The sequence below is a fragment of the Pseudomonas sp. CFBP 5748 genome, from assembly GCF_053850495.1.
On record NZ_JBSPTN010000012.1, the window covers coordinates 1 to 115,343 of the forward strand.

A 115,343-nucleotide genomic window follows, 5' to 3' on the forward strand; every position below is an offset into this window, starting at 1 on the left:
GAAACTCAAGGAGTTTTCCGTTTCGACTGCGCCGGAAGTGGGGCGAATTATAGACGTCCAGAATTTGCCGTCAACACCTATTTTCAGCTTTATTCGGATTTCAGCGTAATCCGCGCGAAAGCCTTCTTGCCGGCCTGACATACATGAGTGGAACCCAGCTCATACATATAGGTGCGATCCACAACCTCACCATCTATACGCACACCGCCCGACCCAAGGAGATCTCGCGCCACTGCCGAATTCTTGACCAGACCTGCTTTATTAAGGACTGCCGCGATCGGCATATCCTCGACAGCAGTCAGCTCGATCTCCGGCAGATCATCCGGCAGCTCGCCATCCTTCATACGATTGCCCGCCGCACGGTGAGCGTTGGCCGCAGCCTCCTCACCATGGAAACGAGCAACGATTTCTTCGGCCAGCTTGATCTTGATGTCCCGCGGATTAGCCCCCGCCTCGACATCAGCGCGGAACGCATTGATCTCGTCCATGGAGCGGAAGCTCAACAACTCGAAGTAACGCCACATCAGCACATCCGGAATGGAGACCAGCTTGCTGTACATGACGCCTGGCGCTTCCTGGATGCCGACGTAGTTGCCCAACGACTTGGACATCTTCTTCACGCCATCCAGACCTTCCAGCAATGGCATGGTCAGGATGCACTGAGCCTCCTGACCATATCCGCGCTGCAACTCACGCCCCATTAACAGGTTGAACTTCTGGTCCGTACCACCGAGCTCAACGTCCGCTCGCAACGCGACGGAGTCGTAACCCTGTACAAGCGGATAGAGGAATTCATGAATGGCGATTGGCTGATTGGTTTTATAGCGCTTATCGAAGTCGTCGCGCTCGAGCATACGAGCTACGGTGTACTGGGAAGTCAGGCGAATGAAATCCGCCGGCCCCATCTGATCCATCCAAGTGGAGTTGAAAGCCACCTCGGTCTTGGCCGGATCAAGAATCTTGAAGACTTGAGTCTTGTAGGTCTCGGCGTTATCGAGAACCTGCTCGCGAGTCAGCGGAGGGCGCGTAGCACTCTTTCCACTCGGATCACCGATCATCCCGGTGAAGTCACCTATAAGGAAGATGACCTGGTGCCCCAGGTCCTGGAACTGACGCAGCTTATTAATAAGCACGGTATGACCCAGGTGCAGATCAGGCGCCGTCGGATCGAAACCAGCCTTGATACGCAGCGGCTGCCCGCGCTTGAGCTTCTCGATCAGCTCGGACTCGACCAATAGTTCTTCCGCACCACGTTTGATCAGCGCTAGCTGCTCTTCAACCGACTTCATAACAGACCCGCAAGGCTCAGATTCAAAGGGCCCCAACCATACAAGATCGCGTACCAAATACAAGGTTTGCCCGGCACACGGACGCCAATCCACAGACAGAGCGTCTGCGGGCTTGCTTCGCAGGGGATTTGGTTATATTTTATACAGTTATTTCATCTTCATCATGTCATTCATCTTTTCCAATTCATCTTTTCAAAAGTCAAATTACTTATGACCACAGAACCGTCTAAAGCGCCGCCGCTTTACCCAAAGACCCACCTGCTTGCCGCAAGTGGCATCGCAGCTCTCCTTAGCCTGGCGCTCCTGGTGTTTCCTTCCAGCGATGTTGAAGCCAAAAAGACGACTCTGAGTCTTGAACTGGAAAGCCCTGCTGAACAACTGACACAAGATCAAGACGCTGCCGAAGCCGTCCAGGCCACAAACGAGCCGGCCGTGCCCCCCTTCGCGCAGATTGAAAACACCCCCGAAGACACCACCGAGGCCGCTCAGGCAGAGCCACCAGTTGTTGTAGAAGAAAAGAAAGGCCCGGACCACCGCGAAGTCATTGTCGCCAAGGGCGATACGCTCTCCACCCTCTTCGAAAAGGTTGGCCTGCCTTCGACTTCAGTTCACGAAATCCTGGCCAGCGACAAGCAAGCCAAACAGTTCACCCAACTGCAGCGCGGCCAGAAACTCGAATTCGAACTCACTCCAGACGGACAGCTGACCAATCTGCACACCAAGCTGAGCGACCTGGAAAGCATCACCCTGACCAAAAATGACAAGGGTTATGTATTCAACCGCGTTACCGCCAAGCCCACTGTGCGCTCGGCTTACGTCCATGGCGTCATCAACAGCTCACTGTCGCAGTCGGCCGCTCGCGCAGGCCTTTCCCATAGCCTGACGATGGACATGGCCAGCGTGTTTGGCTACGACATCGACTTCGCCCAGGATATTCGTCAGGGCGACGAATTCGATGTCATCTATGAGCAGAAAGTGGTCAATGGGAAGAGCGTCGGCAACGGTCCGATCCTTTCCGCGCGCTTCACCAACCGCGGCAAAACCTACACCGCAGTGCGCTACACCAACAAACAAGGCAACAGCAGCTATTACACCGCCGATGGCAACAGCATGCGCAAGGCATTCATCCGTACGCCGGTTGATTTTGCCCGCATCAGCTCAAGATTCTCCGCAGGCCGCAAACACCCGATCCTGAACAAGATCCGGGCGCACAAAGGCGTCGACTATGCAGCCCCCCGCGGCACGCCAATCAAGGCTGCCGGCGACGGCAAAGTATTGCTGGCCGGACGCCGTGGTGGCTATGGCAATACCGTGATCATCCAGCACGGCAACACCTACCGCACGCTGTACGGCCACATGCAGGGCTTCGCCAAAGGCGTGAAGACCGGTGGCAGCGTCAAGCAAGGCCAGGTTATCGGGTATATCGGCACTACCGGCCTGTCCACAGGACCGCACCTGCACTATGAGTTCCAGGTCAACGGCGTTCACGTCGATCCGCTTGGCCAGAAACTGCCGATGGCCGATCCGATTGCCAAAGCCGAGCGCGCTCGATTCCTGGCCCAAAGCCAACCATTGATGGCTCGCATGGATCAAGAGAAGGCCACGATGCTGGCTTCGAGCAAGCGCTAAGCCATGACGTTCTATATCGGTGTGATGTCCGGGACCAGCCTGGATGGCTTGGATATCGCACTGATCGAACTGACCCCGGCGATCAAACTGATCGCCACGCACTACATCCCCATGCCCGCCTCCCTGCGCACCGAATTGCTCGGCTTGTGCAGCAGTGGGCCCGATGAAATTGCCCGCTCCGCCATTGCCCAACAGAATTGGGTAACGCTGGCCGCCCAGGGCATCCACACCCTCCTCAATGAACAGAAGCTCAAGCCTGAAAACGTAGCGGCGATTGGCAGCCATGGCCAGACCATTCGTCACGAACCGGCCCGGGGCTTTACCGTGCAGATCGGCAATCCCGCACTGCTGAGCGAATTGACCGGCATCACCATCGTCAGCGACTTCCGCAGTCGTGACATAGCGGCGGGCGGGCAAGGTGCTCCTCTGGTTCCGGCGTTCCATGAGGCACTGTTCGAAGAACGAGCCGGCAATCGCGCCGTGCTGAATGTCGGCGGTTTCAGCAATCTGAGCCTGATAGAACCCGGAAAACCCGTGGCGGGTTTCGATTGTGGTCCCGGCAACGTACTGCTCGATGCCTGGATACACCAACAACAGGGCGAGCACTTCGATCGCGACGGCCAATGGGCTGCCAGCGGGCAAGTCGAACCGGCTTTGCTCAAGGAACTGCTCAGCGACCCCTTCTTTGTCACCAAGGGTCCGAAAAGTACCGGGCGCGAAGTATTCAACCTGCCTTGGCTGACCCAGCACTTGTCCCACCTGCCAGCTTTTGCCCCCGAAAACGTACAGGCAACGCTGCTCGAACTGACAGCGCTGACCATCGTCGAGTCGCTGCAGCATGCCCAGCCCGATACTCAGGAGTTGTTGGTTTGCGGTGGCGGCGCGCACAACCAGACACTGATGAGGCGTCTAGCCGAGTTGCTGCCAAACGCCAAAGTCAGCAGCACTGCGGTGTACGGCGTAGACCCGGACTGGGTTGAAGCCATGGCTTTCGCCTGGCTGGCCCACTGCTGCCTCGCCGGTATTCCAGCGAATCGCCCAAGTGTCACTGGCGCCCGGGGCTTGCGTGTACTCGGCGCCATCTATCCCGCCTGAATCAATAATCCCGGACAGCAAAACGCCGCAGAGCCGTAAGGCACTGCGGCGTTTTTTATTGAGGCTGTCAGATCGAGAAAGAAGAACCGCAGCCGCAGGTTGTGGTGGCATTCGGGTTCTTGATCACGAAACGCGACCCTTCCAAACCTTCCTGATAATCCACCTCGGCACCCGCCAGGTACTGGAAACTCATCGGATCGACTACCAGGCTGACCCCTTCGCGCTCGACGATGGTGTCATCTTCGGCCACTTCCTCATCGAAAGTGAAGCCGTATTGAAAACCCGAACAACCACCGCCCGTCACGAATACGCGCAGCTTCAAACGATCATTGCCCTCTTCATCGACCAGGCTCTTCACCTTGTGCGCGGCACCGTGGGTGAATTGCAAAGCCATGGGGGTGAAGGTTTCGACGCTCATGCTGAATATCTCCCGGCGCTAACGCCGCCATAATGCGTAATGGCGGGCATTATCCGCTTCTCCTACAAAATCGGTCAACTATTTAGAAGACCAGCGCCAAGCTCCACGCTTGAAGCTCCGGACTTGAAGCCGGTGGCTGCTGTTAAGGCAACATCCCCGCATGGGACAGGCCCAGACGCTCATCCAGCCCGAACAGGATGTTCAGGTTCTGCACCGCCTGGCCCGACGCGCCCTTGACCAGATTATCGATGACCGACAGCACCACTACCAGGTCACCATCCTGCGGACGATGCACCGCAATCCGGCAAACGTTTGCTCCGCGCACGCTACGGGTTTCCGGATGGCTGCCGGCCGGCATCACGTCGACGAACGGTTCGTTGGCATAACGCTTTTCAAACAACGCCTGCAGGTCCACCGAGCGATCGACAACCGTTGCGTAAAGAGTGGAGTGGATGCCACGAATCATCGGCGTCAGGTGCGGCACGAACGTCAGGCCGACGTCCTTGCCCGCTGCCCGACGCAACCCCTGGCGAATTTCCGGCAGGTGACGGTGCCCCTTGACCGCGTAGGCCTTCATGCTTTCCGAGGTCTCGGAGTACAGCGAACCGACACTGGCGCCACGTCCAGCACCACTGACACCGGATTTGCAGTCAGCGATCAGGCGCGAAGTATCGGCGAGGCCGGCCTCGAGCAGCGGCAGGAAACCCAACTGCGTTGCAGTCGGATAGCAACCAGGTACGGCGATCAGTCGGGCCTGCTTGATTTTCTCGCGGTTGACTTCCGGCAAGCCATAGACCGCCTCATCCAGCAGCTCCGGCGCGCCGTGGGGCTGGCCGTACCATTTGGCCCATTCGTCTGCGTCCTGCAGGCGGAAGTCTGCCGACAGGTCGATGACCTTGGTCCCGGCGGCCAGCAGTTCGCCCGCCAGGGCATGGGCGACACCGTGAGGCGTGGCGAAGAACACCACATCGCAAGCGCCGAGGGTCTTGACGTCCGGAACGCTGAACGCCAGGCCATCGTAATGACCGCGCAGGTTCGGATACATGTCGGCGACGGCCAGGCCGGCCTCGGATCGGGAGGTAATGACCACCACCTCAGCTTGCGGATGCTGTGCCAACAGACGCAGCAGTTCGACACCGGTGTAACCCGTGCCGCCGACGATACCGACCTTGACCATAAACCTGCCCTCAACGAACCCACTGGAAAGCCGTCGATAATAGGGGGCCCACGGCGCGGCGACAACCGCCAAGGTGACGTGCGGCCGCTCTAACCTCTACTATCGGGCTACCGTGAATCTGGGAATAACTAAAAATGCTCTATCTGTGGCTCAAAGCACTTCACATTGTCAGCATGGTCTGCTGGTTCGCCGGGCTGTTCTACCTGCCCCGCCTGTTTGTCTATCACGCCCAAAGCGAAGACAGCGTCAGCAAGGAGCGCTTCAGCATCATGGAGCGCAAGTTGTATCGCGGCATCATGGGCCCGGCGATGATCGCCACCCTGGTGTTCGGCATCTGGCTGCTCAGCCTCAACGCCGGCGCATACTTCACCCAAGGCGGCTGGATGCACGCCAAGCTGACCCTGGTGGTGCTACTGATCGGCTATCACCATATGTGCGGCGCCCAGGTGAAGCGCTTCGCCCGTGGCGAAAACACCCGCAGCCATGTCTTTTATCGCTGGTTCAATGAAGTTCCGGTTCTGATATTGCTGGCTATCGTAATTCTGGTTGTGGTTCGGCCGTTCTAACTTCCAATCGGCACTATTTATCCGGGGGACTTCCCATGTCGCTGCCCGCTCTGCTTGAACAACGTTTGCGCCTGCCCGTCGTGGCAGCGCCGATGTTCCTGATTTCCAACCCGCAACTGGTCCTGGCCTGCTGCCGCAACGGCATCGTCGGCAGCTTCCCGGCGTTGAACCAACGCGAAAGCAGTGGTTTCAAGGCTTGGCTTGAGGAAATCGAAGCAGGTCTGGCGGCACTGGAAAATCCGGCACCCTACGCCGTAAACCTGATTGTTCATCACAGCAATCCGCGGCTTCAGGCTGACCTGGCGATCTGCATCGAACATAAGGTGCCGATTGTCATCACCAGCCTGGGTGCGGTGAAAGAGCTGGTAGACGCTGTTCACAGCTATGGCGGCCTGGTGTTCCACGACGTAACCACGCGGCGTCATGCCGAGAAGGCCGCCGAGGCCGGTGTCGATGGTCTGATCGCCGTTGCCGCCGGCGCAGGGGGGCACGCCGGGACCTGGAGCCCGTTCTCGCTGGTTGCCGAGATCCGGCAGTTCTTCGACAAAACCGTGCTGCTTGCAGGATGCCTGAACCACGGCCATCAGATTCTTGCCGCACAGTTACTCGGCGCGGATTTGGCCTACTTCGGGACCCGCTTTATCGGTACGAGCGAAAGCCATGCGCCTGACGCTTATAAAGAGATGTTGCTCACATCCCAAGCCGCAGACATCGTGCATACTCCAGCTGTCTCCGGGGTACCGGCCAGTTTCATGCGCCAGAGCCTGGAAAACGCCGGTTTCGATCTGGCCGCCTTGCAGAACAAAGGCGAGGTGGATTTTGGCTCGAAACTCAAACCGCTTAACGATGAAGCCAAGGCCTGGAAAACCGTGTGGTCCGCAGGCCAGGGCGTGGGTGAAATCCACGATTTACCCAGCGTCGATCAATTGGTCGCACGCCTGGATGAAGAATACCGCCAGGCACAGGCGCGGGCGGTAGAGCTTGGCGGCCAATGGCCTCGCTGAACTAACCCAATAAATTTAACTTTCAGAGACAAGGATGCCGGGCATGAGTGAAACCCGTTTCAATATCGTATTCGACGGAGCCCTGATGCCGGGCGTCGATACCACCACCGCCAAACTCAACCTCGCCGAGCTGTTCAAAAGCGATATCAGCGCCATTGAACGACTGTTCAGTGGCCGCAAGGTGGCGCTTAAAAGCAACCTGTCCCAGAGTGAAGCGCAGAAGTACCTGGAAGCACTCAACAAGAGCGGGATTGATGCACGCATCGAAGCCGAACCCTCCTTGCAGCTGAACCTCGGTGAGGTCCAGGAATCCCCACTGCACCACTCGAACTCGATCGTCGACCCCGTATCACCCTATGCGCCTCCCCGGGCACAGGTCGGTGAAGCGCTTGCCGAGTACAGCACCCTCAAGCCTTTCAGCTTTGAGGGGCGAATCGGGCGCCTGCGATACCTGGCCTGGACCATGGTTTTGACACTGGCCATGATGCCTGTCATCGGCATAGCCTTCTGGTTCAGCCTGACATGGATCCTCGCCTCGAACTCACTGGCGGCAATGATCATCGGCGGACTGCTGGGGGTAGCCATCGCATTGGGCTTTGCCTTTGTGAGCATCCAGTTCAGCGTCCAGCGCCTGCATGACGTCGGCTGGTCCGGGTGGCTGTGGTTGCTCAACCTGGTGCCGTTCGTGGGCAGCATCTTTCCGCTCGTGCTCATATGCACGCCCGGCAATACCGGTGCGAATCGCTATGGTCCTCCACCGCCGCCCAACAGCACTGCGGTCAAGGTTCTTTCGTGGCTGTGGGTCGTCTTGATCGCACTGGTTCTGGTCGGTGCAGTGGCCGGTGCTTTCAGCGGCATCGGAGAAGAGTTGGGCAGCAGCTCCCTGAGTAGCTATGAAAGCAGCGAGTCCACCGAAGATACTGCCGAAGAACCCGCCGTAGAGGCAGCCGAGCCCGCTCCGCCTTCTGTAGACTATGAAGAAGAAGAGGAACAATAAGCGCGCTTCATGCCGGTGACAGCCCAGTCCACTGGCGGCGGGCTGTTGCGATGGAGAACTGCATGACCCGTTACGCTCTGATCACTGGCGCCTCCAGCGGCATTGGCCTGGCCATGGCTGAGGCGCTGGCCCGGCGCGGCCGCAACCTGCTACTGGTGGCTCGACAGCGTGATCGGCTGGAAAGTATTGCAATCGAATTGACTCAGCGGTTTGGCGTGGAGGTGTTGTTCCGGGCTTGCGACCTGGGAGAACCGCTGAGACTTTCGGGCTTTCTTCTGGAACTGGAGGAAGGTGAGCGGCAGATCGATCTACTGGTCAATTGCGCCGGTATCGGTACCAGCGGCCCGTTCCTGGGCCAGGACTGGATGACCGAACAGGACCTGATCGAAGTCAACATCCTCGCCCTGACACGTCTTTGTCACGCGGTAGGCAATAGCATGGCACTGCATGGCGGTGGCCAGATCCTCAACGTTGCGTCGATCGCCGCATTCCAGCCTGGGCCCTGGATGAGCACCTATTACGCCAGCAAGGCTTATGTGCTGCACTTCTCCGAAGCCTTGCGGGTCGAACTGAAGAAGTGCGCGATCAAGGTATCGGTACTTTGCCCAGGCCCGACCCGGACAGGCTTTTTCGCCAAGGCACGATTGGATGAGCAAAAAATCAACGACAACAAGTCGACGATGAGTCCGGAGGAAGTTGCCCTATATGCTGTGCGCGCGCTGGACCGCAACCGCGCCATCATCATTCCCGGACGCCGCAATCGCTGGCTGGCCGCGCTACCGCGACTGGGATCGCGAGGACTGGTCCGGACCATCGCCGGCATGGTGAACAAGGCCCACTGCCCTCGCTGATACGCTGGTAGCTGAAAAACCAGGCTCGCCAATCGAACCTTCAGTACACTCGACCTCGACTAACCCAATGGAGAAACAGCTGTGGATACTCTGTTTACCAAGATCATCAACCGGGAGATTCCGGCGAAGATCATTTACGAGGATGACCAGGTCCTGGCCTTCCACGACATTGCCCCGCAAGCCCCCGTGCATTTTCTGGTCATTCCAAAGAAACCGATCCGCACCCTCAATGACCTGACCGAAGAAGACAAAGGTCTGACCGGACACATCCTGTTCACCGCCCAGCGCCTGGCACTCGAGCTGGGGTGCGAGGAAGGGTTTCGCGTGGTGATGAACTGCAATGAACTCGGCGGGCAGACCGTCTATCACATTCATATGCATGTGCTGGGGCAGCGCCAGATGAACTGGCCGCCGGGTTGATAGCCCTGACCCAACGCAAATCTTCAGCGGCCGACTGGGTTAAACTGGCCGCCGTGATTTTTCCCGGAGGTAAGCATGACTACTCAACGTCACTACTCGCCAATTGACCGCCTGCTGCTGCAAGCCGATACCGCGATGCGCACGCTGTTGCCTTTCAGTGGCCAGCCGTTTCGCCCATCACCGGCTATCGTGCAGCCGGACGTGCAACTCAGTGACGAGCAGAGCCGCCACGTCGCAGGCCTGATGCGCATCAACCACACCGGCGAAGTCTGTGCCCAGGCGCTGTATCAGGGCCAGGCGCTGACCGCCAAGCTGCCGAAGGTGCGTGAGGCGATGGAGCATGCCGCCGAGGAAGAAATCGACCATCTGGTCTGGTGCGAGCAGCGCATTCGCCAGCTGGGCAGTCATACCAGCGTCCTGAACCCGTTGTTCTATGGGATGTCATTCGGAATCGGCGCAGTGGCCGGATTGATCAGCGACAAAGTCAGCCTCGGCTTCGTTGCAGCGACCGAGCATCAGGTGTGCAAGCACTTGAATGAACATCTGGAACAACTGCCAGCCGAGGATGAGAAATCCCGGGCGATTCTGGAGCAGATGCGCGAGGACGAGGAACACCATGCCGAGAGTGCCCTTGAGGCCGGTGGTTTTCGTTTTCCGGCACCGGTGAAGTTCGGTATGAGCCTGTTGGCCAAGGTCATGACCAAGAGCACTTATCGGATCTGATCACGAAAGTGGAGTTAAACACCACGGGATCAAAGGCAATTTGGCATCCAAAAAAAAGGCGACTACCCACTGGTAGTCGCCTTTTTTATGCTCGAAACTTCAGCGCGGCATGTTACGTGCGTAGAAGATTTCCAGCATTTCGTGTTTCACACGCTCTTCCACCTGGTCGCGCTGTTCAGTGGACAGGTTGCTGGTGGCATCGCCGAACAGATAGTTATCCAGTTCGAAGTCTTTGAGCAGCATTTTGGTGTGGAACAGGTTTTCCTGATACACGTTCACGTCGGTCATCTGGTACGCATCGCGCGTATCTTCAGACAGGTAGTTCTGGATCGAATTGATCTCGTGATCAATAAAATGCTTGTGGCCTTCAACGTCGCGGGTAAACCCACGCACGCGGTAATCCACAGTCACGATGTCCGACTCGAATTGGTGAATCAGGAAGTTGAGCGCCTTGAGCGGTGAAATAACACCACAGGTCGACACATCGATGTCCACACGGAACGTCGCAATGCCATCTACCGGGTGTATTTCCGGGTAGGTATGTACCGTGATGTGGCTCTTGTCGAGGTGGGCCAGGATGATTTCGGGCAACGGGCCCGGGGACTCTTCGATCTGGCTGTCGGTCGGCGTCACCGGCTCTTCCGAGATCAGAATGGTCACGCTGGCACCTTGGGGTTCATAGTCCTGACTGGCGATGTTCAGGATGTTGGCACCAATGATATCGACAACTTCCGTGAGGATCTGCGTGAGGCGCTTGGCGTTGTACTCTTTATTGATGTACTCGACGTAGGCCTGCTGGTCTTGCGGAGTCTCCGCATAGCAGATGTCATAGATGTTGAAGCTCAAGGTCTTTGTCAGGTTATTGAACCCATGGAGCTTGAGTTTGCTTTTCACCGTTTGAAAACTCTCTATGTATTGCGGCCTGGCCGCGTGATCAAGCATGCCCGTCAGATGCGAACGACGCACCTGCGTAGGACGGTTAACACCTCTTCGCGATGGCGATTTTGGTTGTCTGTCCAGACAAGGACCGGTCAAACGACCGATCTCCGCCCTGAAAAAAGTGGCGCATTATGCAGACGTCGGCTTCTGATCGCCAGAGCTTGCACTGCTTTTATGATGGTTGGATGTCGATTCAACCCAATTCGATGATTTCATAATCGTGGGTGATTTCAACGCCGGCAGCGCCGAGCATGATGGACGCCGAGCAATATTTTTCGGCGGACAGCTCAATGGCGCGCTTGACCTGGGCTTCCTTCAGCGCTCGTCCCTTCACCACGAAGTGCATGTGAATCTTGGTGAACACTTTCGGGTCTTCGGTGGCGCGCTCCGCCTCCAGAAAGGCTTCGCAGCTTTCGACGGCCTGGCGGGACTTCTTGAGAATGCTGACCACGTCGAAGTTACTGCAACCGCCCACGCCCAGCAGAAGCATTTCCATTGGCCGAACACCCAGGTTGCGACCACCGGCTTCCGGCGGACCGTCCATGACCACCACATGACCGCTGCCTGATTCACCGAGGAACATGGCTTCGCCAGCCCATTGGATGCGTGCCTTCATCGCCAAGACTCCACTGTTAAAAAGGGGGCGCCAGCTTAGCACAGCCCTCGTCGTGTCAGCCTCTGCAGTAGGGCCTCTGCAGTAGGACAGCCAGACGCATGCATGTAGGTAAATTCTCAAATCAATTGGGGATGCCTCTGTTAAGCTGGCCCAGCTCGCTGGCGTATGGCCAGCTATTGCGATTGCCATCGCGCCCATAAGAAAACCAAACCACCACACCGCGCAGTCTTTCGGGATACAACCATGGTTGCCATTACTCCCACGCTCAAGATCAAGAATCTCGACAAGCTCCTGATGCATTGTCAGCGTCGTCGCTATCCCGCCAAGCACAATATCATTTGCGCAGGCGATCGCTCAGACGCGCTGTTCTTCATCATCAAGGGATCGGTCACTATCCTGATCGAGGATGACGATGGGCGGGAAATGATCATCGCCTATCTCAATTCGGGGGATTTTTTTGGCGAACTGGGGTTGTTCGAGCAGGCCGGCAAAGAGCAAGTACGCAGTGCCTGGGTACGCGCCAAGATCGAATGTGAGGTAGCGGAAATCAGCTACAGCAAATTCCGGGAACTGTCTGTGCAAGACCCGGACATTCTTTACGTCCTCAGCGGACAAATCGCACAGCGCCTGCGCAACACCACACGCAAGGTGGGCGACCTGGCCTTCTTCGACGTGACCGGTCGCGTCGCCCGCTGCCTGCTGGAACTGTGCAAGCAACCCGATGCCATGACCCACCCGGACGGCATGCAAATCAAAGTGACCCGCCAGGAAATCGGCCGGATTGTCGGTTGCTCTCGGGAAATGGTCGGTCGGGTGCTCAAGGACCTGGAGGAGCGCAACCTGGTCAGCGTCAAAGGCAAGACCATGGTGGTGTTCGGAACGCGTTAGGCCCCAGGTAACGTGGTCAGCAATTGCCGGTACAACGTCTCGAGCCGCACCAGCGCGTGCGGGGCCGGGAATTTTTCATGCAAGGCGATGTGGCTCTCGGCCCGCACGCGCTGCTCCAGACCACAGGCCTCATTGAAACGATTGACCGCAGCCACCATGGATTCGCGCTCGTTCTCCAGTAACAGCGCGCCATGTACCAGGCCCACCGGGCGTTGACCGCCCTTGCTCTGGCGCCAGCGCTGGGCGGTGCCGACCATTTTCCGGCCGTCGAGATTGACGTTGAACCGCCCGTCGCAAAACGCGCCCTCCACCTCCCCCAACGAAGCGACTCCGCCCAACTCATCCAGCAACTGACAGATGGGATCACACAACCGGCGATACGCGGTTTCAATCCGTCCATGATCGCCTTCGCTGCGCGGTGGTGCGTAGACCAGGGCGATATTGACCGTGGCGGCGGACTGCGGCACCGGTTCGCCGCCTGTTTCGCGCAGCAGCACCGGCCAGCCATTGGCGGCCGAGACCTCACAGGCGTATTCGAACCCCGGCAAGCGACTTAAGCGGCGTGGCATGACCAGCGCACGGTCATTGGGCTGCCAGAACAACAAGCCGAATTCAGCCTCACCCGCACAGATGCTAGCCAGCAGATCCTGTTCGGCTTGCAGGCCGGCTTCGACGGTCAGGGCAATCACGGGCGGCATTTAATCAGTCCAGTGTCGAACCGCTTACCGGGAGGCCACGTTCAGGAAAGAACAATCGTTGCAGTTCCGTGCCCGGGCTTTCGGCTCGCATGAACGCTTCGCCCACCAGGAATGAGTACACGTCGCTGACTTCCATCAGCTCGACATCGGCCCGGTTGAGGATGCCACTTTCGGTGATGACCAGGCGATCACGCGGGATCCGCGGCAGCAGGTCCAGGGTGGTTTCCAGGTTGACTTCGAAGGTGTGCAGATTGCGGTTGTTCACACCGACCAGTGGGGTATCCAGGGTTTTCAAGGCCCGCTCCAACTCGTCGCCGTCATGGACTTCCACCAATACGTCCAGGCCCACGCCTTTGGCGACTGCCGCCAGCTCGGCCATTTTCACGTCGTCGAGGGCGGAAACGATCAACAACACGCAATCGGCACCGAGGGCGCGGGCCTCAATGATCTGATACGGGTCGATCATGAAATCCTTGCGGATCACCGGCAGCTTGCACGCCGCCCGCGCCTGCTTGAGGTAGTCGTCGGCGCCTTGGAAAAAGTCGATGTCGGTCAGCACCGAGAGGCAGGTCGCCCCACCCTTCTCGTAGCTTTTGGCGATGTCGGCCGGCACGAAGTGCTCACGAATCACACCTTTGCTGGGGGAGGCCTTTTTGATTTCGGCAATCACCGCCGGCTGTTTTTTCTTCGCCTGATCGATCAGCGCCTTGGCAAAGCCGCGGGGCGCATCCGCTGAACGCGCGAGGTTCTCCAGCTCCGTCAGACTGACTCGAGCGCTGCGCTCGGCCACTTCCTCAGCCTTGCGAGCCAGAATTTTTTCCAGGACCGTTGGCACGCTCATCCTTCGTTCTCCACTTTGAATACGGCGGTAAATGCACCCAACTCTTCGAGTTTTTCCCTGGCCAAGCCAGTGTGCAACGCATCATGGGCCAGTTCCACGCCTTGCTTGAGGCTGCTGGCGTGGTCGGCGGCGTACAACGCAGCGCCGGCATTGAGCACGATCATCTCAGCGGCTTTCTGGCCATTCTCGGTCTTGCGGCGACCCAAGGCATCGCGAATCAGTTCCAGCGACTGGGCCGGACTGTCAACCGCCAGGCCGTGCAGGCTCTGGCTTTTCATGCCCAGGTCTTCTGGTTCGACCCAATACTCGCTGATCTGATCATTTTTTAATTCAGCCACGAATGTGGGTGCCGCCAGACTGAACTCATCCAAGCCGTCCTTCGAGTGGACCACCAGCACGTGCTTGCTGCCCAGACGTTGCAGGACTTCTGCCAACGGCCGGCACAGCGCCTGGCTGAACACGCCCACCACCTGATGTTTCACGCCAGCCGGATTCGTAAGCGGGCCGAGCATGTTGAACATCGTACGCAGGCCCAACTCACGACGCGGTGCCGCAGCGTGCTTCATGGCACTGTGATGGGTCTGGGCAAACATGAACCCGATGCCGACATTATCAATGCAGCGTGCTACCTGGACCGGGGTCAGGTTCAAGTAGATGCCGGCCGCCTCCAGCAAGTCGGCACTGCCGCTCTTGCCGGAAACTGCGCGATTGCCGTGTTTGGCAACGGTGCAGCCGGCCGCCGCGACCACGAACGCCGACGCGGTGGAAACGTTGAAAATATTGGCGCCATCACCGCCGGTCCCGACCACATCCACCACGCCGTCCAGGGTCTTGAGCTCGACCTTGTCCGCCAGCTCGCGCATCGCCGAAACCGCACCGACGATTTCATCGATGCTTTCGCTCTTCATGCGCATGGCCATCATGAAAGCGCCAATCTGCGCATCCGTGCATTGTCCGGTCATGATTTCGCGCATCACGTCGCGCATCTCGTCAGTGCTCAGGTCGAGATGGCCGACGATACGGCTCAGGGCTGTCTTGATATCCATAAAAAGTCCTTAGCGCGTGCCGCCGGTTTGTTTGAGGAAGTTGGCGAACAGTTCGTGGCCCTGCTCGGTGAGAATAGACTCGGGATGAAATTGCACACCCTCGATATTCAGCGTCTTGTGGCGCAACCCCATGATCTCATCCACCGAACCGTCTTCAAGCTGAGTCCAGGCGGTTATCTCCAGGCAGTCGGGCAGGGTTTCGCGCTTGACGATCAAGGAGTGGTAGCGGGTAACGGTCAGCGGAAGATTCAGCCCTTCGAACACGCCCTTGTCCTCGTGGAACACCGGGCTGGTTTTACCGTGCATGACTTGACGGGCACGTACCACATCGCCACCAAACGCTTGGCCAATCGACTGATGCCCCAGGCAAACGCCCAGAATTGGCAGTTTACCGGCGAAATATTTGATGGCTTCGATGGAGATGCCCGCTTCGGTCGGCGTGCAAGGCCCCGGCGAGACGACGATGCGCTCAGGCTTGAGGGCTTCAATTTCAGCGATGGTCAGTTCGTCGTTGCGCACGACTTTGACCTCGGAGCCCAACTCCCCGAGGTATTGCACAACGTTGTAGGTAAAAGAGTCGTAATTATCGATCATCAGCAACATGGCGTAGCAACCTTTGGATTCACTGACTTTAAATACGGCCTTCGAAGCAAAACAGCCCCTGGCCACAGGTTGTTGTGGAGGACTTCAGTCGCCTGAAGTCTGCTCCGCCAACGCCACGGCGCGGAACATCGCCCGACGCTTGTTCAGGGTTTCTTCCCATTCCAACGCTGGCACCGAGTCGGCGACGATGCCGCCGCCGGCCTGGACGTGCAGTTCACCGTTCTTGATCACCGCGGTACGGATGGCAATGGCGGTGTCCATGTTGCCGTTCCAGGCGAAGTAACCCACGGCCCCGCCGTACACCCCACGCTTGACCGGTTCCAGTTCGTCGATGATCTCCATCGCGCGGATTTTCGGCGCGCCGGACAAGGTGCCCGCCGGCAGGATCGCCCGCAAGGCGTCCATCGCCGTCAGCCCGGCTTTCAACTGGCCGGTGACATTGGAGACGATGTGCATCACGTTGGAATAGCGCTCGATGACCATCTTCTCGGTGAGCTTCACCGAACCAACTTCCGAGACGCGCCCGGTGTCGTTGCGCCCCAGGTCGATCAGCATCAGGTGCTCGGCGATTTCCTTGTCGTCAGACAGCAGGTCCTCTTCCAGCGCCCGGTCAGCCTCCTCCGTGGCGCCACGGGGACGAGTACCAGCAATCGGGCGCACGGTGATCAGGTTGTCTTCGACCCGTACCAGTACTTCCGGCGAGCTGCCCACGACGTGGAAGTCGCCAAAGTTGAAGAAGTACATATAAGGCGTCGGGTTGAAGCAGCGCAGTGCCCGGTACAGGTCAATGGGCGCCGCCTTGAAGTCGATGGACATCCGTTGCGACGGCACTACCTGCATGCAGTCGCCAGCCAGGATGTATTCCTTGATGGTATCGACGGCTCTTTCGTAATCGTCCTGGGTGAAACTGGAGCGGAACACCGGGTCGGCTGCCGACTGTTTGCTGAAATCCAGGCCGGGGCGTGGCGTGATCGGCTGACGGAGTTTTTCCAACAGTGCCTGCAGGCTTTGTTGGCCTTGCTCGTAGGCGTCCTCCTGGGACGGGTCAGCCAGGACAATGGCGTGCATCTTTCCCGCGAGGTTGTCGAAGACGACAACGGCGTCGGACACCATCAGCAAAATGTCCGGAACGCCCAGTGGATCGGGGTTCGGACAGGTGCCCAGGCGTTTTTCCACGTAGCGCACGCAGTCGTAGCCGAAATACCCCACCAGGCCACCGTTGAAACGTGGCAGGCCAGGGATGGTCGGCACGTTGTAACGGGCCTTGAAGGTTTCGACGAACGCCAGCGGGTCTTCAACGTCCAGGCTTTCGATCTCGACGCCGTCGTGGGTCACGCTGATGCGATGGTCATGAACCCGTAGCACGGTACGGCACGGCAGGCCGATGATGGAGTAACGGCCCCATTTCTCGCCGCCCTGTACCGATTCGAGCAGGTAGGAGTTGGGCTGGTCGGCCAGTTTCAAGTAGATCGACAGTGGCGTGTCGAAGTCGGCCAGGGTTTCGCAGGCAAGCGGGATGCGGTTGTAGCCGGCAGCGGCTAGACGCAGGAATTCTTCACGGATCATGGGGTGCCTCGTGGCAAGAGAAGCTGACAGTCAGGTATGCAAACGCGCCGGATAACCGGCCAGGATCACGTCAGGCGCGCCAACGCCAGCGGGCCAGGGCCTTGATGACTTTCATCCAGAGTTTGCGAGTGACCACCACGATGGCGTTTCCAGAAGAGGATTGAACAGCGTCGGGCAACGTTATCTCAGCGGCCGGGTCCAGGCAACCGGGAATTAACAGACGCAAATCGTCGATCACCAGCGTGGGAAACTCTTCGGCGATCGGCCGACCATGGTTATAGCCGTAACTCAGCGCCACACATTTGACCCCAGCCGCTTTCGCCGCCAGCACATCACTGCGCGAGTCGCCGACGAACAACGATTGGGAGGCCGGGATGTTGGCCATTTTCATCACGAAGAACAGTGCGGCCGGGTCAGGCTTTTTCTGCGGCAAGGTGTCGCCGCCGATGATCCAGCGGAAATAACGGCCGATTTTCATCTGATCCAGCAACGGCGCGACGAAGCGCTCCGGCTTGTTGGTGATCAGCGCCATTTCCACGCCCTGCTTTTTCAGCCATTTGAGGGTCGAGCGCACGCCGGGGTAGACCACCGTCAGTTCGTGATTGCCCTCGTAAGCTTCGTTGAACAGCTCCAGCGCCCGCTCGGCCTCGGCCTCATCGACACCCTGGGCATCGATGTGGTTGGCCAGGGCCCGGCGCACCAGCATGGGCGCGCCATTGCCGACCCATTGACGCACAGCGTCGAGGCCGGCGGGCGGGCGGTCGAGCTTGAGCAGCATGTGGTCCACGGCGACAGCGAGGTCTGGAACCGAATCGACCAGAGTGCCATCGAGGTCGAACATCACCAGACGCGGCAGGCTGCCGGGGAACAACTGCTCGAAACCGCTCATGGACGGGCCAGAGCCAATTCGGCGCGCATCTTTTCAATGACCTCTTTGTAGTCCGGTGCATTGAAGATCGCCGAGCCGGCAACGAAAGTGTCGGCACCCGCGGCGGCGATTTCGCGGATGTTGTTCACATTCACGCCACCGTCGATTTCCAGGCGGATGTCACGGCCCGACGCATCGATCAGCGCGCGGGCCTTGCGCAGCTTATCGAGGGTGCCAGGAATGAATTTCTGCCCACCGAAACCCGGGTTGACACTCATCAGCAGGATCATGTCGACCTTGTCCATCACGTACTCGAGCACGTCCAACGGTGTCGCCGGGTTGAACACCAGGCCGGACTTGCAACCGCCTTCGCGGATCAACTGCAAGGAGCGGTCGACGTGCAGCGAGGCTTCAGGGTGGAAGGTGATATAGGTGGCACCGGCCTCGATGAAGTCACCAACGATGCGGTCCACCGGGCTGACCATCAGGTGCGCGTCGATCGGCGCGGTGACGCCGTACTTGCGCAACGCCGCGCAGACCATCGGGCCGATGGTCAGGTTGGGTACATAATGGTTGTCCATGACATCGAAGTGCACGAAGTCGGCGCCGGCGGCCAGAACGTTGTCCACTTCCTCGCCCAGGCGGGCGAAATCGGCGGAGAGAATCGACGGAGCAATAACGAAGGGCTGCATGACGCACCTGTTTTGAGCGAAATCACGATGGCGCGCATTGTATACCTCAAGATTTGGCGCGCCCACCGTGACAGTCGATCAATACGCCGCGCGGTAGATCTCCTCGATATCACCGGCGCTCAGTTGGCGCGGATTATTGCGCATCAGCCGCTCTATTCCCGCGGCTTCTACCGCCATCGAGGGAATCACGTCCTCGGTCACGCCCAGACCGCTCAGGCCCTTGGGTATTTCCACGGCAGCACACAGCGCGGTCATCGCCTCCACGGCTTCGTCGGCAGCCTCCAGGTCACTCAGGTGCGCGGTCTTGATACCCATGGCTTCGGCAATATCGCGCATGCGCTCGACGCAGGCCATCTTGTTCCACGCCATGACATACGGCAGCAACAAGGCGTTGGCGACGCCATGGGAGACGTGAAAACGCCCGCCCAAGGGATAGGCCAGCGCATGCACTGCCCCGACCCCGGCGTTACCAAACGCCATGCCGGCCATCAGGCTGGCGGTGGCCATATCCTCGCGGGCTTGCAGGTGGGCGGGGTTGGCGTAGGCCTTGGGCAAGGCGCGAGTGATCAGCTTGATTGCGCCGATGGCCAGGGCATCGGTAATCGGCGAAGCATTGAGCGACAGGTAGGCCTCGATGGCGTGCACCAACGCATCGACGCCACTGGCCGCCGTTACGCTGCGCGGGCAAGTGAGGGTCATCTGCGGACTGACCAGCGCCACATCCGGCAGCAGAAAATCGCTGACGATGCCTTTCTTCAACTGCGCGGCCTTGTCGGAGAGGATCGCCACATTGGTGACTTCCGAGCCGGTCCCGGCTGTGGTGGGGATGGCGATCATGGGGGCGCCTTTGCGCGGTACCTGGTCGACCCCGAACATATCCTGCAACTCGCCGTGGTAACCGGCGTAGACCCCCACGCATTTGGCGATGTCGATGGCACTGCCGCCACCCAGGCCGATCAGGCCATCATGGCCGCCGTCTCGGTAGGCCTGCATGCAGTCTTCGACGATGGCGATTTCCGGGTCCGGCATGACCCGGTCGAAAATTTCGTAGTCGCGCCCGCCCAGGTGTTGCAAGGCCAGCTCCACGGTACCGGACTTGACCAGCGCGGCGTCAGTCACGATCAGCGGGTTGTCGACGTCCAGCCGCGTCAGCTCGGCCGCCAGTTGCTCGATGGCAGCGGCACCGGTGATCAGTTTGTGGGCGATCTTGAATGAGGAAAGACTCATGTGCGCGGCCTCTTATTCGAGTATGGGCTGGCACAAGGATAGCTCGGTATTGCGGGTTGTCTGCTATTCAGCTCATGAATCCATCGCAAATCCACTGTAGGAGCGGGCTTGCTCGCGAATGCGGCGCAACAATCATTAGATATGTCGACTGATACACCGCTTTCGCGAGCAAGCCCGCTCCCACAATGGTTTTACATTGGGCCTCAGACTTGAGTAGTACGCAGTTTCTCGCTGCGCCCACGCAACCACTCCAGGGTCAGCAGCAGGATCACCGAGAAGGCAATCAACAGCGTCGCCGCGGCGGCGATGGTCGGGCTGAGGTTTTCGCGGATACCGCTGAACATCTGCCGTGGCAGGGTCGCCTGCTCGGGACCTGCCAGAAACAAAGTCACCACCACTTCATCGAACGATGTCGCGAAGGCGAACAACGCGCCGGAGATCACACCGGGGGCGATCAACGGCAGGGTCACCCGACGAAACGCGGTCAATGGCGAAGCCCCAAGACTGGCGGCGGCCCGAACCAGGTTGTGGTTGAACCCCTGCAAGGTCGCCGACACCGTGATGATCACGAACGGCACGCCCAGCACGGCGTGGACCACAATCAGCGAGAGGAAGCTGTTGCCCATCCCCAGCGGCGCGAAGAACAGGTAGCTGGCCACACCGATGATCACCACCGGCACCACCATGGGCGAAATCACCAGGGCCATCACCAGCGCCTTGCCCGGGAAGTCACCCCGGGTCAGGCCGATGGCCGCCAGCGTGCCGAAAATCATCGCCAGCAAGGTCGCTGCCGGGGCCACGATAATGCTGTTTTTCAGCGCCCGCATCCATTCGGCCGAGGCGAAGAAATCGTGGTACCACTGCAGAGAGAAACCTTGCAGCGGGTACACCAGGAAGCTGCCGGAGTTGAACGACAGCGGAATGATCACCAGTACCGGCAGGATCAGGAACAACAGGATCAGCCCGCAGAGTATGCGCAAGCTGTAGAACCACACCCGTTCAACGGGGGACATGTAAGGACTCAGCATTTCGATCTCCCCTTAGCTCAGGCGCAGGCGACTGGCGCCCACCAGCCAGCTGTAAATCAGATAAAGCACGATGGTCGCCAGCAACAGCAGCCCGCCGAGCGCCGTGGCCATGCCCCAGTTGATACTGGTGTTGGTGTAGAACGCGACGAAGTAGCTGACCATCTGATCGTTCGGGCTGCCCAGCAGCGCCGGGGTGATGTAGTAGCCGATGGCAAGGATGAACACCAACAGGCAGCCAGCGCCGACACCGGCATAGGTCTGCGGGAAATACACCCGCCAGAAACTGGCGAACGGATGGCAGCCCAGGGAAATCGCCGCACGCATGTAGGTTGGCGAGATGCCCTTCATCACGCTGTAGATCGGCAGGATCATGAACGGCAGCAGGATATGGACCATGGAGATGTAGACACCGGTGCGGTTGAACACCAGCTCCAGGGGTTTATCGATAATGCCCATGGCCATCAGGCCGCTGTTGATCAGGCCGCCCGACTGCAGCAGCACGATCCATGCGGCAACCCGCACCAGGATCGAAGTCCAGAATGGCAGCAGCACCAGGATCATCAGCAGGTTGCTCTGGCGCGATGGCAGGTTCGCCAGCAGGTAGGCCAACGGATAAGCGAGCACCAGGCAAATCGCGGTGATCACCAGGCCCATCCAGAACGTGCGAGTGAAAATGTCGAGGTAGATCGCCTGGTCGGGAGTGGCTGGGGCCAGTTCGCCGAGGTCGTCGATTCGATGATCGACGGCCGCCAGCAAGTAATACGGGGTGACGTCGCTGGTGTTGCGACGGATCACCTGCCAGTACGCGGGATCGCCCCAGCGCTCGTCGAGGTTTTCCAACGCTTCTTTATAGGAGGCCGGCTCGGTGGCAAACGGCAGCGCTCGAGCGGTCTTGGTCAGCAGGCTACGATAGCCGGCCAGTTCCATGTTCAGGCGCTTGGACAGATCGCCCAGGGTCTGATTCTTGCGGGCTTCGGCCAGGTCTTCACTGGCTGCCTTGTACACCGGCTCACCCGGCAACCCACGCCCGTCCCACGTAGCGACCGCCGCCACGGTGCGCGGCATGGCGCTGACGACTTCCGGGTTGCTGACGCTTTTGAACAGCAGCGCCACGATCGGCACCAGGAACACCAGCAACAGAAACAGTACCAGCGGCGCGATCAAGGCCTGGGCCTTCCAGCGGTTGACCCGCTCGGCGCGCTTGAGCCGCTGCTTCAGGGTGGGGCTGGTGCCCGCGTTCAGTGGAACGGCGATGGCCATGGCGAACTCCGCAAATCTTTTTGATCGTTACAGGGGCGGCGTGCCGCCTCTGTTCTTTTGAAACACCCGAGTTGATGCAGGAACCTGTGGGAGCGAGCTTGCTCGCGATGGCTGCGGCACATTCAATACTGAGGTGCCTGACAGACCGCTATCGCGAGCAAGCTCGCTCCCACATGGATCTCATCCGGTTTCAGACCGTCGGGTTACTTGGCCGCCCAGGAATTGAAGCGCTGCTCCAGTTGCTCACCGTTGTCAGCCCAGAAGCTGACGTCGATCTGCACCTGGTTGGCGATGTTTTCCGGGGTGGTCGGCATGTTGGTCAGGACATCCTTGGCCAGCAACGGGACTGCCTGGGTGTTGGCCGGGCCGTACGCGATGTTTTCCGAGTAGGTCTTCTGCTGCTGCGGTGCTACGGAGAAGGCGATGAATTTCTTCGCCGCTTCTGCGCGGGTCTTGTCCAGGCCGCGCGGAATGGCCCAAGCGTCGAAGTCGTAGATGCCGCCGTTCCACACCACTTTCAGGTTGCTTTCTTTCTGGACCGCAGCGATCCGGCCGTTGTAGGCCGAGCTCATGACCACGTCACCGGAGGCCAGGTACTGCGGCGGCTGGGCGCCGGCCTCCCACCACTGGATGTTCGGCTTGAGTTCGTCGAGTTTCTTGAAGGCACGATCCTGACCGTCTTTGCCGGCCAGCACTTTGTAGACGTCTTTCGGCGCCACGCCGTCGGCCATCAAGGCGAATTCCAGGGTGTACTTGGCGCCCTTGCGCAGACCGCGCTTGCCCGGAAATTGCTTGGTGTCCCAGAAGTCCGCCCAACTGGTCGGCGCGGTTTTCAGTTTGTCGGCGTTGTAGGCCAGCACGGTCGACCACACGAAGAAACCGACACCGCACGGCTGGATGGCGCCCTTGACGTAGTCTTCGGCCTTGCCGAACAGCGCTGGGTCCAGTTGCTCGAACATGTCTTCATCACAACCACGGGACAATTCCGGGGACTCGACTTCCACCAGGTCCCACGAAACGCTCTTGGTGTCGACCATGGCCTTGACCTTGGCCATTTCGCCGTTGTACTCGCCAGCCACGATCTTGCCGTTGCCGGCCGCTTCCCACGGTGCGTAGAAGGCTTTGACCTGCGCCGCCTTGTTCGCCCCGCCGAAAGACACCACGGTCAGGTCCGGGCCCGCCGCCATTGCGCTTGCCGCACCCATCATGCCCAGAGTCAGGGCGGTGAACTTAAGGGATCTCAACATTTATTGTTCTCTCCACGTGCAGGGTTGGTGTTGGTACAGCTGGGGCGATCAATTCGCCTCTAGAAGGGGATCGAGCGCACGCACATGCTCGACTTGCCAGCCAAGCGGAACCACGTCCCCAACGGCGAGCCCGGGATCGAGCTCGGCAATCGGTTGTTTCACGAAGAAGTCATTCTTGCCGCAGACTTCCAGGCGAACCCGGACGTGGTCGCCCAGATAGATAAATTCCGCCACCCTCCCTGAGAAGCGGTTGACACATTGTTCGCTTGCGCCGTTGAGGCTCACCCGCTCCGGGCGAATCGACAGCGTCACCGGCTCGCCGGGCTTGCCAACATTCACCGCCAGCGCCTCGACCTTCTCGCCGCGCCCCAGCTCCACCAGGCAACGGTCACCGGTGTGGCTGTGCAGACGGCCGTTGAGACGATTGTTCTCGCCGATGAAGTTGGCGACGAAGGTGTTTTTCGGCTCTTCATAGAGCGTGCGCGGCGGGGCGATCTGCTGGATCTCACCCTGGTGGAACACCGCCACGCGGTCGGACATGGTCAAGGCTTCGCCCTGGTCGTGGGTCACGTAGACCACGGTCACGCCCAGGCGCTGGTGCAGGTGTTTGATTTCCATCTGCATGTGTTCACGCAATTGCTTGTCCAGCGCGCCGAGGGGTTCGTCCATCAGCACCAATTGCGGCTCGAACACCAGCGCACGCGCCAAAGCCACGCGCTGTTGTTGGCCGCCGGACAATTGCGCCGGGTAGCGTTGGGCGAAAGTGTCCAACTGGACCATGCTCAAGACGCGCTTGACCCGGTCGCCCACGTCGCTCTTGTTCAGGCCGCGCACGGTCAGCGGGAACGCCAGGTTCTCGGCGACGGTCATGTGCGGGAACAAGGCATAGTTCTGGAACACCATGCCGATGTCGCGCTTGTGAGGTGGCACGTTGTTGATGGCGCGCCCGGCCAGTTGGATCTCACCGGCGGTAGGGGTTTCAAACCCGGCGAGCATCATCAGGCTGGTGGTCTTGCCGGAACCTGACGGCCCGAGCAGGGTCAGGAATTCGCCTTTGCGAATATCCAGGTTGAGGTCTTTGACGATCAGGTTCTCGCCGTCGTAGCTCTTTTGCACACCACGAAAGCTGACCAGCACATCACTGGCCCCCGCGCTTGAATCGACCTGGCTCATACCCGCACCTTTTTGTATTGATGACTGCTTGTGAATCAAGCCTAGTGGACCCTGGGGCCTGCGCAAATCGGGGCGCAGGAGAGAATCGCCTCAGCCGGATGGAAGAGTCGGGGTAGGGATTGCCCTACAGCGATGGCGGGATTGGATAAGGGCAGCGGCGAGTTTGAAGCGGCGAACTGCAAGTGTTGGGTAAAAGCGGTGTTGGGGCGTGTCGCAAATAGGTATGTCGACACTATCCCCTGTGGGAGCGAGCTTGCTCGCGATAGCGGTGTGTCAGCCAACATCGATGCTGAATGGTCCGACGCCATCGCGGGCAAGCTCGCTCCCACAAGGGCTTAGAGCAGCTTGTGCTCCATCGCGTACTTCACCAGTTCCGCCAATGAGGTGATGTTGAGCTTCTGCATCAGCCGCGCCTTGTGGGTGCTGATGGTCTTGCTGCTCAGGGCCAGTTGCTGGGCGATGTCGTTGACGTTGGCGCCTTGGGCCAGGCGCTCGAAGACCGAGAACTCGCGCTCGGACAGCAGCGAGTGCAGCGGACGGGTGTCGGTCAGGCCGACTTCGAAGACCATGCGGTCGGCCAGGTCAGGATCGATGTAACGCCCGCCGGCCGCGACCTTGCGAATCGCCATGAGCAGCAAGGCCGGGTCGCTGTCCTTGGTCGCATAGCCAGCGGCGCCGACCTTCAGGGCACGGGCGGCCATTTGCGCCTCGTCGTGCATCGACAACACCAGAATGGCGGGTGGATTGTTCAATGCACGGATCCGCGGGATCGCCTCCAGGCCATTGACCCCCGGCATGGAAATATCCAGCAGCACCACTTCGCACGGCACATGCCGCAGGGTTTCGAGCAACTGTTCGCCGTTGCTCGCCTCCCCCACCACCAGCAAGTCCTTCGCCAGGCCGATCAACTGCTTGATGCCTTCGCGGACGATGGTGTGGTCTTCGGCTACCAGTACACGGATCACATTCTTCTCCAGATTCAGGATCTCATCGCGAGCAAACTTGCTCCCACAGGGTTTGTGCAGGCCTCAATCAATGTGGGAGCGAACCTGCTCGCGATAGCGCCAGCCCAGGCAACAGCAAGCCATCAAGCCTCATTCAACGGTACCCGCACCGACAGGGTCGTACCCTCCCCTGGCTCGCTTTCCAGGGACAATTGCCCGCCCATGATCAACACCCGCTCACGCATGCCGACCAGGCCAAAGGACGTTGGCCGCCCCGTACTGGCAATAAAGCCTACACCGTCATCGCTGACTGTCAGACACAATTCGTCGCCTTCCTGAACCAGCGTCAGTTCCACAGTATGCGCCTGGGCATGACGCATCACATTGGTCAGTGCTTCCTGGAGGATCCGGAACAGGCCGATGGCCTTGGCGTCACTCAAGGGCGGCAGATTGTCCGGCACCTGCACCAGGCACGGGATCTGTGTACGCGCTTCAAAGCGCCGGGCCTGCCATTCGATGGCCGAGGCGATACCGGCATCGAGGATCGGCGGACGCAGCGCCGTCGCCACGTCCCGCACCAACTGGAACAACTGGGCGATCAGGCGCTTCATGCTGTTGAGGCGTTCATGCAGGCCAGGGTCCAGTTGCGCGTAGGCCAGTTCACACATGGACGTTTCCAGCTTCAACACCGTCAGCATTTGGCCCAGCTCGTCATGGACTTCCCGGGCAATGCGCGCCTTTTCCTCTTCCCGCACGCTTTCCAAGTGCGCCGACAACTCGCGCAGCTGCTCCCGGGAACTGGCCAGTTCCAGTTCAATACGCTTGCTTTCGGTGATATCCCAGACGATGCCGTCCCAGACATAAGCGCCATCTTCAAGACGACGGGTTATCGCCTTGATCTCGGCCCAACGCTCCCGGCCTTCGCGGGTCAGGATGCGGCCTTGCCACGACCAGTCACTGTCGCTGTCCAGCGCCTGGTCCTGGGTGCGGTGGTAACTGGCCTTGTCGTCCGGATGCACCAGGCTGCGCAAGCCAGTGTCGCTGCGCGCCAGCGTCGCCGGGGAATACCCCACCAGGCTTTCGCTGCCTTCGCTGATGTAGGCAAAGTCGATCTGGCCGGTCACCGGCGCCCGCTCCAGGCGAAAGACCAGGCCCGGCACGTTGGCGGCGATGCCTTGCAAGCGCGCTTCGCTCTCGCGCAACGCCGCCAGCGCACGACGGCGCTCGGTCACATCATTGAGGTAAACCACCAGGTATTCGGCGTCGCGAAAACGCAGGAAGCTCAGGGAGACGTCGGCCGGCAGGATGCTTCCATCGGCCCGCACGCATTCGGTTTCGAAACTCTGCGGTCCGTCTTCACTGGCCCTGGCGCGCTTCCACAGGTTCAGCCAACGGTCCATGTGCAGACCCGGCTCGAAATCGATCAAGGGCCGTTCAATGATGGCCCCCGGTTCATACCCCAGCATGGTTTCGGCAGCGCGGTTGGCATAGCGCACGTGGCTGTCCCAGTTAACCCAGAGAATGCCAACGGTGCTCTGATCAATGGAAAACTGCGTCAGGCGCAAAGCCTCTTCACTGGCCGCGCGCTGGGCGATGTCTTCACGCGCGGAACGCAGGCGACGCTCCAGCGCCCGTTGCTGGCGGCGCTGCCAGAACACGATGGACACGCTGCTCAATAGCAAGGCCAACATCAACAGGGTCAGGTTTTGCCAGAAACCCGGGGTCTCGGTCAGGCGCGGATATTTGGGCTTGAGCCAGCGACTGTGCAGTTGCTCCAGCTCCTTGGCCGGAATCGCCTGTAAACCGGCGTCGACGATTTCAGCCAGCTGTGGCCAGTCCCGGCGCGTGGCGACCCGTAGCAGTTGCGGCAGACCAATGTCGCCCACCACCACCAACCCGGAAAACTCGGGCTCGACCATCAACCGTCCCAGCTGCGCCTCGTCGACCACGGCGTAACGAGCCTGCTGGCTCAGCAGCAATTGCAGGGCCTGGCGCTCCAGCGGCACGCCCTGCAGATTCAGCGTCGGGTAATTGCCACGCAGATAATCGGCCGTGGCACTGGGCATGCGCACCGCAACACGGGTCTGGGCATCGAGCTTTTCCAGCTCCACGCCCTCGGCGCCCTTCTGCTCGCCGACGATCAGTTGCGGCACGCGCATGTAAGGGTCGGAAAACTGCCAGAGCCTGAGCCCGCCCGGCGTCTGGTTCAGGCCCGGCGCGATATCCACCTCACCGTCGCGCAGTGCGGTTTCCAGTTGCCCCAAGTCCTGGAAGTTGCGCCAGGTCAGCTCGACATTCAACGCCTTGCCCAGCCACTGCATCAGCTCGACGTTGGTGCCCGACAAACGCTGCAAGCGCCGGTCGTATTGCGCATAGGGCGCCTGCAATACCAGGCCGACCCGCAATTGCGGATGTTGCGCAAGCCACTCGCGCTGCTCCGCATTCAATTGCACCCCATGCGCCGATGGCGCGGGCGCGGCCCACGCCATCAAGGGAAGCCATAAACAGCCGATAACCCACAGGCAGCAAAAACGCATCATCGAAGTCTCATGCACTGACAAATACTGACCAACCCATTAGGCTGCCGGAAATACTTCTGGTCATGGAATATCCGATGCCCTCTGTTTACCGCCTGGCATTGCCAGCATTGTGCCTGTCGCTGATCCTGCCGAGTGCCTTTTCTGCACACGCCAGCGAACCGGCACCCGCCGCGACGGAGCAACCTGCCGAGGAAAAACCGGCCGAACGCCAGCCCTTGCTTGAGCGTAGCCAGGAAGAAGCCACGGCACTCGAACGACAAGTCCCGGTTCAGGAACAACAACAGCTACAGACCGGCAGCGATACGTTCCTGGCGCTCTGGAAACCGGCCAACACCAGCGAACCCAAAGGCGCGGTCATCATAATCCCCGGCGCAGGCGAAACCGCTGACTGGCCTCAAGTGATCGGCCCGTTGCGTAAAAAATTGCCTGACGTCGAATGGAGCAGTCTGAGTATCACCCTGCCAGACCTGCAAAGCGACGTCATCGCACCGCGCGTGGTGCAAGCACCGCCCGAGACCAAGGCGGCCGACACGGCTGCCGCGGCGCCAGACGCCACTACTGCAGCGCCGATCGAACAGGTTGCAGGGGGCGAAGCCGACGCGGCAGACCCGGCCGTTGCCGAAACGAGCGAGGAACACGCCAAGGCCGATGCCGAGCGAATCTTCGCCCGCATCGATGCGGCGCTGGCGTATGCCGAACAGCAGAGTGCCCGCAGCATTGTCCTGTTGGGCCATGGCACCGGCGCCTATTGGGCGGCGCGCTACCTGAATGAAAAGCAACCCTCGCAAATCGAACGCTTCGTGATGGTCGCCGCCCAGACCCCAGTCACCGCCAAACCCGGCTTGGCCGAACTGACGCCAACCCTGAAACTGGCAACCGCCGACATTTTCTACTCGGAAAAACCGCTGGACCGCAACGCGGCACTGGAACGCTTGCAAGCGAGCAAACGCTTGAAAGGCTCGACCTTCAGCCAGGTTTCCCTCAACGCCCTGCCGAACCCTTCGGCGGAGCAGGAACAGTTGTTCCGCCGGGTTCGGGGCTGGTTGAGCCCGCAGAAGCCGGGGGAATAAGGGTCACTACAGACATCAGGTCGGAGACATAATGTGGCGAGGGGATAAATCCCCTCGCCACATTTGTGCGGATGATTACCGGAAATCGCGCCGCTCGCGAATCAACCGATAGGCGTTATGCAACTCCCGGGTTTTATCGGTGGCTTCTCGCACCTGCACGGGTGTCGCCCCGCTGCCGGCAATCTTGTCCGGGTGGTGACGGCTGAGCAGGCGGCGGTAGGCGCGCTTGATCTGCGAGGGTTCACTGGTTGCAGAAACCCCCAACAAACGCATCGCCTCCTGATACGTCACGCCACTGTTGGGCGGCGACAGTTTCTGCGGTTCGTAATCCGTCGCCAACGCCTGGACCTGCTGCCGTGTCCAGCCCAGCCACTTGCCCCACCGGGCAATCAATTCACGCTCGCCTACACCGGCTCGCCCGTCGGCCCAGACCATCCGCCAGCAGGCCCGCAGCACACCTTCAGCCGCATGCGGCTGAGTGCTGAGGCGACGCAGATAACCGCGCAAGCGGTCGTTTCCAGACTTGCCTCGGTTGAACGCAGCGATGGCCCGGCGCTGGGCCGCTTCACTCAGGTCCAGGGCGCGCATTTCCTGGCGAGCCTGCTGGATGTGGCCATCAACCACGCGCCCATCGCTTTTCGCCAAACGCCCCAATAACACAAACAACAATTCATCGTTGCGCAGCGCTGGACGACCGCCCAGTCGCTCCCGTACCTGCGCCCAGCTCTGCAGGTTCAGGCGTCGATCCAACGCCTGCCCCAACAACGCACCCAGCATGGCCCCCGGAATGCTGGCTATTGCAAAGCCCGCTCCGGCTCCGATCAGAGTCCCTGGCCACCACATATCAACGGCTCGCTTTTATCAAGGTTTCGACCTGCGCCAAACGTTCATGGGTTCCGACATCCACCCAGTGTCCTTTCAGGTGCTCTCCACTGACGCGCCCCTCGGCCATGGCCTTGCGCAGCAGCGGTGCAAGCCTGAACGCACCGTCCGGGCAGCCGTCGAACAGCTGCGGGTGCAGGACGGCGATGCCGCTATAAGTCAGTTTGTCGGCAGCAGGCTCGCCATCGTGAACCTTTCCGTCGGCCAGGATGAAATCGCCGTCCGGGTGGTGCTCGGGATTATCCACCAGCACCAGATGCGCCAGCCCTTCGAGGGGTTGGCGCAAAGCGCTGAAATCGTAATCGGTCCAGATATCGCCATTGACCACCACGAACGCTTCGTCGCCCAGCAGCGGCAAGGCCCGGAAAATTCCGCCGCCGGTTTCCAGCGGCTCACCTTCTGGCGAGAAATGAATGCTCACGCCAAAGCGCGAACCGTCCCCCAGATGGTCTTCGATCTGCTGACCGAGCCAGGCATGATTGATCACGATCTCGGTAAAACCAGCCCTGGCCAGGGCCCGCAGGTGGTATTCAATCAAGGGCACGCCGCCGGCTCGAACCAGCGGCTTGGGCGTGGTGAGCGTCAGGGGGCGCATCCGCTCGCCCTTGCCCGCCGCCAGGATCATCGCCTTCATGCCGTCGCTCCGGCCGATTGACGCAAGCTGAAAAGCAGTTCATCCAGCGGCGCCAGTTCAGGGCGACGAGCGATGACCGCGTCTATATATGCAAAGAAGCGCGGTACATCGGTCAGATAACGCGGCTTGCCGTCGCGGTGGCAAATGCGCGCGAAAATCCCGATGACTTTGAGATGGCGCTGTACGCCCATCAAGTCGCTGGCCCGCAGGAAATCTTCGACATCCGGCTGAACCGCAATGCCGAGGGCGCCGGCCTGTTGCCAGTAATCCACCAGCCAACCGCGCACGCGCTCCTCGGGCCAACTGAGGAAGGCGTCCTTGAACAGGCAGGTCACGTCGTAGGTGACGGGGCCATAGACCGCGTCCTGAAAGTCCAGTACGCCAGGGTTCGGCTCGCTGAGCATCAGGTTGCGCGGCATGTAGTCGCGGTGCACCAGCACCTTTGGCTGGGCCAGGGCACTGTTGATCAAAAGATCCGAGGCCTGATCCCAGAGTTGCTGCTGGGCCGAATCGAATTCGATACCCAGCTCACGCTTGACGTACCACTCGGGGAACAGCTCCAGCTCCCGACGCAGCAAGGCAACATCGTAGCTGGGCAGCGGCGCCACCATCGGCAGTTGCTGGAAAGCCAGCAACGCTTGCAGGGCATCGCGGAATAAATCATCGGCATTGTCGCCGTTGATCACATCCAGATAGGTCTGGTTACCCAGGTCATTGAGCAAAAGAAACCCGCGTTCAAGGTCCTCGGCGTAAATTTTCGGCACGTTGATGCCGGATTTCGCCAGCAAAAACGCGATATCCACGAAAGGTTTGCAGTTTTCCTGGGGCGGTGGCGCATCCATCACGATGAAACTGCGGCCCTCGCCTTTCCAACGGAAATAACGACGGAAACTCGCGTCGCTGCTGGCCGCGGTCAACGTGGCCGGGGGTACGGCGCCCCAACCCTGTTGAGTAAAGAGGATCGGCAGCTGTTCATCGAGCCAAACTTTCAGGTGTTGCAGACGTACATCTTGGTCGGGCATTGCAAGGGTCTCCGACGGCGCTAGCCGTCAAGCGGGTCATGCTTTATTATCCAGCATCTTTTTCAGACCATCGAGAGGCGTGCGGCCCACACCGCGGGCAGATGGCACGCAGGAAGCCCGGACTAATAAGATGGCATTGAAATCCCCCGCGTTTCGTAAAAAATTTCCGTTGCTGGTTACCGGCAGTCTGCTGGCCCTGCAACCCCTGGCTTCTTCATTCGTCGTCGCGGCGCAGCAGTATGACTGCTCTGTGTCCGCTTCGGGTGCCTGGGACTGTGCGCCCAAGACACCTGCCGCTGCGTTGCCGCCGCGCCCGGTGCATGAAGGCAGCGCGGTTGCCGACAGCGGCGACGCTGCGGCCGACAGCAGCTCGGGCGAACAAGCCGGCGACAAGCCGATGCTGGTCACCGAAGCCAAGGGCCGTGGCCTGAAGTCGCGAAGTGCAGACTACAGTCACCTGGACTGGGTTCCGCGCGAGAACCTCACGCCGGCACAATTGGCTGAGACCGGCCCTTACTGCTCGGGTGCCTATATCGAGCCGACGCGTCCTGGCATGAATGACAAGACGGCCAAAAGTGACGCCCCTACTTTCCTCGGCGCCAAGGCTTCACGCTACGAGCAGGAAGAACAGGTGGCGACCCTCGCTGGCGACGTGGTCATGCGTCAGGGCAGCATGCAGGTCGAGGCCGACGAGGCCAGCCTGTACCAGGCCGAGAACCGCGGCGAGCTCAACGGCAACGTGCGGGTTCGCGACAACGGTGCACTGATCGTCGGCGACCACGCCGATGTACAACTGGACACCGGCGAAGCCAAGGTCGACAACGCCGAATACGTGATGCACAAATCGCGCATCCGCGGTAATGCGCTGTACGCCAAGCGCGCCGAGAACGCGATCATCCGTCTCAAGGACGGTACGTACACCACGTGCGAACCGAACAGCAACGCCTGGACGCTCAAGGGCAACAACATCACCCTGAACCCGGCCACCGGCTTCGGCACCGCCACCAACGTGACACTGCGGGTCAAGGACTTCCCGGTCCTGTACACGCCGTACATCTATTTCCCGATCGACGACCGTCGCCAGTCCGGCTTCCTGCCGCCGACCATCGGCAGCGGCAGCGACACCGGCTTCCTGCTGGTCACCCCGTACTACTTCAACCTGGCGCCCAACTACGATGCCACGTTGTATCCGCGCTACATGAGCAAGCGCGGCATGCTGATGGAAGGCGAGTTCCGCTACCTGACCAAGTCCAGCGAAGGTCAGTTCGGCGCTGCGTACCTCAACGATGAAGAAGACGAGCGCGCCAAGCAGTCCGACTACAGCAAGACCCGCTACATGTACAACTGGCAGCACAAGGGCGGACTGGATTCGCGCGTGCTGACGGAAGTCGACTACACCAAGATCAGCGACCCGTACTATTTCCAGGATTTGCAGACCGACCAGATCGGTGTCGAGTCCAAGGACTATGTGAACCAGCAAGGAGCCGTCAGCTATCGGGGCGACACCTACATTGCCCGCGTGAATGCCCAGGCTTATCAGATGGCGACGATTTCAAAGATCACGCCGTATAACCGCCTGCCTCAGATCACCTTCAATGGCGCCCTTCCACAGCACCCCTATGGTCTGGATTTCGCTTACAAGACGGAGCTGGTGCGCTTTGATCGAGATTTGCGAACGGGTAATTACACCGACGAAAACGGTAACTCTGACGAGGCGTGGCTGGACGAAAACGTCAGTGGCCTGGCACGGGCGAACGGCAATCGCTTGAACTTGGCGCCGGTCATGAGCCTGCCTATGGAAGCGAGCTATGGTTACATCAAGCCATCGCTCAAATATCAATACACTCAATATGATCTGGATCTGGATAGTCAAGGCAAGCTCGACATCTCGAACCAAAACGCCGAGGCTGATCGCCTGCGGGGCACTTACAGTGGCAGCCAGAGCCGCGGCGTTCCAATCGCCAGCATCGACAGCGGCCTCTACTTTGACCGGGACACCCAGTGGTTCGGCACCAACTACCGTCAAACCCTGGAACCACGCCTGTTCTACCTCTATGTACCTGAGAAAGACCAGAGCGATATCCCGGTTTTCGACACCGGCGAGTCCACCTTCAGCTACGCCTCGCTGTTCCGCGACAACCGTTTCTCTGGCTCCGACCGTGTCGGCGATGAGAACAAACTGTCCTTGGGCGTAACCAGCCGCTGGATCCAGGAGAACGGTTTCGAGCGCCAACGCGTCAGTGTCGGCCAGGCCTTTTACTTCAAGGATCGCGAAGTCCAACTGCCAGGTATCGACTTCAAAACTCGTGAAGACGCCAAGTCGGACGTATCCCCATACGCATTGGAATACGAATTCCGCTGGAACCGCGATTGGCGTACCACAGCCACCTACAACTGGGACCCGGATACCCGCAGCCCTCGCTCGGGCAGCGCGATGTTCCATTACCAGCCTGAAGACAATCCGAACAAAGTCATCAATGCCGGCTACCGTTATCGCAACGACCAGGTCCGCTACGACCAGACCACTGGCCAATGGTCCGTGGGCGGCGGCGACTACGGCACCCCGGGTACTCCTGGCTACGTGAAGGACTACTACAAGATCCAACAGCACGACTTCTCGGTCATCTGGCCAGTCGTGCCGCAGTGGAACGTGATCAGCCGCTGGCAGTATGACTACAACCGCAACCGCACCCTGGAAGCCTTCGGTGGTTTCGAATACGACAACTGCTGCTGGAAACTGCGCCTGATCAACCGCTACTGGGTCGACTATGAAGAATTCAGTCAAGCCGCCCCGGAAAACGAGAAAGGCGACCACGGCATCTTCCTCCAAATTGTTCTGAAGGGACTCGGCGGCCTCACTGGCGCCAAGGTAGAGAGCTTCCTCGACAAAGGCATCCAAGGTTATCGTGAACGTGAAGACCAAGCTTTCTGATTGTCTGCGCCCGCTGATGCTGGGCGCGCTGTTCCTGGGTACCGCGGCCAACGCCGCAGTACAGTCCATCGATAAAGTGGTGGCCATCGTCGACAATGACGTGGTCATGCAGAGCCAGCTGGACCAGCGCGTCCATGAAGTGCAGCAAACCATCGCCAAGCGCGGCGGTGGCCTGCCGCCTCCGGGCGTGCTGGACCAGCAAGTGCTCGAGCGCCTGATCGTCGAAAACCTGCAACTGCAGATTGGCGAGCGTTCCGGCATTCGCATCACCGATGAAGAGCTGAACCAGGCCGTCGGCACCATTGCCCAGCGCAACAACATGAGCATCGACCAGTTCCGCGCCGCCCTGGCTCGCGACGGTCTCTCCTACGATGACGCCCGCGATCAGATCCGCCGCGAGATGGTCATCAGCCGCGTGCGCCAGCGCCGTGTCGCCGAACGTATCCAGGTGTCCGAGCAAGAAGTGAAGAACTTCCTCGCCTCCGACCTGGGCAAGATGCAGCTTTCCGAAGAACTGCACTTGGCGAACATCCTGATCCCGACCCCGGAAAGCGCCAACTCCGAAGCGATCCAGAGCGCTTATCGCCAGGCGATGGATGTCTACCAGCAGCTCAAGCAAGGTGCTGATTTCGGCCAGATGGCCATTGCCAAGTCAGGCAGCGACAACGCCCTGGAAGGCGGCGATATGGGCTGGCGTAAACCGGCTCAACTGCCGCCTCCGTTCGACCGCGAACTGAGTGCCATGGCGGTAGGTGACATCACCCAGCCAGCGCGTACGCCCGGTGGTTTCATCATCCTGAAAGTGCTGGAAAAGCGCGGCGGTGGAAGCCAGGTGCGTGACGAAGTGCATGTTCGCCACATCCTGATCAAGCCCAGCGAAATCCGCAGCGAAGCCGAGACCAAGCGCCTGGCGGAGAAGCTCTACGAGCGCATCGAAGCAGGCGAAGACTTCGCCGAACTGGCCAAGAGCTTCTCGGAAGATCCGGGCTCGGCGCTCAACGGTGGCGACCTGAACTGGATTGACCCGAACGCGCTGGTCCCCGAGTTCCGCCAAGTGATGGCCGATACACCGCAAGGCCAGCTGTCCAAGCCGTTCAAAAGCCCTTATGGCTGGCACGTATTGGAAGTCCTTGGCCGCCGCGCCACCGACAGCACCACCCAGGCTCGTGAACAGCAGGCAATGACGGTACTGCGCAACCGCAAATACGACGAAGAGCTGCAAACCTGGCTGCGTCAGATTCGCGACGAAGCCTATGTCGAAATCAAACTCCCTGGTGCAGACCAGGCAGCGCAGTGAAACCCAAGCGTTTCGCGCTGACACCCGGCGAGCCCGCTGGCATCGGTCCTGACCTGTGCCTGCTGCTCGCCTCGCAACCCCAGCCACATCCTCTGATTGCCATCACCAGCCGCGACCTGCTCCTTGAGCGGGCCGCGCAACTGGGGGTGGTCGTCAACCTGCTGCCGGTATCGCCGAACGCCTGGCCGGATGCGCCGGCGCCCGCCAACAGCCTGTATGTCTGGGATACGCCATTGGGCGCCCCGGTGGTCACCGGTCAACTGGACAAAGCCAACGCCGCGTTCGTCCTCGAAACCCTGACCCGCGCAGGCGAAGGCTGCCTGGACGGGACTTTCGCGGGCATGATCACCGCTCCGGTGCACAAGGGCGTGATCAACGAATCCGGGATTGCCTTCTCCGGGCACACTGAATTCCTGGCGGATCTGACCCACACCGCACAAGTGGTGATGATGCTCGCCACCCATGGCCTGCGCGTGGCCCTGGTGACCACTCACCTGCCCCTGCGGGACATCGCCGACGCCATCACCCCGGAACGCCTGGAGCGGGTCACGCGGATCCTGCACGCCGATCTGCAGGAAAAATTCGGTATCGCCCGGCCACGCATCCTGGTGTGTGGGCTCAATCCCCATGCCGGTGAAGGCGGACATCTGGGCCGCGAAGAAATCGACATCATAGAACCCACATTGGAGCGCTTGCGCAGCGAGGGCATGGACCTGCGTGGCCCGCTGCCTGCCGACACTCTGTTTACCCCCAAATATCTGGAGCACTGCGACGCGGTGCTGGCGATGTACCACGACCAGGGCCTGCCCGTGCTGAAGTACAAAGGCTTCGGCGCGGCCGTCAACGTGACGTTGGGCCTGCCGATCATCCGCACGTCGGTGGACCATGGCACCGCCCTGGACCTCGCTGGCAGCGGCAAGATCGATACCGGCAGCCTGCGAGTCGCACTGGAAACCGCCTACCAGATGGCCGAGACCCATTTATGACCGAGCAATACCAACACCGCGCGCGCAAGCGTTTCGGCCAGAACTTCCTGCATGACGCTGGCGTAATCGATCGCATCCTGCGCTCCATCAATGCCAAGCCCGACGATCGCCTGCTGGAAATCGGCCCGGGCCAGGGCGCCCTGACCGAGGGCCTGCTGGACAGCGGCGCACAACTGGACGTGGTGGAACTGGACAAGGATCTGGTCCCGATCCTCAACCAACAGTTCGCCGGCAAGAGCAACTTCAACCTGCACCAGGGCGACGCGCTGAAGTTTGACTTCAATAGCCTGAACGCCATGCCGAATAGCCTGCGGGTGGTCGGAAACCTGCCCTACAACATTTCCACGCCGCTGATCTTCCACCTGCTGAGCAACGCGGGCCTGATCCGCGATATGCATTTCATGCTGCAAAAAGAGGTGGTCGAACGCCTCGCTGCCGGCCCTGGCGGCGGTGATTGGGGCCGCCTGTCGATCATGGTTCAGTATCACTGCCGGGTCGAACACCTGTTCAACGTAGGCCCGGGGGCATTCAACCCGCCGCCGAAAGTCGATTCGGCCATTGTCCGCCTGGTGCCCCACGCGGTCCTGCCGCACCCGGCCAAGGATCATCGGTTGCTGGAGCGGGTGGTACGTGAAGCGTTCAACCAACGCCGCAAAACCCTGCGCAACACCCTGAAACTACTGCTCAGCAGTGCCGAAATCGAAGCCGCCGGCGTCGATGGCAGCCTGCGCCCCGAGCAGTTGGACCTGGCGGCTTTCGTGCGCCTGGCCGACAAGCTCAGCGAACAGGTCGTACCAAAAGCCGATGCCAACTGACAGGCGATGAACGCTATCGGGCGGGACGCCACTCTGGTCTACTACCCGATACTTGGCCTAGACTGATCTCATCAGCCACGCCCGCGTCCCGCTTCGTTTTTAAGGCCTTTTTGCATGCCCGATCCTCGCTACCAGGTCGACGTCAGCGTCACCACCCGTTTTCTGGCAGAACAGTCGCAACCCGAGCACAACCGTTTCGCCTTCGCCTACAGCATTACCGTGCGCAATAACGGCTCTTTGCCAGCCAGGCTGCTGTCGCGGCACTGGGTCATCACCGACGGCGATGGGCATGTCGAAGAAGTGCGCGGTGAAGGTGTGGTGGGTCAGCAACCGTTGATCGAGGCCGGCAAAAGCCACAGCTATAGCAGCGGGACGGTGATGACGACCAAGGTCGGCACCATGCAGGGCACCTACCAGATGCTGTCCGAGGACGGCAAACGCTTCGACGCCATCATCAAGCCCTTTCGCCTGGCGGTGCCCGGAGCCTTGCACTGATGGCCACGTATGCGGTCGGCGACCTGCAAGGTTGCCTCGACCCGCTCAAATGCCTGCTGGAGCGCGTCGCCTTTGACCCGCAGAAAGACACGCTGTGGCTGGTGGGTGACCTGGTCAACCGTGGCCCGCAATCCCTTGAGACCTTGCGCTTCCTCTATAGCATCCGCCAATCGCTGGTCTGCGTGCTCGGCAACCACGACCTGCACTTGCTGGCCGTCTGGCAGAACATCGAGCGCCTGAAGAAATCCGACACCTTGAGCGAAATCCTCGACGCCCCCGATTGCGTTGAACTGCTGGAATGGTTGCGCCAGCAAAAACTCATGCACTACGACGAACAGCGCCACGTGGCGCTGGTTCATGCAGGCATCCCGCCCCAATGGTCCCTGCGCAAGGCACTCAAATGCGCCGGCGAGGTCGAACAGGCGTTGCGCGACGACAACCTGTTCACCCCGTATCTGGATGGCATGTACGGCAACGAACCGGTCAAGTGGAGCAACGACCTCACCGGCGTGGCCCGTCTTCGCGTCATCACCAATTATTTCACCCGGATGCGCTTCTGCACCCGCGAGGGCAAGCTTGATCTCAAGAGCAAGGAAGGTATCGAGACTGCCCTGCCCGGCTACGCCCCTTGGTTCAAGCACAAAGAGCGCAAGACCCGTAACCTGAAAGTCATTTTCGGTCACTGGGCGGCGCTGGAAGGCCAATCCGACGAGCCCGGAGTGATCGCCCTCGATACCGGCTGCGTATGGGGCAGCGCAATGACGCTGATGAACGTCGACACCGGTGAGCAACTGCGTTGCGATTGCGACGAGCAGGGCCATGCAACTCCCCATCACCCGACCACCGCACCACTGCCGGCGAGCACCACCGTTTAGTTGGCGCCGCGCTGCAGGCTACAGGAGCTTTATATGAGCGAATTCAAGCGTATCCCCCCGGAACAGGCCCAGGCTCTGCGTGAACAAGGCGCCGTCGTCGTCGATGTACGCGATCCCCAGACCTATGCGGCTAACCATATCCCGGGCTCGACACACCTGGATAATCTTTCCATCGCCGACTTCATCCGTGCCGCCGATCTCGATGCGCCTACCGTCGTGGTCTGCTATCACGGCAACTCCAGCCAGAGCGCCGCCGGCTATCTGATCAGCCAAGGCTTCAGCGACGTCTACAGCATGGACGGCGGTTTTGAGTTGTGGCGCACGCTTTATCCTGCAGAAATAGCCCAAGGCAATCAGGAATAATTTTTTATGTCGCCCAAGCCCGCGTGAACCGTGGGCTTGGGCGCTGGCAGACGAACGGTCTGCCACAACTAATTACGCATTCCACCTTTACCTCTCCGATTCCGAACTATCCTTAGCCTCAGGCCATCCAAAACAGGGGAGAGCCGGTACACCGGCGCACGGGTCATCGGGAGTAAGCTTTCAGGAGCCTGCATTCTTGAAAGCATTCTGGGGGGTAAACGGCAGTTGGGTTCCCAGCGGCTGTCCAGCATCGACTGATTGATCCGCCACCGGCTCCACGTATCGAGCGAGGTGACGTCATGAGTATTTTTAGCCACTTCCAGCAACGTTTCGAGTCCACGCGGCAGGAGGAATACTCGCTGCAGGAATACCTCGAACTCTGCAAGCAGGACCGCAGTGCCTACGCATCGGCTGCAGAGCGTCTGTTGCTGGCAATCGGAGAACCGGAACTGCTGGATACCTCAGCCAACTCGAGGCTTTCGCGGATTTTCTCCAACAAGGTGATTCGCCGCTATCCGGCCTTTGAGGACTTCCACGGGATGGAGGAATGCATCGACCAGATCGTGTCCTATTTCCGCCACGCCGCCCAAGGCCTGGAAGAGAAGAAGCAAATCCTCTATCTGCTCGGCCCCGTAGGTGGCGGTAAATCGTCCCTGGCCGAAAAGCTCAAGCAACTGATCGAAAAAGTGCCCTTCTATGCAATCAAGGGCTCTCCGGTATTCGAATCGCCCTTGGGGCTGTTCAATGCCACCGAGGACGGGGCGATCCTCGAGGAAGACTTCGGCATCCCACGCCGCTACCTCAGTACCATCATGTCGCCATGGGCCACCAAGCGCCTGGCCGAGTTCGGCGGTGACATCAGTCAGTTCCGGGTGGTCAAGCTCTACCCGTCGATTCTTAACCAGATCGCGGTGGCCAAGACCGAACCGGGGGATGAAAACAACCAAGATATTTCGGCCCTGGTGGGCAAGGTCGATATCCGCAAGCTGGAAGAGTTCCCGCAGAACGACGCCGACGCCTACAGCTATTCGGGCGCACTGTGCCGGGCCAACCAAGGCTTGATGGAATTCGTCGAGATGTTCAAGGCGCCCATCAAAGTCCTGCACCCCTTGCTGACCGCCACCCAGGAAGGCAACTACAACAGCACCGAGGGCCTGGGGGCCATCCCGTTCACCGGTATCCTGCTGGCGCACTCCAACGAGTCGGAATGGCATACCTTCCGCAACAACAAGAACAACGAAGCCTTCATCGACCGGATCTACATCGTCAAGGTGCCGTACTGCCTGCGCGTCACCGACGAGGTGAAGATCTACGACAAGCTGCTGTTCAACAGCTCGCTGTCCAAGGCTCACTGCGCGCCTGACACGCTGAAGATGCTCGCCCAGTTCACCGTGTTGTCGCGCCTCAAGGAGCCGGAAAACTCCAACATCTATTCGAAGATGCGGGTGTATGACGGCGAAAACCTCAAGGACACCGATCCGAAGGCCAAATCGATCCAGGAATACCGCGACAACGCGGGGGTCGACGAAGGCATGAACGGCCTGTCTACACGTTTTGCGTTCAAGATCCTTTCCAAGGTCTTCAACTTCGACCCCCACGAGATCGCCGCCAACCCGGTTCATCTGCTGTATGTGCTGGAGCAGCAGATCGAGCAGGAACAGTTCCAGGCGGAAACCCGCGAGCGCTATCTGCGATTCCTCAAGGAATACCTGGCCCCGCGCTACATCGAATTCATCGGCAAGGAAATCCAGACTGCCTACCTGGAGTCCTACAGCGAGTACGGCCAGAACATCTTCGACCGCTACGTGCTGTACGCGGACTTCTGGATCCAGGACCAGGAATACCGCGACCCGGAAACCGGCGAAATCCTCAACCGCGTGGCGTTGAACGAGGAACTGGAAAAAATCGAGAAACCGGCCGGGATCAGCAATCCGAAGGATTTCCGTAACGAAATCGTCAATTTCGTGTTGCGCGCCCGGGCTAACAACAACGGCAAGAACCCAACCTGGCTCAGCTATGAAAAGCTGCGGGTGGTGATCGAGAAGAAAATGTTCTCCAACACCGAAGACCTGCTGCCCGTCATCAGCTTCAACGCCAAGGCCAGCAAGGAGGACCAGCAAAAACACAACGACTTCGTCACACGCATGGTCGAACGTGGCTACACCGACAAACAGGTACGGCTGCTCTCCGAGTGGTATCTGCGGGTCCGCAAATCGCAATAAGCAGCGGCAGGTTTCTAGCGACAGGCTGCAGGGGACAGCCGTTGAGCCAAGGCTCGACAGCGCATCCCTTGTGGCTTGGAGCTGACGACTTGAAGCTTCCCCGGAGGGGCCTATGAGCTATGTGATCGACCGACGCCTTAATGGCAAGAACAAGAGCACGGTAAACCGCCAGCGGTTTCTGCGGCGTTACCGTGATCACATCAAGAAGGCCGTGGAAGAGGCGGTCAGCCGGCGTTCCATTACCGACATGGAACATGGCGAACAGATCAGTATTCCTGGCCGCGACATCGACGAGCCGGTGCTTCACCATGGCCGCGGCGGCAAACAGACCGTGGTGCATCCGGGCAACAAGGAATTCACCAGCGGCGAGCACATTCCCCGCCCGCAAGGCGGCGGTGGTGGCAAGGGGCCCGGCAAGGCCGGCAACTCCGGCGAAGGCATGGACGAGTTCGTCTTCCAGATCACCCAGGAGGAGTTCCTCGAGTTCATGTTCGAGGACCTGGAGCTGCCGAACCTGGTCAAGCGCAACCTGACCGGCACCGACACCTTCAAGACCGTGCGCGCCGGTATCAGCAATGAAGGCAATCCTTCGCGCATCAATATCATCCGTACGCTTCGTTCGGCCCACGCCCGGCGTATTGCGCTATCGGGCAGCAGTCGGGCCAAACTGCGCGAGGTCAAGGAAGAGCTGGCACGCCTCAAGCGCGAAGAACCCGACAATTTCGGCGACATTCAAGACCTCGAAGCGGAAATCGAGAAACTCAGCGCGCGCATTCATCGCGTGCCGTTCCTCGATACCTTTGACCTCAAGTACAACCTGCTGGTGAAACAGCCCAACCCCAGTTCCAAGGCCGTGATGTTCTGCCTGATGGACGTGTCCGGCTCCATGACCCAGGCCACCAAGGACATCGCCAAGCGGTTCTTCATCCTGCTGTACCTGTTCCTCAAGCGGAACTACGACAAGATCGATGTGGTGTTCATCCGCCATCACACCAGCGCAAGGGAAGTGGACGAAGAAGAGTTCTTCTACTCCAGGGAAACCGGCGGCACTATCGTTTCCAGCGCCCTGAAACTGATGCAGGAAATCATGGCTGAACGCTATCCAGCCAACGAATGGAACATCTACGCGGCCCAGGCGTCCGACGGTGACAACTGGAACGACGATTCGCCAATCTGCCGTGACATCCTGATCAACCAGATCATGCCGTTCGTCCAGTACTACACCTACGTGGAAATTACTCCACGCGAACATCAGGCGTTGTGGTACGAATACGAACGCATTGCCGAAGCTTTTTCCGACACATTTGCCCAACAGCAACTGGTCTCGGCCGGGGATATCTACCCGGTCTTCCGTGAACTCTTCCAGCGCAGGTTAGTGACATGACCGCCAAAAAAGAGCAGAAGCGCCAGCCCATCTCCACCGGCTCCGAATGGACGTTCGAGCTGATCCAGGCCTACGACCGCGAAATCAGCCGTATCGCGGACCGTTATGCCCTCGACACCTACCCGAACCAGATCGAGGTGATTACCGCCGAGCAAATGATGGACGCCTACGCGTCGGTCGGCATGCCGCTGGGGTATCACCACTGGTCCTACGGCAAGCACTTCCTCAGCACCGAAAAATCCTATAGCCGCGGCCAGATGGGGCTGGCCTACGAGATCGTGATCAACTCCGACCCGTGCATCGCCTACCTGATGGAAGAAAACACCATCTGCATGCAGGCCCTGGTGGTGGCGCATGCCTGCTACGGCCACAACAGTTTCTTCAAAGGCAACTACCTGTTCCGCACCTGGACCGATGCCAGTTCGATCATCGATTACCTGGTGTTCGCCAAGCAGTACATCATGCAATGCGAAGAACGCCACGGCATCGACGCGGTGGAGGATCTGCTGGATTCCTGTCACGCCCTGATGAACTACGGCGTGGACCGTTACAAACGGCCTTATCCAATTTCTGCCGAAGAAGAACGCCGGCGCCAAAAGGACCGTGAAGAGCACCTGCAAAAGCAGATCAACGATTTGTGGCGCACCATTCCAAAAGGCGCCGACAAGTACAGCGAAAAAGACAACGCGCGCTTCCCTGCCGAACCGCAGGAAAACATCCTCTACTTCATCGAGAAACATGCGCCACTGCTGGAGCCATGGCAACGGGAAATCGTGCGCATCGTGCGCAAGATTGCCCAGTATTTCTATCCGCAACGCCAGACCCAGGTCATGAATGAGGGCTGGGCCACGTTCTGGCATTACACGCTGATGAACGACCTGTACGACGAGGGCCTGGTGACCGACGGCTTCATGATGGAGTTTCTGACCTCCCACACCAGCGTGGTGTTCCAGCCCGGCTTCGACAGCCCGTACTACAGCGGCATCAACCCTTACGCATTGGGCTTTGCCATGTACCGCGACATCCGGCGCATGTGTGAACACCCCACCGAAGAGGATCGCCGCTGGTTCCCGGACATCGCCGGTTCGGATTGGTTATCGGCCATCAAATTCGCCATGAGCAGCTTCAAGGACGAGAGTTTCATCCTGCAGTACCTCTCGCCCAAGGTGATCCGCGACCTGAAACTGTTCAGCATTCTCGATGACGACCAGAAAGATGACCTGCTGGTGCCTGCCATCCATGACGAAAGCGGTTATCGCGTCATCCGCGAAACCCTGGCTGCGCAATACAACTTGGGCAATCGCGAACCCAACGTGCAGATCTACAGCATCGACCGTCGGGGAGATCGCTCTCTGACCCTGCGCCATCAGGCCCACGACCGAAAACCGCTGGGTGACTCCACCGATGAAGTGCTCAAGCACCTACATCGTCTCTGGGGCTTCGACATCCACCTGGAGACCTTGCAGGGTGACCAAGTGATGAAGACTCATCATGTGCCGCCCCGAACCGAACAAGCCGAAGGAGACTATGGCCGCCTGGACTTGGCCGTCATTCACCTTTGATCCCGTTTTCACCTCCGAACGTCCGGCGCAAAGGTTATCCTGTCGGACCAACGGAGGTTTTTTATGCAGATTTATAAAGTCGGCGGTGCCGTTCGCGATCGCCTGCTGGGCATCCCTGTCACCGATATAGATCGGGTTGTGGTGGGTGCCACCGCCGAGGAAATGCTCGCCAACGGATTTCGCCCCGTGGGGGCTGATTTCCCGGTGTTCCTCGACCCGAAGACCGGCGAGGAGTACGCCCTGGCCCGTACCGAACGCAAAAGCGGTCGTGGCTACGGCGGCTTCGTGTTTCATGCCAGCCCTGAAGTGACCCTCGAAGAAGACCTGATCCGCAGGGACTTGACGATCAACGCCATGGCCGAAGACGACCACGGCAATCTGACCGATCCGTATCATGGCCAGCGCGACCTCGAAGCCCGCATACTCCGTCACGTTTCTCCCGCTTTCGCCGAAGATCCACTCCGAGTCCTGCGAGTTGCCCGTTTTGCCGCGCGCTATGCTCCGCTGGGTTTCAAGGTCGCGGACGAAACCCTTGAACTGATGGGCCAGCTCAGCGATTCCGGCGAATTGGAAGCATTGACGGCCGAACGCAGCTGGAAAGAAATTTCCCGCGCACTCATGGAAAACCAGCCGCAAGTGTTTATCCAGGTCTTGCGCGACTGCTCGGCCCTGAAGGTCTTGATGCCCGAGGTCGATGCGCTGTTCGGCGTACCGCAGCCTGAAGCCCATCACCCGGAAATCGACACAGGCTTGCACACCCTGAGCGTGCTGGAACAGGCAGCGTTGCACCAACAGCCCCTGACGGTCCGCTGGGCTTGCCTGCTGCATGATGTGGGGAAAGGCCTGACACCCGAACACGAATGGCCGCGCCACATCGCTCACGAGCACAAGGGATTGAAACCGATCAAGGCGGTCAATGAGCGCTTCAAGGTGCCGCGTGACTGCCAGGAGTTGGCGTTATTGGTCGGCCAGTACCACACCCATGGTCATCGTGCGCTTGAGCTAAAGGCTTCTACCTTGCTTGAGCTGCTGCAGAGCTTTGATGTGTACCGTCGACCTCAGCGCTTCGAGGAGTTCATCGCGGCCTGCGAGATGGACGCACGGGGACGCAAGGGGCTTGAAGAGAGAAGTTATCCACAGGCTGATTATCTGCGGGGTGCGGCAGCAGCGGCTCGGGGGGTGGCGGTGCAGCCCTTGCTGGAGAAAGGCTTCAAGGGGCCGGAACTGGGCGAGGCGATCAAGCGTGAGCGCCTCAGGGCACTGAAAGCGTACAAGGACGCGGCAAACTGACGGAAGTCATGGGGCGGCTTGCATCTTCGCTGGATGTGCCACCGCCATCGCGAGCAAGCTCGCTCCCACAGAGGGCTTCAGTCGAACACAAGGCATGTGCCCGCTGACAATCAATGCGGGAGCGAGCTTGCTCGCGATGGCGGCCGGCGCCTCACAGATTCGACGGCGTAAGCTGCTGGCCTCGCCACTCAAAAGCCACCGGCGCCAGCACCTGATCAATCTGCGACTCATCCCACAAAGCGGCAAAACTTTTGCCTACGCCAGGATGAATCCGATCCGGCGCGATCAACGACAGCGGCCACAGAACAAAGGCGTTCTTGAGGATTTCGGCGCGAGGCAGAATCAGTCCGTCGAAGTTGCCCACCTGCTCGCCATACAACAACACGTCGATATCCAACGGCAAACCTTTGCGGTCCGGCGCATAACGACCGTTGTCCGCCTCGATGAACTTGAGGCGACGGTCCAGCTCCATCAGCGGCAGATCCGTGAAGGCCGATACGACAAAATTGAAGAATGGACCGCTCTTGATCCCCACCGGCTGGCTCTCGAACACGGCCGAACAGCGTATGTCCACGAGGAAACCAGCAAGGGCTTCAAGACCTGCACGCAAATGGGTTTCGCGCTCGATATTACTGCCGAGCCCGAGAAAAACCTGAGTCAGCGACATCCGCGCTCGATCTCCACGCCAACACCGCTGGCCGCCGGCACGGCACCGGGCTTGGTCACTTTCAGACGCAGCCAGGTGATCTTGAACTCATCCATCAGCTCTTGGGCCAGTCGTTCGGCAAAGGTCTCGACCAACTGGAACTGCGCCTGCTCGGCAAACGCCTGGATACGCGACGATACGCTGGCGTAGTCGAGCGCCAGGGTCAGGTCATCGCCTGCGGCGGCCGGGCGGTTATCCCAAGCGAAACTCAGATCAAGCCGCAGACACTGTCGGATGCCTCGTTCCCAGTCGTAGGCACCAATTACCGTGTCGACTTCCAGGCCCTCGATAAACACTCTGTCCAAGCACTCTTCTCCGCAGCACGACAAGGGCGCAATGCGCCGTTAGAATCAGGGCGTCCTCGCCCGGAATAGTTAGCATGTTTTGGTTACTGGCGATTCTCGCCTACCTGCTCGGCTCGCTGTCCTTTGCCATTTTGCTCAGCCGCCTGACCGGTCGCCCGGATCCGCGAATGAGTGGCTCAGGCAATGCCGGCGCCACCAACATGCTGCGCCTGGCCGGACGTAAACTCGCCGTCCTGACCCTGCTTGGCGACCTCTGCAAAGGTCTTTTCCCGGTATTGATCGCCAGCCTTGCAGGGCTCTCGTTGCAGCAACAGGCCTGGATCGGCGTGTGCGCCGTTATCGGCCACCTGTTTCCGCTGTACTTTCGCTTTCGCGGCGGCAAGGGTGTCGCCACCGCTGCCGGCATGCTGCTGGGCCTGTATCCGCCCGCCGCCCTGCTGGCTGTCTGTGCCTGGCTGCTGACGTTCTACCTGACCCGCACCAGCTCGCTGGCCGCACTGATTGCCACACCGCTGACCCTGCCGCTACTGGCCTGGCAGGAACCGGCGGCGTTGCTACCGATGTCAGCACTGGTTGCACTGATCGTCTGGCGCCACCGGGGCAATCTACGCGACCTGTTCGCCGGGCGCGAACGGCATTTTTAAAAGACGCTTCACAGCGGCGACAACTGCTCCATGGGCCAGCGCGCCTGCACGCTGATCGCCAGGCTTTCATGCTGGCCAGCCTGCAGGCGCTGACAGCCGGCAAAAGCAATCATCGCGCCGTTATCGGTACAGAACTCCGGCCGAGCGTAGTAAACGTCGCCCTTCATGTCGCCGAGCATTTTCTCCAGCGATACCCGCAAGGCCTTGTTCGCACTCACGCCACCCGCGATCACCAGGCGCTTGAGACCGGCCTGCTTCAGGGCACGCTTGCACTTGATGGTCAAAGTCTCCACCACGGCCTGTTGGAACGCCAGCGAGATGTCGCAACGGGCTTGCTCACTGTCGTCCCCGGCGCTTACACATCGCTGCCAAGTGTTCAGGGCAAAGGTTTTCAGGCCGCTGAAACTGAAATCAAGACCCGGCCGGTCGCACATCGGACGCGGAAACACGAAACGCCCTTCAACACCTTGAGCTGCAAGCCGCGCGATTTCCGGTCCGCCAGGATAATTGAGGCCCATCATTTTCGCGGTTTTGTCGAAAGCTTCACCGGCGGCATCGTCAAGGGTTTCGCCCAGGAGCTCGTATTGACCGATTCCATCGACCCGAACCAACTGCGTATGGCCGCCAGACACCAACAAAGCGACGAACGGAAATTGCGGTGGTTGTGGCTCCAGCATGGGCGCCAGCAAGTGGCCTTCCATGTGATGCACGCCAAGGGCCGGGATGTCCCAGGCAAAGGCCAGCGCCTGGGCGCAGGAAGCGCCTACCAGCAGCGCCCCCACCAGCCCCGGACCCGCAGTGTAGGCGATGGCATCGATCTCTGTCGGCACACTGCCGGCCTCGGCCAGGACCTGGCGGATCAAGGGCAGCATACGCTTGACGTGATCGCGGGAGGCAAGCTCGGGCACCACGCCACCGTAGGCGCGATGCAGATCGATCTGGCTAAACAGCGCATCGGCCAGAAGACCGCGCTCACTGTCGTAAAGTGCAACGCCGGTTTCGTCGCAGGAGGTTTCTAATCCCAGTACTAGCATGGGTTTGCGCCTTGTAGAGGCTGAATTCGAAGGCGCGCATAATAGTCGCCGCGTTGTGCCCCGACCAGCGGTTTTCGATCAGAGGCTTTGCATTCCGAGCGATGAGGGGTTAACATCCGCAACCCTTAAAAACCGACGTCTTCAAGTGCTCTTTTGCCGCGAGGATGTTGACCCCGGTAATGAATGAAGGTAGCTCTGGATGCCAGCCGTCAAAGTAAAAGAGAACGAACCCTTCGACGTAGCTCTGCGTCGTTTCAAGCGCTCCTGCGAAAAAGCCGGTGTTCTGGCTGAAGTTCGTAGCCGCGAATTCTACGAGAAGCCGACTTCCGAGCGTAAGCGTAAAGCAGCAGCCGCTGTTAAGCGTCACGCCAAGAAAGTTCAGCGCGAACAGCGCCGCGCCGTACGTCTGTACTAATACACAGACGTCCGTAGCAAGCTTCTGCCAAGCCCGGCCTTCAAGCCGGGCTTATGGCATTTGCGGAATAACGCTTGATGCTTCACCGTCAAAGCCGCAGACGCGACCGAGACAACCTGCTTCACCACGTCAGACCTGGCTCTTTTGCCAGCGGTGCACGTCTCTTCTGACGAGCCTTCCAAGGCTACTGACGAGCACACCCCTGATTCCTCTAACGACGATCAGCCCAAGGCACCTGCTTGCGTGCCCGCTTTATGAGCTATCCGAGGCCTGACCGGCCGTTACCGGACTCAGCGCAACACATTCAAACAGTCGAATACTGATAGTTATTAACGTCAGTGGATTATCGGCAGATACACTTCCCGACAGCGATGATGCAGACGACCCGGTCGAGCCACCGTTTTACCGTGCCTCAAGACCCAGAGTCGGTTACGCCTGCTGATTTCGGGTCCATATTTCGCGCAGTGATGATGAGAACGCCATGGCCGGGCTGATTCCCCAGAGCTTTATTGACGACCTCCTGAACCGCACCGACATCGTCGACGTGGTCAGCTCTCGCCTGCAAATGAAGAAAGCGGGCAAGAACTACACCGCCTGCTGCCCGTTTCACAAAGAGAAAACCCCCTCCTTCAGCGTCAGCCCCGACAAACAGTTCTACTACTGTTTCGGCTGTGGCGCTGGCGGCAACGCCCTCGGCTTCATCATGGACCACGACAACCTGGACTTCCCCCAGGCCGTCGAAGAACTGGCCAAAGCCGCCGGCATGGAAATTCCCCGCGAGGAAAGCGGTCGACAGCACAAACCGCGTCAACCAACCGACTCGCCGCTCTATCCGCTATTGACTGCGGCGGCCGACTTTTATCGCCAGGCCCTCAAAAGCCATCCGGCACGCAAAGCGGCGGTGGACTACCTCAAGGGCCGTGGCCTGACCGGCGAAATCGCCCGGGACTTCGGTCTCGGCTTCGCCCCGCCCGGCTGGGACAATCTCTATAAGCATCTAAGCAGCGACACGCTGCAGCAACGCGCCATGATCGACGCTGGCCTGCTGGTCGAGAATGCCGAAACCGGCAAACGCTACGACCGCTTCCGCGACCGGGTGATGTTCCCGATCCGCGACACCCGCGGGCGAATCATTGCCTTTGGTGGCCGGGTACTGGGCGACGACAAGCCCAAGTACCTGAACTCCCCGGAGACCCCGGTATTTCATAAAGGCCAGGAACTCTACGGCCTGTACGAGGCGCGCAAAAACAACCGCAACCTCGACGAAATCATTGTCGTCGAAGGCTACATGGACGTTATCGCCCTGGCCCAGCAAGGGCTGCGCAACGCCGTCGCGACCCTGGGCACGGCCACCAGCGAAGAACACATGAAGCGCCTGTTCCGCGTGGTGCCCAACGTATTGTTTTGCTTTGACGGCGACCAGGCCGGCCGCAATGCCGCCTGGCGCGCACTGGAAGCCACCTTGCCGTGCCTGCAGGATGGGCGCAGGGCACGCTTTCTGTTCCTGCCCGAGGGCGAAGACCCGGACACCCTGGTGCGTTCCGAGGGCACCGATGCGTTCCGTGCGCGGATCAACCAGCATGCGCAACCGTTGGCCGATTATTTTTTCCAGCAGTTGACCGAAGAAGCCGATCCGCGCTCCCTCGAGGGCAAGGCCCACATGGCCACCCTCGCGGCACCGCTGATCGACAAGGTACCCGGTGCCAACCTGCGCACATTGATGCGCCAGCGCCTGAGCGAAATCACCGGCCTGAACAGCGAAGCGGTCAATCAATTGGTCCACAGCGCCCCCCAAGAGGCGCCGCCGGCTTACGACCCGGGCATCGACTACGACGCGATGCCAGATTTCGCCGACTATCATCAACCCCAGCAGGACTATGCGCCGCAGCAGGAATGGACGCCGAAAAAACCCGGCAGCGGCGGCAAGAAATGGGACAAAAAACCCTGGGACAAGAACGGCAAGCGCGGCGATCGTGACCAGCCACGTGCCCCGCGCGTGCCGGCCGCCGTCGAACCACCAACACTGGCCGCCCTGCGCACTTTACTGCATCACCCGCAACTGGCTGGAAAAGTCGAGGACGCCGGGCACTTCGCCGCCGAGGACCACAGCAATACGCAATTGCTGGTCGCACTCCTTGAAGCCGTGCAGAAGAACCCCAAGCTAAACTCCTTCCAGTTGATCGCGCGCTGGCACGGCACCGAGCAGGGACGCCTGTTGAAGGCCCTGGCCGAGAAGGAATGGCTGATTGAAGGAGACAACCTTGAACAACAGTTTTTCGACACCATTACTAGCTTGTCCGCCCGCCAACGCGAGCGAAATCTGGAACAACTTCTGCGAAAAGCTCGCCAGAGCGAGTTGACCAGCGAAGAGAAAAACCAATTGCGCGACTTACTCAGCCGCAATGTTTGCGCATCAAACCCGACCTCAACTGGCGCGTGAGGTCACAGCTCAGGTATAATCCTCGGCTTGTTTTTTGCCCGCCAAGACCTTCAGTGGATAGGGTGTTATGTCCGGAAAAGCGCAACAGCAGTCTCGTATCAAAGAGTTGATCCTATTGGGTCGTGAGCAGGGCTACCTGACTTACGCGGAGGTCAACGACCACCTGCCGGAGGATATTTCAGATCCGGAACAGGTGGAAGACATCATCCGCATGATCAACGACATGGGGATCAACGTATTCGAGGTTGCTCCAGATAAGGATGCCCTTATGCTGGCCGACGCCGATACCGACGAGGCGGCCGCTGAAGAAGCGGCCGCAGCGTTGGCAGCGGTCGAGACCGACATTGGTCGCACCACCGACCCCGTGCGCATGTACATGCGTGAAATGGGTACGGTAGAGCTCCTCACACGCGAAGGCGAAATCGAAATCGCCAAGCGTATTGAAGAAGGCATCCGTGAAGTGATGGGCGCAATCGCGCACTTCCCTGGCACGGTTGACCATATTCTCTCCGAGTACACCCGCGTCACCACCGAAGGTGGCCGCCTGTCCGACGTCCTGAGCGGTTACATCGACCCGGACGACGGCATTGCGCCGCCTGCCGCCGAAGTGCCGCCGCCGATCGATGCGAAAGCCGTCAAGGCCGACGACGACACCGATGACGACGACGCCGAAGCCAGCGACGACGAGGAAGAAGCCGAAAGCGGTCCGGACCCGGTCATCGCTGCACAGCGTTTCGGTGCTGTGGCCGACCAGATGGAAATCACCCGCAAGGCGCTGAAAAAGCACGGTCGCAACAACAAGCAGGCGATTGCCGAGCTGTTGGCACTGGCCGAGCTGTTCATGCCAATCAAGCTGGTGCCCAAGCAGTTCGAAGGCTTGGTGGAGCGTGTTCGTAGCGCCCTGGATCGCCTGCGTCAGCAAGAGCGCGCGATCATGCAACTGTGCGTGCGTGATGCCCGCATGCCGCGTGCCGATTTCCTGCGTCAGTTCCCTGGCCACGAAGTCGACGAGAGCTGGACCGATGCACTGGCCAAAGGCAAAAGCAAATACGCTGAAGCCATTGGTCGCCTGCAACCGGACATCATTCGTTGCCAGCAGAAACTGAGCGCACTGGAAACCGAAACCGGCCTGAGCATCGCCGAGATCAAGGACATCAACCGTCGCATGTCGATCGGCGAGGCCAAGGCCCGCCGCGCGAAGAAAGAGATGGTTGAAGCGAACTTGCGTCTGGTGATCTCTATCGCCAAGAAGTACACCAACCGCGGCCTGCAATTCCTCGATCTGATCCAGGAAGGCAACATCGGCCTGATGAAGGCGGTGGATAAGTTCGAATACCGTCGCGGCTACAAGTTCTCGACTTATGCCACCTGGTGGATCCGTCAGGCGATCACTCGCTCGATCGCCGACCAGGCCCGCACCATCCGTATTCCGGTGCACATGATCGAGACGATCAACAAGCTCAACCGTATTTCCCGGCAGATGTTGCAGGAAATGGGTCGTGAACCGACTCCGGAAGAGCTGGGCGAACGCATGGAAATGCCTGAGGACAAGATCCGCAAGGTACTGAAGATCGCCAAAGAGCCGATCTCCATGGAAACCCCGATCGGTGATGACGAAGACTCCCATCTGGGTGACTTCATCGAAGACTCCACCATGCAGTCTCCGATCGATGTCGCCACCGTTGAGAGCCTCAAGGAAGCGACTCGCGAAGTACTCTCCGGCCTCACCGCTCGTGAAGCCAAGGTACTGCGCATGCGCTTTGGCATCGACATGAATACCGACCACACCCTTGAGGAAGTTGGTAAACAGTTCGATGTCACCCGTGAGCGAATTCGTCAGATCGAAGCCAAGGCGTTGCGCAAATTGCGCCACCCGACGCGAAGCGAGCATCTGCGCTCCTTCCTCGACGAGTGACCCTCAAACCCCCGGCCCTGCCGGGGGTTTTGTTATCTACAGATAAAATCCCCCCGTGCTGTCCCCCCGCCCTATTGCCCGTCTACACTCGAAACATCCTCCCCAAGCCATGATGAGACACTGATGCCCAGACTGACGGCCGCGCTTTTGCTGTCATTAATAACCTGGACCGCAACAGCTGGCGCGTTGACGCTCACTGAAGAGGAGCTCCGCTGGCTCAAGGACCACCCCGACTTGCGCCTGGGTGTCGATGCCTCATGGCCACCGTTTGAATTTCGTGACGATCAGGGCCGCTATCAGGGCCTGGCCGCCGATTACGTCGATATCATCCGTGAGCGGCTGGCCATCAAGCTCACCCCCATCGAGCCGGTCAGTTGGACTGTAGTGCTGGAGCAGGCCGCACAGGGCAAGATCGACCTTTTGCCGGGCATCATGTCCACCCCCGAACGGCAGAATTACCTGGCGTTTACCCGCCCGTATCTCGATTTCCCAATCGTCATCCTGGCCCATCATGGCGGCGCACAGCCTCACAACCTCAAAGATCTCTACGGGCTGAAAATCGCCGTGGTGGAGAACTATGCACCCCACGAACTGCTGCGCAACCACCATCCCGACCTGAACCTGGTGGCGCTACCCAATGTCAGTTCAGCCCTGCAAGCGCTGGCAACCGATGAAGTGGACGCCGTGGTGGGCGATCTGGCCTCCAGTGTCTGGAGCCTGCGCCAGCTCAAGCTCGACGGCCTTTATGTCAGCGGGGAAACACCTTATCGCTATCAACTGGCAATGGGCGTCCCTCGGGACAACAAGATCCTGGTGGGCATCCTGGACAAGGTCCTGGCAGACATGAGCCCGGCCGAGATCACCGAAATCCAGGAGAAGTGGGTCGGCAATGTCCACGATTACCGCCAACTCTGGTCAGACTTGCTGCTTTACGGCCTGCCCGCGCTGCTCCTCTTGATCGGCGTGCTCGCAGTAGTGATTCGCATCAACCGTCGGCTCAGCTCGGAAATCGCCAGGCGAGTCGAGCTTGAACAGGAACTGCGCAGCAGCGAATACCACTACCGTGGGCTGGTGGAAAGTCTGTCGGCGATTGCCTGGGAAGCAAGGGTTAGCGATTTCACCTACAGCTACGTCTCCCCCCACGCCGAAGCGTTGCTCGGCTATCCCCTTGCCCATTGGCTGATTCCGGGGTTCTGGCGCAACATCATTCATCCAGCCGACCTGATCCGCGCCCAGACCTATTGCGACCATGAAGTGGCGGCGGGCCGAGACCACTGCATCGACTATCGCGTCATCACCGCCGACGGCCGCTGCCTATGGGTGCGTGACATTGTCAGCCTGATCGAGCACGGCCACGAACCCGTGATGCGCGGACTGATGATCGACATCAGTGAAGCCAAGCGCACCGAGGAAGCACTGCGCCTCTCGGAGCAGAAATTCGCCTCGGTGTTCCGCCAGTGCCCGGACATCCTGGTGATAGCGCGCCTGATGGACGGCTGCCTGCTGGAGGTCAACAAAGCCTTCGAAGAGCAGATTGGCCTGGGTGCCGCAGAGGTGGTGGGCCAGACCGCGACCGAACTGAATATCTGGGGCATCCAGGGCGTTGGCCCAAGCCTGTTGCAGCGTTTGCAGGCCGGGAGCATTCGCAATCTGGAAATGCCCTTTCGTCGCAGCAACGGCCAGGAATTCACCGGACTGATCTCCGCCGAACCCTTCGACCTCGACACGACGCCCGCCTTGGTCGTGGTGGTGCGTGACATCAGCCAGCTCAAGGAAACCCAGCAGCAATTGCAGACGTCCGAGGAGAAGTTCGCCAAGGCCTTCCACGCCTCCCCCGACGGCTTGCTGCTGTCCCGGCAAAGCGACGGCCTGCTGATTGAAGTCAACGAAGGCTTCAGCCGTATCACCGGCTTCAACAGCGCCCTGTCGGTGGATCGCTCCACCCTGGACCTGGGCATCTGGGTCAATCTCAACGAACGCAAACAGATGCTCGATCTGCTCAACCGCGACGGTTTCGTGAGGGATTTCAGCTGCCATATCCGCCGCAATGACGGGCAGATACGGCTCTGCGAAGTGTCCAGCCGTCCGCTGCCCATCGGTAATGACGACTGCATGCTGACCATCGCCCGGGACATCACCGAACGTCATCTGATGCAGGAAAAACTGCAACAGGCCGCCACGGTGTTCGAAAGCACCGCCGAGGGCGTCCTGATCACCGATACGCAGCAACACATCAGCGCCGTGAATCGCGCCTTCACTGAAATCACCGGCTACAGCGAAACCGAAGCCTTGGGGCATACGCCACGGCTATTGGCTTCCGGCCTGCATGACAGCGCCTTCTACGCCGCGATGTGGCACCAGTTGACGGCTGAGGGGCATTGGCAGGGGGAGATTTCCAATCGGCGCAAAAACGGCGAGCTGTACCCCAGTTGGCTGACCATCAGCGCGGTGCGCAATCGGGACCAACAAATTACCCATTTCGTCGCAGTCTTCGCCGACATCTCCAGCCTCAAGCACGCCCAGGCCCGGCTCGACTACCAGGCTCACCACGACCCGCTCACCGGCCTGCCGAATCGCACGCTGTTCGAAAGCCGCTTGCTGACGGCCCTGAACAGCCAGCAGGAAAATGGCGGCCAGGGGGCGGTGCTGTTCCTGGACCTGGACCGCTTCAAGCACATCAACGACAGCCTCGGGCACCCGGTCGGCGACCTGCTGCTCAAAGGCATTGCCGTGCGCCTGCGCGAACAGTTGCGCGACATTGACACCGTGGCGCGTCTGGGCGGCGATGAGTTCATCATCCTACTGCCAGGCCTGCAGCAGCCCAGCGATGCCGAGCATATTGCGCAGAAACTGTTGAGCTGTTTCGCCGCACCGTTCCAGGCCGGCGAACACGAATTTTTCATCAGCGCCAGCATCGGCACCAGCCTCTACCCCCAGGATGGCTGCGACGTCGCCACGCTGGTCAAGAATGCCGACGCGGCGATGTACCGCTCCAAGGCCAAGGGCCGCAACCGGGTGGAAAGCTACACCCGCGACCTCACCGCCCAGGCCAGCGAGCGCGTGGCGCTGGAACACGAGCTGCGGCGAGCGATTGAACGCAACGAGTTGTCACTGTCTTTCCAACCGAAAATCAGCCTTGCCGACAACCGACTGGTAGGGGCCGAAGCGCTGATTCGCTGGACTCATCCCACGTTTGGCGACGTGCCGCCTGAGCATTTCATCCCCCTGGCGGAAGAAAACGGCATGATTCTGCAAATCGGCGATTGGGTACTGGAGCGCGCCTGCCGGCAACTGTGCGAATGGAACGACGCTTACGACAGCCTTGGCCCCCTTTCGGTCAACCTGGCCGGAGCCCAGCTGCGCCAACCCAACCTACTGGGGCGTATCGAACAACTGCTGCGCGAGCACCAACTTGAACCTGGCCTATTGCAACTGGAAATTACCGAAAACTTCATCATGAGCCAGGCCGAAGAAGCCCTGACGGTACTGCACCAACTGAAAAAACTCGGCGTGCAACTGGCCATTGACGACTTCGGTACAGGCTATTCATCCCTGAGCTACCTCAAGCGCCTGCCACTGGACATCCTCAAGATCGATCAGTCCTTCGTCCGCGGCCTGCCCGACGACCCCCACGACGCGGCCATCGTGCGGGCAATCATCGCCCTGGGCCGCAGCATGCAATTCACCATCATCGCCGAAGGCGTCGAAACCTTGGCCCAGCAACAATTCCTGACCGAGGAAGGTTGCGAACAGATCCAGGGCTACATCGTCAGCCTGCCTCTGTGTGCCGAAGAGTTTGCCGCAACGTTTCTTCGTATGACCGTATCGGATTTTTCGGATAGCACAGCCGAGAAACCGTCGCTATAATCCGCGACCTACTGAGGGCCTATAGCTCAGTTGGTTAGAGCAGAGGACTCATAATCCTTTGGTCCACGGTTCGAGTCCGTGTGGGCCCACCATCTTGAAAGCCGCGCATTGCGCGGCTTTTGTGTTTTCGAGACGGCGGACTTTGCACACCCGGACGTCATGCACAGAGCAGACAGACAACCAAGGCTGATACTGTTGGAAAAGTAGCCCACGCGCGGCAACCGGCAGCACAAACACTGCGCATCCCAAGTACTTTGAAGGCAGCGACCCGAGTGAACATCGACACACGCATCAAATTCCGTCATCTGGTGTGTTTTCTCGAAGTGGCGCGTCAGGGAAGCCTGGCCCGTGCGGCAGACAAATTGGCAATCAGCCAACCGGCGCTTTCCAAGACGCTCAAGGAGCTGGAAACGTTGCTGGCTGCCGTGTTGTTCGAGCGAAGCAAGAAAGGGGCGACGCTGACGGAAGCCGGTGTAGCTTTTCTGCGATATGCGGGGCCGAGCGTGCAAGCGCTGCGCGAGGGGGTCAATAGCTTGCGCTCAGGTGTCCACGAGCCTGTTGTCCTTAGCGTTGGCGTGCTCTCCACGGTTGAAAGCCTGTTGATTCCGGAGGTTGTCTGTCGATTGCATGCTCGACATCCGGCCCTGGTGGTCAGTGTGGTGACCGGCCCCAGTGCGTACTTGCTATCGCAACTGCGCGTCGGGGAGCTGGACCTGGTGGTAGGCAGAATGACCGATAGCCCATTGATTCATGGGCTGGCGTTCGAACACCTCTACAGCGAATCCATGACCCTGGTGGTATGTAACAACCATCCCGTGCTCGCAAATCCACAGGGGCAAAAGAGCCTCGAAGACTATCCATGGGTACTTCCATTGGCGGGGACGACGATCCGTAAATTCGCCGACGCCCTGTTTGTGCAGCACGGTATCACCCCATCACGCCAGCGCCTGGAAACCCTGTCGGTCGCGTTGAGTCGACGCTACGTACAATGCAGCCAGGCCATCTGGGTAGCGCCTTTCGACGCTGTCCGGCAGGACTTGAGACAAGGCGCATTGGTGGAGCTGGAATTAGGGACGCGCGAACCAGGCGGTTCCGTGGGGCTATGCACAAATCCCGCGTTGCCGGTCACACCCCAGGCGCAGTGGTGCATGGAGGCCCTTCGCGAAGTCGGGAAGGAATACCTCGAAGGAAAATATCCATAACCATCCGGTTATGGATCAAGTCGGTTTTTTCAATTTTGGATTAGGTCGCGCAAGAGGAAACTGGGCTACCAGTCGCTGCCAACGCAGCACTTGCCTCTGACGATCCATAACAATAGGAAAAATCGACATGTCTGATGCGCATGACAGCCGCTTCGTCATTCGTGACCGTAATTGGCACCCCAAAGCCCTGACACCTGACTACAAGACTTCGATCCTGCGCTCACCACGCCAGGCCCTGGTGAGCATTCCCCAGTCTTTGTCGGAAACCAGCGGCCCGGATTTTTCCCACCTGAAAATGGGCCCGCACGATAACGATCTGCTGCTCAATTTCAATCACGGAGGCCTGCCCATCGGCGAACGCATCATCGTCGCGGGCCGGGTCTGTGACCAGTTCGGTAAGCCAATTCCCCATACGTTGGTGGAAATGTGGCAAGCCAATGCGGGTGGCCGTTACCGGCATAAGAAAGACAGTTATCTGGCACCGCTTGATCCCAATTTCGGCGGGGTCGGCCGCGCGCTGACTGACCGTGACGGCCACTACAGCTTCCGCACGGTCAAACCGGGTCCCTACCCATGGCGCAACGGCCCCAATGACTGGCGACCGGCCCACATCCACGTATCCATCAGCGGCCCATCCATTTCCACACGTTTGATTACTCAGCTGTATTTCGAAGGTGATCCGCTCATTCCCATGTGCCCGATCGTCAAGACGATCGCGAATCAGGAGGCGGTGCAAAGTTTGATCGCCAAGCTTGATATGAGCATGGCCAATCCGATGGATTGCCTGGCTTATCGCTTTGATATTGTTCTGCGCGGACAGCGCAAGACCCACTTCGAAAACCGCTGAGGAGGCATGCGAATGTCCGTTCAACTTCTGCCTGAAACCCCTTCGCAAACGGCCGGCCCTTATGTGCATATCGGTTTGGCACTGCAGGCGGCAGGCAATCCGCCGCGAGAACAGGAAGTCTGGAATGAAATGGCCAAGCGTGGCGCACCAGGTGAACACATCGTACTGATGGGCCACGTTTATGACGGTAACGGCCATTTGATTCGTGATGCGTTTCTGGAGTTCTGGCAGGCGAATCCAGAAGGCGTCTACGACACCGAATACAATCTGGAAAAGTCCTTCAACTGTTTTGGCCGGACGGCCACCGCCGATGATGGAGAGTGGATAATCAAGACCGTAAAACCCGGCACAGTGAAAAACGCCGCAGGTTTGCCCATGGCCCCGCATATCAACGTTGCCCTGTTTGCTCGCGGGATCAACATTCACTTGCAGACCCGCCTGTATTTCGACGACGAAGCCGAGGCGAACGCCGTGGACCCCATCCTGGGTCTGATCGAGCAGCCGCCACGTCGCGAATCCCTGATTGCCAGGCGCTCCACGTTGGATGGCACGTTGGTTTATCGGTTCGACATTCATGTGCAGGGTGAATCAGAAACGGTGTTCTTCGATTTTTAATCGCTACTTGCACCGTACTGGAACGTGAGCACTCGATATTGAGGAAGTTGTCTAGACGCCGGCGGCCCCTACAACCAGACCCATCCGGGTCTGGTTTTTTTGTCGAATTGAGCTTTAACTTTGATGCCCATAACAACTCTGGTAACCAGCCGCTGCCCCGCCCTTGTCCCTCTACTCACCTGCAGTAATACTCTGTGAAGTTCACAATCCTCACACCCAAGACCGCTCCGCTTCCTCACCGAGACGCCCATCATCGCCAGCCCCAGCCTCTCTAGACTGTTTCTTGACCTGTTCTGGCAACTCAGCATCCTGCTGGTGCCGGCCTTTTTCGTCACGCTGCTGCCACCTGTGCTGGCTTTATTGGTGGTGCTGTTCTTCGGCCTGCTGATGGGACTTGCCGCGCGTTTCGGCTTTTTATCGACGGCGCGAGGCGTTGCCCGGCTGATGATCGGCGCCGTGTTCGGCCTGGGCTTCAGCCTGGGCAGGGCCCTGCCCGAGTGGTGGGGGATCCTGGTGGCCATCGTCGGCATCATCGGCGGGCTCGCGTGCGTCAGTGCCTGGGAGCGGCGCCTGGGCTTGGTCGTGGTTTGCGCCAAAGGGCCGAGTGCCTGGGGAGGCAACGAGCCGCTGCTGACCCCGGAAGGCGAGCCGATCCGGGTGTTCAACCACAGTGAAATCGCAATGGGCGGCCCCACCTATTGCGATTATCTGTTCCCCGACGGTGTGCTCCTGCAAGGCATTGGCTCCTCGGCAGTGTTCTCCAGCGATGGACGTTATTTTGCTGCGCCAATACCGTCCCGGCAGAGCTGGGGCCTGGTGGTCCTTGATCGTCAGCAGCGCCAGCTGTACCGCTGTGCCGATAGCGAGCTCTGGGAGCTGGACACGTTTGATCTCGACGTATTGCGCGGTCGCCACAGTCCATTGGTGGACGACAGCGTTCGCGAAACCCGCCTCGATGAGCTGCTGCAAACGGCCAGCGTCACCCCTCTGGTGCCTGTCGCCGACCTATGGCTGGAATCCGGTTGGCATCCTGAGCAGACCTTTGAACGGCGCTCCGCTGATGGCCAGCAATGCCTGCAGGGCGATATCTCATTACCCTCGACCTTTCGTGACTTGGCCCAGCCACTGGATCCCCTGCTTTCGCCGCGCTATACCGTCAGCGTCAACGGGCAACCGTCCGACCTGCTGATGGCGGCAGACGCACCGCTGATATGGAGCACCGATCAACGCGCCCTGGTGTGCCTGGCCCAAGAGCAAGACAGTCAAACGGAGGGCGACCAGTATTGGTTGTGGCAGCTCGACACCGGCTGGCGCGTCCTGCCCTCGCCTTGGGTGAAGAGCGCCGCGGAACCGTCCTTCTACTGGCATGAACTGCTGGGCCTCGACGCCGACCATGTGCGTATCGGCGCGTACCTCGACTATCCGCGCCCAGGATCCGGCCGTTATGGCTATCGCCTGGACAGTATCCATGGCGATACCGAAACCCAGACCGGTCATGACGCCCAGGGGCGCGTGCAGGTCGGTGAGTTCAAGCTGACCCGCATGGCGATTGTGATGCCGCTGGACAGCAAGGGCCGGCGAGGCGATTCCTGTATCGAGACGCAACAACCGTTGCAGGGCGACGTGCGCGCTGTCCTGACCTGGCTCGGTGACAATCGCGAAGGCTTGGGTGGCTATCGCTGCAGGATCGGCGACTGGTCCTTGCCTGGAACCTGGTTGCTGGATCATCGAGTCTCCGAATGTGGGCGCTACCTGGCGCTGCTGCCCTTCGACGGTTCAACCACTGTTACTACCCACGCGGTGGTAGCAGACTTGCAGGAGCAACGCTTGCTGGAAGGACCTGCAATGTGGATAGAGCGAATACTCGACTTTCGCGATAGCCGGCTGAGCCTGGCGGTCGTTCAAGGTCGGCTGGATAACAATAGGGAAAGCAACCCATTGCAGCGATTCAACGTCGCCGCGCCGGAGGTTGGCAGTGACTCGCCCTTTTTTCGTCCAAACGAACAATCCCGACTGTTCTACAACACGGTGCAGTTGCAACCGACAGCGTCACAGCTCAGCACCGTCGAGCCTTGGCGCCTGGTGGACCGCCCACAAGCGGCCACCGCCGAGGGTGATTTCATCCAGCCTGCGCCGAATGATCAGGATGCCGCCTGGCTGTTCGGCAGCGAGACGGAATACGCCGACAGCTGGGTACGTGCCGGTACACCCCGTCTCGGCGGACACCTGCTAACGGCCTCGGGTTGCGCATTGGTTGATCTGGCACCCTCGATGACCTGGTCACCAAACGGCCGCTATCTGGCGCTGACCTGTATGGCAACCGATGTGGCAGAACAGTGTGGAAGCTACCGGGGCTGGCAATTGCTGTTCCTCGATGTCCAAGCGCATACGCTGCGGATACATCCGCAATGGTTGGGCAATCGGCCTCAGTTCGAAAGCTTCGACGAAGAACAAGTGCAGATACGGTGTTTCGAGCACGATTGGGAAACCGAAAGCAGCGAGGATCAAGGCTCGGTGCAGTCGTTCTTGCTGGACGCTCTGTTGCAATTGCCCGCTGAACAACTGATTTACCAGGAAGGTATCTGGCTCAGGTCGTCCCAGGCGGACCTCGCCTTTGCGTGGCACGCACTGGCGTTACCCGCCATTGGCTATTTCGAGCGCGTGAGCCTGTAACATGCTCGCCATCGATGCCTGCGCCGGAGCCCCCCTTTGACTGACACCCGCCCCCCCGTCCTCGACGAAATCGACCGGCAACTGATCGCGGCGCTGCAAATCAACGCCCGAGAAAGCGTCGCCATGCTTGCCCGGCAACTGGGTATCGCCCGCACGACCGTGACCTCGCGGCTGGCGCGCCTGGAAAAGACCAAGGTGATTACCGGATATGGCGTGCGCCTGGGCCAACGGGTGATTGACGGTGGCTTGCAGGCTTACGTCGGCATCAAGGTCCAGCCGCGCTCGGGCAAGGACGTGCTGCGACGCTTGAGCGCCATGGCCCAGGTGCAACAGCTGTGCGCGGTCAGCGGTGAGTTCGACTATGTCGCCTGGTTGCGCACGGACTCGCCGGAGCAACTGGACCAGTTGCTGGACCAGATCGGCAGCGTGGACGGCGTGGAAAAGACCACTACTTCGATCATCCTCAGCAGCAAGATCGATCGGGGCCAGCCCGTCTAGGCCCTACATAACTTAACCTGCGGGGGACGGGTTTCGTCATTACGCTTGATGAACAGATCAAAATGACTGGATTGCACTCAAAACGACGACATATTGTGTCTTATTAACGTGTCCCACCCTCCCTAGAATGGCTGGCATCTTTCCTATACTCAGACGCGAACACCGCGTCGAGTCGCCCATCAAGGTCAGTCATGAACAAGCACAATCGCCACCCAGCAGACGGTAAGAAGCCCATCACCATTTTCGGGCCGGACTTTCCCTTCGCCTTTGACGACTGGATCGAGCATCCGGCGGGCCTGGGCAGTATCCCGGCCCATAACCACGGTGCGGAAGTGGCGATTGTCGGTGCCGGGATTGCCGGCCTGGTGGCGGCGTACGAGTTGATGAAGCTGGGCCTAAAGCCCGTGGTCTACGAGGCCTCGAAAATGGGTGGGCGCCTGCGCTCACAGGCGTTCAATGGCGCCGAAGGGGTGATTGCCGAGTTGGGCGGCATGCGTTTTCCGGTGTCCTCCACCGCGTTCTATCACTATGTCGACAAGCTGGGCCTGGAGACAAAACCGTTCCCCAACCCCCTGACTCCCGCCTCGGGCAGTACCGTCATCGATCTGGAAGGCCAGACCTACTACGCACAGAAATTGGCCGACCTTCCAGCCCTGTTCCAGGAAGTCGCCGACGCCTGGGCCGACGCGCTGGAGGACGGCTCGCGCTTCGGTGACATCCAGCAGGCGATCCGCGACCGCGACGTGCCACGTCTCAAGGCACTGTGGAACACCCTGGTGCCACTGTGGGACGACCGCACGTTCTACGACTTCGTCGCCACCTCCAAGGCGTTCGCCAAACTCTCGTTCCAGCACCGCGAAGTGTTCGGCCAGGTCGGTTTCGGCACTGGCGGCTGGGACTCGGACTTCCCCAATTCGATGCTGGAAATCTTCCGCGTCGTGATGACCAACTGTGACGACCACCAGCACCTGGTGGTCGGCGGTGTCGAACAGGTGCCCCACGGCATCTGGAGCCACGTGCCGGAGCGCTGCGTGCACTGGCCGGAAGGTACCAGCCTGAGTTCGTTGCACCTGGGCGCCCCGCGCAGCGGGGTGAAGCGCATCGCCCGCGCCGCCGAGGGCCGGTTCAGCGTGACGGACGTCTGGGATAACACCCGCGAGTACGCCGCAGTGCTGGTCACCTGCCAGAGCTGGCTGCTGACCACCCAGATCGAATGTGAAGAGGCGCTGTTCTCGCAAAAAATGTGGATGGCCCTGGACCGCACCCGCTACATGCAATCGTCGAAGACCTTCGTGATGGTCGACCGGCCATTCTGGAAGGACAAGGACCCGGAGACCGGCCGCGACCTGATGAGCATGACCCTCACCGACCGTCTTACCCGCGGCACGTACCTGTTCGACAATGGCGATGACAAGCCGGGGGTGATTTGCCTGTCGTACTCCTGGATGAGCGATGCCCTGAAAATGCTGCCGCATCCAGTGGAAAAACGCGTGAAGCTGGCCCTCGATGCCCTGAAAAAGATCTACCCCAAGGTGGATATCGCCGCCCGGATCATCGGCGACCCAATCACCGTGTCGTGGGAAGCCGACCCGCACTTCCTCGGTGCATTCAAAGGCGCCCTGCCCGGCCACTATCGCTACAACCAGCGCATGTACGCGCATTTCATGCAGGACGACATGCCGGCCGAACAGCGCGGGATCTTTATAGCTGGCGATGACGTCTCATGGACACCGGCCTGGGTCGAAGGCGCGGTACAGACCTCGCTCAATGCCGTGTGGGGAATCATGAAGCACTTCGGCGGTGAAACTCACGCCGAGAACCCGGGTCCAGGTGATGTGTTCCACGAGATCGGTCCGATCGCCCTGCCCGAATAAAAGGAGTTTTTGATGCGTGTAGCCCTTTACCAATGCCCACCGCTGCCACTGGATCCAGCCGGCAACCTGCAACGCCTGCACCAAGTGGCGCTGGAGGCCAGGGGCGCCGATGTGCTGGTGCTGCCGGAGATGTTCATGACCGGCTATAACATCGGCGTCGACGCGGTGAATGTATTGGCCGAGGTCTACAACGGCGAATGGGCGCAGCAGATCGCCCGCATTGCCAAGGCGGCAAACCTGGCGATTGTCTATGGCTACCCCGAGCGCAGTGAAGACGGGCAGATCTACAACTCGGTGCAACTGATCGACGCCCAGGGTGAACGCCTCGCCAACTACCGCAAGAGCCACCTGTTCGGCGACCTTGATCACGCCATGTTCAGCGCCGGCGACGCCGCATTGCCCATCGTCGAACTCAACGGCTGGAAACTCGGCTTCCTGATCTGCTACGACCTGGAATTCCCGGAAAACGCCCGACGCCTGGCCCTGGCCGGTGCCGAACTGATCCTGGTGCCGACCGCCAACATGCAGCCCTACGAGTTCATCGCCGACGTCACCGTGCGCGCCCGAGCCATCGAAAACCAGTGTTTCGTGGCTTACGCCAACTACTGCGGTCACGAAGGTGAGTTGCAGTATTGCGGGCAAAGCAGCATCGCCGCGCCGGATGGCAGCCGTCCCGCATTGGCCGGACTGGACGAGGCGTTAATCGTCGGTGAGCTGGATCGCCAATTGATCGAAGATTCCCGTGCGGCCTACAACTACCTGCACGACCGCCGCCCTGCTCTTTACAGTGACTTGCACAAGCACTGACCCGAGCTAATCCGCTAGCATGAGCGCATCTCTATTCTGGAAGCGCTCATGCCGGCCCCTGATTCCCTCCGCCCTCATACTGAAACCCTGGCCAACGGCTTGCGGGTGACAGTGCGTCATGTCCCTGGCCTCAAGCGCAGCGCAGCAGTGCTGCGGGTGGCGGCCGGCAGCCATGATGTGCCTCTGGCCTGGCCGGGATTGGCGCACTTTCTCGAGCATCTGTTCTTCCTCGGTAGCGAACGCTTTCCCACAGGCGAGAATCTGATGGCCTACGTACAGCGGCACGGCGGCCAGATCAATGCGCGCACCAGCGAACGCACCACGGATTTCTTTTTCGAATTGCCACCCGAGGCTTTCGTCGGCGGGTTGGAGCGGCTCTGGGACATGCTCACTCATCCACGCCTGGATGAAGCTGACCAGTTGCGGGAACGGGAAGTGCTGCACGCAGAGTACGTCGCCTGGTCCCAAGACGTGGCAGCCCAACGCCAAGTTGCCTTGCATGACGGACTGTCAGCGACACATCCGCTACGGGGCTTTCATGCCGGCAATCGCGACAGCCTCGCGGTCACGCAGCCTGAGTTCCAAGCGGCACTGCAGGGCTTCTATCGAAGATTTTATCAGAGCGGTCAAATGACCCTGAGCCTCGCCGGCCCGCAGAGCGTCGACGCGTTGAAAGCACTGGCCGAGCAGTTCGGCGATCACGTGCCAGTGGGCAACGCGGCTGTCAGGCATTTACCTGTGAAGCTGATGGAATCGTCCCAGAGCAGTTATCAACAGGCCAATGAAAGCGGTCTCGATTTGCTGTTCACCTTTGAAGACTTACCCGCCGCCTCGCCCCAAGCCTTGGACTTTCTCTGTGCGTGGCTGAACTCCAGCAAGCCGGGGGGCCTGCTCGCCACGTTGTGCCAGCGCGGCCTGGCGGACAGCCTCAAGGCCACGCCACTGTACGAGTTTGCCGGACAAGCGCTGCTGCACATCGAATTCAAGCTCGACAACGCTAAAGCGTCGGACGAGATCCAGTCATTGCTGCGCGATTGGTTGGGGTTCTTTGCAGCCCAGGATGACTGGGCGCCATTACGCGGAGAATTCTGCGCGCTGCTGCACCGTCGACATGAAATAGGAACAGCGCTGCAACTGGCTCGTTGGGACAGTGAGAAACGCGACGGTCCCTTGTCGGAAAACGATCTGGCAAGACTCAGGGAAATCCTCAAGCAATTGCACCCTGTGGATAACGTCACCGGGAAATGGCAACTGCCCGCGCCCAACCCGTTCCTGCAAACGCCAAGCGAACCACCCCGCGCCGGGTTGATACGCGGCCAGACCAGCGCCCACCGCGGTTTACGAACCTTCGCCCAGGACCGCTCCCGAGGCCGGCGGGAGCGCTCGCCGATGCAATTTAGCCAGGCGCTGGCAGACACCACCCCGCAAGGCGCGGTATACCTGCGCTGGCGGTTGGCGGCGCCAGCACCGCTCGACCTTCAACCCAGGCTCGACCGGCATCTGCAGGATCTGCGTGAAGAGGCGCGTCAGGCCGGCGTAGACGTCACTTTCGAGCCCTCCGGCAATCATCAATGGCTGCTGAGGCTGGTCGGCTTGCAGGCACCGATGCCGCTGGTGCTCGAGCACATCCTGACGAAGCTGGGCCAACCGCTGCCAACGGTCCAGGCCAGGAACGAAGCCCCATTGACGCCGATTCGATACCTGTTGAAGGAATTGCCGAATTATCGTCAGCAACACTTGCAGCCTTCGGCGTTGCCACTGCCCGACAGCCTGTGGACGACAGCTCGGTGGGACGGCCTGGCGACCGGCCTCTCGCCGGCCACCCAGGCCGCTATGGGCCCGGCACTGGCCCGGGTACCCGGCATCGCCAGCCAGGAAACCGAGCCGACGCCGCCTTCCGGGCAGCGCCTCTGGCGCACGCTTCAGACCCACGGCGATGAACAGGCCGTGCTGTTGTTTTGCCCCACACCCACCCAGTCCTTGCCCGACGAAGCCGCCTGGCGGCTGCTGGCGCAACTCTGCCAGGCGCCGTTTTATCAGCGTCTGCGGGTCGAGCTGCAGTTGGGCTATGCGGTGTTCAGTGGATCGAGACAGATCGATGGGCTGACCGGTGTGTTGTTTGGCGCCCAATCGCCCAGCGCCTCAGCGGCGGGGCTGATCACCCACATTGAACAGTTCCTGAGCGGCCTGCCTGAGCGGATCCAGCAAATTGATGACTCGACCTTGATCGCTCAGCAGCAGACCCTTGCTGCCCAACTCCAAAGCAGCGCCCTGCCCTGCGCCCAAGCAGCCGAACTGCTCTGGCAGGGTAAGCTGGCTGGCCGCCCGTCGGATTATCTTGAGCAACTATCCGAGGCCATCGTGCTTGTGGAGCGCGAGCAACTGTTGGATGCCGCACGGCGTTTGATCGATGCTGAAGGTGGCCAGTATTGCCTGGCCAACGAAGCCTGCCCGGGATCGCCCTGGCAAGCGGCAGGGTGATCATTGCAGCCGCTGCAATGAGCTTTCTTTGAGAATCGCGGCGAACGAACAGGTCAGATTTAGTAACATAGCCGCCTAAGCATCTGAACATCTCCGAACGGAGGTGGACTATATGTATAGATCTCAACCGTTCCACCCCAACCAAAGGAGTATTTCCATGTCCTGGTCCAAACCCGCATATATCGACCTGCGTATCGGTTTCGAAGTCACCATGTACTTCGCCAGCCGTTGATTGCTGCAGGCGCTTAAACACGCAGCACAACGCCTCGGTCAACCGGGGCGTTTTTTATTACGGTTTGCAGAGGGAGCGGCCATGTTTGTCCAGATTCTAGGTTCCGCCGCCGGCGGCGGTTTCCCCCAGTGGAACTGCAACTGCGCCAATTGCGCAGGTTTTCGCAACGGCAGCCTGCGGGCCGAGGCGCGCACCCAATCGTCCATCGCCATTTCCGATGACGGCGTGAACTGGGTCTTGTGCAACGCTTCTCCGGACATTCGTGCCCAACTCCAGGGCTTCGCCCCGATGCAGCCTGGCCGAGCCCTGCGCGACACCGGCATTGGCGCCATCATCCTGATGGACAGCCAGATCGACCACACCACCGGCCTGCTCAGCTTGCGTGAGGGTTGCCCCCACCAAGTCTGGTGCACCGACATGGTCCATGAAGACCTGAGCACCGGTTTCCCGCTGTTCAACATGCTGACCCATTGGAACGGCGGGCTGAGCTGGAACCGCATCGAGCTCGACCAGAGTTTCACCATCCCGGCCTGCCCGAACCTGCGCTTCACCCCGTTGCCATTGCGCAGCGCCGCCCCACCCTATTCACCGCACCGCTTCGATCCGCATCCGGGCGACAACATCGGCCTGATCGTCGAAGACCTGCGCACCGGCGGTAAACTGTTCTACGCCCCTGGCCTGGGCCAGGTTGATGGGGCGTTGCTGGAGATCATGGCCGACAGCGATTGCCTGTTGGTGGACGGCACGATGTGGGACGACGATGAAATGCAGCGCCGTGGCGTCGGCACGCGCACCGGTCGGGAAATGGGCCACCTGGCACAGAACGGTCCCGGCGGGATGATCGAAGTGCTGGAGCAGTTGCCCTTGCCGCGCAAGATCCTTATTCATATCAACAACACCAACCCGATTCTCGACGAAGACTCGCCCGAACGGGCTGAACTGGTACGCCGAAAGATTGAAGTGTCTTACGACGGAATGAGTATTGAGTTGTAGCAAGGGCGGAACGATTGTGGGGGTGAACTTGCGGTGTGTCAGCCAGGACTGATCTGGCTGTCCTGGCCTCATCGCGAGCAAGCTCGCTCCCGCAATAGTTCGAGTCTGGATATCTGACTCACAGTAAAACCAGTGTGGGAGCGAGCTTGCTCGCGATGGGGCCTGCCCTGACACCACAGACCCCACGGGCATTTCCCGGAGAACCTAAATGACTGACACCCCCCTGTCCCCCACCGAGTTCGAAGCCGCCCTGCGCGCCAAGGGCGCGTATTACCACATCCATCACCCCTATCACGTGGCGATGTATGAAGGCCGCGCCACTCGCGAACAGATTCAGGGTTGGGTCGCGAACCGCTTTTACTATCAGGTGAACATCCCGCTCAAGGATGCCGCGATCCTGGCCAACTGCCCGGATCGGGCGATCCGCCGTGAGTGGATCCAGCGCCTGCTCGACCATGACGGTGCTCCCGGCGAGGACGGCGGTATCGAAGCCTGGCTGCGGCTGGGCCAGGCGGTGGGCCTGGATCCCGATCAACTGCGCTCCCAGGAATTGGTGCTGCCAGGGGTTCGTTTTGCGGTGGATGCCTACGTCAACTTTGCCCGCCGGGCCAGTTGGCAGGAAGCCGCCAGCAGCTCGCTGACCGAGCTGTTCGCCCCGCAGATCCACCAGTCGCGCCTGGACAGCTGGCCGCAGCATTACCCCTGGATCGACCCGACCGGCTACGAGTATTTCCGTACGCGTCTTGGTCAAGCACGGCGCGACGTGGAACACGGCTTGGCCATCACCTTGCAGCACTACACGACACGGCAAGGCCAGGAGCGCATGCTGGAAATTCTCCAGTTCAAACTGGACATCCTCTGGAGCATGCTCGACGCCATGAGCATGGCCTACGAATTGAACCGTCCGCCCTATCACAGCGTGACCGGGCAACGGGTGTGGCACAAAGGGATCACCTTATGAGTTTCGACCGCAGCAAGACCCCGCGCTGGCGCCCCGGCTATCGCTTCCAGTACGAACCGGCACAGAAGGGCCATGTGCTGCTCTATCCTGAAGGCATGATCAAGCTCAACGACAGCGCGTCGCTGATCGGCGGCCTGATCGACGGCGAACGGGATGTCGCGGCCATCGTCGACGAGTTGGCGAAGCAGTTTCCCGACGTGCCGGAACTCGGTGACGACATCGAGCAATTCATGGAGGTCGCCCGTGCACAGCACTGGATCGAACTTGTCTGAGCCCACCGGGCTGCCGCCCAAGCCTGAAGTCGGCTTGCCGCTGTGGCTGCTGGCGGAGCTGACCTATCGGTGCCCGCTGCAATGCCCGTATTGCTCCAACCCGTTGGATTTTGCCGAGCAAGGCAAGGAGCTGAGCACCGAGCAGTGGATCAAGGTGTTTCGCGAAGCCCGGGAAATGGGCGCCGCGCAATTGGGCTTTTCCGGCGGTGAGCCGCTGGTGCGCCAGGACCTGGCCGAACTGATTGGCGAGGCGCGCAAGTTGGGTTTCTATACCAACCTGATCACCTCCGGCATCGGCTTGACCGAACAGAAAATCAGCGACTTCAAAAAGGCTGGCCTGGATCATATCCAGATCAGCTTCCAGGCCAGCGACGAGCAGGTGAACAACCTCTTGGCCGGCTCGAAGAAAGCCTTCGCGCAAAAGCTGGAAATGGCCCGGGCGGTCAAAGCCCACGGCTATCCGATGGTGCTGAACTTCGTCACCCATCGGCACAACATCGACAAGATCGACCGCATCATCGAGTTGTGCATCGCCCTTGAGGCGGATTTCGTCGAACTTGCCACCTGCCAGTTTTACGGCTGGGCGCAACTCAATCGAGTGGGTCTGCTGCCGACCAAGGAACAACTGGTCCGCGCCGAGCGTGTCACCAACGAATACCGCGCCAAGCTGGAAGCCGCCGGCAATCCGTGCAAGCTGATCTTTGTCACGCCGGACTACTATGAAGAACGCCCCAAGGGCTGCATGAACGGTTGGGGGAGCATTTTCCTCACCGTCACGCCGGACGGCACCGCGCTGCCCTGTCACGGCGCCCGTCAGTTGCCGGTGCAATTTCCCAATGTGCGCGACCACAGCATGCAGCACATCTGGTACGACTCGTTTGGCTTCAACCGCTTTCGCGGCTATGACTGGATGCCCGAGCCATGCCGCTCCTGCGATGAAAAAGAAAAGGACTTCGGCGGCTGTCGCTGCCAGGCGTTCATGCTCACGGGAGACGCCAGCAATGCCGACCCGGTGTGCAGCAAGTCCGAACATCACGGTGTGATTCTCAAGGCGCGTGAAGACGCCGAGCACGCGACGCAAACCATTGAGCAACTGGCCTTCCGCAATGAACGAAACTCACGCCTCATCGCCAAAAGCTGAGCCTTTCAGCGCCACCCAGGCCGTTGCAGCCGGTACCGACTTCGCCGAACTGCAGGTCGGGCCCCTCGGCTTGTTCTGGAATGAATACCGTCCCGAAGACGGCGCCTGCCGGATCTGGCATTGGCTGGATGCGAAGGCCCGTTGTCTGACCCCGGATGGGTTCAGCGCCCGCAGCCGGGTCTACGAATACGGCGGCGGATCGTTCTGCCTGAGCGCTGACGGTGTGCTGTTCGTCAATGAGAGCGACCAGCAGGTGTATCACCAGTCGTTGGCCGATGAGCGGCCCGTGGCGCTGACTTCGGGTGATTGTCGCTATGGTGATCTCAATTTCGCCTCCGGCCAGGTGTTGGCGGTGGAGGAACAGGCCAATCAGCATCGCCTGGTGTCGATCGGACTGGCAGACCATCAACGGCATCTGCTGGCTGAAGGCGCAGACTTTTATGCTTCGCCGACCGTGAGCCCCAATGGCCAGCGGCTCGCCTGGATTGAGTGGAGCCGGCCGCACCAACCATGGACCGCAACACGGCTGATGCTGGCCGAGCGCCAAGCGTCGGGGTGGGGTGAGCCGCGCTGTGTGGCGGGCAACGCTGAAGAGGAGTCCATCCAACAGCCGCGCTTCGACGACGCCAATCGCCTTTATTGCCTGACTGATCGCGGTGGTTATTGGCAGCCTTGGGTTGAGTCGGTCCGGGGCCTGGAACCACTGCCCGCCGCCGCAGCCGATCACGCCCCGGCGCCATGGCAACTGGGGGGCTGCACCTGGCTGCCGTTGGACGAGCGCACGTACCTGGCGAGCTGGACTGAAACGGGTTTCGGGCGCCTGGGCCTGTGCCGCCGTGACGATGCTGATGAGGATTTCACCGGTACCTACAGCCGTTTTCGCAGCCTGGCACTGGATGAGCAGTTCATTTACGCAATCGCCGCCTCGCCGACCAGGCCGTCGGCGGTGATTGCGATTGAACGGCAAAGTCGTGAAGTGATGGTGCTGGCCGGTGGTGTTGCGCCGCTGCCCGTCGAACAGATCAGCCGTCCCCGAACCCTGCGCTACCCCTCTGTTTCAGGTCAAGCCCATGGCTTTTTCTATCCAGCCATGAATGCTGGGCAGAAACCGCCGCTAGTGGTGTTCATTCACGGCGGCCCCACCTCGGCCTGCTATCCCTTGTTTGATCCGCGTATCCAGTACTGGACCCAGCGCGGCTTTGCCGTCGCCGACCTCAACTACCGTGGCAGCAGCGGCTATGGCCGGGCCTATCGGCAAGCACTGCATTTGAACTGGGGTGTGGTGGATGTCGAAGACGCCTGCGCGGTGGTTGCGTACCTGGATGAACAAGGCCTGATCGATGGCCGCAGTGCGTTCATTCGTGGCGGCAGTGCCGGTGGCTATACCACCCTGTGCGTCCTGGCGTTCCAGAACGTGTTCCGCGCCGGCGCCAGCCTCTACGGCGTCAGCGACCCTGTCGCCCTGAGCCGCTCGACGCACAAATTCGAAGCGGATTATCTGGACTGGCTGATCGGCGACCCGCAACACGATGCCGAACGCTACCGTGCCCGTACGCCGCTGCTGCATGCCGATCAAATCCGCGCACCGGTGATCTTTTTCCAGGGCGAACTGGATGCCGTGGTCGTCCCGCAGCAGACTCGCGATATGGTCGCCGCTTTAGAGGACAACGGGGTGGCGGTCCAAGCGCACTATTACCCGGATGAGCGCCACGGCTTTCGCAAGGCTGCGAACCAGGCGCATGCGCTGGAGCATGAGTGGTTGTTTTATCGCAGGGTGATGGATAGCGATCTGTAGAAGCCGCAAAAACGGTGGGAGCGAGCTTGCTCGCTCCCACCGGGTTTTGATCATTCAACTGATCTTGCACCAGGCCCTCAGCGCTTGGCGATGATGTACACCGCATGCACGATGCCCGGGATGTACCCCAGCAGGGTCAGCAGGATATTCAGCCAGAAAGCCCCGCCAAAACCGACTTGCAGGAACACACCCAACGGCGGCAGCAGAATGGCGATGATGATTCGAATGATATCCATGGATGACTCCTGATTGGCGATGGCTACATTGCCATATAGCTCATTGACCCACGACCGCTCGTCAGGGTTCAGTGAAAAACAATCAGGATAGGCGGCCGAACGGCCAAATCCACTCACGACAAAAAACGCAGGCAAAAGAAAACCCCGCCGAAGCGGGGCTTTGCAGACTGTTTCCCTGACATCCATTTCACTCCGCCTTCCTGGCAGAATCCTACGTGTCCGTGTTGTTGCTTTGCGCATCCTGCGCGACGTCCATGTGAAGTAGATTAGCCCTGGATCCAATCTGCCGATAGAGGGAAAACGCCAGCACATTGTGTAAGCGTTTGCTTACACAATGTCAGCTTTTTAGAACTGTCCGGGCTCCAACAGGAACAGCGACTCACTGCCCGCCTTCACCGAAGCACTCAGGGAGTGAATGCGCGGCAGCAGGCGGGCAAAGTAGAACCGTGCCGTGCCCAGTTTGCTCGCGTAGAAATCATCCTGCTTTTCTTTACCCAAGGCCGCCTTGGCCATCAGCGCCCACATGTAGGCGTAAGCGGTGTAACCAAACGCCTGGAGGTACTCCACCGACGCCGCACCAATTTCGTTCGGGTTGTTCTTCGCCCGATCCAGCAGCCACTCAGTGAGCTCATCCAACGTACCGACCGCATCGTTCAGCGGCTTGGTGAACTCCGTCAGGTCGCTGCTTGCGGTCGCGGTGAACTGGCGGATTTCATCGGCGAACAGTTTGTAGAACGCACCGCCGCTGCCAACGATCTTGCGCCCCACCAGGTCCAGCGCCTGGATGCCATTGGTGCCTTCGTAGATCTGGGTGATGCGCACATCACGCACCAGTTGCTCCTGGCCCCATTCGCGAATGTATCCGTGGCCGCCGAAAATCTGCTGGCCATGAACGGTGGTTTCCAGGCCCAGGTCGGTCAGGAAGGCCTTCGCCACCGGGGTCAGCAGTGCCACCAGATCTTCGGCGCGCTTGCGGGTGGTCGGGTCTTCGCTGAACTTGGCGGTGTCCAGTTGCATCGCCACGTAGGTGGAAAAGGCCCGGCCGCCCTCGTTCGAGGCTTTCATGGTCAGCAACATCCGGCGTACGTCCGGGTGGACGATGATTGGGTCGGCAACCTTGTCCTTGTTCTGCGCGCCGGTTGGCGAACGGCTTTGCAGGCGGTCACGGGCGTATTCGATGGCGTTCTGGTAGGAACGCTCACCGGTGGCCAGGCCTTGGATACCGACGCCCAGACGCTCGTAGTTCATCATGGTGAACATTGCCGCCAGGCCTTTGTTCGGCTCGCCGACCAGGTAACCCACGGCTTCGTCGAAGTTCATCACGCAGGTAGCGGACGCCTGGATACCCATCTTGTGTTCAATCGAGCCGCAATTGGCCGGGTTGCGCGCGCCCAGGCTGCCGTCGGCATTGACCATGAACTTGGGCACCAGAAACAACGAAATGCCTTTCGGACCAGCCGGTGCATCCGGCAGTTTCGCCAATACGAGGTGAATGATGTTCTCGGTAAGGTCGTGTTCGCCGCCGGTGATGAAGATCTTGGTGCCACTGACCTTGTAGGAACCGTCGGCCTGGGGCTCGGCCTTGGTGCGAATGATCCCCAGGTCCGTACCGGCATGCGGCTCGGTCAGGCACATGGAGCCGGCCCAGACGCCGGCGTACATGTTCGGCAGGTACGCCGCTTTCAGCTCTTCGCTGGCGTGAGCGTTGATCGACAGGCAAGCGCCGGCGGTCAACATCGGGTACAGACCGAAGGACAGGCTGGCAGAGTTGACCATTTCCTCGACCTGGGCCGAAACGGCCTTGGGCATGCCCATGCCGCCGTACGTCGGATCACCACCGACACCGACCCAACCGCCTTCAGCGTAGGTCTGGTAGGCCTGTGGAAAACCTGCCGGTGTGGTGACGGCGCCGTCGGCCCAGTGGCAACCTTCTTCATCAGCGGCACGGCTGAGGGGGGCGATGCTTTTGCTGGTGACTTTGCCGGCTTCCTCAAGAATCGCTTCGACGGTTTCAGCGTCGACGGTCTCGGCCAGGGCCGGCAGCTCGGCCCAGAGTTTCGTGACCTCGAACACTTCATTGAGGACGAAGCGCATATCGCGCAGGGGCGCTTTGTAGTCAGCCATGGCAAACCTCGCAGGATCTAAACAGTTGGTTCGTAAGAAAACGGTTTTTGCAGTGGTCGGAGTGTACCTCAACAACTTTTGAGACACATAGGGTCAACCAGTGACTGTTTTGTTATTTTTAGTCACCAAAAAAGATCGCAAGCTTCGCCAGCTCCTACAGGAATATGCGCGCTTCTGTAGAAGCTGGCGAAGCCTGCGATCTTTGTCTTCCTCAATATCAGAGCGCAAACAACTCCGCCGGCAGCTTCATCAGACAATCGCTCCCCGCCTCGACAGCGGCCCGATGAGCGGCGGTGCGCGGTAGCAGACGCTTGAAGTAGAACTCACAGGTTGCCAGTTTGCCCCGGCAGAAATCCCCGTCACCGTTACCGCTGTCGAGTTGCGCCTGAGCCACCAACGCCATGCGCAACCACAGGTAGGCCAGGATGATGTAACCGCTGTACATCAGGTAATCCACCGAGGCGGCACCCACTTCATCCGGATTCTTCATGGCAGCCATGCCGACCCGGGTGGTCAGTTCGCCCCATTGCTGGTTGAGCCCGTTAAGTTGCGCGACATAATCCTTGAGCTGCGGATGTTCCGCGTTGGCAGCACAGAATTTATGGACGATTTTGGTGAACCCGCGCAACAGCTTGCCTTGGCTGCCCAACACCTTGCGCCCCAGCAGGTCCAGGGCCTGAATACCGTTGGTACCTTCGTAGATCGGCGCGATGCGGCAGTCTCGTACCAGCTGTTCCATGCCCCATTCGCGAATGAAACCATGGCCGCCGAACACCTGCATGCCGTGGTTGGTCACTTCCAGGCCGGTGTCGGTCATGAAGGCTTTGCAGATCGGGGTGAGAAACGCCAGCAAGTCTTCGGCGTCCTGGCGGGCGCTCTCGTCTTGGCTCAGGTGCGCGGTATCCAGCAACTGCGCGGTGAAATACGTCAGTGCCCGATTGCCTTCGTTGAAGGCTTTCATGGTCAACAGCATTCTGCGCACATCCGGATGGACGATGATCGGATCGGCGGCTTTTTCCGGCGCCTTGGGGCCAGTCAGCGCGCGCATCTGCAAACGGTCGTTAGCGTATTTGATTGCACCCTGGAAGCTTGCTTCCCCCAGGCATAGCCCCTGCATGCCGGTGCCGAGCCGGGCATGGTTCATCATGGTGAACATGCAGTTCAGGCCCTTGTTCGGCTCACCGATCAGGAACCCCTTGGCCCCGTCGAAATTCAGCACGCAGGTGGCCGAGGCCTTGATGCCCATCTTGTGCTCGATCGAGCCACAGGACACGCCATTGCGCGCGCCTGCTTCACCTGTGCCGTCGGGTAGGAATTTAGGCACGATGAACAGCGAAATACCTTTGGTCCCGGCAGGAGCGTCCGGCAGCTTGGCCAGCACCAGGTGGATGATGTTATCGCTCATGTCGTGCTCACCGGCCGAGATGAAAATCTTGCTGCCGGAGATCGCGTAGCTGCCGTCGGCCTGGGGCACGGCGCGGGTCTTGATGATGCCCAGGTCCGTGCCGCAGTGGGCTTCGGTGAGGCACATGGTGCCGGTCCACTGGCCGGCGGTGAGTTTGCTCAGATAGGTCTGTTTCTGCTCTTCGGTGCCGTGGGCATGAATGGCCGACATCGCGCCGTGAGTCAGGCCGGGGTACATGCCCCAGGAGGTGTTGCTGGAGCCAACCATTTCACTGATGACCAGCCCCAGGGAACTGGGCAGGCCCTGGCCACCGTAGGCCGGATCCGCCGCCAAACCGTGCCAGCCGCCCTCCACGTATTGTGCGAAAGCCTGCTTGAAGCCTGTAGGCGTGGTGACTACACCGTTGTCGAAATGGCAACCTTCTTCGTCACCGGAGCGATTGAGCGGCGCCAGCACGTTCTCACAGAATTTGGCGCCCTCCTCGAGGATCGCGCTGACCATGTCCGGGCTGGCATCGCTGGCTCCCAACTCGGCATAGCGGCCATGGAAATCGAAGACGTGATCGATCAGAAAGCGCATGTCGCGCAGCGGGGCTTTGTACTCGGGCATGGTGGTTTTCTCCGGTAGCAGATCGTTCCCAACCTACTGCCGGCCACCGAGGCTCACAATCACAGTCCAGACGCTGAATGCGCCGTCATCACTCAACCTGCGGCGGCTTCCATGCGCACGGCGCCGCGCCGGTTCTGCCCATGGGCAATCACACAGTTGCGCCCCGCCCCCTTGGCGTTATAGAGCGCCTGGTCGGCGGACTTGAGCACTTCTTCAGGCGTGCGTTGTTCAAGGCGCTCGGCCACGCCGATGCTGACGGTCACCGATACGCTGGATGCAGCAGACCCGGAGCGACGCTGGCGGCCTTGTTGATCGTCCTGGGGACGACTGTCGGGATTACGCAGCTGAATGCTGTACGTCTCGATGGACTGGCGGATGACTTCCAGATGGGGCATGCACTCATCGATGGTCTTGCCTGCGAACACCAGGGCAAATTCCTCACCGCCGTAGCGATACGCCCTACCGCCACCACCGATCTTCGACAGCTTGCTGGCCACCAGGCGCAACACTTGGTCGCCCACATCGTGGCCGTGGGTGTCGTTGAATTTCTTGAAGTGGTCCACGTCGCTCATCGCCAATACATAATTGCGCCCCAGGCGCTGCATGCGTTCATTCAGCGCCCGACGTCCCGGCAGGCCGGTGAGTTCGTCACGGAAGGCCATTTGATAGGCTTCATGGGCAACGGCCGCGGCGATCATCAGCATCACCTGGCTGCACATGATGTTCAGGGTGAACGGCAGGATGAAGGTTTTTGGCAACATCCAGAATACCCCCAGCAACCCCACCAATTGCGCCGCGTGCAATGGCCGGGGGTGACGCCAGTATTGCCAGGCCAGCAGCAGAAATGCGGCGGCGAACATCGGGTAAGACAACTGGATCAGGCTCATCCAGGCGCCGTGCAGCGCGGGCCAGCGGATTTCCGAAAGCCACAACAGCAACGCCTGAGGAAAACTTTGCTCCAGGGCCAGCGCCACGCTGCCAAAGACCAGCAACACCGCGAACCGCGCCACCATGTCCTGGAACAGATGAGTGCGCTCCTGCCACGCCGCAAACAACCCGAACAACAGCGGCAGCAACAGGCAGACGAGGTGAAACACCACCGCCGCATCCTCGCGCACCTTACCATTATCTCGGTAGAAGTCGGTCTGGGTGTCCAGCAGGAAGTAGGCGATGTACACCGTGACCATCAGAAACAGTTCACGTTGCCGCCGGTAAACGGCGCAATACGCGCCTCCCAGCAACAACACCAGCGTAGGAAGAACGTTGAATAGCGAGGTGAAAAAGACGTTGAGATCCTTGACGTAGGCAGCCGCAAGCCCCGCCAGCAACAGAAGCAGTGACGGTAGGAAATGGCTGAAACGTACAGCGGAAGAACGCAGCAAGAGTAAAGCTCCGACCGGGCCGAGCAAAGATGGCATTGTGCCTGTAACCAGAGCAGTAAGGCACGCAAGATGTGACAGATGTCACACTGCCATCGCTGTAACGGCAGAGGGAACGGTTTTCTTAGGGTTGGGTTGGATGAATATTGTTTCAGGATCACTGTTGATCCCCTGTGGGAGCGAGCAAGCTCGCTCCCACAGGGGATCTTCTAGCGGCATGAAAAAGCCGCTGCTCCCAAGGAAGCAGCGGCTTTTTTGAAGAACCGCGTAAGGCTTAGTAGCCCAGCGCGAAGTCCTCTTCTTTCATGTCCATAAGGTTGTTGGCGCCCGACAGCATGGTTGCCACGTGGGTACGAGTACGCGGCAGGATGCGCTGGAAGTAGAAGCGCGCGGTCTGCAGCTTGGCAGTGTAGAAGGCTTCTTCGGTGGTGCCAGCGGCGAGTTTTTCCGCCGCCAGGCGCGCCATGTCGGCCCAGAAGTAAGCCAGGCAGGCGTAACCGGAGTACATCAGGTAGTCCACCGACGCCGCGCCGACCTCTTCGCGATCCTTCATGGCCGCCATACCGACCTTCATGGTCAGCTCGCCCCATTCTTTGTTCAGCGCGGCCAGAGGTTCTACGAACTCTTTGATCGCTTCATTGCCTTCGTTGCCTTGGCAGAACTTGTGGACGATCTTGGTGAAGCCCTTGAGCGCTTCGCCCTGGGTCATCAGCACTTTGCGGCCCAGCAGGTCGAGGGCCTGGATGCCGGTGGTGCCTTCGTACAGCATCGAAATACGGCTGTCGCGAACGTTCTGCTCCATGCCCCACTCGGCGATGAAGCCGTGGCCGCCATAGATCTGTACGCCGTGGTTGGCCGACTCGAAGCCGACTTCGGTCATGAACGCCTTGGCGATCGGCGTCATGAACGCCAGCAGCGCGTCGGCTTTTTTCTTCTCTTCTTCGTCCACGCCGTACTTGACGATGTCGACTTGCTTGGCAGTGAAGTAAACCATCGCCCGGTTACCTTCAGCGAAGGCCTTCATGGTCAGCAACATACGACGCACGTCAGGGTGCACGATGATCGGGTCGGCGGCCTTGTCCGGCGCTTTCGGGCCGGTCAGGGAACGCATCTGCAGGCGGTCACGGGCGTATTTCAAGCCGCCCTGGAAGCCGATCTCGGCGTGGGCCAGGCCTTGCAGCGCGGTGCCCAGGCGTGCGGTGTTCATGAAGGTGAACATGCAGTTCAGGCCTTTGTTCGCCGGGCCGATCAGATAACCGGTGGCCGCGTCGAAGTTCATCACGCAAGTGGCGTTGCCGTGGATGCCCATCTTGTGTTCCAGGGAACCGCAGCTCACCGCGTTGCGCTGACCGACAGTGCCGTCGGCGTTAGGCAGGAACTTTGGAACGATGAACAGCGAAATGCCCTTGGTGCCGGCCGGTGCGTCCGGCAGGCGTGCCAGAACGATATGGACGATGTTGTCGGCCATGTCGTGCTCGCCGGCCGAAATGAAGATCTTGGTGCCGCTGACCTTGTAGGAACCGTCGGCCTGCGGCTCGGCCTTGGTGCGCAACATGCCCAGGTCGGTGCCGCAATGCGGTTCGGTCAGGCACATGGTGCCGGTCCATTCGCCGGAAACCAGCTTGGTCAGGTAAGCCTCTTGCTGCTCAGGCGTGCCGTGTTCGGAAATGGTGTTCATCGCACCATGGGACAGGCCCGGGTACATGCCCCACGACCAGTTGGCTTCGCCGACCATTTCGCTGACCGCCAGGCCCAGGGACTCCGGCAGGCCTTGACCGCCGTGCTCTACGTCATGGGCCAGGCTTGGCCAGCCGCCTTCGACGAATTGCTTGTAGGCTTCCTTGAAACCGGTCGGGGTTTTCACGCCGGACTCGCTCCAGGTGCAGCCTTCGAGGTCGCCCACGCGGTTCAGCGGAGCCAGCACCTGCTCACAAAACTTGGCGCCTTCTTCGAGAATGGCGTCAACCATATCCGGAGTGGCGTCCTGGCAAGCCGGAAGGCTCTGATAATGCGCCTCGTAACCGAGCAGTTCGTCACGAACGAAGCGAATATCACGCAAGGGGGCCTTGTAGTCAGGCATAGCGATAAACCTCTGCTGATGTAACCGGGGATGAGCGACCGCGTGGATTTGTTGTAGCGGTCAAACAGTTGTTTGAAACATACGTTTACGCCCAAATCTTGTCAAGCGCCGATCTTTTGCCATTCGTCATCAGCTTGAGAAAATGTCGGACACGAGAAATCCACCGCAGCGAAGGATCCGCAACGCGCGTAGGAAAAGATTAGTTGAGTAAGAAGACGTTAGAGACAAAAACGCCGCGAATAATCGCGGCGTTTTCGCAAATCTGAAAGACAGGATCAGGCAAAGGTATCGATCAAGGTACCGAGCATTTCGTCGGATGCCTTGGCGACATTCACGCCCAGTTGCACCTGGAACTTGCCTTGGGCCATCTCGACCATGTTACTGGCCACGTCCGACTGCTGGCTGCGATCAACCGAGCGCAAACGATCTGCCTGCACTTCGGACGACTGGCTGGTAACCGAACGCTCAATCGTATTGTTGGCAATTTGGCCGGCTGCCTGATCGACACGGTTCTGCCCTGTCTGAATAGTGCTCAGACCGGCATAGAACGCGGTATTTCCTGAGATTTCCATGGCAGAGCTCGTCTTCTTGAAGGGTAGACAACGGTCATTGAAACAGAAGCCTTGGGAAAAGGCCCGACAAAAACACTAATGGCATAGTGCCTGGTCATAGTGAAAACCTTAGTAGTCCAGCAAGTCCAGGTGCAGATGCTCAGCCACGACTTCAGCCGTCACGCCTTTGATTTTCGGCACCCGTCCCAAGCATGGCGCCGGCAGGCGTTCGGCCAGGGTGGCGAGGTTTTCTTCCAGGCGTGACGTCTTGGGGTCGATGATATTCGCCACCCAACCGGCCAGTTGCAGGCCATCCCGGGCAATGGCCTCGGCAGTCAGCAGCGCGTGGCTGATGCAGCCCAAGCGTACGCCCACCACCAGGATCACTGGCAAGCCCAGCGCCTTGGCCAAGTCCGAGAGATTGTCCTGATCCGCCAACGGGACACGCCAGCCGCCCGCGCCTTCTATTAGCGTGAAATCGGCCTCCAGGGCCAGCACCTCACGCATCGGGCCCAACAACGATTGGACCGTCAGCGCCACACCGGCCTCCCGGGCGGCCAGGTGGGGCGCGATGGCCGGCTCGAATGCCAGCGGATTGACCTGTGCATACTCAAGCGGCACCGAGCATTCGGCCAGCAGCGCCAGGGCATCGGCATTGCGCAGCCCTTTAGGCGTTACCTCACACCCGGAGGCCACGGGCTTGCCCGCGGCGGTGCTCAGGCCGGCCTGTCGTGCGGCGTGCAACAGCCCCGCCGCGACGGTGGTCTTGCCCACGTCGGTGTCAGTGCCGGCAATGAAATAGGCCTGGCTCATAGCGGTTTCTCCAAAATGGCGTAGACCACCTGATAGGTCGCGGGCAGCCCCTGGGCCTGTCGAAACCGTTCGTAGGCTTCAACCAACGCCTGGATCCTCGCCCTGCCCGTCAACCCACCGGGCCGGCCTGGATTCAGATTGTGGGCGCCCAAGGCTTTCAGTTCGTGGGTCAGACTGCGCACATCAGGGTAATGCAACACATGGGGACGGTTTTCAAGCCTGACGACGTTCAGCCCGCTGGCCGCGCACAATTGTTGATACGTCTCGAATGCGCGGAAACGGTTGACGTGCACCAAGCCATCCACCTGACGCCAACTGTCGCGCAATTCGTACAAAGTGCCCACGCAAAGGCTGGTAAAGGCAAACACCCCACCCGGCTTCAATACACGCTGAGCCTCGTTTAACACCGCGGCAAAATCCCCACACCACTGCACCGCCAGGCTGGAGAACAGCAGGTTGCAGCTCGACGCCTGCAAAGGCAGTCGCTCCGCGTCACCGGCGACAAAATGCGCAGCGCCGCCCTGAGGACGCGCATGGTTGAGCATGCCCTCGGCTATATCCAGCGCCAGACCGTTCGCCTCGCCGAAGCGCGCGCCCAAGGCTCGAGTGAAGTAACCGGTGCCGCAGCCCAGGTCCATCCAGCGTTGCGGTGTGTTGGAAGCCGGCAACCGCTCAAGTAACTGCTGGCCCACGTCGCGCTGCAGCTCAGCGACGCTGTCATAACTGGTCGCCGCCCGGGAAAACGAGGCGGCTACCTGGCGCTTGTCGGGCAAGGCACCGGGCAATGGGGGAAGAGACAAATCAGTCATCACCGGACTCATGCAAAAAAACCTGGATCGCCCCCGCCACACCGTGGGGGTCTTCCAGAAGGAATCCGTGGCCGGCCTGTTCGATCAGACCGATTTCGACATCCGGCAGCAATACCAGCAACTCACCCGCCGCCTCAGCCGGCACCAAGGCATCGAGCCCGGCAAACAGGTGCAGTTGCGGGCCACGAAAACGCTGCAATGCCTGACGGGTGTCCAGTTGCGCCAGCAGTTCGAGCCCAGCCATCAAGACCTCGGGCGAAGTGCTCGGCGCACCGGCCAGCAGCAACCGCGACAACCCACGCGGATCACTGCAGCCCTGGGCGCACAGCAAACTGAAACGCTTGAGGGTTTGGCGTGGATCAGCCGCGCAGCCGGCGAGAAAGCCATCGAAGGTTTCGCCAGCCATTGCGCTCGGCCATTGCTCATGGGCGACGAACGAAACATTGCTCGCCAGGGTCAGCAAGCCACAGCAGCGCTCGCCCCGACGCGCCGCCAACTCCGAAGCCAGCATGCCGCCCAGGGACCAGCCGCCCAACCAGGCGTCCTGGGGCACGCAGGCGTCCAGCTCTTCGAGCCATTCATCGGGGTCACTTGATGTCAGTGCCGGCAACGGCTCGATTTCCACTCGCAAATGCTCATCAAGGCCTTGCAGCGCCGCCGCCAGCGGTTCCAGCGGTGAAACGCCCAAGCCCCAACCGGGCAGCAGTATCAGTCGATCACGCATGGCTTGGCTCCGGTCCCAGTTGGGCAAAACACTCGGCCAGTGCATTCAGCAATAGTTGCACCTGGGCTTCGCTGTGGGCGGCGGTCAGGGTCACACGCAGACGAGCGCTGCCGGCCGGCACGGTGGGCGGGCGAATCGCCGTGACCATCAACCCTCGTTCACGCAGCATTTGCGACAAGCGCATCGCCCGCCCCGCATCGCCGATCAGGATCGGCTGGATCGGCGTAAAACTGTCCATCAGTTGCAGGCCAATCTGCTCGGCGCCGTGGCGGAACTGGCGGATCAGCACTTGCAAATGCTCGCGCCGCCAGTGCTCGCTGCGCAGCAACTCAAGACTCTTGAGGGTGGCGCAGGCCAGGGCTGGCGGTTGGCTAGTGGTGTAGATGTAGGGGCGAGCGAACTGGATCAGGCTCTCGATCAGTTCTTCACTGCCGGCCACAAAAGCCCCGGCGGTACCGAAGGCCTTGCCCAAAGTGCCCACCAGCACCGGCACGTCATCCAGGCTCAGGCCAAAATGCTCGACGATACCGCCGCCATTGGCACCCAACGGACCGAAGCCGTGGGCATCGTCGACCATCAACCAAGCCCCCTTGGCCTTGGCTTCACGGGCCAGGGCCGGCAGGTCAGCGATGTCGCCGTCCATGCTGAAGACGCCATCGGTGACCACCAGGGTATTGCCCATGGCTTTTTCCAGGCGGTTGGCCAGGCTCTGGGCATCATTGTGCAGGTAACGGTTGAAGCGCGCGCCGGACAGCAGCCCGGCATCGAGCAGCGAGGCATGATTGAGCCGGTCTTCCAGCACCGTATCGCCCTGCCCCACCAGCGCGGTGACGGCGCCAAGGTTGGCCATGTAGCCAGTGGTGAACAGCAGCGCCCGCGGGCGGCCGGTCAAGTCGGCCAAGGCTTCTTCCAGGGCGTGATGTGGACCGCTGTGGCCGATCACCAAATGGGAAGCACCGCCACCAACGCCCCATCGCGCCGCGCCAGCGCGCCAGGCTTCGATCACTTGCGGATGATTGGCCAGGCCCAGGTAATCGTTGTTGCAGAACGCCAGCAACGGCTGGCCGTCCACCACCACTTCCGGGCCCTGCGGGCTTTCGAGTAGCGGGCGCTGGCGATAGAGGTTTTCGGCACGACGGGCAGCCAGGCGTGCGGCGAGATCGAAGGGCATGCAGGCCTCAGGGTGAACGCTATTTAAGGGGCTGAAGTAAATCCCCTGTGGGAGCGGGCTTGCTCGCGAAGACGGTGTGTCTGACAGCCTTACTTTGCCTGACACACTGCCTTCGCGAGCAAGCCCGCTCCCACATTTGGTTTCGGGTTAACTCAGAGGGCGGCGTTGTAGAACTGCTCGCTGCTCTTCTGCTCCACCAACGCCTGTTCAATCGCCGCCTGGTGCACTTCATCGGCATGCTCCTCACGGGCTTCGGGCTGGATGCCCAGGCGTGCAAACAGCTGCATATCCTTGTCGGCCTGCGGATTGGCGGTGGTCAGCAGTTTGTCACCGTAGAAAATCGAGTTCGCACCGGCGAAAAATGCCAGGGCCTGCATCTGCTCGTTCATCGCTTCACGGCCGGCGGACAGGCGCACGTGGGACTTGGGCATCAGGATCCGCGCCACAGCGAGCATGCGGATGAAATCGAACGGGTCGACGTCTTCGGCATTCTCCAGCGGCGTGCCAGCGACTTTCACCAGCATGTTGATCGGCACCGACTCCGGATGCTCCGGCAGGTTCGCCAGTTGGATCAGCAGATTGGCGCGATCGTCCAGGGATTCGCCCATGCCCAGGATACCGCCGGAGCAGATTTTCATCCCCGAATCACGCACGTAGGCCAAGGTTTGCAAACGTTCGCTGTAGGTACGGGTGGTGATGATGCTGCCGTAGAACTCCGGCGAGGTGTCGAGGTTGTGGTTGTAGTAGTCCAGGCCAGCCTGGGCCAAGGCCGCAGTCTGTTCCTGGTCGAGGCGCCCCAGGGTCATGCAGGTTTCCAGGCCCATGGCCTTCACGCCCTTGACCATCTCCAGCACGTACGGCATGTCCTTGGCCGACGGGTGCTTCCATGCCGCGCCCATGCAGAAACGGGTTGAACCGATGGCCTTGGCACGTGCGGCCTCCTCGAGGACCTTCTGCACTTCCAGCAACTTTTCTTTTTCCAGCCCGGTGTTGTAGTGGCCGGACTGCGGACAATATTTGCAATCTTCCGGGCAAGCGCCGGTCTTGATCGACAGCAGCGTGGAAACCTGGACGCGATTGGCGTCGAAGTGCGCGCGGTGCACGGTCTGCGCCTGGAACAACAGGTCATTGAATGGCTGAACGAAGAGTGCTTTGACTTCGGCCAAAGACCAGTCATGACGCAGGTTGGCAGTGGTGCTGGCGCTCATGGGCATTTCCTTGATTATGCTTGGCTGGCGCCCGGGACATGGAATACCCACAGGCGCGACACGGATGTTCGGCATATTTAAGGAAGAGCCATGCGCTGTCAACCACAATACGATGGATCGGTTTACATCTGGTTAAAAAACAAACAATCCTGTCTGCTGTGTGGCGAAACCACCGATACACCGCAGCCTATTTGTACACCGTGCGAAAGCGAACTGCCCTGGCTCGGCGATCAATGCAGCGTCTGCGCCCTGCCGCTGCCCATGGCCGGGCTGTGTTGTGGACAATGCGCCACGCGGCCGCCAGCCTTCGAGCGGGTCCTGGCGCCTTGGGCCTACGACTTTCCGGTGGACACGCTGATCACCCGTTTCAAGCATCAGGCGAAATGGCCTCTTGGCCGGTTGATGGGTGAACTGTTGGCGCAGTCGCTGCAACATCATTTCGATGAAGGACTGGAGCGACCCGATGCGCTGGTACCCGTGCCACTGGCGGCACGGCGCTTGCGCCAGCGCGGCTTCAATCAAGCGACGCTGCTCGCCCGCTGGCTCAGCAAACCGTTGGCGATCCCCTGCGAAGAAAACCTGCTGCGGCGCACACAGGACACTCCCGCCCAACAGGCACTCGATGCCAAGGCCCGGCGTCGGAACCTGCGCCAGGCCTTTGCCGTGACGCCCGAGGCTCTATTGCACAACCGTCACCTGGCACTGGTGGACGACGTGCTTACCACTGGCGCCACCGCCCAGGCGCTGGCCCGCCTGCTGCTCGATGCCGGCGCCGCACGTGTCGATGTGTATTGCCTGGCGCGCACGCCGAAACCCGCTGAGCTGGCTTGACGCGCGGCGCCCGAGGCGCCAACGTCCGTCCATCAACCTTTGCACGCAGTTTCCGTCATGTCATTGCCTACGCTTCTGACCCAACACATCGTTAGGCGCCCACAACGCATCGCGCTGCTGCAGCACATCGCCGAACAAGGCTCGATCACCCGTGCCGCCAAAAGCGCTGGCCTGAGCTACAAGGCGGCCTGGGATGCCATCGACGAGTTGAACAACCTCGCCGACCAGCCGTTGGTGGAACGCAGCGTCGGCGGCAAGGGCGGTGGCGGCGCCAAGCTGTCAGAGGAGGGGCAACGCGTGCTGCGTCTGTATCAGCGCTTGCAAGCGTTGCAGGCGCAGTTACTGGAAGCCAGCGAGGACGCCGGGGATCTGGGCCTGCTCAGTCGCCTGATGCTGCGCACCAGCGCCCGCAATCAACTGCATGGCAAAGTCCTGGGGATCGAGGCCCAGGGCCACAATGACCGGGTACGCCTGGAACTGGCCCGGGGTCTGGTCATCGAAGCGCAAATCACCCATGACAGCACGCTACGCCTGGAGCTGGCGATCGGCACCGAAGTGGTGGCCCTGATCAAGGCCGGCTGGTTGGAGTTGCACCCGGTCGATTCAGCGGAGCAATCGGGAATCAACACGTTGCGCGGCGTGATCGAGCAGGTTGCCGCCGCCGAAGACGGCCCCAGTGAAGTGCGTATCGGCCTGCCCAACGGCCAGACACTGTGCGCCCTGGCCGATCCGATCCAATTGCATGAGCGAAACCTGGCTGCCGGTTCTGCGGTGCACGTCGCGTTTTCACCGACAAATGTGCTGCTCGGCACACCGCTGTAGCGCACTGCAACAATAGTTTCATCGACCCGCTTTAAGGTGACTGCCAAAACCAGCAGGGAGCCTGATGATGAGCCTATTAGAAGAAAACCAATCCACCGACCTGGAAAAGATCGTCGGCCTGAGCCGTCGTGGCTTCATCAGTGCCGGCGCACTGTGCGGCGCAGCGATGTTTCTGGGCGGCAACCTGCTGAGCCGCAGCGTCCTGGCCGCCGCCGTAAGCGAAGGCAACAGCAGGCTGCTGGGCTTCAACAGCATCGCCGCCGCCACGACGGACACCATCACCTTGCCGCAGGGCTACAAATCCTCGGTACTGATCAGTTGGGGCCAGCCACTGCAGAAAAATGCCCCGGCGTTCGACCCCAGTGGCAACGGCACCGCCCGTGCACAGGAAGTGCAGTTCGGCGACAACAACGACGGCATGAGCCTGTTCCCGTTCCCCGGCGACAACAACCGGGCGCTGATGGCGATCAACAACGAGTACACCAACTACCAATACCTGTTCCCTCACGGCGGCCAGCCACAGTCGGCCGAAGACGTGCGCAAGGCCCAGGCCAGCGAAGGCGTCTCGGTGATCGAAATCCAGCGTCGGCGCGGCCAATGGCAGTTCGTCCAGGAATCGCGCTACAACCGCAGGATCCACGGCAACACACCGATTCGCCTGCGTGGCCCAGCCGCCGGGCACGACCTGCTGAAAACCAGCGCCGACAAGAGCGGCAAGAAAGTGCTGGGTACCTTCCAGAACTGCGCCAACGGCATGACGCCTTGGGGCACTTACCTGACCTGTGAAGAGAACTTCACTGACTGCTTCGGCAGCAGCAAGTCGGACCTGCAGTTCGACGCGGCCCAGAAACGCTATGGCGCCACTGTCACCAGCAGTGAGATCAACTGGCACTTGCACGACCCGCGCTTTGACCTGGCGAAGAACCCCAACGAACTCAATCGCCACGGCTGGGTAGTGGAAATCGACCCGTTCGATCCGCAATCCACCCCGGTAAAACGCACCGCCCTGGGCCGCTTCAAACACGAAAACGCCGCCCTGGCGCAGACCAATGACGGTCGCGCCGTGGTGTACATGGGCGATGACGAGCGTGGCGAATTCATCTACAAGTTCGTCAGCCGCGAGCGCATCAATCACAAGAACGCCAAGGCCAATCGCAACCTGCTGGACCATGGCACCTTGTATGTCGCGCGCTTCGATGCCGGCGATGGCAACCCGGACCATCCCAAAGGCCAAGGCCAGTGGATCGAGTTGACCCATGGCAAGAACGGCCTCGACGCCAGCAGCGGTTTCGCCGACCAGGCCGAAGTACTCATCCATGCACGCCTGGCCGCCAGCGCCGTGGGTGCCACCCGCATGGACCGCCCGGAGTGGATCGTGGTCAGCCCGAAAGACGGCCAGGTCTATTGCACCCTGACCAACAACTCCAAGCGCGGCGATGCTGGCCTACCAGTGGACGGGCCGAACCCTCGGGCCAAGAACGTCTACGGGCAGATTCTGCGCTGGCGCACCGACCGCGACGATCACGCCGCCAAGACCTTCGCCTGGGACCTGTTCGTGGTCGCCGGCAACCCGACAGTCCATGCCGGCACGCCAAAGGGCGGTTCCTCCAACATCAATCCACAGAACATGTTCAACAGCCCCGATGGCCTGGGCTTCGACAAAGGCGGACGCCTGTGGATCCAGACCGATGGCGACTCGAGCAACGCCGGGGACTTCGCCGGCATGGGCAATAACCAGATGCTCTGCGCCGATCCCAACAGCGGTGAAATCCGCCGTTTCATGGTCGGGCCGGTGGGTTGCGAAGTGACCGGGATCAGCTTCTCGCCGGACTACAAGGCTATGTTCGTCGGGATCCAGCATCCCAGCGGCGGCTCAACCTTCCCCGAGCACTTGCCCAACGGTAAGCCGCGGTCGTCGGTGATGGTGATTACCCGCGAGGATGGCGGGGTCATCGGCGCCTGACACTTTGTGGCGAGGAGGCTTGCTCCCGCTGGGTTGCGCAACGACCCCATTTTTTGTGGGCGCTGCGCCCCCAAGCGGGAGCAAGCTCCCTCGCCACGAAGAGCAATTCAAGTCTCACCGATTAATCCCGACTGCTTTGCGCTACCATGCTGGGCCGGACGCGGCAGCCCTGCCGCTGCGCAGGAGTCAGCATGTCCCATCCGTTTGAAACCCTCACGCCCGACCTGGTGCTCGATGCCGTTGAAAGCATCGGCTTCCTCAGCGACGCCCGCGTGCTGGCTCTCAACAGCTACGAGAACCGCGTCTACCAAGTCGGTATCGAAGATGCCGAACCGCTGATCGCGAAGTTCTATCGCCCCCAGCGCTGGACCAACGAAGCGATTCTGGAAGAGCACAGCTTTACCTTCGAACTGGCCGAATACGAGGTGCCGGTGGTGGCGCCGCTGATCCACAACGGTGCCAGCCTGCACGAACACGCCGGATTTCGTTTCACCCTGTTTCCCCGTCGCGGCGGCCGTGCACCGGAGCCGGGCAACCTCGATCAGCTCTATCGCCTGGGACAATTGCTCGGGCGCCTGCACGCGGTCGGCGCGACCCGCCCGTTCGAGCATCGTGAAGCCTTGGGCGTGAAGAACTTCGGCCACGACTCGCTGGTTACCGTACTGGAAAGCGGTTTCGTGCCCCGCAGCCTGCTGCCGGCCTACGAGTCGGTTGCCAGGGACCTGCTCAAGCGTGTCGAAGAGGTCTACGCCGCCACGCCCCACAAGAACATCCGCATGCACGGCGATTGCCACCCCGGCAACATGATGTGCCGCGACGAGGTGTTCCACATCGTCGACCTGGACGACTGCCGCATGGGGCCGGCGGTGCAGGACCTGTGGATGATGCTCGCCGGCGATCGCCAGGAATGCCTGGGACAGTTATCGGAACTGATGGACGGCTACCGTGAGTTCCACGACTTCGACCCTCGGGAACTGGCGTTGATCGAACCGCTGCGAGCCCTGCGCCTGATGCACTACAGCGCCTGGCTGGCGCGACGCTGGGACGACCCGGCCTTCCCGCGCAGCTTCCCGTGGTTCGGCAGCGAACGTTATTGGGGCGACCAGGTATTGGCGCTGCGCGAGCAATTGGCGGCGCTCAATGAAGAGCCGTTGAAGTTGTTCTGATGTACCGCAGAATCATCCTGTGGGAGCGGGCTTGCTCACGAAAGCGCTGGGTCAGGCAAAATTGTGCTGTCAGACACGCCGCCTTCGCGGGCAAGCCCGCTCCCCCGGGGATCTGCGGTGATTGTGCACAATGCTCACAGCACGACCTGACAAATTTCCTTACAATCACGCTTTTGTTAGCTGCCTAAGCAAGGATTCTGCATGCAAGCCGCCAACCCGCGTCGCGGGTATATCCTGGGCCTGAGTGCCTACATCATCTGGGGTCTGTTCCCGATCTATTTCAAAGCCATCGCCAGCGTGCCGTCCGTGGAAATCATCATCCACCGGGTGCTGTGGTCGGCGCTGTTCGGCGCGGCGTTGCTGATGGTCTGGAAACACCCAGGCTGGTGGCGTGAACTGCGGGATAATCCGCGTCGCCTGGCGATCCTGGCCCTGAGCGGCACGCTGATCGCGGCCAACTGGCTGACCTACGTGTGGGCGGTGAACAACGAGCGCATGCTCGAGGCGAGCCTGGGTTATTACATCAACCCGCTGGTGAACGTACTGCTGGGCATGTTGATCCTGGGTGAACGGCTGCGACGCATGCAGTGGCTGGCAGTGGGGCTGGCGGCGGTCGGCGTAGCGCAGCAGGTCTGGCAAGTGGGCAGCCTGCCGTGGGTGTCGCTGGTGCTGGCGCTGACCTTCGGTTTTTATGGGTTGATCCGCAAACAGGCGCCCGTCAAGGCCTTGCCGGGGCTGGTGGTGGAAACCTGGATGCTGGTACCGATTGCCATTGCCTGGTTGCTGTTCAACCCGACGGCCACCAGTGCTCAACCCGCGTTTTGGACTACCTCCGAAGCCTGGTGGCTGGTGGCGGCCGGCCCCGTGACGCTGGTTCCGCTGGTGTGTTTCAACGCCGCGGCGCGGCATTTACCCTACACCACGTTGGGATTTCTCCAGTACATCGCCCCGACGCTCGTGCTGTTGCTTGCGGTGACGCTGTTCGGTGAGCATCTGTCGTCCAGCACGCTGGTGGCGTTCCTGTTTATCTGGGCCGGGCTTGCGGTGTACAGCGTCGACGCCGTGATCAGCATGCGCCGCCGCGCCTGATCAAATATTGCACAACTCTCCACAGGCCACGCCTGACGTGGCCTGCACTGATCTTTCCCAAGGTTATCCACAGCGTGATCCCCGCCGTTTGTGCACAAGCCCTTGAAAACTGATGATTTTTTGATCATTCCCCGCCGAAGCCCGGCGGGCTTGGGCTGGCGCCGGGTCTCTACAGGTTATCCACAGGCAGGCACAACTTTTCCTTGGATAACCCGCATCACGCTTCGTCGCTGAGTTTGAGCTCCACCATCAACTCATCGGCCAAGGTTTCCAGGTGCTTTTGCAACGTGTCCAGCGACAGCGTCAAAGGCACCCCGAGGATCGCTTCGGCGTGGAACAGCAACTCGCTGCTCATCGGCGCCGGCCGCACGTGGGTCACCAGGCGCTCGACGTTTACGCCCTGCTCACTCAGCAAACGGGTGATGTCACGCACGATGCCAGGGCGATCGTTGCCCACCAGTTCCATGGCGATGGGTTTCCAGTTGCAGGATTCTTCAAGGGCGCTTTCGGCGATCAACACGCGGATACCCTGGGTCGACAGCCCCTGCAAGGCTTCGATCAGTTCTCCCTGGGACTCGGCCGGGACGCTGAGGCGCAGGATCCCGGCAAACTGCCCGGCCAGGTGCGACATGCGGCTTTCCAGCCAGTTACCGCCGTGCGCGGCGATGCAGTCGGCAATGCGCTCGACCTGCCCGGGCTGGTCCGGGGCGAAAACAGTGATGACGAGGTGGTCCATGGCGCAGCCCTCTTGTTGTGGAAGAAACAGTATAGGCAGGTGATCGCGAGCAGACTGTGGGCCTGAGGATTTATACCTCACCCCTGTGGGAGCAAAGCTTGCTCGCGATACAGGCGCCTCGGTTCCAGTGGGATCGAGTGACTTTCATCGCGAGCAAGCTTTGCTCCCACAGGATGGCAACAGATACATCGTGTACAAACATCAAGATTTATCTGGAACAATCTGTTGGTTTTTTGAGAACATCCCATGCCTCGTCGTGACTGTACTGCTTTAGTCGGTCGCAGAACGACGCAATTAGTCTAATTTTCACAAGCGCAATTGATCATGTAGTATGCCGCAGCAAGCACTACATAACGTTGGACCGATGTCTGCTTAAGGCCAGTCGCATCCCTGAAAAGCCCCGTCAGCAAGGCTAAACACCCAGCCGCCAGCGATGGCATGTACTGGTTCCGGGGTTTGTGGTTTAAATGTCCCGAGGCTTCATTGTCAAAATCGAAGAGCTGAAAAGCGAAATAGCTGAGCAGAGTGAGGCAAGCAATGACTGAACACGTTCAAGTCGGTGGCCTGCAGGTCGCCAAAGTCCTGTTCGACTTCGTGAATAACGAAGCCATTCCCGGAACCGGTCTCACCGCCGACGCGTTCTGGGCCGGTGCCGACAAGGTCATCCACGACCTGGCCCCGAAGAACAAAGCCCTACTCGCCAAACGCGACGATTTCCAGGCGCGGATTGACGCCTGGCACCAGGCTCGTGCCGGCCAGGCCCACGACGCCGTGGCTTACAAAGCCTTCCTGCAAGACATTGGATACCTGCTGCCAGAAGCGGCGGATTTCCAGGCCACGACCCAAAACGTCGATGATGAAATCGCCCGCATGGCCGGCCCGCAACTGGTGGTGCCGGTGATGAACGCGCGTTTTGCCCTCAATGCGTCGAACGCCCGCTGGGGTTCGCTATACGATGCACTGTACGGCACCGACGCCATCAGCGAAGCCGATGGCGCGGAGAAAGGCAAAGGCTACAACAAGGTGCGCGGCGACAAGGTCATCGCCTTTGCCCGCGCCTTCCTCGACGAAGCGGCACCGCTGGCGGCCGGCTCCCATGTCGATGCCACCGGTTACAAGATCGTCGACGGCAAACTGGTGATTGCCCTCAAGGGCGGCAGCAACAGCGGCCTGCGTGACGATGCCCAACTGATCGGTTTCCAGGGCGACACCTCGGCACCGACCGCCGTGCTGCTGAAGCACAACGGCCTGCACTTCGAAATCCAGATCGACGCCAGCACCCCGGTCGGCCAGACCGACGCCGCCGGCGTCAAAGACATCCTGATGGAGGCCGCGCTGACCACCATCATGGACTGTGAAGACTCGGTCGCCGCCGTCGATGCCGATGACAAAGTGGTGATCTACCGCAATTGGCTCGGCCTGATGAAAGGCGACCTGGCTGAAGAAGTCGCCAAGGGCGGCCAGACGTTTACCCGCACCATGAACGCCGACCGTGTCTACACCACCGTCGACGGTTCGAGCGTGACCCTGCACGGCCGTTCGCTGTTGTTCGTGCGTAACGTTGGCCACCTGATGACCATCGACGCGATCCTGGACCAGCATGGCAACGAAGTGCCGGAAGGCATCCTCGATGGCCTGATCACCAGCCTGGCGGCGATCCACAGCCTCAACGGCAACACGTCGCGGCGCAACAGCCGCACCGGTTCGGTGTACATCGTCAAGCCGAAGATGCACGGTCCGGAAGAAGCGGCGTTCACCAACGAGCTGTTCGGTCGCGTCGAAGACGTTCTGAACCTGCCGCGCAACACCCTCAAGGTCGGGATCATGGACGAGGAGCGCCGGACCACGGTCAACCTCAAGGCCTGCATCAAGGCCGCCAGCGAGCGCGTGGTGTTCATCAACACCGGTTTCCTGGACCGCACCGGCGACGAAATCCACACCTCCATGGAAGCCGGCCCGATGGTGCGCAAGGCTGACATGAAAGCCGAGAAGTGGATTGCCGCGTACGAAAACTGGAACGTCGACATCGGCCTGAGCACCGGCCTGCAAGGTCGCGCACAGATCGGCAAGGGCATGTGGGCCATGCCGGACCTGATGGCCGCAATGCTGGAACAGAAAATCGCTCATCCAATGGCCGGTGCCAACACCGCGTGGGTACCGTCGCCGACCGCCGCTGCCCTGCATGCGCTGCATTACCACAAGGTCGACGTGTTCGCTCGTCAGGCCGAACTGGCCAAGCGGGCGCGCGCCTCGGTGGACGACATCCTGGCCATCCCGTTGGCCGTCAATCCGAACTGGACACCGGAGCAGATCAAGAACGAACTGGACAACAACGCCCAGGGCATCCTTGGCTACGTGGTGCGCTGGATCGACCAGGGCGTTGGCTGTTCCAAAGTGCCAGACATCAACGACATCGGCCTGATGGAGGACCGTGCGACGCTGCGTATCTCCAGCCAGCACATCGCCAACTGGCTGCGCCACGGCATCGTCACCCAAGACCAGGTGATGCAAAGCCTCAAGCGCATGGCGCCGGTGGTGGACCGCCAGAATGCCAGCGACCCGTTGTACCGTCCGCTGGCGCCGGACTTCGACAGCAACATCGCCTTCCAGGCGGCGGTCGAGTTGGTGGTCGAAGGCACCAAGCAGCCAAACGGCTACACCGAGCCGGTGCTGCACCGTCGTCGGCGCGAGTTCAAGGCGGCCAATGGGTTGTGATTGAGCAGTAAACGCAGCACAAGAAAAAGCCCTGGTCGAAAGATCAGGGCTTTTTTCATTGCAAGGGAAGGTATTGCCAAGCACTGCTTTTGTGGCAAGGAGATTTAGAGATCCATCCCCAACTCATGCTTGACCAACCCCAGCAATTTTTCCGTATCGATCGGCTTGAGCAGGAAATCCACCACGCTCAGGTGCATGGCTTCGATGGCGTCCTTCACGTCGGCGTCGCCGGACACGATGATGATCGGCAGCGCCGCCCGCTCCGACTCGCGCACCAGGCGGATCAGTTCCAGGCCATCAACGTTGCCCATGCGCAGATCGGTAATCAACAGCCCGATCGACGGCTTGGATTCCAGCATCTTGAGTGCTGTTTCGCCACTGGCGGCGGTCATGCAGTGAATGCCGTCCAGCGCCAGAATCTCCGAAAGCAGCTCGCGAGCGTCCTTGTCGTCATCGACGATCAAGACTCGCTGCGGCGGCAGGTCAGGCTCCAGCATGACGGCACTCAGCGCCTCGCGCTCGGCGTCACTCAAAATATCGTGGTCGGACATGGTGCTCTCTACGTTCTTTAAATCGATCCCCTGGCACAGTGGTCAGACATCGTTCTGCGGCGCTTCAATGTGCACTTCGTCGGATTTTTTTCCAAGAATATTTAATGAAGATTTTTCCCGCGCCAAACCCAGGATTTCTCGGCAGTCGCAACGACCTAGACTTACGTCCAATGGGCACCCCGCGCTCAGGGGCCGACCATGGGGAATAGTTCCGACCACAACAATTCGAAAAAGACTGCGTAATGGTTATGAAAAAAGCGGACGCTTTCATCCAGGCAGGGAAAACCGCGGTGTTGCAAAACATCCAGGGCACGTTGCAGTTTCTCCAGCGCTTCCCCCCGTTCAACCAAATGGAAAATGCCCACCTGGCCTATCTGGTGGAGCAATGCCTGCTGCGTTTTTACGCACCTGGCGAAAGCATCATCAAGCCGGCCGACGGCCCGGTGGAACACTTTTACATCGTCAAACAGGGCCGGGTGGTGGGCGAACGTCCGCATACGGCCAAAGGCGGCACCGAGACGACTTTTGAAATCACCACCGGTGAGTGTTTCCCCCTCGCTGCGTTGCTGGGCGAGCGCGCAACCCGCACCGAGCACCTGGCCGGCGAAGACACGTTCTGTCTGCAATTGAACAAACAGGCCTTCATCAAGCTGTTCGCCCTGTCGAGTCCGTTCCGCGACTTCGCCTTGCGCGGGGTCAGCAGCCTGCTCGATCAAGTTAATCAGCAGGTCCAGCAAAAGTCCGCGCAAACCCTGGGCACGCAGTACTCTCTCAATACACGGCTGGGTGAACTGGCAATGCGTCATCCGGTGAGCTGCAGCCCCGACATGCCGCTGCGCGAAGCCGTGAAGCTGATGCACGAGCAACAGGTCGGCAGCATCGTGGTGGTGAATGAGCAGAAAGCGCCGGTGGGGATTTTTACCCTGCGCGACCTGCGACACGTAGTGGCCGACGGCTCCGGGGATTTTTCCCAGCCCATCGCGGCACACATGACCCAAACCCCCTTTTACCTGTCCCCGGACCACAGCGCCTTCGATGCGGCCATCGCCATGACCGAGCGCCACATCGCCCACGTCTGCCTGGTCAAGGATCATCGTTTGTGCGGCGTGGTGTCGGAACGCGATCTGTTTTCCCTGCAGCGCGTCGACCTGGTGCATCTGGCCAGGACCATTCGCAGCGCCCAGAAGGTGGAAAATCTGGTGGCCCTGCGCGGCGAGATCGGCCAACTGGTAGAACGCATGCTGGCCCACGGCGCATCCTCGACCCAGATCACCCACATCATCACCCTGCTCAACGACCACACGGTATGCCGGGTCATCGAGCTGACCCTGGCCGACAAGGGCGATCCGGGCGTGCCATTCAGCTGGTTGTGTTTCGGCAGTGAAGGCCGCCGTGAGCAGACCCTGCACACCGACCAGGACAACGGCATTTTGTTCGAAGCACGGGACGCCGCCCATGCGGCGCAGATCCGTGGCCTTCTGCTGCCCATCGCCCAGCAGATCAACCAGAGCCTGGCCCTGTGCGGCTTCACCTTGTGCAAGGGCAACATCATGGCCGGTAACCCCGAGCTGTGCCTGTCCCGCGCCGAATGGGCCCGACGCTTTGCCGCCTTCATCCGCGAAGCGACCCCGGAAAACCTGTTGGGCTCGAGCATCTATTTCGACCTGCGGGTGGTCTGGGGCGATGAGCAGGGCTGCGAACAACTGCGCCAGCAGGTGCTCGCACAAGTGGCCGATAACCGTTTGTTCCAGCGCATGCTGGCCGAGAACGCGCTGCGCCATCGCCCGCCGGTGGGACGTTTCAGGGACTTCGTACTGAGCCGCAAAAACGGCGAAAAGGCCACCCTGGACCTTAAAGTGCAGGGCCTGACGCCCTTTGTCGACGGCGCCCGTTTACTCGCGCTGGCCAATGGCATCGAAGCCATCAATACCTTGGAGCGCTTGCGGCAACTGGTCATCAAGCAAGTGATCGAACCGCTCGACGGCGCGGCCTATGAAGAGGCCTACCACTTCATCCAGCAGACCCGCATGCAACAACATCAATTGCAAACCCGCGAGAACCTGCCCTATTCCAACCGCGTCGACCCTGACAGCCTCAATCACCTGGACCGGCGCATCCTGCGCGAATCCCTGCGCCAGGCCCAACGCCTGCAAAGCAGCCTGACGGTGAGGTATCAGCTGTGAGCCTGTTTTCCTGGCTACGTCCGGCCCAGCCGATGTTGCCCGAGGAAGTGCAGCAGCGCGTGGAAAGCTTGCTGGCGCCTTCGGCGTTGGGTGAGTGCAGCCTGCGAGAGCAGCGCTGGGTGGTGCTGGACCTGGAGACCACCGGGCTGAATCTGAATAAGGACCAGGTGCTGTCCATCGGTGCGGTGGTCATCGAAGACGGCGCTATCGATTTCAGTCAGCAGTTCGAACGTACCCTGCAATGCGACAAGCAGAAGCTCGGACCGAGCGTATTGATCCATGGCCTGGCCCCAAGCGCGATTGCCGCCGGCAGCCATCCGGCCGAGGCGTTGCTGGCGTTCATGGAGTTCGTCGGCGACAGTCCGCTGCTGGCGTTCCATGCGCCGTTCGATTCCCACATGCTCGGGCGGGCACTGAAGGATTACCTGGGTTATCGCTTGCAGCATACGTTCCTGGACGTGGCCGACCTGGCCCCCATGCTTTGCCCCCAGGCGAATATGCGCAAGGCCGGCCTGGATGAATGGATCGACTGGTTCAAGCTGCAAGTCTTCGACCGCCACAACGCCAGCGCCGACGCCCTGGCCACGGCGGAACTGGCGTTGATCCTGTTCAGCCGCGCCCGCCAGCAAGAGATCCAAAGCCCGCTTGACCTGCAACAGCGGTTGGGCCAGTGGAAACGGCGGCAGCAGGCGCCTTCGCTTTAGCCTGAGGCTTACGAACACACAGGCTTTTGTGGGAGCGGGTTTGCTCGCCAAAGCGGTGGGGCAGCTTGCATTAATGTTGAATGTACAGCCGTCTTCGCGAGCAAGCCCGCTCCCACATGAAAGCAGCATTCATTCCGGTGCTACACCCCACTAACACCGCCCGACCAGCGCCAATTGCTTTCCCTCCCACGCCTCTGCCACAATCGCGAACAATTCTCGTTACTTAAAGCGTCGGTGATGCCCCGTGTCGTCAGTCCCTAGCCCCCACAGTGATCTGGTTGGTGCGTTATACCGTGACCATCGCGGTTGGCTATTGGCCTGGTTGCGACGCAATGTGGCCTGTGCCCAGCGGGCCGAGGACTTGAGCCAGGACACCTTCGTGCGCCTGCTGGGCCGGGAAGAGCTCAAAGCGCCCCGCGAGCCCCGGGCATTCCTGGTGGCGATCGCCAAGGGGTTGTTGTTCGATTATTTCCGGCGGGCGGCCTTGGAGCAGGCTTACCTCACCGAACTGATGCTGATCCCCGAAGCCGAACAGCCCTCGGTGGAAGAACAGCAGATCATCCTCGAAGACCTCAAGCATATCGATCGCCTGCTCGGCAAACTATCGAGCAAGGCCCGCGCGGCCTTTCTGTATAACCGCCTCGACGGCCTCGGCCACGCCGAAATCGCCCAGCGCCTGGGGGTGTCGGTGCCACGGGTACGGCAGTATCTGGCCCAAGGCATTCGGCAGTGCTACATCGCACTTTATGGTGAGCCGACATGAGTCCGGCCCATGGCAAACCCGTCTCGGCCAGCGTGCTGGACGCAGCCATTGCCTGGCAGTTGTCGCTGGACTCAGGCAGCCCACAAGAGCACGAAGCATTCGCCCGCTGGCATGCCGCGGATGAAGAACACGCCCGCGCCTGGCGGCAGCTGGGCATGCTCGACCAGCGTTTCAGTGTTGCCAGTGGGCCGGCACGAGCCGCGTTGCTGCAATCGCGGGTGAGCATTCGACGCAGGGTACGCAAGGTCGGCAGCGGCCTGGCCAGCCTTGTCGCAGTCATCGGCCTGGCGCTGTTTGCCGGGGACCGCTACCTGCCGCTCAATTACTGGCTGGCCGACCAACGCACCGCCACTGGCGAGCAACGCACCCTCCGCCTGGGCGACGGCACGCTGATCAACCTCAACACCCACAGTGCCCTGGACGTGCGTTTCGATGACAAGCAGCGGCGCATCGTTCTGCAAGAAGGCGAGATCCTGGTGGAAACCGGCCACAACGACCCGCGCCCGTTTATCGTCGAAACCCGCGAAGGCAGCATGCGCGCCCTGGGCACCCGATTCCTGGTCAAGCGCGAGGACCAAGGCACGCGCCTGAGCGTGTTGAAATCCGCCGTGGCGGCGCATCCACAAGCAACGGACAGCGAACAGATTCTGCGTGAAGGCCAGCAGGTGCTGATGCGCCGCGACGGTCTCGAACCGACAGTGGCCCTGAACCCCGGCGCCGACGCCTGGACCCGCGGCATGCTGGTGGTAGACAACGCCCGCCTCGAAGATCTGGTCCATGAATTGGGACGCTATCGTCGTGGCTACTTGGGCGTAGAGCCACAAGTGGCTGACGTGCGCATCACTGGCAGCTTTCCGTTGCATGACACCGACCTGGCCCTGGCCGCGCTGCTGCCGACCTTGCCGGTGCAGGTCGAGTATCACACGCGGTGGTGGGTGGTGGTGGGCGCGCGGACCGAACCAAAACCCTGAGAGATCTGGGCCACCTTCGCGAGCAAGCCCGCTCCCACATGGGAATGCGAACGCCTGTGGGAGCGGGCTTGCTCGCGAAGAGGCCAGCAGCCTCAGCACTCTGCCAAAATCTGAATCTAAATTATTTTCATCCAGCCCTATCACTTTTCAATTTTCATCCGGCACTCAGGCAATTGAGAAATATTTCCATTCAGGAGCCGCCGTATGTCCCGCCCGCTAGACACCCTGTTGCGCCCCAGCCTGTTGGCCATCGCCATTGCCTTTGTCACCCCGTTGCTCAGCGGCCCACTGCTGGCTGCCGAACAGGCTTCCAACGTGCGCGCCTACAATCTGCCCGCCGCACCATTGGCCAGCACCCTGAACCAGATCGCCAGCCAGGCCGGCCTCGCCCTGAGCCTGAATCCGTCCCTGGCTTCGGGCAAAACCTCGGCACCGGTCCAGGGCCAGTTCGATGCCACGGGGGCATTGCGCGAGGCCCTGCGCGGCACCGGCCTGCAACTGGAACAGAGCAGCGCCGGCACCTACAGTCTGGTGGCCGTGCCTGAGGGCGCGATGGTCCTGCCGGAAACCAGCGTGATCGGCGCCGGTTTCAGCGAAACTGCGTGGGGCCCGACCGAAGGCTATGTCGCCACCCGCACCGCCGCCGGCACCAAGACGGATACGCCGATTGTCGAACTGCCGCGCTCGGTGTCCGTGGTGACACGCCAGCAGATGGAAGATCGCTCCGTGCTCAACCTCAATGACGCCCTGCGCTACACCGCTGGCGTGCAGAGCAGCGGCTATGGCTCGGACTCGCGCAACGATTGGCTGCTGGTGCGAGGCTTCATACCGACCCAGTTCCTCGACGGCCTGCCGCTGCCCAAAGGTAACTACATCACACCGAAAATCGAGCCCTGGAACCTTGAACGCATCGCCGTGCTGCGTGGCCCGGCCTCTTCGGTCTACGGCCAGACGCCCCCTGGCGGCATGCTCGACATGGTCAGCCGTCGCCCACAAGCCGAGAGCAGCCACGAAGTCGAACTGCAGGCCGGTAGCTACGAACACAAGCAGATCAACTTCGACAGCACTGGCAAGGTCGATGACGAAGGCCAGTTCCTTTATCGAGTCAGCGGCACCGTGCGCGACAGCAATTCCCAGGTCGATCACATCCCGGACAAACGCTACAACCTTGCCCCGAGCCTGACCTGGAACATCAACGACGACACCCGCCTGACCTTCCTGTCCCAGTACACCCGCGATGACACCGGCATCACTGGACAATTCCTGCCGCTGCAAGGCACCAAGCTGTCCTCACCGGCGGGCAAGATTTCCCATCACAAGAACCTGGGCGACCCGGACTGGGAATTCTACGATCGCACCTATTACGCGCTGGGTTACGCGTTTGAACATCGTCTGAGCGACACCTGGCAGTTCCGTCAGAACCTGCGTTACACCAAGAGTGATCTGGAAACCCAAGGCATCTCCGCCGGTGGGCAATTCTGGCCGGCGGGTCCTGATGAAGCGGTGAGCGCCGATGGCACGGTCAAGCGCAGCGCCAGTGTCATTGACGAAGACATCAGTCAGTTCGCCGTGGACAACAACTTCCAGGCCGACTTCCAGACTGGCGCGTTGACTCACACCCTGCTGCTGGGCCTGGACCACCAGCGCTCCAACAGCAATTCGCACTGGGATTGGGGTTCGACTGGCGTACCGACCAGCAACATCCACAACCCGATCTACGGACAGGACTTCTCCAACGTCCAGTATTTCACCATGTACGACTACAACCAGAAGACCAACCAGACCGGCCTGTACGTTCAGGACCAGATCGCCCTGGACAACTGGCGCCTGACCCTCGGCGGTCGTGAAGACTGGATTCACACCGGCACCGTGTTCCACAACCAGAACGATGCGACCAACACCCAGCGCGACAAGAAATTCAGCGCTAACGCAGCGCTGAGCTATGTCTTCGATAACGGTGTGACGCCCTACATATCCTTCGCCCAGTCGTTCCAGGCAGCGGCGGGTTCAACCGTCAACAGCACCGAAGCCTTCAAACCCACTGAAGGCGAACAATACGAAGCCGGTATCAAGTATCAGCCGCCGGGCACCAAGACCCTGCTCACTGCGGCGGTGTTCGACCTGACCCAGAAAAACAACTCCGTCACCGAAAACAGCATCACCCGCCAGGTGGGCGAGGTACAGGTACGCGGCCTGGAGCTGGAAGCCTCGGGCGATGTGACCGACAACCTGAAGCTGATCGGTTCCTACACCTACAACGACAGCGAAATCACCAAAGGCACTGCGGCTGAAAAAGGCAAGCGCATGGCCCAGGTGCCACGTAACCAGGCCACCGCCTGGGCCGATTACACCTGGCACAACGGCCCGCTCGACGGCTTTGGTATCGCCGCCGGTGTGCGATATGTCGGCGACACCTACGGCAACACCACCAACACCGATTGGGGTCATGTCGGCTCCTACACCGTGTACGACGCATCGGCCCATTACGACCTGGGTCGCCTGAACAATTCGCTCAAAGGTGTTTCGGTGGCAGTGGATGCGAAGAACATTTTCAACAAGGATTACCTGTCCACTTGCGATGGCTTTTATTGCTACTACGGCGACCAACGCAACGTCGTCGCCAGTGTGAATTACAAGTGGTAGGCGGTTAGCGTGTGGGAGCAAGGCTTGCCCGCGATGGAGGCGACTCGGTTTCTAAAGGGCCGCGTCGCCTGTTTCGCGGGCAAGCCTTGTTCCCACGGATAAATCCCTCGCCACAGGTGCCCTTTTGCATTCGGATCAATCATGAAAAGCAAAACCATCCGCCGCTGGTCCTTTGTCCACACCTGGACCAGCCTGATCTGCACAGTGTTTCTGCTGATGCTGGCGATCACCGGGCTGCCGTTGATCTTCCATCATGAAATCGAACACCTGCTCGGCGATGCTCCCGAGTTTCGGCAAATGCCGACTGACACGCCGCAGTTGGACCTGCAACAACTGGTGGAAAAAGCCAAGGCCCATCGCCCGGGTGAAGTGGTCCAGTACTTTGGCTGGGACGATGACGACCCCAACGGCATCATCACCATCATGGCGCCAACACCCGGCACCGAGCCCAATTCGTCCCACACTTTCATGCTCGATGCACGCACCGGCGAGGCCCTGGCAATGCCCTCGGCCAATGGCGGTTTCATGATGGTCATGCTGCGCCTGCACGTGGACATGTTCGCCGGGCTGCCGGGCAAGCTGCTGCTGGCGTTCATGGGATTGCTGTTCGTGATTGCCATCGTGTCCGGAGTGGTTTTGTACCTGCCGTTCATGCGGCGCTTGAAGTTCGCCACGGTGCGCCAGGACAAATCCACGCGCCTGCGCTGGCTCGACCTGCACAACCTGATCGGCGTGGTCACACTGGTCTGGGCGCTGACCGTCGGCGTTACCGGCGTCATCGCCGCGTGCGCCGACCTGATCATCGCCGCCTGGCGCAACGACAGCCTCAGCGCCATGGTCGAACCCTACCGCAACGCCCCGCCGCTGACGCAACTGGCACCGGCAACCCGCTTGCTGGACATCGCCAAAGAAGCCGCGCCGGGCATGGAACCGAGCTTCATCGCCTTCCCCGGCACCCTGTTTTCCAGCGAGCACCACTACGGCGTGTTCATGAAAGGCAGTACCCACCTGACCTCGCATTTGCTGACCCCGGTACTGATCGACGCCAGTACCCTCGACGTCACCGCCGTGGCCGGACGGCCGTGGTACATGGACGTCATGAGCCTGTCGCTGCCGCTGCATTTCGGCGACTACGGTGGCCGGCCAATGCAAATTTTCTGGGCGACGTTGGACGTGCTGACCATCATCGTCCTGGGTAGCGGCGTCTACCTGTGGGTGGTGCGGCGTAAAACAGCCAAGCATGCGGCAGTCGCCGCGCAGGTGGTCTCGTGAGGCCTCGACAGTCAAGTTTCTGGAAGGTGTTTGGCATCCCCCTGATGATTGGCGTGCTTAGCGCTGCGGGGCTGTTTTCGGCGTTGCTGGGCGATGGGGCGTGGGATGCCGTGAGCTGGGTGGGGTTGGGATTGCCGACGGTGCTGGGAACCTGGGGATTGATCAAGCGCGGATGACTTCAGCCCGCTCCCACACCGGAACTCGCCAGCCGCCTTGGAACTGTCTAGGCTAAGCCTCCGCCCGTTAAATCGAGGATCCCCGCATGTCAGCCCCCAGCATGACGCTGTTCCACAACCCCGCCTCACCCTTTGTTCGCAAGGTTCTGGTCTTGCTGCACGAAACCGGTCAGCAAGACCGCGTGGCGCTACAACTCAGCCAGCTCACGCCGGTCAAACCGGATCGGGCCCTGATCGATGAAAACCCCTTGAGCAAGATCCCGGCCCTGCGCCTGGCCAACGGCAGCGTGATCCATGACAGCCGCGTCATCCTCGATTACCTCGACCACCAGCACGTCGGCAACCCGCTGATCCCTCGGGATGGCGCGGCCCGCTGGCGGCGTCTGACCCTCGCCTCCCTGGCCGATGGGATCATGGATGCGGCCGTGATGATCCGTTACGAAACCGCCCTGCGCCCGGCGGAAAAACACTGGGACGAATGGCTTGATGCACAACGGGACAAGATTCGCCGGGCCCTGGCCATGCTCGAAGCCGAGGCGATTGCCGAACTGGCCTGTCATTTCGACGTGGCGTCCATCAGCGTGGCCTGCGCCTTGGGCTACCTGGACCTGCGCCATCCCGATCTGGAATGGCGCAAGGCCAATCCGCAACTGGCGGCATGGTTTGCCGAGGTCAGTTTGCGGCCTTCGATGGTTGAGACGGTGCCCAGGGTTTAGTGCTGCGTTAGCCTTACCGGCCTCATCGCGGGCAAGCCTTACTCCCACATGGGCTCCGCTCCACCTGTGGGAGCAAGGCTTGCCCGCGATGGCGGCGCACCGGATCCAAAGGAAACAACCCGGCAATCTGCATCACCAATACCTCTCGCACTCGCTGGTCCTCACGCAACCCCAACGACCGGCTCATTTCACCTCTCCCAGATCAAAGCTCATGGCCGCGGCCGACTTTGACCCAACGCCATACCAGTCCAATTTGCGGGTCAGCACCATGAACACGCCCAACAGGCTGAACAGCAACAGCGAACCCATCAACAGCGCGTAATCCTCAGCGCTCAGCAAGCCATAGAGCAAACCGTACAACCCCGCCAACCCCACCGAGAACCCCAGGCCGTGGCTCACGCTGCGCAGCACATGGCAGACATAAAAGCCGATCAGCAACACACAAGCACTCGCCGATACCAGGTACGCCGGGGCAAAGCCGATGTGCTCCGACAGTGACAACAGCAGCAGGTAGAAGAACGCCAGCGCCACGCCCACCAAGGCGTACTGGACCGGGTGCACCGCCAGGCTCTTGAGCACTTCGAAGAGGAAGAAACCGGCGAAGGTCAACGCGACGAACAACAGCGCATATTTGATCGCCCGATCGGTCTTGAGGTACTGGTCCACCGGGTCGATGAAACTCACGCCAAAGGCACGGCTGCGGAACGCTTCACAGCCATCGCTGGGCTCGCAGGCTTGCAGTGTTTCCAAGAGGTTGGTGGAGAAGAACGAGGTCTGCCAATCGGCGTTGAAACCCTGTTCATTGATCTCACGTTTGATCGGTAAATAGTTGCCGATGAAGCTGGGGTGCGGCCAGTCAGCCGACAGGTGCACCTTGGTGGATTTACCCACTGGCAGAATCTGGAACTCGCCAGTACCTTGCAGGCGCAGGTCGAAACCGAAGGTCAGCTCCGGGCCGCCCTGGGCGGTAATCATCGGCAACGGCACATGCACCCCCTGCCCCAGCCAACCGAGCCGCGAGCCCGGCAGGAAATCGACGGTCTGCTGGTTGAGCGTCAGGGTCAGCGCATTTTCGATGCCACGGATGTCGCTGATGCCCACGCTCAGGTACGGTTCGTCGAAGCGGTAATCGGCAAAGTCCTTGGCGGCGACACCGTAGCGCTCAGGCACCTTGAAGCGGCCATCGATCCGGTTGTCGGCATGGAACAACCGCGCTTCGTAGATCCCCCGGGCACGGGTTTCGGTACGGACCTGGCCGTCGAGCTCGAACTCTTCCGGCAAAAAATACAATTCGCCCGTTCGCTCGACGGTTTCCAGGAAACGCACGCCGGTCTTCTCATTGGTGTTCCAGACCCGCACGTTCTTGCGAAACGGCACCACAATCATCGGCCCGATGAGTTGCTGGCTATGGCTGGAACTGCGGGCGATGTCCTGCAACACACCGTCGCGCAGCTCCTGGCGCTCGTCGATGAGGCCATTGATCATCAACAGCGGGATCATCAGCAAAAGAATCAGTAGGGCAATCATGCCCAGTTTTATGGCGAGGCTGCGGTTCATGTGGGGCTCTCCCTGTTCGTATGGGGGAGAGTCTGGGGTGGCTGTGTGCTGGGCTTATGGAGAGATTATGGAGATTGTGTGGAGACTGGACGGCCCCCTTCGCGAGCAAGCCCGCTCCCACAAGGACTGCACTGAACCTGTGGGAGCGGGCTTGCTCGCGAAGGCCGCGCCTCGGTTTCAGGGCAACCGCAACACTACCTCAACACCACCCTCGACATTGCCAATACTGAATGCCCCTCCATGCAGCTGCACCACTTCTTCCACAAAGTTAAGCCCCAGGCCGGTGCTCTTGCGACCGCTGTCCGGGCGTGGCAGGGAGTAGAAGCGCTCGCTCAGGCGCGGTAGGGCATAGTCGGGAATCGCTTCGGCCTGATTGAACAGGCGGATCTCGACGCAACTTCCCATGCGCTCGGCGCTGATGCGCAGCAGTCCGTTGACGGGGGTGAAGTCCAGGGCATTTTCCAGCAGATTGCCCAAGGCCTGACGCAACAGAAACGCCTCGCCCGTCAGCATCAGGTCGGCGGCGATGTGCCGCTCGATCCGCAACTGCCGACTTTCAATCCAGCCACCGCGAGCTTCCAGCAGTTCTTCCATCAACGCCGCCAACGGCACCGCAATTTTTTCCTCCAGCCCCTGGCGCTGCTCGATCTGGGCCAGGTTGAGCAACCGTTCGATCAGTTGCTGCATGCGCACGCTTTCACTGTCGATATTGCTGACGAAGCGCTGGTGCTGGGCGGCGGGCATGTCACTTTGCAGCAGCTCGGCGGCGCCGCGAATCGCCGCCAGCGGGCTCTTGAGTTCGTGGGTCAACGTATGCACGTAGCGCTCAACGTAAGCCTTGCCTTCGAGCTGGGTACGCATGTGCTCCACCGCACCCGCCAGTTGCTCGAACTCGCCGCCGCGATAATGCGGCACCTCCACCCGACGGCCCTGGCTGACCGCCTGGGCGTAGCTCGTCAGGCGCCGCAATGCCGCGCTGAGCCACCACGACAGCAAGCCGCCCAGCAGCAAGCCCAAGGCGACCAACCCGGCGCCATACGCCAGCAGACGCCGCTCCGTGCGATCGATATAAGGCTGTAGCGAGCTGTTGGGCTTGGCCACGGTGACCACACCAATGATCCGGCCGTTGTCGCGAATCGGCGCGCCGACGTGCATCACCGACGACGCCGGGTCGTCGGCAACGCTGCGGGTCGAGCGAGCGCCGTAGTGGCCGCGCAGGGTCAGGTAGACGTCGTTCCAGCGCGAATAATCCTCGCCCACCGCCACGCCACTGGAGTCGAGCACCACGATGCCCTTGGCGTCCGTGACATAAATGCGGTGGCTGACCTGGTTCTTCGGCAACCCCCAGATCGTCGCCGCCGGCTGGCGCTCGCCGTAGGCCTTGAGCAACTGCGGCCAACGATTCTGGTTGAGGGTGCCGGCCTTGAAATCGTCCCGCAGGATCTCGGCCATCAGGTTGGCCGTATCCACCAAGGTTTCTTCGGTGGACTGGCGCACGCCGGGGCGGATCTCTTCCATCACCGTGTTGAGCACGAAATAGCCAGTCAAACCGATGAACAGCACATACACCAGGAAAATCCGGATCCCCAGCGACATCAGCTGTGCCCCGGGCTGTAGCTGTAGCCCAGGCCCCGATGCGTCTGGATCGGCTCGGCCTCGGCCCGGACCAGGCGCAACTTGGCGCGCACGCTCTTGATGTGACTGTCGATGCTGCGTTCGTAGCCGGCATCACTGGCCACGCCCAAGGCGTCGAGCAGTTGTTCGCGACTGAAGACCCGTTCGGGTTGCTCCAGCAGACAATTGAGCAAGCGGAATTCGTGGCGAGTGAGGTTCAGCGGTTTGCCGCGATAGTTGATCTGCACACGGTCGGCATCGACCTGAAACAACCCCATGCCCGGCTCCACTGCTGGACGCGGCGCCACGCGCTTGAGGATCGCCCGTACCCGGGCCGCCACCTCGCGAGGACTGAAGGGTTTGACCACGTAATCGTCGGCACCGATTTCCAGGCCCACGACCCGGTCGATCTCGCCATCCCGGGCTGTAAGAAAGATGACTGGAACGTCGCTGAAACGTCTGAGATTTTTACAAGTCTCGAAACCGCTGATATCCGGCAGACCCACATCGAGGATGATCAGGTCCGCCGGGGTGTTTTTCTGGTGTTCCAGGGCTGCGACACCGAGGTTCAGCCAAGTAGTGTCGAAGCCCTCGCCCTGCAGGGCAAACACCAGTGTATCGGCGATGGCTGCTTCGTCTTCGACAATCAGAATATGAGGCATGTCTTGCGAGCCCGACAGTAAAGTTGCCGGAACGGTGCCCCAAGCCTCGGGACACGTCAATCGGCAGTCGAGTTTGTGGCTGGTACGGTGTCGCACCTAACAGTTCTGATAGTAGGCAACTGCTGAAAAACGGCTGATGCTGAAGGCCGACTTTTTGAACTGCAGATGGAGCTTAGTCGATGGCACCCTCCCATCGCGAAACCGTACTGTGCCGCTACCGCTACGATCCGCTGGATCGCGTGGTCAGTCGTACCCTATCTGCTCAGGCCGGCATTCAGTGTTTTTATTGCAAAAGCCGATTGGCTACGGAGATACAGGGCGCAGTGCAACATAGCATTTTCCAGCACGACGATCAGTTGCTGGCGCAACTTGGACGCGAGGATGTCACGGTCGGTACTTCCCTGCTGGCGACCGACCAACAGCGTTCGGTATTGAATGTGCTTGATGCAACCGGGTCCCATCCCCCCCTCGCCTATACGCCCTACGGCCATCGCCCAGCGGAAAATGGTTTGCTCGGTTTGCTTGGGTTTAATGGTGAGCCGCCCGATCCGGTGACAGGGCATTATTTATTGGGTAACGGGTATAGGGCTTTCAATCCGGTGTTGATGCGATTTAACAGTCCGGACAGTTTGAGCCCGTTTGGGAAGGGGGGGGGGTGAATACGTATGGCTATGGTATAGGGGACCCTATTAATCGGAGCGATCCGACAGGGCACATTCCACCCTTTCATAAAATCGCCAAAAAACCGCCTACACTCGGGGCAACTACCTCAACACTTACCGGAGCGCGGGGTGGACGAGTCACCAAGCGTATTCCAAATCCAAAGCCAGCTATAACGGGAACCCATACAGAAATACGAGCCCTAGTGGAAATCGCAGAAGCTAATGAGAAAAAATTAGGGCGGCACGATTTCTTTACCCCTAACAAACTTCCAACCGACGACCCAATACTACTTTGGAACCTATATCAGGCCCTTAAAACAGCACAAAATTTTCAGAAACATCCAAGCATATATAAAAAGTTAACTGGCCTACGACCTGACGGCACCAAAATACTTAGCACTCTACCTTTTGACACAAGGGTCAATTTTGCGGAAAGCTTAAGTCTCACAGCAAACGTCAGAATGGTAAACAATTTCCTTCGCGAGAACGGGTTACCTCAAACAGCAAAGTCAACTCACGGAAAGGGGGTCCTCAACGCAAAAAGAGCCCGCTTTAACTATATATACAACTCTATCGGACTCGACTTAACACGCAACGTTACCGAACTCGACTTAAGGCAAAAGATCAACTAACCTCGAGCGCATTAAAACATCACAAACTTATACACAACCCTACAAAAACTCCACGTTGCCCAAGCTCCGGAAAAGCACCTATCTTTTCGGAGCCTTGATCGGCATTTCTAAACCAGGCTATCAGCAGTCCGGCTTATCTGCCGTAAACCGCCGCGCCGGGTTCACCGCCGCGCCGAACTCACGCAATGCCTTGGCACCAATCAACAACGGGTAATTGAAACTGCTGCGGTCGGTCAGGTTGACCTCGACCGTGCGCCTGACGTTACCCAGGCACAACTCCAGATCGACCACCGGACGCTTGGTGGGGGCGATTTTTTCGTCGTCGTCTTCATCTTCTTCGGAACGGGTCTTGATCTTGCTGATGCGCGCGATCTTGTGCTCGTAAACCTTGTTGCTCGCATCCTTGGTCGCCAGGCGGAACCGCACCCAGTCGTCACCGTCGCGGGTGAAGGTTTCGATGTCCTTGGCCGACAGCGACGCGGTCAGGGCGCCGGTGTCCATCTTGGCCTTGAGCACCTCGCCACCGATTTCCGGCAACGCGATGTATTCGTAGCGCCCGTACAGGGTCGGCTCGGCGGCCAGCACTGGAAGGGCCACCAGGGAAAGCAGGGCGAGAAAGGATTTCATGCAAGAGGGCTTCCTGTGTGGGTGGGATTTTAGACCGTGGCCGATGGATTCGTTCGGTTGATCGCGCACCTGTGGCCTGGGATTGCTCCCTGGCCACAAAAGCGGGTCCAGCCTACCCGAACCAACGTGAAACTTTCGTCCACGCGATTTGGCCTGCCGCCCGAAGCTGCTTATCATGGCCCGCCCATCTGTTTGCAAGAGTCATGTATGCGCCGCCTGCTCACCGGCTGTTTCGTCACCCTGCTGCTGTTACTCAACACCCTGGTGCTGTTCGGCCCGCTGATGGTGTTCGCGTTGCTCAAACTGGTCCTGCCCGGACGTTTTCGCGACTACGCCTCGTGGGCGGTGATGTGGATCGCCGAGACCTGGGCCGAGATCGACAAGCTGATCTTTGCCCTGTGCATCCCCACCCGCTGGGACATTCGCGGCGGCGGTAACTTGCGGCGCGACACCTCCTACCTGGTGATCAGCAATCACCAATCCTGGGTCGACATCCCCGCCCTCGTCCAGACCCTCAACCGGCGCACGCCATTCTTCAAGTTCTTCCTCAAGAAAGAACTGGTCTGGGTGCCCTTCCTGGGACTGGCCTGGTGGGCGCTGGACTATCCGTTCATGAAGCGCTACACCAAGGCCTTCCTGGCCAAGCATCCGGAACTGGCCGGCAAGGATCTGGAAATCACCCGGCAGGCCTGCGAGCTGTTCAAGCGCCAACCGGTCACCGTGGTGAACTACCTCGAAGGCACGCGCTTCACCGCCGCCAAAAGCCAACAGCAACAGTCACCCTTCACCCACCTGCTCAAGCCCAAGGCCGGCGGCGTGGCGTTCGTGCTGGCGGCGATGGGTGAACAACTGGACGCGGTACTGGACGTGACCGTGGTCTATCCGCAAGACCGTATTCCCGGGTTCTGGGACTTGATCAGCGGCGCGGTACCCCGGGTCATCATCGACATCCAGACCCGAGAACTGGACCCAGCGCTGTGGCAGGGCGATTACGAAAATGATCCGGTGTTTCGCCAGTTTGTACAGGATTGGGTCAATCAGCTGTGGACTGAGAAGGATCGGCGTATTGCGGCTTTGCGCAGCGAGCGTGGCTGATCAGATACCTGCGCCCCAAATACCCCCCAGGCTCTGCAGCAACGAACTGCCCACACCCTGCTGGCCTAGGTACTGGAGGATTACCGGGGCAAACTGCCCGATCATGCCGCTGTCCATGCCCAGCGCACTGAAGGCAGTAGTCAGATCGTTGGTGTCCTTGACGTTCCCCAGCAATCCGTCGAGTAACGCGTTTTTATCCGATCCGCCACCGAGTAAACCGCCCAGGCCATTGAGCCCACCGATGGCGCTGTTGCCGGCGATCTGATCGAGGCCCGGCACACTTCTACTCAACTCGGAAAACTGCGGCTCGCTGAGCCGGTTCTTTGCCAGCCCCAGCATCGCACCGGCACCGCCGATGGCCTGTTCCGGCGTGATCTTGAGTTCCGATCCCAGGGTATTGAGCAACCCGGCGGCTTTCGGCGCGGCGGCCACGGCGCCCTCTGCCTGCTCGCCTTGATTACCTTGCATCGCCGATACCACATTGGCCGCATCACTGAGGCTGAACTGCGCGAAGGCCGGGCCGGCTGCCAGCGTCAGCAGGCAGGACAGTGCAAAACCGCGTGAAACCTTCATCCGAACACCCTCTTGAACCCTGAAAAAACCGCCCATGAGGGGCGGCGCAAAATCGAGCGTTGGACTGGGGTGGACGAGGATTGTTCCACCCTGCGACTGACTTCTGAATCCGATCCGTTTTCACGAAACACTGGGGGTGTTATCGCCAAGTGCGATTAAATCAAGGTCAGTTGATTCCAAATCAACATAGACAACTGTCAGCACTGACAGTAGCCCTCCCCCAGACATAGCCGCAAACATGTCGCCGATAGAAAAAATCGGGGGATAGGCAAATGCGAAACTTAATGACTGGCGGCGGCGCCGGAATACTCCTGCTGATGATCGGCCATGTCCACGCCGGTGAAATAACCTGTCCGGCCGTGACACAAATTCATCACAACACCGAATCGGTGGAAGTTCAGGATCATCGCGAGTGGCAGAGCCAGAGCCTGGTAGAAGTGGTCGACCCAGCGCGGTGGCAATTCAACGGAGCCGAGTTCGCGGTCCATGAAGCTGACGGCGACGGCCAGGCGCCGACCAGGGCGACCATTACTTGCAAGTACGGTGAGCTGAATCTCACACTGGAATATCTCCAGGTCCAAGAAACGACATCATTGCCGTGGGCGGATAATCGTTGCGAAAGCCCGGACACCCATATGTGCAGACTCATCAATGCCGACTATTTCAGCTTGAGTTTCTGACCCTGAAAAACCATGGTTTACTCGCGCCAACGCGCCTCTGTTCAAAGGCCCCTGCCCTTGGCTGATCAGGTACCGTACAGTGCGGCTACTTCCAGCAGAGCTTGCCTATGAATGTAAAGATCGGCGGAGCGACCCTCGCGGTCATCCTGACGGGCATGCTCATTGCCCTGGGCGTCAACGAATGCCAGCGCGGCCCGCTGAACCCGGAGCTTGCCGATGGCATCAGCGAGGAGCAGAAGACTTGGCTGACCATCGAGCACCGCATCAAGCGCTCCGATCCGGCGCTGACCGAGGTGAGCCGCGAGCAGCAAGCGCTGACCGTGCTTTACCGTCCAGGCGCTTGTGCGGATGACTGCGAGCCCTGGGTTGCGCACATGCTGCGCGTTGTCGGCCACGGCCTGGCAGCGCTCAATGGCGCGCCAGGGGGCAAGCAATACACGCAAGTGACGGTCAAGGCGCGACTGCTGGCCGATGATGACGTGGAACTGGTCTACGACATGCCGGGCTTCGACGCGATCAAGACGCAGCAGTATGGCTACGTCACCTTTGCCAGCATGCCCCGCAACCTGAATTTCAGCGGCGACGCCTTGGCCCAAGCGCAAGACTATTGCCAAGGCCCTAGCGCCCAGGGTTTCTACCCTGAATTCTGCGAGCGGGTCAGGACCGCAACTGCCCATCAATAACCGTGGCGATGGAAGCGGTGTTCCGGCCTGAATACTCACGACCAAAAATCCCACAACCACTTGGGAAATCACCCGGCCGTGACATGACCGCCCCTGGCAGTCATCTGAATATCACCTGCGGTCAGTTATTCCCTCTCGATATTGCCTACTGTCAACTCTGACAGTAGGCAGCCGTTCATACCGGTTTTAAGCTCTAGCGATGACAACAAGGCCACGGCGACCTACGCGCTCAGTGTCTTTATTCATTCGGGCAGGCA

The 115,343-nt window shown here is 60.3% G+C and carries 100 protein-coding genes, 1 tRNA gene and 1 pseudogene; 59 read left to right on the plus strand and 43 right to left on the minus strand.

Translation table 11 applies throughout. The features are described from left to right. Positions 1-89 precede the first annotated feature (89 nt). Positions 90-1,289, minus strand: a complete 1,200-nt coding sequence (tyrS, locus tag ACWNZ1_RS23180) for a tyrosine--tRNA ligase (protein WP_135847435.1) — start codon at positions 1,287-1,289, stop codon at positions 90-92. Positions 1,290-1,499: 210 nt separating this feature from the next. Between tyrS and ACWNZ1_RS23185 the strand changes: the two genes are divergently transcribed. Together ACWNZ1_RS23185 and ACWNZ1_RS23190 are read left to right on the plus strand one after the other, a co-directional pair. Continuing rightward, positions 1,500-2,918 carry a peptidoglycan DD-metalloendopeptidase family protein gene (locus tag ACWNZ1_RS23185; protein WP_135847436.1) on the plus strand — a complete coding sequence of 473 codons (1,419 nt, stop codon included), beginning with the start codon at positions 1,500-1,502 and terminating at the stop codon, positions 2,916-2,918. A gap of 3 nt (positions 2,919-2,921) precedes the next feature. After that, positions 2,922-4,013, plus strand: coding sequence for an anhydro-N-acetylmuramic acid kinase (locus ACWNZ1_RS23190; RefSeq protein WP_135847437.1), 1,092 nt, complete (start codon positions 2,922-2,924; stop codon positions 4,011-4,013). A 67-nt stretch (positions 4,014-4,080) separates the two neighbouring features. Here the strand turns inward: ACWNZ1_RS23190 and erpA are convergent, their stop codons facing one another. Together erpA and argC are read right to left on the minus strand one after the other, a co-directional pair. Beyond that, positions 4,081-4,431 carry an iron-sulfur cluster insertion protein ErpA gene (erpA, locus tag ACWNZ1_RS23195; protein WP_025215766.1) on the minus strand — a complete coding sequence of 117 codons (351 nt, stop codon included), beginning with the start codon at positions 4,429-4,431 and terminating at the stop codon, positions 4,081-4,083. A gap of 142 nt (positions 4,432-4,573) precedes the next feature. Next, a complete protein-coding gene (gene argC, locus ACWNZ1_RS23200) occupies positions 4,574-5,608 on the minus strand; it encodes an N-acetyl-gamma-glutamyl-phosphate reductase (protein WP_135847438.1) in 1,035 nt (344 codons plus the stop codon). A 134-nt stretch (positions 5,609-5,742) separates the two neighbouring features. On the opposite strand from argC, the gene hemJ reads away from it, so the two are divergent. The 6 genes from hemJ (at position 5,743) to coq7 (ending at position 10,169) form a co-directional block, all read left to right on the plus strand. Continuing rightward, a complete protein-coding gene (hemJ, locus tag ACWNZ1_RS23205; RefSeq protein ID WP_212797820.1) occupies positions 5,743-6,174 on the plus strand; it encodes a protoporphyrinogen oxidase HemJ in 432 nt (143 codons plus the stop codon). Between the two features lie 35 nt (positions 6,175-6,209). Further along, positions 6,210-7,178, plus strand: coding sequence for an NAD(P)H-dependent flavin oxidoreductase (locus ACWNZ1_RS23210; protein ID WP_135847439.1), 969 nt, complete (start codon positions 6,210-6,212; stop codon positions 7,176-7,178). A 43-nt stretch (positions 7,179-7,221) separates the two neighbouring features. Beyond that, positions 7,222-8,175 (plus strand): DUF805 domain-containing protein, encoded by a 954-nt coding sequence (locus ACWNZ1_RS23215; protein ID WP_456027919.1) that lies wholly within the window; start codon positions 7,222-7,224, stop codon positions 8,173-8,175. Positions 8,176-8,237: 62 nt separating this feature from the next. Next, a complete protein-coding gene (locus tag ACWNZ1_RS23220; RefSeq protein WP_135847441.1) occupies positions 8,238-9,026 on the plus strand; it encodes an SDR family NAD(P)-dependent oxidoreductase in 789 nt (262 codons plus the stop codon). Positions 9,027-9,107: 81 nt separating this feature from the next. Beyond that, positions 9,108-9,446, plus strand: a complete 339-nt coding sequence (locus tag ACWNZ1_RS23225; protein ID WP_092455626.1) for a histidine triad nucleotide-binding protein — start codon at positions 9,108-9,110, stop codon at positions 9,444-9,446. Positions 9,447-9,521: 75 nt separating this feature from the next. Further along, positions 9,522-10,169 (plus strand): 2-polyprenyl-3-methyl-6-methoxy-1,4-benzoquinone monooxygenase, encoded by a 648-nt coding sequence (coq7, locus tag ACWNZ1_RS23230; RefSeq protein WP_135847442.1) that lies wholly within the window; start codon positions 9,522-9,524, stop codon positions 10,167-10,169. Positions 10,170-10,268: 99 nt separating this feature from the next. Here the strand turns inward: coq7 and speD are convergent, their stop codons facing one another. Together speD and ACWNZ1_RS23240 are read right to left on the minus strand one after the other, a co-directional pair. After that, positions 10,269-11,063 carry an adenosylmethionine decarboxylase gene (gene speD / locus ACWNZ1_RS23235; RefSeq protein WP_135847443.1) on the minus strand — a complete coding sequence of 265 codons (795 nt, stop codon included), beginning with the start codon at positions 11,061-11,063 and terminating at the stop codon, positions 10,269-10,271. A 238-nt stretch (positions 11,064-11,301) separates the two neighbouring features. Beyond that, on the minus strand, positions 11,302-11,724 hold the full coding sequence (locus ACWNZ1_RS23240; RefSeq protein ID WP_003206127.1) for an OsmC family protein: 423 nt from the start codon (positions 11,722-11,724) through the stop codon (positions 11,302-11,304). Between the two features lie 243 nt (positions 11,725-11,967). Here ACWNZ1_RS23240 and crp point away from each other — a divergent pair, with 243 nt between their 5' ends. Then, the gene (crp, locus tag ACWNZ1_RS23245; protein ID WP_135847444.1) at positions 11,968-12,612 is read left to right on the plus strand and encodes a cAMP-activated global transcriptional regulator CRP; all 645 of its coding nucleotides are present in this window, start codon (positions 11,968-11,970) and stop codon (positions 12,610-12,612) included. Here crp and ACWNZ1_RS23250 read toward each other — a convergent pair. The 14 genes from ACWNZ1_RS23250 to ACWNZ1_RS23315 form a co-directional block, all read right to left on the minus strand. Beyond that, complete coding sequence (locus ACWNZ1_RS23250) at positions 12,609-13,310, minus strand: lipoate--protein ligase family protein (protein WP_135847445.1); 702 nt, start codon at positions 13,308-13,310, stop codon at positions 12,609-12,611. The two genes, crp and ACWNZ1_RS23250, sit on opposite strands and share 4 nt — an antisense overlap. Positions 13,311-13,314: 4 nt before the next feature. After that, on the minus strand, positions 13,315-14,151 hold the full coding sequence (gene trpC, locus ACWNZ1_RS23255) for an indole-3-glycerol phosphate synthase TrpC (RefSeq protein ID WP_256453843.1): 837 nt from the start codon (positions 14,149-14,151) through the stop codon (positions 13,315-13,317). Then, positions 14,148-15,197, minus strand: a complete 1,050-nt coding sequence (trpD, locus tag ACWNZ1_RS23260) for an anthranilate phosphoribosyltransferase (protein WP_135847447.1) — start codon at positions 15,195-15,197, stop codon at positions 14,148-14,150. Before trpD ends, trpC begins: the two co-directional genes overlap by 4 nt. 9 nt (positions 15,198-15,206) lie before the next feature. Next, complete coding sequence (locus tag ACWNZ1_RS23265; protein ID WP_135847448.1) at positions 15,207-15,800, minus strand: aminodeoxychorismate/anthranilate synthase component II; 594 nt, start codon at positions 15,798-15,800, stop codon at positions 15,207-15,209. Between the two features lie 84 nt (positions 15,801-15,884). Then, a complete protein-coding gene (trpE, locus tag ACWNZ1_RS23270; protein WP_135847449.1) occupies positions 15,885-17,366 on the minus strand; it encodes an anthranilate synthase component I in 1,482 nt (493 codons plus the stop codon). A 70-nt stretch (positions 17,367-17,436) separates the two neighbouring features. Further along, positions 17,437-18,255 (minus strand): phosphoglycolate phosphatase, encoded by an 819-nt coding sequence (locus ACWNZ1_RS23275; protein ID WP_135847450.1) that lies wholly within the window; start codon positions 18,253-18,255, stop codon positions 17,437-17,439. After that, positions 18,252-18,926, minus strand: a complete 675-nt coding sequence (rpe, locus tag ACWNZ1_RS23280; protein ID WP_256453845.1) for a ribulose-phosphate 3-epimerase — start codon at positions 18,924-18,926, stop codon at positions 18,252-18,254. Before rpe ends, ACWNZ1_RS23275 begins: the two co-directional genes overlap by 4 nt. A gap of 78 nt (positions 18,927-19,004) precedes the next feature. Further along, the gene (locus tag ACWNZ1_RS23285) at positions 19,005-20,153 is read right to left on the minus strand and encodes an iron-containing alcohol dehydrogenase (protein WP_135847452.1); all 1,149 of its coding nucleotides are present in this window, start codon (positions 20,151-20,153) and stop codon (positions 19,005-19,007) included. Between the two features lie 203 nt (positions 20,154-20,356). Continuing rightward, positions 20,357-21,181 (minus strand): ABC transporter permease, encoded by an 825-nt coding sequence (locus ACWNZ1_RS23290; protein ID WP_135847453.1) that lies wholly within the window; start codon positions 21,179-21,181, stop codon positions 20,357-20,359. A 12-nt stretch (positions 21,182-21,193) separates the two neighbouring features. Then, positions 21,194-22,441, minus strand: coding sequence for an ABC transporter permease (locus tag ACWNZ1_RS23295; protein ID WP_135847454.1), 1,248 nt, complete (start codon positions 22,439-22,441; stop codon positions 21,194-21,196). Positions 22,442-22,644: 203 nt separating this feature from the next. After that, positions 22,645-23,688, minus strand: coding sequence for an ABC transporter substrate-binding protein (locus ACWNZ1_RS23300; RefSeq protein ID WP_014340502.1), 1,044 nt, complete (start codon positions 23,686-23,688; stop codon positions 22,645-22,647). Positions 23,689-23,736: 48 nt separating this feature from the next. Continuing rightward, the gene (locus tag ACWNZ1_RS23305) at positions 23,737-24,861 is read right to left on the minus strand and encodes an ABC transporter ATP-binding protein (RefSeq protein ID WP_135847455.1); all 1,125 of its coding nucleotides are present in this window, start codon (positions 24,859-24,861) and stop codon (positions 23,737-23,739) included. Positions 24,862-25,196: 335 nt separating this feature from the next. Beyond that, positions 25,197-25,826, minus strand: coding sequence for a response regulator (locus ACWNZ1_RS23310; RefSeq protein ID WP_003177702.1), 630 nt, complete (start codon positions 25,824-25,826; stop codon positions 25,197-25,199). Between the two features lie 122 nt (positions 25,827-25,948). Beyond that, entirely contained in the window at positions 25,949-28,345 is a 2,397-nt protein-coding gene (locus ACWNZ1_RS23315; RefSeq protein ID WP_135847456.1) for a PAS domain-containing sensor histidine kinase, read from the minus strand. A gap of 74 nt (positions 28,346-28,419) precedes the next feature. Here ACWNZ1_RS23315 and ACWNZ1_RS23320 point away from each other — a divergent pair, with 74 nt between their 5' ends. After that, a complete protein-coding gene (locus ACWNZ1_RS23320; RefSeq protein ID WP_135847457.1) occupies positions 28,420-29,415 on the plus strand; it encodes an alpha/beta hydrolase family protein in 996 nt (331 codons plus the stop codon). A gap of 75 nt (positions 29,416-29,490) precedes the next feature. On the opposite strand, the gene ACWNZ1_RS23325 is transcribed toward ACWNZ1_RS23320, so the two are convergent. The 3 genes from ACWNZ1_RS23325 to ACWNZ1_RS23335 are packed head-to-tail and all read right to left on the minus strand — an operon-like array spanning position 29,491 to position 31,953. Then, positions 29,491-30,258 (minus strand): TerB family tellurite resistance protein, encoded by a 768-nt coding sequence (locus ACWNZ1_RS23325; protein WP_135847458.1) that lies wholly within the window; start codon positions 30,256-30,258, stop codon positions 29,491-29,493. Between the two features lies 1 nt (position 30,259). Then, positions 30,260-30,931, minus strand: coding sequence for an N-acetylmuramate alpha-1-phosphate uridylyltransferase MurU (gene murU, locus ACWNZ1_RS23330; RefSeq protein ID WP_135847459.1), 672 nt, complete (start codon positions 30,929-30,931; stop codon positions 30,260-30,262). Next, a complete protein-coding gene (locus ACWNZ1_RS23335; protein WP_256453847.1) occupies positions 30,928-31,953 on the minus strand; it encodes an aminoglycoside phosphotransferase family protein in 1,026 nt (341 codons plus the stop codon). Before ACWNZ1_RS23335 ends, murU begins: the two co-directional genes overlap by 4 nt. A 130-nt stretch (positions 31,954-32,083) precedes the next feature. Between ACWNZ1_RS23335 and ACWNZ1_RS23340 the strand changes: the two genes are divergently transcribed. The 11 genes from ACWNZ1_RS23340 to ACWNZ1_RS23390 all read left to right on the plus strand — a co-directional run bounded on the left by ACWNZ1_RS23340 (position 32,084) and on the right by ACWNZ1_RS23390 (position 46,174). Beyond that, a complete protein-coding gene (locus ACWNZ1_RS23340; protein ID WP_135847461.1) occupies positions 32,084-34,885 on the plus strand; it encodes an LPS-assembly protein LptD in 2,802 nt (933 codons plus the stop codon). Continuing rightward, on the plus strand, positions 34,866-36,182 hold the full coding sequence (gene surA, locus ACWNZ1_RS23345; protein WP_135847462.1) for a peptidylprolyl isomerase SurA: 1,317 nt from the start codon (positions 34,866-34,868) through the stop codon (positions 36,180-36,182). Before ACWNZ1_RS23340 ends, surA begins: the two co-directional genes overlap by 20 nt. Beyond that, positions 36,179-37,168, plus strand: coding sequence for a 4-hydroxythreonine-4-phosphate dehydrogenase PdxA (gene pdxA / locus ACWNZ1_RS23350; protein WP_135847463.1), 990 nt, complete (start codon positions 36,179-36,181; stop codon positions 37,166-37,168). Before surA ends, pdxA begins: the two co-directional genes overlap by 4 nt. Further along, positions 37,165-37,983 carry a 16S rRNA (adenine(1518)-N(6)/adenine(1519)-N(6))-dimethyltransferase RsmA gene (gene rsmA, locus ACWNZ1_RS23355; protein WP_256453848.1) on the plus strand — a complete coding sequence of 273 codons (819 nt, stop codon included), beginning with the start codon at positions 37,165-37,167 and terminating at the stop codon, positions 37,981-37,983. The genes pdxA and rsmA overlap by 4 nt, the downstream gene beginning before the upstream one ends. Positions 37,984-38,097: 114 nt before the next feature. After that, a complete protein-coding gene (gene apaG / locus ACWNZ1_RS23360; protein WP_135847465.1) occupies positions 38,098-38,478 on the plus strand; it encodes a Co2+/Mg2+ efflux protein ApaG in 381 nt (126 codons plus the stop codon). Next, positions 38,478-39,353: a symmetrical bis(5'-nucleosyl)-tetraphosphatase gene (locus ACWNZ1_RS23365; protein WP_135847466.1), complete on the plus strand. Its 876-nt coding sequence runs from the start codon at positions 38,478-38,480 to the stop codon at positions 39,351-39,353. Before apaG ends, ACWNZ1_RS23365 begins: the two co-directional genes overlap by 1 nt. Positions 39,354-39,386: 33 nt before the next feature. Then, positions 39,387-39,716 (plus strand): thiosulfate sulfurtransferase GlpE, encoded by a 330-nt coding sequence (glpE, locus tag ACWNZ1_RS23370; protein ID WP_135847467.1) that lies wholly within the window; start codon positions 39,387-39,389, stop codon positions 39,714-39,716. Between the two features lie 299 nt (positions 39,717-40,015). Continuing rightward, positions 40,016-41,938 (plus strand): PrkA family serine protein kinase, encoded by a 1,923-nt coding sequence (locus ACWNZ1_RS23375; protein ID WP_135847468.1) that lies wholly within the window; start codon positions 40,016-40,018, stop codon positions 41,936-41,938. A gap of 112 nt (positions 41,939-42,050) precedes the next feature. After that, complete coding sequence (locus ACWNZ1_RS23380) at positions 42,051-43,322, plus strand: YeaH/YhbH family protein (protein WP_025215799.1); 1,272 nt, start codon at positions 42,051-42,053, stop codon at positions 43,320-43,322. Then, the gene (locus ACWNZ1_RS23385; protein WP_135847469.1) at positions 43,319-44,884 is read left to right on the plus strand and encodes a SpoVR family protein; all 1,566 of its coding nucleotides are present in this window, start codon (positions 43,319-43,321) and stop codon (positions 44,882-44,884) included. Before ACWNZ1_RS23380 ends, ACWNZ1_RS23385 begins: the two co-directional genes overlap by 4 nt. 63 nt (positions 44,885-44,947) lie before the next feature. Next, a complete protein-coding gene (locus ACWNZ1_RS23390) occupies positions 44,948-46,174 on the plus strand; it encodes a multifunctional CCA addition/repair protein (protein ID WP_135847470.1) in 1,227 nt (408 codons plus the stop codon). A gap of 151 nt (positions 46,175-46,325) precedes the next feature. On the opposite strand, the gene folK is transcribed toward ACWNZ1_RS23390, so the two are convergent. Then, positions 46,326-46,841 (minus strand): 2-amino-4-hydroxy-6-hydroxymethyldihydropteridine diphosphokinase, encoded by a 516-nt coding sequence (gene folK, locus ACWNZ1_RS23395; protein WP_135847471.1) that lies wholly within the window; start codon positions 46,839-46,841, stop codon positions 46,326-46,328. After that, a complete protein-coding gene (gene folB / locus ACWNZ1_RS23400) occupies positions 46,832-47,185 on the minus strand; it encodes a dihydroneopterin aldolase (protein WP_039590767.1) in 354 nt (117 codons plus the stop codon). Before folB ends, folK begins: the two co-directional genes overlap by 10 nt. Before the next feature lie 74 nt (positions 47,186-47,259). Here folB and plsY point away from each other — a divergent pair, with 74 nt between their 5' ends. Further along, complete coding sequence (plsY, locus tag ACWNZ1_RS23405) at positions 47,260-47,829, plus strand: glycerol-3-phosphate 1-O-acyltransferase PlsY (RefSeq protein WP_135847472.1); 570 nt, start codon at positions 47,260-47,262, stop codon at positions 47,827-47,829. An 8-nt stretch (positions 47,830-47,837) separates the two neighbouring features. Here the strand turns inward: plsY and tsaD are convergent, their stop codons facing one another. Beyond that, positions 47,838-48,863, minus strand: a complete 1,026-nt coding sequence (gene tsaD, locus ACWNZ1_RS23410; protein ID WP_256453849.1) for a tRNA (adenosine(37)-N6)-threonylcarbamoyltransferase complex transferase subunit TsaD — start codon at positions 48,861-48,863, stop codon at positions 47,838-47,840. Positions 48,864-49,062: 199 nt separating this feature from the next. Between tsaD and rpsU the strand changes: the two genes are divergently transcribed. The 19 genes from rpsU (at position 49,063) to ACWNZ1_RS23505 (ending at position 73,891) form a co-directional block, all read left to right on the plus strand. Further along, positions 49,063-49,278 (plus strand): 30S ribosomal protein S21, encoded by a 216-nt coding sequence (rpsU, locus tag ACWNZ1_RS23415; RefSeq protein ID WP_002551877.1) that lies wholly within the window; start codon positions 49,063-49,065, stop codon positions 49,276-49,278. Positions 49,279-49,759: 481 nt separating this feature from the next. Then, positions 49,760-51,718, plus strand: a complete 1,959-nt coding sequence (gene dnaG / locus ACWNZ1_RS23420) for a DNA primase (protein WP_135847474.1) — start codon at positions 49,760-49,762, stop codon at positions 51,716-51,718. Between the two features lie 67 nt (positions 51,719-51,785). Next, positions 51,786-53,633 carry an RNA polymerase sigma factor RpoD gene (rpoD, locus tag ACWNZ1_RS23425; protein WP_135847475.1) on the plus strand — a complete coding sequence of 616 codons (1,848 nt, stop codon included), beginning with the start codon at positions 51,786-51,788 and terminating at the stop codon, positions 53,631-53,633. Positions 53,634-53,756: 123 nt separating this feature from the next. Further along, a complete protein-coding gene (locus ACWNZ1_RS23430; protein WP_135847476.1) occupies positions 53,757-57,500 on the plus strand; it encodes a bifunctional diguanylate cyclase/phosphodiesterase in 3,744 nt (1,247 codons plus the stop codon). Positions 57,501-57,515: 15 nt separating this feature from the next. Next, positions 57,516-57,592: transfer RNA gene (locus ACWNZ1_RS23435), tRNA-Ile, on the plus strand. 180 nt (positions 57,593-57,772) lie between these two features. Continuing rightward, positions 57,773-58,702 carry a pca operon transcription factor PcaQ gene (gene pcaQ / locus ACWNZ1_RS23440; RefSeq protein WP_256453850.1) on the plus strand — a complete coding sequence of 310 codons (930 nt, stop codon included), beginning with the start codon at positions 57,773-57,775 and terminating at the stop codon, positions 58,700-58,702. 127 nt (positions 58,703-58,829) lie between these two features. Continuing rightward, the gene (gene pcaH / locus ACWNZ1_RS23445) at positions 58,830-59,549 is read left to right on the plus strand and encodes a protocatechuate 3,4-dioxygenase subunit beta (RefSeq protein ID WP_135847478.1); all 720 of its coding nucleotides are present in this window, start codon (positions 58,830-58,832) and stop codon (positions 59,547-59,549) included. Between the two features lie 12 nt (positions 59,550-59,561). Further along, the gene (pcaG, locus tag ACWNZ1_RS23450; protein WP_135847479.1) at positions 59,562-60,164 is read left to right on the plus strand and encodes a protocatechuate 3,4-dioxygenase subunit alpha; all 603 of its coding nucleotides are present in this window, start codon (positions 59,562-59,564) and stop codon (positions 60,162-60,164) included. A 315-nt stretch (positions 60,165-60,479) separates the two neighbouring features. Then, positions 60,480-62,837 carry a hypothetical protein gene (locus ACWNZ1_RS23455; RefSeq protein WP_280944499.1) on the plus strand — a complete coding sequence of 786 codons (2,358 nt, stop codon included), beginning with the start codon at positions 60,480-60,482 and terminating at the stop codon, positions 62,835-62,837. A 36-nt stretch (positions 62,838-62,873) separates the two neighbouring features. Further along, entirely contained in the window at positions 62,874-63,335 is a 462-nt protein-coding gene (locus ACWNZ1_RS23460; protein WP_018607342.1) for an Lrp/AsnC family transcriptional regulator, read from the plus strand. 191 nt (positions 63,336-63,526) lie between these two features. Beyond that, the gene (locus tag ACWNZ1_RS23465; protein ID WP_135847480.1) at positions 63,527-65,209 is read left to right on the plus strand and encodes a flavin monoamine oxidase family protein; all 1,683 of its coding nucleotides are present in this window, start codon (positions 63,527-63,529) and stop codon (positions 65,207-65,209) included. Between the two features lie 12 nt (positions 65,210-65,221). Further along, positions 65,222-66,016, plus strand: a complete 795-nt coding sequence (locus ACWNZ1_RS23470) for a carbon-nitrogen hydrolase family protein (RefSeq protein ID WP_256453851.1) — start codon at positions 65,222-65,224, stop codon at positions 66,014-66,016. Between the two features lie 48 nt (positions 66,017-66,064). Then, positions 66,065-68,497 carry a pyrroloquinoline quinone biosynthesis protein PqqF gene (pqqF, locus tag ACWNZ1_RS23475; protein ID WP_456027920.1) on the plus strand — a complete coding sequence of 811 codons (2,433 nt, stop codon included), beginning with the start codon at positions 66,065-66,067 and terminating at the stop codon, positions 68,495-68,497. Between the two features lie 157 nt (positions 68,498-68,654). Then, positions 68,655-68,729: a pyrroloquinoline quinone precursor peptide PqqA gene (gene pqqA / locus ACWNZ1_RS23480; RefSeq protein WP_003177660.1), complete on the plus strand. Its 75-nt coding sequence runs from the start codon at positions 68,655-68,657 to the stop codon at positions 68,727-68,729. A gap of 81 nt (positions 68,730-68,810) precedes the next feature. Then, on the plus strand, positions 68,811-69,722 hold the full coding sequence (gene pqqB / locus ACWNZ1_RS23485) for a pyrroloquinoline quinone biosynthesis protein PqqB (protein WP_135847483.1): 912 nt from the start codon (positions 68,811-68,813) through the stop codon (positions 69,720-69,722). Positions 69,723-69,930: 208 nt separating this feature from the next. Continuing rightward, a complete protein-coding gene (gene pqqC / locus ACWNZ1_RS23490) occupies positions 69,931-70,683 on the plus strand; it encodes a pyrroloquinoline-quinone synthase PqqC (RefSeq protein WP_135847484.1) in 753 nt (250 codons plus the stop codon). Continuing rightward, the gene (pqqD, locus tag ACWNZ1_RS23495; protein WP_135847485.1) at positions 70,680-70,955 is read left to right on the plus strand and encodes a pyrroloquinoline quinone biosynthesis peptide chaperone PqqD; all 276 of its coding nucleotides are present in this window, start codon (positions 70,680-70,682) and stop codon (positions 70,953-70,955) included. The genes pqqC and pqqD overlap by 4 nt, the downstream gene beginning before the upstream one ends. After that, complete coding sequence (pqqE, locus tag ACWNZ1_RS23500) at positions 70,927-72,096, plus strand: pyrroloquinoline quinone biosynthesis protein PqqE (RefSeq protein WP_135847486.1); 1,170 nt, start codon at positions 70,927-70,929, stop codon at positions 72,094-72,096. The genes pqqD and pqqE overlap by 29 nt, the downstream gene beginning before the upstream one ends. Beyond that, on the plus strand, positions 72,062-73,891 hold the full coding sequence (locus ACWNZ1_RS23505) for an alpha/beta hydrolase family protein (protein ID WP_256453852.1): 1,830 nt from the start codon (positions 72,062-72,064) through the stop codon (positions 73,889-73,891). The genes pqqE and ACWNZ1_RS23505 overlap by 35 nt, the downstream gene beginning before the upstream one ends. A gap of 77 nt (positions 73,892-73,968) precedes the next feature. Here the strand turns inward: ACWNZ1_RS23505 and ACWNZ1_RS23510 are convergent, their stop codons facing one another. The 11 genes from ACWNZ1_RS23510 to bioB form a co-directional block, all read right to left on the minus strand. Beyond that, positions 73,969-74,127, minus strand: a complete 159-nt coding sequence (locus ACWNZ1_RS23510; RefSeq protein WP_038436734.1) for a YqaE/Pmp3 family membrane protein — start codon at positions 74,125-74,127, stop codon at positions 73,969-73,971. Positions 74,128-74,472: 345 nt separating this feature from the next. Next, complete coding sequence (locus ACWNZ1_RS23515; protein WP_256453853.1) at positions 74,473-76,251, minus strand: acyl-CoA dehydrogenase C-terminal domain-containing protein; 1,779 nt, start codon at positions 76,249-76,251, stop codon at positions 74,473-74,475. Between the two features lie 217 nt (positions 76,252-76,468). After that, a complete protein-coding gene (locus tag ACWNZ1_RS23520) occupies positions 76,469-78,265 on the minus strand; it encodes an acyl-CoA dehydrogenase C-terminal domain-containing protein (RefSeq protein WP_135847489.1) in 1,797 nt (598 codons plus the stop codon). Positions 78,266-78,357: 92 nt separating this feature from the next. Beyond that, a complete protein-coding gene (locus ACWNZ1_RS23525) occupies positions 78,358-79,647 on the minus strand; it encodes a GGDEF domain-containing protein (RefSeq protein WP_135847490.1) in 1,290 nt (429 codons plus the stop codon). Between the two features lie 271 nt (positions 79,648-79,918). Continuing rightward, complete coding sequence (locus ACWNZ1_RS23530) at positions 79,919-81,724, minus strand: phenylacyl-CoA dehydrogenase (RefSeq protein ID WP_135847491.1); 1,806 nt, start codon at positions 81,722-81,724, stop codon at positions 79,919-79,921. A gap of 275 nt (positions 81,725-81,999) precedes the next feature. Next, a complete protein-coding gene (locus ACWNZ1_RS23535; RefSeq protein ID WP_135847492.1) occupies positions 82,000-82,296 on the minus strand; it encodes a pyrroloquinoline quinone biosynthesis protein PqqE in 297 nt (98 codons plus the stop codon). 108 nt (positions 82,297-82,404) lie between these two features. Further along, positions 82,405-83,088 (minus strand): dethiobiotin synthase, encoded by a 684-nt coding sequence (gene bioD, locus ACWNZ1_RS23540; RefSeq protein WP_135847493.1) that lies wholly within the window; start codon positions 83,086-83,088, stop codon positions 82,405-82,407. Further along, the gene (gene bioC, locus ACWNZ1_RS23545) at positions 83,085-83,897 is read right to left on the minus strand and encodes a malonyl-ACP O-methyltransferase BioC (protein ID WP_135847494.1); all 813 of its coding nucleotides are present in this window, start codon (positions 83,895-83,897) and stop codon (positions 83,085-83,087) included. Before bioC ends, bioD begins: the two co-directional genes overlap by 4 nt. Next, complete coding sequence (locus ACWNZ1_RS23550) at positions 83,890-84,621, minus strand: alpha/beta fold hydrolase (RefSeq protein WP_135847495.1); 732 nt, start codon at positions 84,619-84,621, stop codon at positions 83,890-83,892. Before ACWNZ1_RS23550 ends, bioC begins: the two co-directional genes overlap by 8 nt. Beyond that, on the minus strand, positions 84,614-85,792 hold the full coding sequence (gene bioF, locus ACWNZ1_RS23555) for an 8-amino-7-oxononanoate synthase (RefSeq protein ID WP_135847496.1): 1,179 nt from the start codon (positions 85,790-85,792) through the stop codon (positions 84,614-84,616). Before bioF ends, ACWNZ1_RS23550 begins: the two co-directional genes overlap by 8 nt. Before the next feature lie 152 nt (positions 85,793-85,944). After that, positions 85,945-87,000, minus strand: coding sequence for a biotin synthase BioB (gene bioB, locus ACWNZ1_RS23560; RefSeq protein WP_135847497.1), 1,056 nt, complete (start codon positions 86,998-87,000; stop codon positions 85,945-85,947). A gap of 90 nt (positions 87,001-87,090) precedes the next feature. On the opposite strand from bioB, the gene ACWNZ1_RS23565 reads away from it, so the two are divergent. From ACWNZ1_RS23565 to rarD, 5 genes are all read left to right on the plus strand, one after another. After that, positions 87,091-87,831, plus strand: a complete 741-nt coding sequence (locus ACWNZ1_RS23565; protein WP_256453854.1) for a ComF family protein — start codon at positions 87,091-87,093, stop codon at positions 87,829-87,831. Between the two features lie 57 nt (positions 87,832-87,888). Continuing rightward, positions 87,889-88,653, plus strand: coding sequence for a TOBE domain-containing protein (locus ACWNZ1_RS23570; protein WP_265072468.1), 765 nt, complete (start codon positions 87,889-87,891; stop codon positions 88,651-88,653). Positions 88,654-88,720: 67 nt separating this feature from the next. Further along, positions 88,721-90,616: a PhoX family protein gene (locus ACWNZ1_RS23575; RefSeq protein WP_135847500.1), complete on the plus strand. Its 1,896-nt coding sequence runs from the start codon at positions 88,721-88,723 to the stop codon at positions 90,614-90,616. Between the two features lie 191 nt (positions 90,617-90,807). Continuing rightward, the gene (locus tag ACWNZ1_RS23580; RefSeq protein WP_135847502.1) at positions 90,808-91,782 is read left to right on the plus strand and encodes a serine/threonine protein kinase; all 975 of its coding nucleotides are present in this window, start codon (positions 90,808-90,810) and stop codon (positions 91,780-91,782) included. A 201-nt stretch (positions 91,783-91,983) separates the two neighbouring features. After that, on the plus strand, positions 91,984-92,871 hold the full coding sequence (rarD, locus tag ACWNZ1_RS23585) for an EamA family transporter RarD (protein WP_135847503.1): 888 nt from the start codon (positions 91,984-91,986) through the stop codon (positions 92,869-92,871). Between the two features lie 217 nt (positions 92,872-93,088). Here the strand turns inward: rarD and ACWNZ1_RS23590 are convergent, their stop codons facing one another. After that, complete coding sequence (locus ACWNZ1_RS23590) at positions 93,089-93,607, minus strand: glycine cleavage system protein R (RefSeq protein ID WP_135847504.1); 519 nt, start codon at positions 93,605-93,607, stop codon at positions 93,089-93,091. A gap of 537 nt (positions 93,608-94,144) precedes the next feature. Here ACWNZ1_RS23590 and ACWNZ1_RS23595 point away from each other — a divergent pair. After that, entirely contained in the window at positions 94,145-96,322 is a 2,178-nt protein-coding gene (locus ACWNZ1_RS23595) for a malate synthase G (protein ID WP_456027921.1), read from the plus strand. A gap of 104 nt (positions 96,323-96,426) precedes the next feature. Here the strand turns inward: ACWNZ1_RS23595 and ACWNZ1_RS23600 are convergent, their stop codons facing one another. After that, positions 96,427-96,873, minus strand: a complete 447-nt coding sequence (locus tag ACWNZ1_RS23600) for a response regulator (protein ID WP_135847507.1) — start codon at positions 96,871-96,873, stop codon at positions 96,427-96,429. A 242-nt stretch (positions 96,874-97,115) separates the two neighbouring features. On the opposite strand from ACWNZ1_RS23600, the gene ACWNZ1_RS23605 reads away from it, so the two are divergent. From ACWNZ1_RS23605 to ACWNZ1_RS23640, 8 genes are all read left to right on the plus strand, one after another. Continuing rightward, positions 97,116-99,056 (plus strand): putative nucleotidyltransferase substrate binding domain-containing protein, encoded by a 1,941-nt coding sequence (locus tag ACWNZ1_RS23605; RefSeq protein ID WP_135847508.1) that lies wholly within the window; start codon positions 97,116-97,118, stop codon positions 99,054-99,056. Next, entirely contained in the window at positions 99,053-99,760 is a 708-nt protein-coding gene (locus ACWNZ1_RS23610; RefSeq protein ID WP_265072469.1) for a 3'-5' exonuclease, read from the plus strand. The genes ACWNZ1_RS23605 and ACWNZ1_RS23610 overlap by 4 nt, the downstream gene beginning before the upstream one ends. Positions 99,761-100,004: 244 nt before the next feature. Beyond that, positions 100,005-100,523, plus strand: a complete 519-nt coding sequence (locus ACWNZ1_RS23615) for an RNA polymerase sigma factor (protein WP_135847510.1) — start codon at positions 100,005-100,007, stop codon at positions 100,521-100,523. After that, positions 100,520-101,494, plus strand: a complete 975-nt coding sequence (locus tag ACWNZ1_RS23620) for a FecR family protein (protein WP_256453856.1) — start codon at positions 100,520-100,522, stop codon at positions 101,492-101,494. Before ACWNZ1_RS23615 ends, ACWNZ1_RS23620 begins: the two co-directional genes overlap by 4 nt. A 204-nt stretch (positions 101,495-101,698) precedes the next feature. Next, complete coding sequence (locus tag ACWNZ1_RS23625) at positions 101,699-104,137, plus strand: TonB-dependent siderophore receptor (protein ID WP_280944502.1); 2,439 nt, start codon at positions 101,699-101,701, stop codon at positions 104,135-104,137. Positions 104,138-104,278: 141 nt separating this feature from the next. After that, complete coding sequence (locus ACWNZ1_RS23630; RefSeq protein ID WP_135847513.1) at positions 104,279-105,409, plus strand: PepSY-associated TM helix domain-containing protein; 1,131 nt, start codon at positions 104,279-104,281, stop codon at positions 105,407-105,409. Beyond that, a complete protein-coding gene (locus ACWNZ1_RS23635) occupies positions 105,406-105,585 on the plus strand; it encodes a hypothetical protein (protein ID WP_135847514.1) in 180 nt (59 codons plus the stop codon). Before ACWNZ1_RS23630 ends, ACWNZ1_RS23635 begins: the two co-directional genes overlap by 4 nt. 86 nt (positions 105,586-105,671) lie before the next feature. Beyond that, positions 105,672-106,301, plus strand: a complete 630-nt coding sequence (locus tag ACWNZ1_RS23640) for a glutathione S-transferase (RefSeq protein WP_135847515.1) — start codon at positions 105,672-105,674, stop codon at positions 106,299-106,301. Positions 106,302-106,484: 183 nt separating this feature from the next. Here ACWNZ1_RS23640 and creD read toward each other — a convergent pair whose 3' ends face one another. The 3 genes from creD to creB all read right to left on the minus strand — a co-directional run bounded on the left by creD (position 106,485) and on the right by creB (position 110,134). Further along, positions 106,485-107,858, minus strand: a complete 1,374-nt coding sequence (gene creD / locus ACWNZ1_RS23645; protein ID WP_135847516.1) for a cell envelope integrity protein CreD — start codon at positions 107,856-107,858, stop codon at positions 106,485-106,487. Positions 107,859-108,035: 177 nt separating this feature from the next. Continuing rightward, a complete protein-coding gene (creC, locus tag ACWNZ1_RS23650; RefSeq protein ID WP_135847517.1) occupies positions 108,036-109,454 on the minus strand; it encodes a two-component system sensor histidine kinase CreC in 1,419 nt (472 codons plus the stop codon). After that, on the minus strand, positions 109,454-110,134 hold the full coding sequence (creB, locus tag ACWNZ1_RS23655) for a two-component system response regulator CreB (RefSeq protein ID WP_135847518.1): 681 nt from the start codon (positions 110,132-110,134) through the stop codon (positions 109,454-109,456). Before creB ends, creC begins: the two co-directional genes overlap by 1 nt. Positions 110,135-110,313: 179 nt before the next feature. Here creB and ACWNZ1_RS23660 point away from each other — a divergent pair. Beyond that, a pseudogene (locus ACWNZ1_RS23660) lies at positions 110,314-110,867 on the plus strand (RHS repeat-associated core domain-containing protein); the annotation flags it as partial. Between the two features lie 681 nt (positions 110,868-111,548). On the opposite strand, the gene rloA2 reads toward ACWNZ1_RS23660, so the two are convergent. Next, positions 111,549-112,055: a retropepsin-like aspartic peptidase RloA2 gene (rloA2, locus tag ACWNZ1_RS23665; protein ID WP_135847519.1), complete on the minus strand. Its 507-nt coding sequence runs from the start codon at positions 112,053-112,055 to the stop codon at positions 111,549-111,551. Positions 112,056-112,262: 207 nt separating this feature from the next. Here rloA2 and ACWNZ1_RS23670 point away from each other — a divergent pair, with 207 nt between their 5' ends. Continuing rightward, positions 112,263-113,150, plus strand: a complete 888-nt coding sequence (locus tag ACWNZ1_RS23670) for an acyltransferase (protein ID WP_135847520.1) — start codon at positions 112,263-112,265, stop codon at positions 113,148-113,150. Here the strand turns inward: ACWNZ1_RS23670 and ACWNZ1_RS23675 are convergent, their stop codons facing one another. Continuing rightward, the gene (locus ACWNZ1_RS23675) at positions 113,151-113,723 is read right to left on the minus strand and encodes a DUF2780 domain-containing protein (protein WP_256453859.1); all 573 of its coding nucleotides are present in this window, start codon (positions 113,721-113,723) and stop codon (positions 113,151-113,153) included. A gap of 272 nt (positions 113,724-113,995) precedes the next feature. Here ACWNZ1_RS23675 and ACWNZ1_RS23680 point away from each other — a divergent pair, with 272 nt between their 5' ends. After that, a complete protein-coding gene (locus tag ACWNZ1_RS23680; protein ID WP_135847522.1) occupies positions 113,996-114,403 on the plus strand; it encodes a DUF3757 domain-containing protein in 408 nt (135 codons plus the stop codon). Positions 114,404-114,510: 107 nt separating this feature from the next. Next, positions 114,511-115,086, plus strand: coding sequence for a hypothetical protein (locus ACWNZ1_RS23685; RefSeq protein WP_135847523.1), 576 nt, complete (start codon positions 114,511-114,513; stop codon positions 115,084-115,086). The last annotated feature ends 257 nt before the right edge of the window (positions 115,087-115,343 follow it).

Excerpts from the sequence above, each read along its gene's own strand:
- ACWNZ1_RS23505 (WP_256453852.1), top strand. The coding sequence starts at position 72,062 with ATGAACGAAACTCACGCCTCATCGCCAAAAGCTGAGCCTTTCAGCGCC.
- ACWNZ1_RS23680 (WP_135847522.1), top strand. The coding sequence starts at position 113,996 with ATGCGAAACTTAATGACTGGCGGCGGCGCCGGAATACTCCTGCTGATG.
- ACWNZ1_RS23595 (WP_456027921.1), top strand. The coding sequence starts at position 94,145 with ATGACTGAACACGTTCAAGTCGGTGGCCTGCAGGTCGCCAAAGTCCTG.
- rpe (WP_256453845.1), bottom strand. The coding sequence starts at position 18,926 with ATGCAGCCCTTCGTTATTGCTCCGTCGATTCTCTCCGCCGATTTCGCC.
- ACWNZ1_RS23240 (WP_003206127.1), bottom strand. The coding sequence starts at position 11,724 with ATGAAGGCACGCATCCAATGGGCTGGCGAAGCCATGTTCCTCGGTGAA.
- pcaH (WP_135847478.1), top strand. The coding sequence starts at position 58,830 with ATGTCTGATGCGCATGACAGCCGCTTCGTCATTCGTGACCGTAATTGG.
- ACWNZ1_RS23530 (WP_135847491.1), bottom strand. The coding sequence starts at position 81,724 with ATGCCTGACTACAAGGCCCCCTTGCGTGATATTCGCTTCGTTCGTGAC.
- apaG (WP_135847465.1), top strand. The coding sequence starts at position 38,098 with ATGCCCGATCCTCGCTACCAGGTCGACGTCAGCGTCACCACCCGTTTT.
- trpC (WP_256453843.1), bottom strand. The coding sequence starts at position 14,151 with ATGAGCGTGCCAACGGTCCTGGAAAAAATTCTGGCTCGCAAGGCTGAG.
- ACWNZ1_RS23510 (WP_038436734.1), bottom strand. The coding sequence starts at position 74,127 with ATGGATATCATTCGAATCATCATCGCCATTCTGCTGCCGCCGTTGGGT.
- ACWNZ1_RS23250 (WP_135847445.1), bottom strand. The coding sequence starts at position 13,310 with ATGCCGCCCGTGATTGCCCTGACCGTCGAAGCCGGCCTGCAAGCCGAA.
- ACWNZ1_RS23565 (WP_256453854.1), top strand. The coding sequence starts at position 87,091 with ATGCGCTGTCAACCACAATACGATGGATCGGTTTACATCTGGTTAAAA.
- ACWNZ1_RS23625 (WP_280944502.1), top strand. The coding sequence starts at position 101,699 with ATGTCCCGCCCGCTAGACACCCTGTTGCGCCCCAGCCTGTTGGCCATC.
- trpD (WP_135847447.1), bottom strand. The coding sequence starts at position 15,197 with ATGGATATCAAGACAGCCCTGAGCCGTATCGTCGGCCATCTCGACCTG.
- plsY (WP_135847472.1), top strand. The coding sequence starts at position 47,260 with ATGTTTTGGTTACTGGCGATTCTCGCCTACCTGCTCGGCTCGCTGTCC.
- coq7 (WP_135847442.1), top strand. The coding sequence starts at position 9,522 with ATGACTACTCAACGTCACTACTCGCCAATTGACCGCCTGCTGCTGCAA.
- pqqD (WP_135847485.1), top strand. The coding sequence starts at position 70,680 with ATGAGTTTCGACCGCAGCAAGACCCCGCGCTGGCGCCCCGGCTATCGC.
- ACWNZ1_RS23340 (WP_135847461.1), top strand. The coding sequence starts at position 32,084 with ATGGCATTGAAATCCCCCGCGTTTCGTAAAAAATTTCCGTTGCTGGTT.
- ACWNZ1_RS23215 (WP_456027919.1), top strand. The coding sequence starts at position 7,222 with ATGAGTGAAACCCGTTTCAATATCGTATTCGACGGAGCCCTGATGCCG.
- bioB (WP_135847497.1), bottom strand. The coding sequence starts at position 87,000 with ATGAGCGCCAGCACCACTGCCAACCTGCGTCATGACTGGTCTTTGGCC.
- ACWNZ1_RS23305 (WP_135847455.1), bottom strand. The coding sequence starts at position 24,861 with ATGAGCCAGGTCGATTCAAGCGCGGGGGCCAGTGATGTGCTGGTCAGC.
- ACWNZ1_RS23210 (WP_135847439.1), top strand. The coding sequence starts at position 6,210 with ATGTCGCTGCCCGCTCTGCTTGAACAACGTTTGCGCCTGCCCGTCGTG.
- ACWNZ1_RS23430 (WP_135847476.1), top strand. The coding sequence starts at position 53,757 with ATGCCCAGACTGACGGCCGCGCTTTTGCTGTCATTAATAACCTGGACC.
- ACWNZ1_RS23550 (WP_135847495.1), bottom strand. The coding sequence starts at position 84,621 with ATGCGTGATCGACTGATACTGCTGCCCGGTTGGGGCTTGGGCGTTTCA.
- ACWNZ1_RS23390 (WP_135847470.1), top strand. The coding sequence starts at position 44,948 with ATGCAGATTTATAAAGTCGGCGGTGCCGTTCGCGATCGCCTGCTGGGC.
- crp (WP_135847444.1), top strand. The coding sequence starts at position 11,968 with ATGGTTGCCATTACTCCCACGCTCAAGATCAAGAATCTCGACAAGCTC.
- rpsU (WP_002551877.1), top strand. The coding sequence starts at position 49,063 with ATGCCAGCCGTCAAAGTAAAAGAGAACGAACCCTTCGACGTAGCTCTG.
- pqqB (WP_135847483.1), top strand. The coding sequence starts at position 68,811 with ATGTTTGTCCAGATTCTAGGTTCCGCCGCCGGCGGCGGTTTCCCCCAG.
- pqqC (WP_135847484.1), top strand. The coding sequence starts at position 69,931 with ATGACTGACACCCCCCTGTCCCCCACCGAGTTCGAAGCCGCCCTGCGC.
- erpA (WP_025215766.1), bottom strand. The coding sequence starts at position 4,431 with ATGAGCGTCGAAACCTTCACCCCCATGGCTTTGCAATTCACCCACGGT.
- rpoD (WP_135847475.1), top strand. The coding sequence starts at position 51,786 with ATGTCCGGAAAAGCGCAACAGCAGTCTCGTATCAAAGAGTTGATCCTA.
- ACWNZ1_RS23335 (WP_256453847.1), bottom strand. The coding sequence starts at position 31,953 with ATGCCCGACCAAGATGTACGTCTGCAACACCTGAAAGTTTGGCTCGAT.
- ACWNZ1_RS23315 (WP_135847456.1), bottom strand. The coding sequence starts at position 28,345 with ATGATGCGTTTTTGCTGCCTGTGGGTTATCGGCTGTTTATGGCTTCCC.
- dnaG (WP_135847474.1), top strand. The coding sequence starts at position 49,760 with ATGGCCGGGCTGATTCCCCAGAGCTTTATTGACGACCTCCTGAACCGC.
- ACWNZ1_RS23620 (WP_256453856.1), top strand. The coding sequence starts at position 100,520 with ATGAGTCCGGCCCATGGCAAACCCGTCTCGGCCAGCGTGCTGGACGCA.
- ACWNZ1_RS23285 (WP_135847452.1), bottom strand. The coding sequence starts at position 20,153 with ATGAGTCTTTCCTCATTCAAGATCGCCCACAAACTGATCACCGGTGCC.
- ACWNZ1_RS23375 (WP_135847468.1), top strand. The coding sequence starts at position 40,016 with ATGAGTATTTTTAGCCACTTCCAGCAACGTTTCGAGTCCACGCGGCAG.
- ACWNZ1_RS23640 (WP_135847515.1), top strand. The coding sequence starts at position 105,672 with ATGTCAGCCCCCAGCATGACGCTGTTCCACAACCCCGCCTCACCCTTT.
- ACWNZ1_RS23465 (WP_135847480.1), top strand. The coding sequence starts at position 63,527 with ATGAACAAGCACAATCGCCACCCAGCAGACGGTAAGAAGCCCATCACC.
- ACWNZ1_RS23295 (WP_135847454.1), bottom strand. The coding sequence starts at position 22,441 with ATGGCCATCGCCGTTCCACTGAACGCGGGCACCAGCCCCACCCTGAAG.
- trpE (WP_135847449.1), bottom strand. The coding sequence starts at position 17,366 with ATGATCCGTGAAGAATTCCTGCGTCTAGCCGCTGCCGGCTACAACCGC.
- bioC (WP_135847494.1), bottom strand. The coding sequence starts at position 83,897 with ATGACTGATTTGTCTCTTCCCCCATTGCCCGGTGCCTTGCCCGACAAG.
- bioF (WP_135847496.1), bottom strand. The coding sequence starts at position 85,792 with ATGCCCTTCGATCTCGCCGCACGCCTGGCTGCCCGTCGTGCCGAAAAC.
- ACWNZ1_RS23265 (WP_135847448.1), bottom strand. The coding sequence starts at position 15,800 with ATGTTGCTGATGATCGATAATTACGACTCTTTTACCTACAACGTTGTG.
- hemJ (WP_212797820.1), top strand. The coding sequence starts at position 5,743 with ATGCTCTATCTGTGGCTCAAAGCACTTCACATTGTCAGCATGGTCTGC.
- rloA2 (WP_135847519.1), bottom strand. The coding sequence starts at position 112,055 with ATGAAATCCTTTCTCGCCCTGCTTTCCCTGGTGGCCCTTCCAGTGCTG.
- ACWNZ1_RS23600 (WP_135847507.1), bottom strand. The coding sequence starts at position 96,873 with ATGTCCGACCACGATATTTTGAGTGACGCCGAGCGCGAGGCGCTGAGT.
- ACWNZ1_RS23275 (WP_135847450.1), bottom strand. The coding sequence starts at position 18,255 with ATGAGCGGTTTCGAGCAGTTGTTCCCCGGCAGCCTGCCGCGTCTGGTG.
- creC (WP_135847517.1), bottom strand. The coding sequence starts at position 109,454 with ATGTCGCTGGGGATCCGGATTTTCCTGGTGTATGTGCTGTTCATCGGT.
- ACWNZ1_RS23685 (WP_135847523.1), top strand. The coding sequence starts at position 114,511 with ATGAATGTAAAGATCGGCGGAGCGACCCTCGCGGTCATCCTGACGGGC.
- ACWNZ1_RS23570 (WP_265072468.1), top strand. The coding sequence starts at position 87,889 with ATGTCATTGCCTACGCTTCTGACCCAACACATCGTTAGGCGCCCACAA.
- ACWNZ1_RS23290 (WP_135847453.1), bottom strand. The coding sequence starts at position 21,181 with ATGCTGAGTCCTTACATGTCCCCCGTTGAACGGGTGTGGTTCTACAGC.
- ACWNZ1_RS23190 (WP_135847437.1), top strand. The coding sequence starts at position 2,922 with ATGACGTTCTATATCGGTGTGATGTCCGGGACCAGCCTGGATGGCTTG.
- ACWNZ1_RS23470 (WP_256453851.1), top strand. The coding sequence starts at position 65,222 with ATGCGTGTAGCCCTTTACCAATGCCCACCGCTGCCACTGGATCCAGCC.
- creB (WP_135847518.1), bottom strand. The coding sequence starts at position 110,134 with ATGCCTCATATTCTGATTGTCGAAGACGAAGCAGCCATCGCCGATACA.
- ACWNZ1_RS23670 (WP_135847520.1), top strand. The coding sequence starts at position 112,263 with ATGCGCCGCCTGCTCACCGGCTGTTTCGTCACCCTGCTGCTGTTACTC.
- ACWNZ1_RS23325 (WP_135847458.1), bottom strand. The coding sequence starts at position 30,258 with ATGTGGTGGCCAGGGACTCTGATCGGAGCCGGAGCGGGCTTTGCAATA.
- ACWNZ1_RS23535 (WP_135847492.1), bottom strand. The coding sequence starts at position 82,296 with ATGGAAATCTCAGGAAATACCGCGTTCTATGCCGGTCTGAGCACTATT.
- glpE (WP_135847467.1), top strand. The coding sequence starts at position 39,387 with ATGAGCGAATTCAAGCGTATCCCCCCGGAACAGGCCCAGGCTCTGCGT.
- bioD (WP_135847493.1), bottom strand. The coding sequence starts at position 83,088 with ATGAGCCAGGCCTATTTCATTGCCGGCACTGACACCGACGTGGGCAAG.
- ACWNZ1_RS23580 (WP_135847502.1), top strand. The coding sequence starts at position 90,808 with ATGTCCCATCCGTTTGAAACCCTCACGCCCGACCTGGTGCTCGATGCC.
- creD (WP_135847516.1), bottom strand. The coding sequence starts at position 107,858 with ATGAACCGCAGCCTCGCCATAAAACTGGGCATGATTGCCCTACTGATT.
- rarD (WP_135847503.1), top strand. The coding sequence starts at position 91,984 with ATGCAAGCCGCCAACCCGCGTCGCGGGTATATCCTGGGCCTGAGTGCC.
- ACWNZ1_RS23220 (WP_135847441.1), top strand. The coding sequence starts at position 8,238 with ATGACCCGTTACGCTCTGATCACTGGCGCCTCCAGCGGCATTGGCCTG.
- ACWNZ1_RS23300 (WP_014340502.1), bottom strand. The coding sequence starts at position 23,688 with ATGTTGAGATCCCTTAAGTTCACCGCCCTGACTCTGGGCATGATGGGT.
- ACWNZ1_RS23520 (WP_135847489.1), bottom strand. The coding sequence starts at position 78,265 with ATGCCCGAGTACAAAGCCCCGCTGCGCGACATGCGCTTTCTGATCGAT.
- ACWNZ1_RS23630 (WP_135847513.1), top strand. The coding sequence starts at position 104,279 with ATGAAAAGCAAAACCATCCGCCGCTGGTCCTTTGTCCACACCTGGACC.
- pcaG (WP_135847479.1), top strand. The coding sequence starts at position 59,562 with ATGTCCGTTCAACTTCTGCCTGAAACCCCTTCGCAAACGGCCGGCCCT.
- ACWNZ1_RS23380 (WP_025215799.1), top strand. The coding sequence starts at position 42,051 with ATGAGCTATGTGATCGACCGACGCCTTAATGGCAAGAACAAGAGCACG.
- argC (WP_135847438.1), bottom strand. The coding sequence starts at position 5,608 with ATGGTCAAGGTCGGTATCGTCGGCGGCACGGGTTACACCGGTGTCGAA.
- pqqF (WP_456027920.1), top strand. The coding sequence starts at position 66,065 with ATGCCGGCCCCTGATTCCCTCCGCCCTCATACTGAAACCCTGGCCAAC.
- ACWNZ1_RS23365 (WP_135847466.1), top strand. The coding sequence starts at position 38,478 with ATGGCCACGTATGCGGTCGGCGACCTGCAAGGTTGCCTCGACCCGCTC.
- ACWNZ1_RS23605 (WP_135847508.1), top strand. The coding sequence starts at position 97,116 with ATGGTTATGAAAAAAGCGGACGCTTTCATCCAGGCAGGGAAAACCGCG.
- ACWNZ1_RS23590 (WP_135847504.1), bottom strand. The coding sequence starts at position 93,607 with ATGGACCACCTCGTCATCACTGTTTTCGCCCCGGACCAGCCCGGGCAG.
- tyrS (WP_135847435.1), bottom strand. The coding sequence starts at position 1,289 with ATGAAGTCGGTTGAAGAGCAGCTAGCGCTGATCAAACGTGGTGCGGAA.
- ACWNZ1_RS23320 (WP_135847457.1), top strand. The coding sequence starts at position 28,420 with ATGCCCTCTGTTTACCGCCTGGCATTGCCAGCATTGTGCCTGTCGCTG.
- ACWNZ1_RS23575 (WP_135847500.1), top strand. The coding sequence starts at position 88,721 with ATGAGCCTATTAGAAGAAAACCAATCCACCGACCTGGAAAAGATCGTC.
- ACWNZ1_RS23385 (WP_135847469.1), top strand. The coding sequence starts at position 43,319 with ATGACCGCCAAAAAAGAGCAGAAGCGCCAGCCCATCTCCACCGGCTCC.
- rsmA (WP_256453848.1), top strand. The coding sequence starts at position 37,165 with ATGACCGAGCAATACCAACACCGCGCGCGCAAGCGTTTCGGCCAGAAC.
- ACWNZ1_RS23675 (WP_256453859.1), bottom strand. The coding sequence starts at position 113,723 with ATGAAGGTTTCACGCGGTTTTGCACTGTCCTGCCTGCTGACGCTGGCA.
- ACWNZ1_RS23185 (WP_135847436.1), top strand. The coding sequence starts at position 1,500 with ATGACCACAGAACCGTCTAAAGCGCCGCCGCTTTACCCAAAGACCCAC.
- folK (WP_135847471.1), bottom strand. The coding sequence starts at position 46,841 with ATGTCGCTGACTCAGGTTTTTCTCGGGCTCGGCAGTAATATCGAGCGC.
- ACWNZ1_RS23515 (WP_256453853.1), bottom strand. The coding sequence starts at position 76,251 with ATGGCTGACTACAAAGCGCCCCTGCGCGATATGCGCTTCGTCCTCAAT.
- tsaD (WP_256453849.1), bottom strand. The coding sequence starts at position 48,863 with ATGCTAGTACTGGGATTAGAAACCTCCTGCGACGAAACCGGCGTTGCA.
- murU (WP_135847459.1), bottom strand. The coding sequence starts at position 30,931 with ATGAAGGCGATGATCCTGGCGGCGGGCAAGGGCGAGCGGATGCGCCCC.